This is a genomic window from Salinimicrobium profundisediminis (assembly GCF_026241755.1).
Lineage (GTDB): Bacteria > Bacteroidota > Bacteroidia > Flavobacteriales > Flavobacteriaceae > Salinimicrobium > Salinimicrobium profundisediminis.
Genome location: NZ_JAPJDA010000021.1, coordinates 1 through 82639, shown reverse-complemented (window position 1 = coordinate 82639; position 82639 = coordinate 1). Strand labels below are relative to the sequence as shown.

The 82639-nt window shown below is 38.4% G+C and carries 62 protein-coding genes; 36 read left to right on the top strand and 26 right to left on the bottom strand.

Going from position 1 to position 82639, the window contains the following annotated elements:
- The 5 genes from OQ279_RS13225 to OQ279_RS13205 form a co-directional block, all read right to left on the bottom strand.
- Positions 1-305 (bottom strand): sigma factor-like helix-turn-helix DNA-binding protein (locus OQ279_RS13225; RefSeq protein ID WP_266070439.1); only part of this gene is annotated, 305 nt, incomplete at its 3' end.
- 423 nt (positions 306-728) lie between these two features.
- Positions 729-1514 carry a hypothetical protein gene (locus OQ279_RS13220; protein ID WP_266070436.1) on the bottom strand — a complete coding sequence of 262 codons (786 nt, stop codon included), beginning with the start codon at positions 1512-1514 and terminating at the stop codon, positions 729-731.
- A 3-nt stretch (positions 1515-1517) separates the two neighbouring features.
- Entirely contained in the window at positions 1518-4361 is a 2844-nt protein-coding gene (locus OQ279_RS13215) for an ATP-dependent helicase (RefSeq protein ID WP_266070434.1), read from the bottom strand.
- Positions 4362-4380: 19 nt separating this feature from the next.
- Positions 4381-5703: a hypothetical protein gene (locus OQ279_RS13210; RefSeq protein ID WP_266070432.1), complete on the bottom strand. Its 1323-nt coding sequence runs from the start codon at positions 5701-5703 to the stop codon at positions 4381-4383.
- A gap of 610 nt (positions 5704-6313) precedes the next feature.
- Positions 6314-6736, bottom strand: a complete 423-nt coding sequence (locus OQ279_RS13205) for a hypothetical protein (protein ID WP_266070431.1) — start codon at positions 6734-6736, stop codon at positions 6314-6316.
- Positions 6737-7435: 699 nt separating this feature from the next.
- Here OQ279_RS13205 and OQ279_RS13200 point away from each other — a divergent pair.
- The 3 genes from OQ279_RS13200 (at position 7436) to OQ279_RS13190 (ending at position 14755) form a co-directional block, all read left to right on the top strand.
- Positions 7436-10438, top strand: coding sequence for a SusC/RagA family TonB-linked outer membrane protein (locus OQ279_RS13200; RefSeq protein WP_266070430.1), 3003 nt, complete (start codon positions 7436-7438; stop codon positions 10436-10438).
- Between the two features lie 11 nt (positions 10439-10449).
- Positions 10450-11853 (top strand): RagB/SusD family nutrient uptake outer membrane protein, encoded by a 1404-nt coding sequence (locus OQ279_RS13195; protein WP_266070428.1) that lies wholly within the window; start codon positions 10450-10452, stop codon positions 11851-11853.
- Positions 11854-12049: 196 nt separating this feature from the next.
- Positions 12050-14755, top strand: coding sequence for a M16 family metallopeptidase (locus OQ279_RS13190; RefSeq protein ID WP_266070426.1), 2706 nt, complete (start codon positions 12050-12052; stop codon positions 14753-14755).
- Between the two features lie 58 nt (positions 14756-14813).
- On the opposite strand, the gene OQ279_RS13185 is transcribed toward OQ279_RS13190, so the two are convergent.
- The 4 genes from OQ279_RS13185 to OQ279_RS13170 form a co-directional block, all read right to left on the bottom strand.
- Complete coding sequence (locus OQ279_RS13185) at positions 14814-15080, bottom strand: DUF6520 family protein (protein WP_266070424.1); 267 nt, start codon at positions 15078-15080, stop codon at positions 14814-14816.
- A 77-nt stretch (positions 15081-15157) separates the two neighbouring features.
- Complete coding sequence (locus OQ279_RS13180) at positions 15158-15628, bottom strand: MauE/DoxX family redox-associated membrane protein (protein ID WP_266070423.1); 471 nt, start codon at positions 15626-15628, stop codon at positions 15158-15160.
- Between the two features lie 85 nt (positions 15629-15713).
- Positions 15714-16655 (bottom strand): helix-turn-helix domain-containing protein, encoded by a 942-nt coding sequence (locus OQ279_RS13175; RefSeq protein WP_266070421.1) that lies wholly within the window; start codon positions 16653-16655, stop codon positions 15714-15716.
- A 32-nt stretch (positions 16656-16687) separates the two neighbouring features.
- A complete protein-coding gene (locus OQ279_RS13170) occupies positions 16688-17074 on the bottom strand; it encodes a DUF7793 family protein (RefSeq protein ID WP_266070419.1) in 387 nt (128 codons plus the stop codon).
- 221 nt (positions 17075-17295) lie between these two features.
- Here OQ279_RS13170 and OQ279_RS13165 point away from each other — a divergent pair, with 221 nt between their 5' ends.
- The 8 genes from OQ279_RS13165 (at position 17296) to OQ279_RS13130 (ending at position 28249) form a co-directional block, all read left to right on the top strand.
- Positions 17296-19719 (top strand): bifunctional aminotransferase class I/II-fold pyridoxal phosphate-dependent enzyme/GNAT family N-acetyltransferase, encoded by a 2424-nt coding sequence (locus OQ279_RS13165; protein ID WP_266070418.1) that lies wholly within the window; start codon positions 17296-17298, stop codon positions 19717-19719.
- A gap of 59 nt (positions 19720-19778) precedes the next feature.
- The gene (locus OQ279_RS13160) at positions 19779-20663 is read left to right on the top strand and encodes an RteC domain-containing protein (protein WP_266070417.1); all 885 of its coding nucleotides are present in this window, start codon (positions 19779-19781) and stop codon (positions 20661-20663) included.
- Positions 20664-20821: 158 nt separating this feature from the next.
- Complete coding sequence (gene dinB, locus OQ279_RS13155; RefSeq protein WP_266070415.1) at positions 20822-22039, top strand: DNA polymerase IV; 1218 nt, start codon at positions 20822-20824, stop codon at positions 22037-22039.
- Positions 22040-22057: 18 nt separating this feature from the next.
- Positions 22058-25036 carry a DNA polymerase III subunit alpha gene (locus OQ279_RS13150; RefSeq protein ID WP_266070414.1) on the top strand — a complete coding sequence of 993 codons (2979 nt, stop codon included), beginning with the start codon at positions 22058-22060 and terminating at the stop codon, positions 25034-25036.
- Between the two features lie 415 nt (positions 25037-25451).
- Positions 25452-25724: a helix-turn-helix domain-containing protein gene (locus tag OQ279_RS13145; protein WP_266070413.1), complete on the top strand. Its 273-nt coding sequence runs from the start codon at positions 25452-25454 to the stop codon at positions 25722-25724.
- Between the two features lie 15 nt (positions 25725-25739).
- Positions 25740-26471 carry a hypothetical protein gene (locus tag OQ279_RS13140; protein ID WP_266070412.1) on the top strand — a complete coding sequence of 244 codons (732 nt, stop codon included), beginning with the start codon at positions 25740-25742 and terminating at the stop codon, positions 26469-26471.
- Positions 26455-27111, top strand: coding sequence for a P-loop NTPase family protein (locus OQ279_RS13135; protein ID WP_266070410.1), 657 nt, complete (start codon positions 26455-26457; stop codon positions 27109-27111). Before OQ279_RS13140 ends, OQ279_RS13135 begins: the two co-directional genes overlap by 17 nt.
- On the top strand, positions 27089-28249 hold the full coding sequence (locus tag OQ279_RS13130) for an exonuclease/endonuclease/phosphatase family protein (RefSeq protein WP_266070409.1): 1161 nt from the start codon (positions 27089-27091) through the stop codon (positions 28247-28249). Before OQ279_RS13135 ends, OQ279_RS13130 begins: the two co-directional genes overlap by 23 nt.
- Here OQ279_RS13130 and OQ279_RS13125 read toward each other — a convergent pair.
- Both OQ279_RS13125 and OQ279_RS13120 read right to left on the bottom strand, forming a co-directional pair.
- Positions 28246-28896 (bottom strand): SOS response-associated peptidase, encoded by a 651-nt coding sequence (locus OQ279_RS13125; RefSeq protein ID WP_266070407.1) that lies wholly within the window; start codon positions 28894-28896, stop codon positions 28246-28248. The two genes, OQ279_RS13130 and OQ279_RS13125, sit on opposite strands and share 4 nt — an antisense overlap.
- Positions 28897-28922: 26 nt before the next feature.
- A complete protein-coding gene (locus OQ279_RS13120; RefSeq protein ID WP_266070406.1) occupies positions 28923-29069 on the bottom strand; it encodes a hypothetical protein in 147 nt (48 codons plus the stop codon).
- A 274-nt stretch (positions 29070-29343) separates the two neighbouring features.
- Between OQ279_RS13120 and OQ279_RS13115 the strand changes: the two genes are divergently transcribed.
- From OQ279_RS13115 to OQ279_RS13080, 8 genes are read left to right on the top strand one after another with little or no spacing between them, the layout of a single operon-like run.
- On the top strand, positions 29344-29631 hold the full coding sequence (locus tag OQ279_RS13115) for a hypothetical protein (protein ID WP_266070405.1): 288 nt from the start codon (positions 29344-29346) through the stop codon (positions 29629-29631).
- The gene (locus OQ279_RS13110; RefSeq protein WP_266070404.1) at positions 29631-29912 is read left to right on the top strand and encodes a hypothetical protein; all 282 of its coding nucleotides are present in this window, start codon (positions 29631-29633) and stop codon (positions 29910-29912) included. Before OQ279_RS13115 ends, OQ279_RS13110 begins: the two co-directional genes overlap by 1 nt.
- A complete protein-coding gene (locus OQ279_RS13105; RefSeq protein WP_266070403.1) occupies positions 29902-32301 on the top strand; it encodes a TraG family conjugative transposon ATPase in 2400 nt (799 codons plus the stop codon). Before OQ279_RS13110 ends, OQ279_RS13105 begins: the two co-directional genes overlap by 11 nt.
- Positions 32302-32305: 4 nt before the next feature.
- Positions 32306-32875: a conjugal transfer protein gene (locus OQ279_RS13100; RefSeq protein ID WP_266070402.1), complete on the top strand. Its 570-nt coding sequence runs from the start codon at positions 32306-32308 to the stop codon at positions 32873-32875.
- A gap of 10 nt (positions 32876-32885) precedes the next feature.
- A complete protein-coding gene (locus tag OQ279_RS13095; RefSeq protein WP_266070401.1) occupies positions 32886-33716 on the top strand; it encodes a hypothetical protein in 831 nt (276 codons plus the stop codon).
- 13 nt (positions 33717-33729) lie between these two features.
- Complete coding sequence (locus tag OQ279_RS13090; RefSeq protein ID WP_266070400.1) at positions 33730-34347, top strand: conjugal transfer protein TraK; 618 nt, start codon at positions 33730-33732, stop codon at positions 34345-34347.
- Positions 34334-35242, top strand: a complete 909-nt coding sequence (gene traM / locus OQ279_RS13085; RefSeq protein WP_266070399.1) for a conjugative transposon protein TraM — start codon at positions 34334-34336, stop codon at positions 35240-35242. The genes OQ279_RS13090 and traM overlap by 14 nt, the downstream gene beginning before the upstream one ends.
- Complete coding sequence (locus tag OQ279_RS13080) at positions 35239-36036, top strand: DUF4138 domain-containing protein (protein WP_266070398.1); 798 nt, start codon at positions 35239-35241, stop codon at positions 36034-36036. The genes traM and OQ279_RS13080 overlap by 4 nt, the downstream gene beginning before the upstream one ends.
- A 282-nt stretch (positions 36037-36318) precedes the next feature.
- On the opposite strand, the gene susR is transcribed toward OQ279_RS13080, so the two are convergent.
- On the bottom strand, positions 36319-37929 hold the full coding sequence (susR, locus tag OQ279_RS13075) for a SusR family glycan utilization regulator (protein ID WP_503167759.1): 1611 nt from the start codon (positions 37927-37929) through the stop codon (positions 36319-36321).
- Positions 37930-38326: 397 nt separating this feature from the next.
- On the opposite strand from susR, the gene OQ279_RS13070 reads away from it, so the two are divergent.
- From OQ279_RS13070 to OQ279_RS13050, 5 genes are read left to right on the top strand one after another with little or no spacing between them, the layout of a single operon-like run.
- Entirely contained in the window at positions 38327-41371 is a 3045-nt protein-coding gene (locus OQ279_RS13070; RefSeq protein ID WP_266070396.1) for a SusC/RagA family TonB-linked outer membrane protein, read from the top strand.
- Positions 41372-41378: 7 nt separating this feature from the next.
- Complete coding sequence (locus tag OQ279_RS13065) at positions 41379-42872, top strand: RagB/SusD family nutrient uptake outer membrane protein (protein ID WP_266070395.1); 1494 nt, start codon at positions 41379-41381, stop codon at positions 42870-42872.
- Positions 42873-42885: 13 nt separating this feature from the next.
- Positions 42886-44238: a SusE domain-containing protein gene (locus OQ279_RS13060; RefSeq protein ID WP_266070394.1), complete on the top strand. Its 1353-nt coding sequence runs from the start codon at positions 42886-42888 to the stop codon at positions 44236-44238.
- A gap of 31 nt (positions 44239-44269) precedes the next feature.
- Positions 44270-45655, top strand: coding sequence for an alpha-amylase family glycosyl hydrolase (locus OQ279_RS13055; RefSeq protein WP_266070392.1), 1386 nt, complete (start codon positions 44270-44272; stop codon positions 45653-45655).
- A gap of 6 nt (positions 45656-45661) precedes the next feature.
- Positions 45662-47806 (top strand): glycoside hydrolase family 97 protein, encoded by a 2145-nt coding sequence (locus tag OQ279_RS13050; protein ID WP_266070391.1) that lies wholly within the window; start codon positions 45662-45664, stop codon positions 47804-47806.
- Between the two features lie 144 nt (positions 47807-47950).
- Here OQ279_RS13050 and OQ279_RS13045 read toward each other — a convergent pair whose 3' ends face one another.
- The 8 genes from OQ279_RS13045 to OQ279_RS13010 all read right to left on the bottom strand — a co-directional run bounded on the left by OQ279_RS13045 (position 47951) and on the right by OQ279_RS13010 (position 54512).
- Positions 47951-48925 carry a WD40 repeat domain-containing protein gene (locus OQ279_RS13045; protein ID WP_266070389.1) on the bottom strand — a complete coding sequence of 325 codons (975 nt, stop codon included), beginning with the start codon at positions 48923-48925 and terminating at the stop codon, positions 47951-47953.
- Positions 48922-49413 (bottom strand): hypothetical protein, encoded by a 492-nt coding sequence (locus OQ279_RS13040; protein ID WP_266070388.1) that lies wholly within the window; start codon positions 49411-49413, stop codon positions 48922-48924. The genes OQ279_RS13045 and OQ279_RS13040 overlap by 4 nt, the downstream gene beginning before the upstream one ends.
- Complete coding sequence (locus tag OQ279_RS13035) at positions 49410-49964, bottom strand: hypothetical protein (protein ID WP_266070387.1); 555 nt, start codon at positions 49962-49964, stop codon at positions 49410-49412. Before OQ279_RS13035 ends, OQ279_RS13040 begins: the two co-directional genes overlap by 4 nt.
- The gene (locus OQ279_RS13030; RefSeq protein WP_266070386.1) at positions 49951-50436 is read right to left on the bottom strand and encodes an RNA polymerase sigma factor; all 486 of its coding nucleotides are present in this window, start codon (positions 50434-50436) and stop codon (positions 49951-49953) included. The genes OQ279_RS13035 and OQ279_RS13030 overlap by 14 nt, the downstream gene beginning before the upstream one ends.
- A complete protein-coding gene (locus OQ279_RS13025; RefSeq protein ID WP_266070385.1) occupies positions 50429-51268 on the bottom strand; it encodes an alpha/beta fold hydrolase in 840 nt (279 codons plus the stop codon). The genes OQ279_RS13030 and OQ279_RS13025 overlap by 8 nt, the downstream gene beginning before the upstream one ends.
- An 82-nt stretch (positions 51269-51350) precedes the next feature.
- A complete protein-coding gene (locus OQ279_RS13020; protein ID WP_370866529.1) occupies positions 51351-52958 on the bottom strand; it encodes a type IV secretory system conjugative DNA transfer family protein in 1608 nt (535 codons plus the stop codon).
- Positions 52958-53983, bottom strand: coding sequence for a MobB family relaxase (mobB, locus tag OQ279_RS13015; RefSeq protein WP_266070383.1), 1026 nt, complete (start codon positions 53981-53983; stop codon positions 52958-52960). Before mobB ends, OQ279_RS13020 begins: the two co-directional genes overlap by 1 nt.
- Position 53984: 1 nt before the next feature.
- A complete protein-coding gene (locus OQ279_RS13010) occupies positions 53985-54512 on the bottom strand; it encodes a BfmA/BtgA family mobilization protein (RefSeq protein ID WP_266070382.1) in 528 nt (175 codons plus the stop codon).
- A gap of 530 nt (positions 54513-55042) precedes the next feature.
- Between OQ279_RS13010 and OQ279_RS13005 the strand changes: the two genes are divergently transcribed.
- Positions 55043-55744, top strand: a complete 702-nt coding sequence (locus OQ279_RS13005) for a hypothetical protein (RefSeq protein WP_266070381.1) — start codon at positions 55043-55045, stop codon at positions 55742-55744.
- A 536-nt stretch (positions 55745-56280) separates the two neighbouring features.
- Here the strand turns inward: OQ279_RS13005 and OQ279_RS13000 are convergent.
- From OQ279_RS13000 to OQ279_RS12985, 4 genes are read right to left on the bottom strand one after another with little or no spacing between them, the layout of a single operon-like run.
- The gene (locus OQ279_RS13000) at positions 56281-57129 is read right to left on the bottom strand and encodes an endonuclease/exonuclease/phosphatase family protein (protein ID WP_266070380.1); all 849 of its coding nucleotides are present in this window, start codon (positions 57127-57129) and stop codon (positions 56281-56283) included.
- Between the two features lie 9 nt (positions 57130-57138).
- Positions 57139-58008 (bottom strand): endonuclease/exonuclease/phosphatase family protein, encoded by an 870-nt coding sequence (locus OQ279_RS12995; RefSeq protein ID WP_266070379.1) that lies wholly within the window; start codon positions 58006-58008, stop codon positions 57139-57141.
- Entirely contained in the window at positions 58005-59744 is a 1740-nt protein-coding gene (locus OQ279_RS12990; protein ID WP_266070378.1) for a RagB/SusD family nutrient uptake outer membrane protein, read from the bottom strand. The genes OQ279_RS12995 and OQ279_RS12990 overlap by 4 nt, the downstream gene beginning before the upstream one ends.
- 10 nt (positions 59745-59754) lie before the next feature.
- Positions 59755-62982, bottom strand: a complete 3228-nt coding sequence (locus OQ279_RS12985; RefSeq protein ID WP_266070377.1) for a SusC/RagA family TonB-linked outer membrane protein — start codon at positions 62980-62982, stop codon at positions 59755-59757.
- A gap of 807 nt (positions 62983-63789) precedes the next feature.
- Here OQ279_RS12985 and OQ279_RS12980 point away from each other — a divergent pair.
- The 11 genes from OQ279_RS12980 to OQ279_RS12930 all read left to right on the top strand — a co-directional run bounded on the left by OQ279_RS12980 (position 63790) and on the right by OQ279_RS12930 (position 80696).
- A complete protein-coding gene (locus OQ279_RS12980) occupies positions 63790-63963 on the top strand; it encodes a hypothetical protein (protein ID WP_266070376.1) in 174 nt (57 codons plus the stop codon).
- A gap of 12 nt (positions 63964-63975) precedes the next feature.
- Entirely contained in the window at positions 63976-64323 is a 348-nt protein-coding gene (locus OQ279_RS12975; protein ID WP_266070375.1) for a single-stranded DNA-binding protein, read from the top strand.
- A gap of 67 nt (positions 64324-64390) precedes the next feature.
- A complete protein-coding gene (locus tag OQ279_RS12970) occupies positions 64391-64840 on the top strand; it encodes a JAB domain-containing protein (RefSeq protein WP_266070374.1) in 450 nt (149 codons plus the stop codon).
- A gap of 1205 nt (positions 64841-66045) precedes the next feature.
- Positions 66046-68811, top strand: coding sequence for a substrate-binding domain-containing protein (locus OQ279_RS12965; RefSeq protein WP_266070373.1), 2766 nt, complete (start codon positions 66046-66048; stop codon positions 68809-68811).
- 210 nt (positions 68812-69021) lie between these two features.
- Positions 69022-70368: a sugar porter family MFS transporter gene (locus tag OQ279_RS12960; protein ID WP_266070372.1), complete on the top strand. Its 1347-nt coding sequence runs from the start codon at positions 69022-69024 to the stop codon at positions 70366-70368.
- A gap of 3 nt (positions 70369-70371) precedes the next feature.
- A complete protein-coding gene (locus tag OQ279_RS12955; RefSeq protein ID WP_266070371.1) occupies positions 70372-71973 on the top strand; it encodes a glycoside hydrolase family 32 protein in 1602 nt (533 codons plus the stop codon).
- A gap of 10 nt (positions 71974-71983) precedes the next feature.
- On the top strand, positions 71984-75082 hold the full coding sequence (locus OQ279_RS12950; protein WP_266070370.1) for a SusC/RagA family TonB-linked outer membrane protein: 3099 nt from the start codon (positions 71984-71986) through the stop codon (positions 75080-75082).
- A 19-nt stretch (positions 75083-75101) separates the two neighbouring features.
- Complete coding sequence (locus OQ279_RS12945; protein WP_266070369.1) at positions 75102-76796, top strand: RagB/SusD family nutrient uptake outer membrane protein; 1695 nt, start codon at positions 75102-75104, stop codon at positions 76794-76796.
- 12 nt (positions 76797-76808) lie between these two features.
- Complete coding sequence (locus tag OQ279_RS12940) at positions 76809-78221, top strand: DUF4960 domain-containing protein (RefSeq protein ID WP_266070368.1); 1413 nt, start codon at positions 76809-76811, stop codon at positions 78219-78221.
- 14 nt (positions 78222-78235) lie between these two features.
- Positions 78236-79750 carry a glycoside hydrolase family 32 protein gene (locus OQ279_RS12935; RefSeq protein WP_266070367.1) on the top strand — a complete coding sequence of 505 codons (1515 nt, stop codon included), beginning with the start codon at positions 78236-78238 and terminating at the stop codon, positions 79748-79750.
- A 31-nt stretch (positions 79751-79781) separates the two neighbouring features.
- Positions 79782-80696: a carbohydrate kinase family protein gene (locus tag OQ279_RS12930; protein WP_266070366.1), complete on the top strand. Its 915-nt coding sequence runs from the start codon at positions 79782-79784 to the stop codon at positions 80694-80696.
- A 444-nt stretch (positions 80697-81140) separates the two neighbouring features.
- Here the strand turns inward: OQ279_RS12930 and OQ279_RS17960 are convergent, their stop codons facing one another.
- Both OQ279_RS17960 and OQ279_RS12925 read right to left on the bottom strand, forming a co-directional pair.
- Positions 81141-81455: a transposase gene (locus OQ279_RS17960; protein ID WP_370866530.1), complete on the bottom strand. Its 315-nt coding sequence runs from the start codon at positions 81453-81455 to the stop codon at positions 81141-81143.
- Between the two features lie 287 nt (positions 81456-81742).
- On the bottom strand, positions 81743-82639 hold an 897-nt coding region (locus tag OQ279_RS12925), incomplete at its 5' end, for a C-type lectin-like domain-containing protein (RefSeq protein ID WP_503167758.1).

Genomic DNA, 82639 nt, shown 5'->3' with positions numbered 1-82639 from the left:
TAATGGTACAGAAAAGTAAAACCAGGATGATTCCGGGCCTTATTGACCCCCTCAAAATATAGCATCAGTTCATCATGCCGCTTATTATCAATAGTGGTATGTGAAGGAAAAAGTGCACTTAGACGTGCATTGTCAAAGGAAAGTAGTTCTTTAAATGAATAGTCACTGGCCGTGAAAAATTTCATATAGCTGTTGACCGTGTTGCGGGAGATGCCTAGAGTGGTAGCTATCTTACGATTGCTAAAACCATCCAGGCTCAAGGTAATAATTTGTTTTAAGTCCATTGGATCAAGGGTGTTGGCCATATCTTATTACAGTTTTGCAACAAGATAGTTTTACTTGATCTTTCAAAGTGGCACAAAACGAACCGACACGACTGGCACAAAACAAACCGTTATTGTTCTTTGTATTTCGGAAGTGGAACCAAACGAACCGATATTACTGGCACAATTTGAACCGTAATAGTTTCCAGTGCTGCCATAAAGTGGCACAAATCAAACCGAAATGCCTGGCACTAACCGACCGAAATCACTGGCACAATTCGAACCGAAATAGCCAGATTTCTTCCAGATGATCATTTTGGGTGTCGTAATTCTCTTTGGTATGCTTATTATAAGTTGTGAAAGCTTCTTACGAAAAACTTGTAAATTTCAACGCTTAGTCATGTCAACCATTGGTTCCTTGCCTTTAAATTTCTATTTCAATTGTTAAATTTGGTCGAATATCAGCTATTTAAGAGCAATGATAGCAGCTACTAAACCAGAAATTGTTGCTATCCATCCAATGAAATGAAAAATAGGGTGTGTGATGAAATCTATGAAAAGGGAATATAAATTCTTGTTTTGAATTTTTAATTCTTTTGTTATTAGCTTTTTAATAGCTTTTTTTAAGAATTCCACTTTGCAATCCACAGAATCAATTACCCCTTTAAAATTTTTATTTGCAAATTCTGAAGATTCTGTTGACCGTTGTAAATACAATCCTTCTTGAAGACCATTATTATTGAAGACGATAAGTGATTCAAGCTTGTCTGGACCTTCGACGAAATTTTCACCATACATTCGTTCTAGAATAATAAGAAGACTATGAGTATTATTAGTGGGAATTTCCTGATAATTTTCTAAATCTTCAAAAATTTTTTCAAATCTGTGTTTGATAGCTTCAAATCCAAAGTGAATGTTTTTCATATCCCAATGAACCCAAGTACAATTCTTATGTCGCTTCACAAAGTCATTAAAAGATTTCAATATCCTTAATTCGAGTTCGCGATATGAATCCTGTATTTGATCTTTTGGTATTCCTGCTTTGTCAGCCTCAAAATGTATAGCAAATTGTTTATCTATTTTCTCATCTAAAGATTTAATAACTATTGAAGTTATAATAGGAGAAATACTACCATAATCATCATCATAAGTCTGGCTCTGTGAATAATGTATGCAGAAGACGTTAGCAGGATTCTGAATAAGCTTTTTTACATTTCGGATAGCGGTTCGCCGTTCTTTATATGCTCCCATAGCTTATTTTCTAACTTTTATTTCCTTATTAATGCTTCGGCTGCATAATCTAACTTGATAGCAGGAATTACATTTTTTAAAATCATTAGTTTTAAGGAAATTTTCTGACCAAATAAAATTAACAGATTTTCGAATTTTGTCCTCTATTTCTTGTAGATCTTCTGGGTACAATTTTTCGGGAGTCTTCACTTTGTTTTCACCGATAACGTATGTCATAATGTAATCAGCTGTCTCACCTGTTAGTTCCCTATGACCTAATGCGTAAAGCTTTAATTGATCTCTGGTAATAGGAAGATCTGCGTTTTCTTCATCACTTTTGAACTCAATGATAATAGTCTCGTGCTGCCCATTGCTTTTGATTTTTTTTATTAGATCTATTCTGCCAAGGACGAGAATGTTTTCATCTAGTTTGTATTGTATATCCTGTTCAATAAATTCAATATGTTCGAAGTCATAGTGATTGTCTTTATGATATTCAATCACATTTTTTTCCACTTTTTTCCGAAGAGGTTCTTGTAATTTTATAGAATTAGTTAAATATGGGAAATGTATTTGTCTATCTATTAAATCTTGTAGTTCTTCAGTATTAAAAATCTCTCCATTTTTACCTCTCTTGTGGAGCTCCATTAAACAATTATGAAATGAACGACCTACTCCCATCCTTTGATTTAAGGGATAACGGAAGCCAAAGACAGATACTAGTTTGAATCTATATGGGCAGTCAAAAATATCTTTAAGTGTGGTGAAGTCCAGGGCAATGTTGTTCACCTTTTCTTGGGGTTGTGGTGTTATTTTTGTTTCGTTAGAAAATCTGAATTTTTTATCTGAAATCATCACGGGAAAAACACCGTCACGGGCTCTATTCAATTCTTGAATATACTCTGATTCTATTTTGTATAGGCGATTATTCAAATCAGGAGCCTGTGTTAGTAATAAGTATTTCTTGCTTCTGGTAAGAGCAACATATAAAAGTCTTCTCTCATCTTCTTTGTCAGGATCCCTTTCATACCTTTGTTGATCCACTATTAACTGTCGATCCAAAAAATGCCATTCATTAAGACCTCCTCTTTTTTTTGCTGGTAGATAGTTTTTATTCAATCCTGGAAGTATTACAACTGGAAATTCTAAACCTTTCGACTGGTGAATGGTCATTATCTGTACAGCGTTTGGAGTTTTATAAGGATTGTTTAACCATCCTTCCGGATAGTAATCTCGGGCAACGTAATTAACAAAGCTAAGGAAACTGAATAGATGGAATCGAGGGCTAGAACTATTGAAATTAATTTCCTCAAAATCACTAATTACTTGGCTAAATTTACCAAAATTAAAAAACATGATCTCCGCTCTTTCTTTTGTTCTTTCAAAAAGAGCATTTGAAGTTTCAATAATAAAGGCTTCTTCAAAAGCCTCTGAAGTATAAATAAAATCCCAAAATATTTTTTGCAGAGAGTATTCCCAATTTTTATCTACGGAAGGAAGATTGGGAAATTTCTCTTTCAAATTTTCAATAGCCTTTTGGAGGTTTCTTTTATTGAGTGAATTGTTAGGTAGACTAACCCATTTTAATTCCAGTTCTTCTTCATCGATATCACTGTAAAGAAAGCTGAAAATTCCTAAAGCAGCTTCTATTTCAGGCGTGTCGAATAGCTGGTTAACACCAGCAGTAATATAAGGTATATTATGATCTTCGAGTGCTTGTACTATACTCTCAGCTTTATTCCATGTTCGTAGTAAAATTGAAATATCGGAAAATGCTAGACCTCTAGTGCCATTTCCATCAGTAAACGGTACACCAATAATGTCATTAATGTATTGTGCAATAGCTCGATTTTCTTCTTCAACAGATTCATACCTATTATACAAAATGTCTTTACCTCTCTCGAAGTTCTGCTTTTCAGCAGATAGCATTTGTTTGTTGGGAATTCGTTCCTTATTGTTCGAAATGAGAGTCTCGGCAATTTTAGTTATCCCAGGGGAACTCCTATAATTTTCCGATAAGGGAATACTTTGAACACTATTCTCACTAAAATTTTTTTCAAAATTTATAATATATTTATTATTGCTTCCTCTCCATTGGTAGATATTCTGATCATCATCTCCCACGACAATTAAATTACAGTTACTAATATGCTGTAGTTTTTGTATTAGTTTATTCTGAATGGGATTAATATCTTGATATTCATCAACTATTAAATATTTAAGATTGGATTGGATGTTTGAAAATAGATTTGTTTTTGATTCTAAATTTTCCAAAGCTTTTTCAAGTATCATTGAAAAATCAAAAAACTTATTTTCTTTCAACTTTGCCTCATATTTCTTTTTTGCTAACTGCAGATTAGTAGGCAAGTTGTTATTGTCAGATTCTCTAATAATATCCATTATTTTTACAAATAAAGATGTATCAACGAATCTCCTTAATGGCACAGAGGGATTGGATAATTTTGAAATTTCTTTCATTCCAATCGAGTCGTAATGTTTATCAATGAAGAGCTTTAACTTTATTTCATCGAGAACAGAATAGCTTTGGTATAAATATTCGTTTTCTTGTAGTGCTTTTAAACACCACCCATGGATTGTTCCGGTATACATATTAGCCATACCCCGAAAATGACCAACGTTTTCCAATACTTTAGTCTTTAATTCTGCAGCTGCTTTTTCAGTGAATGTAAAAGCTATGATGTTTTCAGGAGAGACATTAAAATCATTCTTTGGATCAAGTAAATAAGCTACCTTACCTGCCACTGTTGTAGTTTTACCTGATCCGGCACATGCAATTATTCGCAGGTGTTTGTCAATTGAAGTAATAGCTTTTCTCTGGTTGGGAGAATAGTCGGTTAAGTCGATCATTATTCTTTTTTAGTTCAAATTATTCCCTGTTTTGAAAAATAAGAATTTTTTCTTTCCTCATTAGATCAGAAAAATTATTTCTGTTAGGCATTCGTTTGCTCAGAATATCTCTTTCAAGATTTGTGACCAAGCAGACATTCTTACTTGCTAAGAGTTCCGTTAATATTTCGGTATTTTTTACTTCTTTGTAATTTACATTCCTGTTGGCAATAGTCCATACCATATAGCCACCTGGCACTATTCTTTCTATTATATTATCTATAGTTTTGTCTAAGTCATAAAAGAAATTGATGATTTTTTCAGCTTTTATCTTTTCTTTTGAATTGTAGGAAACAAATAATTTATTTATAGTTGGACAAGTTTGGAAAAGATAGTTTTGAGCATTTTCAAAATCTGGACTCTTTCTACCTCCAAGACTTTTTCTGTCAATTTCTTGGGTTGTTCTTAGATAATCCAGATTTATTGAATCATCTATGTCTTCCTTCGGGATCCACTGAAGGGGTAAATACGAAAATTGACCATAGGTGACCGTTGTATGATTATCACCATATGGAGGGGAAGTGACCATAATCTGAAACTTCTTCTTAGTTTTTATCTCAGCCAGAGAATTGCCCCACTTTACTTCTGCTGAATACTTATACTTGTTGTTTTCGATATGTTTTTTTTCTTCTAAAATTTTACAGAAGTTATTGATGTCTTTGATGCTCTTTTCAAGAGTTGAAAAAAATATTTCTTTAGCAGATATATTTCTTTTCTGTACTTCACTTTGCTTTCTTGCATGCAGTTTAAATGTGGAAGTGCGGTCGTTGCTAGAAAGACGAATTGTCTCTCCTAAGCTTACCCAAAGCAATTTCCTTATTTTTAACTCGGGTTCTTGCTTTATTGCACGAAATATTTGCGAAAGATGTAATTGAACTGGACGAGTAAACCATTTGTCAATATTAGGGAACTTCACTTCTATTTTAGTTTTTCTGTCCCTTTCAATTCTCTCTTTTAATACCTTTTGAGCTTCTATTAATTCTTGTAAAGTGTAATAGGAAGTTTTGACTTGACTAATCAATAAAGATAAGGGGTTTATATCCTGACCAAAAATGTTCATTCCAAATTTCATAGCAGTCACAAGTGTATTTGAGGCTCCCATAAAAGGATCCATTAATGATACTTCTGTTGGAAATGTTTTAGAAATTTTTTCAATAATTGGTTCTTGGACGGAAGGGACCATCATTGCAGGATAATTTAAAATTCCTCTGGCGTAATCACTCCGTATATAATTATGCCCATTCAGAACTTCGGCACTAATAGATTCTAAAGTAGATCTTATATTGATTTTTGGGGATATCATTTGCTATTGAACAGTTATATAAAAGAGAGTGAATCTTTCTCAAAAGAAAAAGGGATGAAGGCTTGTTTTTAAGGAACAAAGTAATAATATTTCAAATAAAAATTTTGAAAAAATTAGATGCAATAAATGTATTTTTTTTTAATTAATCTAACAACTCCTTATATTTATATCTTGGATTTCTAAAGGAACGAAATTACCTCTTAAATCTTGATATTTTATTCGCACTATTGATGAGAAGATTCCAACTAAAGGGATAAATTTCGGGAACGGTCATGCGAAAATAGCTGCGAATTGTTCATGAGAATTGTTTACGTGTAACTTTTGAAATAGGAATCAAAAGAACTTGAGGAACTTTCTGCTAAAATTCGCAATGGATTAACTCCATAACTTGGAATGTTGCATGAACATGAACAATATCACTTGGCTTATTCTAAATGTTACTTTATTCCTACCCGTGAAAAGGGAAGAGATTTGTTCTTTATGGCTTATCAATGTTTTCCGTGGCAATTGATTATGATGTACAGAGCAATAAAATTGTGGATGAGGTTACCTTGAATTCAAGAGAAAAACTGAATGAATACAGTAACTTAAAATTCTAGTTCTCTAAAAATCATATTTCCCGGCAATAAGGTAGTTTGTTCCTTTTCCATTTCTCTAATTCCTCCTCGGTCAATGGAGTTTTTGAAATCACCTGAAATTTAAATGAAGATTTACCCTTTTGATTACTTAAAGGATAATGAAAATATTCGATTTTTATTTTTACAATATCATTTTGAAAAAAGTCGGAAGGGAAAAAGTCATTAAAAGAATTAAGATTTAAAATCCTACCTAAGCGATTTAAAATCCAAAGGTTATATTTCGACCTTTCCTTAAAATTTTCCACCTTGCTAATATACCCTTCTGCAAACCCAAGTTCACGCGAAAGTTTGTTTTGTGCAATGGGTGGAGTGGCCTCTTCACGTAATTCTCTTATCCTATTTATTAAATAGAAATCAAGTTCAGAAATTATTATTTCAATTCTTTTATTTCCCATAATGAAAGGAAATAAATGCCATATTCAGTTAAAAATCACATCCCCATGTGGATGTATTCAAATTTTTGTATATATTTGGTTGATATTAATATATTTGCGAAACTTCTTAAAGTAAAATATTAGAAGCATTCGCTTAGAGTCTCAAGTAGAAAACTGGTAATTTTTAGCAACGAGATGATAAGCTAGGATGCTCACGACCCGGGCGTGGGCTTTTTTCTTATCGTTGCAAGGTATACCAGTACCTCTACTTGATAAGTTAAGTTTCACGCCCATTTTGTATTTAGGCGCTTTCAGTTTAACTGCTTTAAAGCATTTGTTTCTTCACATAGATGGTTCTCAAAACATTATTACAACTTTTGCCTTAACGGGATTAGCCATTGTTAAGGTTCATTGACGGGAGCTAGTTTAGCCGTTAGTCCCGGTGGGTCACCATAACTGCTACCCCTATGTTGCAGTGGTGACGGGTGGGTGGGAAAAATTCCCCCATTCCCCTCATAGGGGGGAGTTTTAATTTTTGTGTAACTAAATAAGGTGCCAATGAAACAGTAACTTCTTATCATTACCCTTAAGGGACAGCCTATTTTGTTCAATTATAAGAACAAAATAAACATAAAAAATAGCCTTCCGGTTACTTTTAGCGGATCTTTCCGGAAGGCTTACATCAAACGAAACAAAGTTTCATTCAATCACTGCAAAATTATGAAAAATAATTTCGGCCGGTTTAAAATAATCGTGCTTATAAGTCTCATCCTGCTGCTTTCTGTAATTACCTGGAAAGCCACAGCAGTAAATGCTCCTAACTTTTTAGATAATCAAAACGCCCAACAGGAAGTAACAGGCGTTGTAACAGGCCTACAGGGACTGCCAATAGCGGGTGTTGCCGTTTTTATTAAGGGAGCAACCAAAGGAACAGTCACCAACGTAAATGGAGAATTTACCATACGTGCCACCCAGGGAGACACTCTCGTCTTTACCTATTTGGGTTTTAAACCTGTAGAAGTTGTCCTGGAACAGGAAAGCACCCTTAACATCCAAATGGAAGAGGATGTTTCTTCCCTTGGGGAGGTAGAGATCAATGCTGGTTACTATAACACTACCCGCAGGGAAAGTACTGGAAACATATCCCGCGTCACCGCAGAAGAGATAGAACTACAGCCCGTAATTAGCCCTCTACAGGCTTTGCAGGGGAGAATGGCGGGGGTGGAGATCATTCCTGGCGGCAGCCATCCTGCGATGGCACCTACCATTCAAATAAGAGGAAGAAACAGTTTACGGGAGGAAGGGAATTATCCTCTTTACATTATTGACGGAGTGCCTGTCAATTCCACCCCTATGGAAAGCAATAGCCTTTTAAGTAATACAGGAATCGACCCTCTAAATACTCTGAACCTTTCTAACATTGAAAGTATTGAAGTACTCAAAGATGCCGATGCTACAGCCATTTATGGCTCCCGTGGTGCTAATGGGGTTGTATTGATTACTACTAAAAAAGGAAAAGGAGGAACATCTGGGCTTGACCTCCGTTTCTACTCAGGGACTGCCACAGTTCCCAATAGGATAGATTTATTAAATACAGAGCAATACCTGCAAATTCGCAGGCAGGCTTTTGAGAACGATGGGGTGGAACCTTCCCCCACCAATGCTTACGACTTGATGTTATGGGACCAGGAAAGATATACAGACTGGCAGGATTTCTTTTTTGGAGGGATTTCTCCTATTACAGATCTAAATGTGGCTGGCTCGGGAGGTAATGAAAACACTTCTTTTCGTTTAGGCGGGTCTTACCATAAACAGGGAACAGTCTATCCCGGAGATTTTGATTACCAAAAGGTAACAGGAAGCTTTAACCTGAACCATATTTCAGAAAATAAAAAGCTAAATATCAATCTCTCCGTTAATTTTGGTGTGGATGATAATGTCTTAGCCGGGAATGTCAATTTAGAGACCAATGCTTTTCGATTACCACCAAATGCTCCTGCTGTTTTTTTAGAGAATGGAGAGCTAAACTGGGAAGAATGGGGGGAAGCAGGTTTAAATAATCCATTGGAGGGATTTTATAACAGGAGCGATACACAGTCTCAAAATTTGGTTTCGGGTTTGGGGGTTTCCTATCATATTTTCCGGAATTTAAGTCTGAAAGGAAATTTTGGGTACACTTCGTTTAATAGCGGTGAGGTAGTAAAAAGACCAAGAAGGTCGTTAAATCCTGCCTACTGGCAGAATATTGATCATTCATCATCACATTTAGAGATAGAGAGGAAATCATGGATCATAGAACCTCAGTTGGTTTATGTAAAACCTATGGGGAAAGGAAATATTGAAGGACTCATTGGTGCAACATTTCAGGAGAGTACGTACCACCAAATGGCTTTGCAAGGGGAAGGTTATGTCGCTGAATCCCTCATTGGAAATCTAACTGCAGCTGAACAGATCATAAATGCTTCAAGTGAAAACTCGAAATATCGTTATGCCGCCATATTTGGCAGGCTGAGCCTGGATTGGGATAAGAAATATTTTATCAACTTTACCGGAAGGCGAGACGGTTCCTCCCGGTTTGGCCCCGATAAAAAGTGGGCTAACTTTGGCGCCATAGGTGGTGCCTGGGTGTTTTCTGAAGAATCGCCGTTTCGAAATAATGGTTTTTTGAGTTTTGGAAAACTCCGAATGAGCTATGGGACGACCGGGAGTGACCAAATTGGCGATTATGGATATCTGGATGCCTACGAAGCCACTCCTGGACCAGGAGGATTATATCCTACTCAACTTTTTAATCCTGAATATTCCTGGGAAGTAAATAAAAAACTGGAGGCTGCCATAGAACTGGGATTCATCAAAAACCGCCTCAACCTTGGTCTTAGTTGGTACCGTAACCGCTCCTCAAATCAACTGGTTGGCTATGTGTTACCTTCAACCACCGGTTTTTCTTCCATTCAGGCCAATCTTCCGGCAACCGTAGAGAATAAGGGACTTGAAATAGAAATTTCTTCTACAAATTTCCGCTCTAAAAAATTCCACTGGCAAACGTATTTCAATATCACTTTACCCCATAATGAACTGGTAAGTTATCCGGGAATCGAGCAATCTTCGTATGCAAATATTTATAAAGTGGGCTATCCTTTAAACATCTCCCTGCTTTACCAATACGAAGGAATTGACCCTGAGATAGGTCTTTACCAGGTATTGGATTTTAATGAGGATGGTCGATATGGCTATGAGGACCGGGTAGTGACACGGAATTTTGGAAGGAAATTCTTTGGCGGAATATCTAACAACCTGAGTTATAAAAATTTTACCCTGCAGTTTTTGTGGGAGTTTGTTAAACAAGATGGCACCTTAGATTTTTTTAATGCTGGCCATTTAAGCAATCAACGTGCAGCAACATACCAGGCATTAGAAGAGAATAGCATATATCAGCAGGTGTCAGCCTCTTCACAGGCTAATACGGCCTATTTAAGAGTTTTGAGCTCGGATTTCTCTGTTGTGGATGCTTCCTTTCTACGCCTGAGAACTTTGACTTTTGGGTATGCTCTTCCTTCCCAGCTTTTAAAACGAGCTGGCATCCAGAATGGCAAAATTTTTCTAAACGGACAGAACTTATTCACCCTTACGGAATATGAAGGAATGGATCCTGAGCTGCCTCGCGGTGGTTCCCGATTTGCAGGCACCAGGACAATTACAGGTGGTCTTCAACTTCAGTTTTAATTATAAAAAACATGAAAACAACAGCTATTATTTATAAAGTAATGATACTGGTGCTTTGCGGGTTTTTCATATCCTGTGAGGACTATTTAGAAATTGATGTCCCTGATCATAAAATCGTTAGTGCAACCGTCTTCGAAAATGATGAAATTGCTTTAAGTGCTCTGGACGGACTATACAACCAAATAGCTGCCGCTCATTTTACCGGTGGCGGTGCATCCAGTGTCACAGTTTTAGCAGCACTTTCTTCGGATATACTCAATCCATTTTACACGACGAACCTTCCTTATATGGAATTTGACCAACATGAACTTTTGCCGGATAATTTCAGGAATACAAACCTCTGGACCAGTGCATACAACATCATATACATGAGTAATGCACTGCTGGAAGGAGTGGCCGATTCAAAAAGTATTTCTCAAGATGTACGCACGCGTTTAGAAGGAGAGGCAAAATTCGTTAGGGCCTTTATATATTTCTATCTCGTTAACCTTTATGGGGAGGTGCCATTAATTCTCACCACAGATTACCGGACGAATGCATTGGCAACCCGTAATCCTGAGGAGGAAATTTATATGCAAATCAAATCGGACCTTCAGACTGCAATTGATCTATTAGGCGTCAATTACTTAAATGGAGAACGTACCAGGGTGAACTATTATGGTGCAGTTGCATTCATGGCTAGAATAGAGCTTTACAAGGAGAATTGGGAGAAGGCGGAAATCCTGAGCAGTGAAGTAATTTCGCAGACTGGGACCTACGAAATTCTTGAGAATTTAAATGAAGTGTTTCTGGCGAACAGTAAAGAGGCTATTTGGCAACTTTCCCCCATAGGAAGAGGTGATAATATGACCAATACACACGAGGGTGCCAATTTTATTATTGATCCTATATATTCCTTTTTTGCACAATTTAAATTGAACCCAATCTTTGTCGACTCTTTTGCAACTGAAGATAAAAGGCTAACCAACTGGGTTGGATTTCATCCGGCTACGACCTACTACTACCCGTACAAGTACAAAATCCGAAATGATACTGAAGAGGTAACGGAATATTCTATGGTGTTGCGTCTGGCAGAACAATATCTCATACGAGCCGAGGCCAGGGCAATGCAAGACAACATTTCCGGAGCTGTGTCAGATCTGGATAAGATAAGAGAAAGAGCAGGCTTGGATTTAATTGCCAATGTAGACCCCGGTATAGGAAGGGAGCAACTACTGGAATTAATCTTTCAGGAACGAAAAAAGGAGCTGTTTACTGAATGGGGGCATAGATGGTTAGACCTAAAGCGCATCGGAAATACTGGAGAAGTGTTAGGGGAAGCTCATCCACAATGGCAGGAAACGGATGTTTACTTTCCCATACCAGAACCGGAACTATTAACTAATCCTAATCTCACCCAGAACGATGGATATTAGAATTTTCGCGAATCACTCTAAGATAGGTATGATCCTCCTTTTAGGTTGCTTAATGAACCTGAATTTATTAGGTGCTCAGAACTTACATGGTAATGAAGATATCTTCGTGTTGGACAGTAGCATAAAAAATGGCCGGTTACCGAACGGATTGACTTATTTTCTAAAATCTGTACCTGGGCCAACATCAGAACTTAAAATGCGGCTGATTCATAAAATAGGGAGTTATCAGGAGGATAGTAGCCAATTTGACATAGCTCATGCCATAGAGCATTTGGCCTTCAAAGGAACCAAAAACTTTCCGATAGGTGTAGACAATAGCAATTTGGTACATCAATTGGGTATGGACAATGCTGACATTACAGCTAGTAGCGGCCGGAGACAGACGGAATATATTTTTAATGTTCCCCATGGGAATTTTGAAGGAGTAGAAGTAGGATTGCTTTGGTTTAAGGATATTATCAATGGCCTGAATCTAAGTGAAAAGGATATTAATAGTGTACGGGGAGAGGTAAAGGAGGAATTCTTAGGAAAGTTAGGTGATAATTTACAAGAAGTTTTCGCTACCACAAAAATGTACCGCTCCTTCTTTCCTTGCGAAGATAAGGAGGCCGACTTTGTTGCTCATTACAACAACTTCGCTTCAGATGATCTTAAACGCTTTTATACAGACTGGAATAATCCCGGTTTTTTTGCCGTAAGCGTAGTTGGAGATATTCAGGATTTTGATGCTCTGGAGAAGCGTATAAAATCCAGTTTATCTCATCTTAAACCTAAAGAATTGCAGAAAAAGCCCTCTAATTGTGATTCTTTGTATTACAACCGGCAACCTCGATTTATTATTGTTAAACGAAAAAAAGATTCCGCAAAATTTATTGAGGAAAAAGCTGCAAGAATGCATCTGTTTTTTCCGGATTCCATTATAGGAGGAACGCTACATAAGAGAGAAGGAATGGAGCGGTTACTTCAATTCCAAATATTTTTGGAAATACTGGGTCAAAGATTTGAGCAAACTAATAATCGATATGGCAGTGAACCTACCTACCTAAATAATTTATACGATAGAGATATGCCTCCTGGAATGGAAATCGTCCATTCCTTTGATGATGGCACAGGAGAAAATTCTTTTAAAGAATTAAGCCGGGTATTAAATCAACTTAGAATTCATGGAATTTCTAAGGAAGAGTTTCAAAAAGCGAAAGAGCGGCATCTTAAAAATTTGAAGGGAACAAATCTGGATGAAGATAGGTTCTGGTTTAAACAAATTTCAAAATTCTATGTTCAGGGAGAGGCACTCCCTACAGACAAGCTTGTTTATCTTACGAGCTATTTGGAAAATTTAAACCTCACCGTTTTAAATGAATTTGTGAGTTCTTATTTGGAAAATGGCCCTAAGGATATTGGAATAGTGGCTCCCGGAGGTCATAATGCTTTGTCTTTTGAAGAAGAGGAAGTCAGGGCGTGGATCTCAAAAGCTTATCAGGAAAAAATAGAACCTTTTGAGCTTCCAGAAATCCCCGTCCTTATGGGGCGAGATGAAATTAGCAGATTAGAGGAGATCAGTTATGTTGATCATGGAAAAGGGAAATCGGGTTCCAGAGAAATAGTTTTGAAAAATGGTGTTAAGCTGATCTTCAAATCTGAATACTCCTCGGAACCTGAAAATGGGTATCCCATACATCTTCATGGATTTTCACTGGGTGGGGCAAAAGACCTACCCGAAAAGGATTATTATTCGGCTGTAAACGCTTCTGCAATAATTCAGAATGCCGGAGTGAATAATTTAAACAGGTTCGAATTGGATCGTTTTCTTGCCAGTGCCGGCTTAATGCGCGGGGCAGTTTCTCCTTATATTGATTACGCTGAACATGGGATATATGGAAGGTCGGATTTAGATGATTTGGAGACCATGATGCAAATGGTCTATTTGTATTGTACTTCACCCAATAGAAATGAAATGGCTTATGAGGATTGGAAAAATCGAAAGTTTAAAACATACATAAATCCCAACACCAATTTAATGGTTACAGATTTTGATGAGGCAGTTAGATCCCTTACCGGAGATAAATCTCTTGTAAGTATGTTAGGAAGAAAAGCAGCACCTGGAGGCACAAGAGGATATAAAAGTGTTGCCGAAACAGATTTCGATCGCGCCTATTCTATCTACAGAAATTTTTTCGGAAATGCATCTGGTATGGTTTTTCTAATTACCGGTGATTTTGAGATAGGACAAATTTTACCTTTGGCTCAAAAATATTTAGGTAATCTCCCCAGTTTCAAAAGAAAAAAAATACCCTTAAAATCTTCTGAACTGGTAGAGCTGCCTAAAGGACCATCATTTCAAATGTTTCTAAATGAGGGGAATTACAAGATGGAAAACATTAGTTATGGTACAAGATTTATACAACCAGCTCTCAAATTAGGTGACTGGCAAGAGCAAATTAAAGTGGCAGTATTAGGTGAAGTTGTAGAGCAGAAGCTGTGGCATTTACGGTATAAAAAGGGTTACGGTTTATATAATGTGAGTGCTAGAGGACGGTACAATGAGGAGTTGAAGCGCTATGAAATAGGTACATACCTTTATTGTCAGCCAAAGGATTTCACCGAAATCCAAAAGGAAATAAAACAGATTTACTCTGAAATGAAATCAGGTTCAATTTCATCCAAAGAATTAGACCCGGCGCTGGAAATGGTGTATTACTTTAACTTTTCCGAGAGGGCTAAACGAACGGGATCTCTTATAAATGAATTATATAAACACTATAGGTATGAACAGCCATGGGTAGCATCTCAAACGAAACAAAGGTTTCTGAAAAGCCTCACTTCAACTGATATTATGGAGGTGGCACGGAAATTTTTAAAGAGTGAGAATTTCCATGAATTCGTAATAAGGGACGAGAGGTAGAACAAAATATGTATAAAAAAGCACACCGGTATTTATCCGGTGTGCTTCTCTCTCCTAATTAAAGCTGGTTAACTTCTCCGTCACCTACTTTCGGAGTATTAGGATCGCTGGCATCATAAACCGGGCGAATTTCACCGTTGGGCAATTCTACCTCACAGGTACTGTCACCTATACCACAGTCAATTTCTTTTCCAAGCGGCATAAAACTTCCGTCGTCTAGCCGTACATAATCCTGGTTAGGATCGATTAGTACACTATCAGTCGCAAAGGACATTCCAATGGCAAAAATCATTGCGATCATTGGTAATAAAAAATTAGTTTTCATAACATTAAAATTTAAAAATGATGCCTACTCTATTTACAGGTTTTTGGCTTCCCCTGCTTTTGTTGCAACAAAATATTTCAGGATTTTATATAAGATTGGATTGTTGTAGATTCCAGTTTCGATCTTCGCCGTCTGTGAGAGAAGGCAATTCCAACAGCGGCCATTAGTAACACTCCAGTATTAAAATAAAGCTGTTCATGCCAGGACCAGGAGCTGAAGATTCCCGCACAGGAACAGGGGATGGATGCTGCAAAATTTAAAACAGCCAGGATGTATAGGGTAAAAAGTAATATGATTGTAAATGACCCTATAAAAGCTAATACCTTAACCTTATTAAAAAAGAAAAGAACAGAAACCGTTATTAGAGTGGCAGGTACTGCCCAGGCAATATATTGTGCTAACCCCCCTATAAACGGAAATTGTTCGAGCTGGTTTTCAAAAACATTCAGTTGCTGCAGCTTATTCACAGCTGCATAGGTAAACAGCAGAATAAAGAAGAGGCTTAGTCCCTCAACAATTACTTTTTTAATGTCTTTCCTTAACAGCATTCTTCAGCTTCTTTGATTATGGTACTGTAAAGTTCGGAAGCTATTTTTACCAATAACCACTGAATGCTTTGGATAAGGCAACTATTTAAAAATCAGAATTTCGTAACTGTTGAGGGGAAATCTTATATACATGCTTAAAAGCGTAAGAGAAGTGAGGATAGCTGCTAAAACCACAGGTATAGGCGATATTCTTTAATGGAAGAGAGGTGTTTTGTACCAGCTCTTTAGCTAATTTAAGTCTTTCTTCCCTTAGGAATTGGGCGGGGGTGGTTCCAAAAACTGCTTTAAAATCATTTTTAAGCTTTGAGGCGGTGACAAAATATTTTTTAGTGAGGTGCTCCATGTTCATTGTGTCATTACCCAGGTTTTGGAGAATGTAATCTCTCACTTCATGAGTTTGCCTCAGGTCTGAATTCTGATGAAATATTTTGGGAGAACGGTATTCTTCTTTTTCTAAGATAAAGGACAGGGCAGGATCAAGTTTTGTTGACGCCTCATCTAGCAATACGGGGACAAAGGTAGAAACTGAAAATCGTAAATCTACATTTTCAGGATATAGCGCAGCAACAAAACAGTTACTGTGAATTGATAAACCTTTGCCGGTTTTGAAATTAAGGCTGAGACTGAACCTTTTAAATAGTTTCTCTTGAAACTGTGGGGTTATTTCCTCCCAGATCTGGAGGGATTGGGAATCCAGAATCTCACGGAAATGTGTATACTCAAGTTTTTCTGGTGCCAGCTGTAGGAGTTCGGGTACTTCTTTGGAGAAATTTACAATCCTGAGCTCTTTATCAAGATAGAAATCCATTTTAGTGAGGTAGATATAAGTCCTTCTGGGATTAACAAAACCGTGATAGCTGAAGATTTCCTGTAAATCCTGGGAGAGCATGTTTCCCAGTTCTGACATGGCTTCAATTTCGTCATCATACCTGCTTCTTTTAATTCTGTAGGAGAAATTTCCCTTGGCCAGGGCAATAAGCATATAGAAGAGTTTTTGCCACCTGTTGGAATCCTTGTTGGTTTTCATACGCATGGGATTTTATCATATGAGGGGCTTTTTTAACTCAGGTAGGTATGGAGGAATTTACGTGCAGCCATTTCACTGGTGAAGATTTCTGAAGGCACAACGGGTTTATTTATTTCCTTAAAGAAATGTAGCATCGCCAGTGACACCTTAGGAGAGGCTATATAAGCTATTGCAAGGGTGAGAACCGAACCCTTAATGGCCAGGTAATCCCGGGCAGGCTTTGTAGAACTCGCTATTCCCTCTGCATAACACAGAATGGGGTAAAGTTTTCCTTTCTGAAATGTTACTCTGTCTGCCACGATAAGTCGGGCAGCCTCTATATCCATGAAGATATCGGGCTTATATCTGATATACAGAATCCTGTTTTCAATCCAGAATTCTGCAAAGGCGTTTTCCATATATTCTTTGTGCACTATCATTAGCCGGATATTTAGTACAGTAGAAGAACAATTCAATATGTGTCAATTAACAACTATTAAATTAAAAAGTAATTTGGATATGCGATTTACGAAAAATGAAAAACACTTATTAAAATCGATTTAATTTAAGTTGTAAAATACTGATGTTGTATAGCTTAAATAAACATTTTATAGTTTGGAATGAAATTACGAAAACTGAACTGTAATAAAAAACTTGAGTTATGGCAAAGATCAAACACAACAATTTTTTGGATACTGTTGATGAGGTTATCTCCAATGCAACTGAGGCAGGTGTTATTCATTTAAATGCAGAAGGAGATCATCTTAACGGAAGAAAAATTAAAATTAGGGGAAAGGAATCCTATCATTTTGGTACCACCGGGTATCTCGGTCTGGAGCAGGATATGCGGCTCAAAAAGGCAGCCGTGGATGCAATTCTGAAGTACGGCACCCAATTCCCTCTTTCCAAAACTTACATTTCGCATCCGTTGTATTCACTCCTGGAGGAGAAAATGACGGCTGTTTATAATCATCCTGTAATTATCACCAAGAACAGCACGCTTGGCCATATGGCCGTAATACCTACTGCTGTAAGGGATGAAGACGCTGTGATACTGGATCACCAGGTACACTGGAGTGTTCAAAACGCCGCACAAATTTTAAAAACCAGAGGCATTCCCGTTAGCCTCATCAGGCATAATAGCCTCGAAATGCTGGAGACCAGGATCAGGGAATTTTCTGATAAGGCTGAAAAAATATGGTATATGGCCGATGGGGTGTATTCGATGTATGGTGACTTTGCACCCATTGAGGAGCTTATGGCATTATGTAAGAAATATCCCCAGTTACACCTCTACTTTGATGACGTGCATGGGATGAGCTGGAAAGGACGTAATGGTGCAGGTTATGTCATGAGTGTACTCAATGAGCTTCCGGAAAATGTACTACTGATAGGAACCTTAAGCAAGACTTTTGGAGCGAGTGGGGCAGTGGTGGCCTGTACAAATAGCTCGTTGTTCAGGAAAATAAAGAATTTTGGTGGTCCCTTAACATTCTCGGCACAGCTGGAACCGGCCTCTGTGGCAGCTGCCATTGCCTCGGCTGAGATCCACCTTTCAGATGAAATTTATGATTTGCAGTCAGATCTTCAGGAAAAGATCTGGTACTTCAACCAGCTTCTTTCCCAAACCGTGCTGCCACTTATTTCTGTCAATGAATCGCCGGTGTTTTATATCGGAACCGGTTTACCGGCAACGGGATATAATTTCGTTAACCGGTTGATGAACGAAGGCTTCTTTGTTAATCTTGGGTTATATCCTGCAGTACCTGTAAAAAATACGGGGGTAAGAATCACCATTTCACGACACAATCAACTGGCAGATATTAAGGCCCTCTCAGAAGCTATGGAATACCATTATCCCTTGGCTCTTGAAGAAACAGGGAATAATTTCGAACGGGTGGGGAAAGCATTTCGACTAGAAATTAGCTCTCCCAAAACGACTGCCAAGGGATCTGGATCCCTGGAAGTGCAGTACGAAAATACCATTTCCAGAATTCCTGAGGAGGAATGGAATAAATGTATGGGAGGCAAGGGCACATTTGATTGGGATGGTCAGCTTTTCCTCGAGAAAGTTTTTAATGGAAATGAAAAGCGGGAACATCAGTGGTCATTCCATTATTTTATTATCCGGGATGAATACAAAAATTCTGTGCTTAGCACCTTTTTAAGCAATTCGCTGTGGAAGGATGATATGACTGCTCCCGCTTCTGTATCCAAAAAGCTCGAGGAAACCCGGGAAAGAGATCCCTATTTTATGACTTCACCGGTTCTTTCCCTTGGTTCAACCTTTACAGAGGGGGAACATCTGTTTATTAACCGAAAACATCCCCGGTGGGAAGAAGCATTAAAGCTTCTTTTACAGGAGATTGAAAAGCTGTCGGAGAAGGTCAGGGCAGAAATGGTGGTCCTGCGGGATTTTGAGAAGGATGATACGCTGGCAAAGATTTTCAATGATGAAGGATATATTCCAGCGGAAATGCCTGAATCCTGTGTTCTGGAAGACTTGGACTGGAAAGATGAGCAGGATTACATGGAACGCTTAAGCTCCAGGTCCAGGAGACATTTTAGAAAGGAAGTTCAGCCGTATGAAGATAAATTTGATATCAGGATTGTTCAAAATCCTCATCCCGGTGAAATTGAAAAATTTTATCAATTGTATAAAAATGTAAAGCAGAATAACTACGGCATCAACACTTTCACCTATCCGCAAAAATTATTCTTTAGCATGGCAGAAAGCCCCAACTGGGAATTTATTGTTTTAAAACTCCACTCCTCACTATTTGAAGGTACTGAGCCTTCAATAGTAGGTGTGATGTTCTGCTATAAAAACCTCGGTATTACTTATGTTCCCTCCCTTGTGGGAATGGATTATAAATACGCAACGGAATTTCAGGTGTATCGGCAGTTATTATATCAAACTATTAAAAGGGCCAAAGATCTTGGGTTTAAAAGAATAGACTTCGGGTTAAGCGCTTCTTTTGAAAAACGAAAATTCGGAGCCACGGTAAAGAGAAGATTATCTTATGTGCAAACGGAAGACAACTATAAAATGGAAAGTATAGGTATGATGAGAAATGAATCCTAAGGGATCACCTGTAAATTCACTCTCAAGGAACCCACTGTGTATCCATTAAAATTAGGAATTTGAAAATCAACTTACCCTACTATTATTTAATGGTTCAAGGCAATAATAAAATGTTTGATGAGATTATACATACCTTTCACAACCAACTAAGTACGCAGGTCATGGAAATTCCCCAGCCTTTGAAAAAGGCTGATGCAGGTATTGATTTGTGTAACACCACTTTGTCAGTTTTAAAAGATCTTATTGAAAAAGAGGATTTTGAAAATGTTCCTGATGAAATAGAGTTTTTTAAGAGTATCAAACCCTGCCCAATGAGTTACCTTATTTACTTTACGGAAATGAGGTCCTGTGAATTGAGAAAGCCTAAAGCCGGTGATAACTTCCAAATAAGGTTCTATGAAAAAGAATTGAGGAAAATTAATAAGTTTTTTCATAAGAACAATGACTTTGTGCATTATATGGAGCAGGGGCATTCCTATATGGATCATCAGTTGTTTACACGGAATCACCGGAAGAACTTCCCATTCACCCCTATGATTAATTATTACCAGTACCCGGAATTTTCTACCTCTCATGATATGTTATGGTCTAAGGTCCAGGCGATGTACCGGTTTATCCATTACGTTAGGGAGTCGATTCAGGAATTGAAGCCCGGCGGTAGAGATTTTACAGTAGAGAAGAAACATAAAATTGTATTGTGGTCCGGATCTAAAACTGCATTAGTAGAATTGATTTATGCCCTATACGCTACCGGTGACCTGAATCATGGTACTGCTGACCTTGCTACTATCATTTCCTCCTTTGAAGATTTCTTCAATATCCGGCTGGATAACACCTATAAAACCTACTCTGAAATTAAAGCAAGAAAAGGAACAAGAACAAAATACCTGCAGAACCTCGTGCTTCAGCTGGAACAAAAAATGTCGCGGGATGATAAATTGTAATACAGGTTATTAGGAAGAAAATCTTGTTTTTGGTCTGATAATCAGGGTTTTAAATAAGGATTTGAAATTCATTTATGTTTTAACGTTATACTTTATTATAGTAATCTGTAATTTTATAAATTTGGAAAAAATCCTATAATAAGGAATTATTCCATAAAATGCTGAAGAGATCAATTTTACACCTGGACTTGGATACTTTCTTTGTGTCTGTTGAACGTTTGCTCAATTCTGAGTTACAGGATAAACCTCTTTTAGTAGGGGGATTGGGTGACAGGGGGGTAGTGGCAGCATGTAGCTATGAAACCCGAAAGTTCGGTGTACACTCAGGCATGGCCATGAAAGTTGCACGGCAGCTATGTCCACAGGCTACTGTTATAAAAGGGGATTCCAGTGTTTACACCAAACATTCCCATATAGTCACGGATATTATCAAAAGCAAAGTGCCCTCATTTGAGAAAGCAAGTATCGATGAATTTTATGCAGATCTCAGCGGGATGGAAAAATTCTTCGGCACCTATAAATTTGCAGGAGAGCTTCGGCAAACCATCATAAGAGAAAGTGGATTACCTATTTCTTTCGGATTATCCCAGAATAAGGTGGTATCCAAAGTAGCAACTGGTGAGGCCAAACCCAATAATCAGATGATCATTCTGCAAGGGAATGAAAAATCTTTCCTTGCTCCTTTGTCAGTAAGAAAGATTCCTATGATAGGTGAGAAGACATTTCAGAAGCTTTTAAATCTGGGGGTTCGGGATATACAAATGATCCAGGAGATGCCGGTGGAGATGTTGGAAGGTGTATTAGGCAAGAACGGGCGATCTATATGGAAGAGGGCCAATGGCATAGATGATTCCCCCATTATTCCTTTTCATGAAAGGAAATCCATATCTGCAGAGCGCACTTTCCATAAAGATACCATCAACATGGTACAACTCCGGGCAACTCTGGTAGCAATGGCAGAGAATCTTGCCTTTCAACTCCGGCGTGGCAATAAACTGACGTCGAACCTGAGTGTGAAAATCAGGTACTCGGATTTTCACACCTATACCAAACAGGCAAAAATATCTTATACCAGTGCCGATCATCTAATCATCCCTAAGGTGCTGGAACTTTTCAACCAGCTCTATAACCGCAGGCTACTGATAAGACTGGTGGGGGTTAAATTTACTGGTCTTGTGGGGGGACACTACCAGATCAACCTGTTTGACGATTCGGAGGAAATGTTGAGCCTGTACAATTCGATGGACAGAATCCGCGAGCGTTTTGGAGACCACAGTGTCATCCGTGCAGCCACCATAGGTGGTACCAGTGTGGGAAGAATGAATAATCCTTTCAACGGGGAACCTCCAATATTACATGCGCATCGGCAACAATAACAACAAAGAATTTTATAGATGTTTCTAAACTGCCATACCTGGTTTTCTTTGCGCTACGGAACATTTTCTGTAGAAGATCTTTGTGTTCTGGCAAAAAAGAATGGTATGGAAGCCATTGCTGTAACCGACATCAACAATACTTCTGCCTGTATGAATTTTGTCAAGGAGGCCTCTGCCTTTGGAATAAAACCACTGATAGGCATTGATTTCAGGAATGGTGTATCCCAACAATATGTGGGTATTGCCAGAAACAATATCGGATTCCGACAGCTCAATGAACATCTTTCGGCTCATTTGCATCAGCATTCAGCATTTGAAGACAATGCACCTGATTTATCTGACTGCTATATCATTTATCCGTTTGAAAAAGTGGTTAAGACTAAAAAAAAGCATTTCCGGAAAAATGAGTTCATCGGCGTTTCCGTAGAAACTTTACGACAACTAAAATTCTCAACGTACCTCCGGTTTTCACACAAACTGATCCTTTTGCAAACGGTAAGCTTCCGAAATAAAAAAGATTTTAATGCTCACCGTCTTCTGCGTGCCATTGATAAAAATACTCTTTTGAGCAAACTTCCCAGGGATGAGGAAGGTTCAATCAATCAGCAAATGATCTCTTTACAGGAAATTCACAAGGCATTTGAAGATTATCCATTTATTTTAAATAACACTCAAAACCTAATCGAAAGCTGTGAAATTAAGTTTGGTTTTGGGAAAGACCGGCTCAACCGAAATTTACAGATTTATGGTAAAAGCAAGCAGGAAGATGAAAATCTCCTTAAAAAATTATGCAAAGAAAATCTTCCAAAACGATATCCCGAAGCCTCTCAAGTAGTACGTGATAGGATAGAAAAAGAGTTAAAAGCGATTTTTAATCTTGGATTTGTTTCTTATTTCCTGATCAATTATGATATTATTCAATACGCCAGATCCAAAAATTACCCTTACATAGGGCGGGGTAGCGGGGCAAATTCCATTGTAGCCTATATAATTGGTATTACCAATGTCGACCCAATAGAACTGGATTTATATTTTGAACGTTTCCTAAACGAAAGCAGAAAATCTCCCCCCGATTTTGACATTGATTTTTCCTGGAAAGATCGCCAGGATGTAACTGATTATATTTTTAGGCGTCATAAGAATACGGCTTTAATGGGAACCTATGTAACCTTTAAAAGGCGTGCGGTAGTAAGGGAAATAGGAAAGGTATTTGGGCTCCCAAAAGAGAACATCGATAAATTATCTGCTGGTTTTTTTGATTTTGAGCAATTAGATCACCTGGAACAGCTGGTAATTAGATATAGTGGATTGATTACTGGTTTTCCTAATTATCTAAGTGTACATTCCGGGGGTATCCTTATCCTGAATGATTCTGTTTATAATTACAGCGGTACTTTTATGCCGCCAAAGGGTTTTGCCACAGTTCAGGTTGATATGAATATCAGTGAAGAAGTTGGTATTCATAAATTTGATATTCTGGCACAACGTGGACTTTCAAAAATTACAGATGCCATCGAAATTATTAAGCAAAACCAACCTGAAGCTCATATTGAAGATATTGATAATGTAGCAGTTTTTAAAAATGATCCAGAAATAAATAACTTACTCAGGGCAGGGGACTGTATGGGCGTTTTTTACATTGAGTCTCCCGCCATGCGTGGTTTATTCCAAAAGCTGCAAACACAGAGCTATCTTGAACTTGTTGCAGCAAGTTCCATTATTAGACCTGGTGTTTCCAACGGCGGGATGAAAGAGGAATATATACAAAGGCACAGGAACCCGCAAAGAAGGCGGCAGGCACATCCTGTATTATACGAAATTCTGGCTGAGACCTATGGAGTCATGGTATACCAGGAAGATGTTCTAAAAGTTGCCCACTATTTTGCAGGCCTTTCTTTTGAAGAAGCAGATGTGCTGAGGCGGGGAATGAGTGGAAAAAAAACTTCTAAAGGCCAAATTGATAAAATTGAACGGAAATTCCGGGACAATTGTAGGGAACGGGGATACGATGTTACTCTTATAAATGAGGTATGGGATCAAATTGCTTCTTTTGCGGGTTATGCTTTTCCCAAAGGTCATTCTGCGTCCTATGCTGTGGAGAGTTACCAGAGTTTATATCTAAAGCGATATTTCCCGTTGGAATTTATGGTGGCAGCACTCAACAACGGAGGTGGATTTTATGATGTGGAAACCTATATTCAGGAAATCAGAAAATGTGGAGGAATTGTTCATGCACCCTGTATCAATAACAGTGATCACCCTAACGTAATACGTGGCCGTGATATTTTCCTTGGGTTTGCTTACATAAAAGAGCTGGAGCTAAAGGTAATACAGCGCATCCTTGAGAATCGCCAGTTTTTTGGCAGCTTTAGATCTTTGGATGATTTTATTGATCGGGTAGAGATTTCCATAGATCAATTGAGTTTACTACTTAAAATTAATGCGTTCAGGTTTACAGGATTGGACAAGCACCACCTGCTGTGGAAAGCGCATTTCAAACTGAATCATAACAAAACAAACTCCACTCAGGCGTTGCTTTTCCGAACACCACATAAAGATTTTGACCTGCCCGAATTTAGTTTTGATTTTTTGGTGGAGGCATATGATCAAATGGAGTTACTGGGTTTTCCCCTTTGCAGCCATTTTGATCTTCTAAAAAATAACCTGCAACCCACAGTAAAAGCAAAAGATCTTAAAAATTATATTGGTAAGGAAATCTCTATATATGGAAATTTAATAACAGCAAAAAGAACTCCCACAGTAAATAATAAGTACATGTATTTCGGGACTTTCTTTGATCAACATAATGACATTTTTGACACAGTTTCTTTTCCAGGAGTAGCCGAGAAATACCCACTGCGCAGCAAAGGGATCTTTTTATGTTACGGAAAAGTAGTGGAGGAGTTTGGATATATCGCCGTTAACCTAAAATGGATCTCCAGACAGGAAACTGCTGGAGATCCAAGAAGAACAGAAAGAAGCCGGGTATTGAAGTAGTAGATTTTGTAAACGCAGAGCTGTTCCTTTATCTTCTTTAAGGACTTCTTCCCATATTACTTTTTTTATTTTCACCTGCAAATTCGCTTTTCTCAGGATAAGGGTGCCTGAATAAACAAAGCACTACCTCTCTATTCATATTACCCCGTTTATCATTAGCACTGCAAGGATAAAATGATGCCCTTTTTTCGTACTACGAATTGCTGGGAAAAACCTTTGGAAGATGGAAAAATGGCAATTCTTGAGAGAATCCTAGGGATTATATTCTTTCAAAACTGCCCAAAATTCCGCAAAGAAAAGGAATGTTAAACTTTTTCGTAGTACGAAACCTCTTGTGAAAAAAAGCCAGCAGGGCATATCAATTTAGCATAATGAAATTGTAACCAGCATTTTAAATGCTAAAAAAAGAATCATTATGCCAACATCTATTATTACCACAGAAGATCTTCAGGAGTTCAAAAAGGAGCTTCTGCAAGAAATCCAGTCAATGCTTACTGAACACAAGGGTCAGAGTTCAAAGAAGTGGCTAAAATCCAACGAAGTTTTAAAACTATTAAAGATTAGTCCCGGAACTCTTCAAAACCTGAAATTCAATGGAACGCTACCCTATACCAAACTGGGGGGCATCATTTATTTCGATTCTGATGAAATACAAAAACTAATGGTAGAGAAAAAGGTCCTTCATTAACTAATAGGAAGTGCTATGAATTACATTAAGCTCCTTAATGCCGCCTTTGAAAAATTCTACTTCGATGATCGTCTCAACCCGGCTCATGTTACCCTATACCTGGCTCTATTCCAGGAATGGAACTGTAGTAGGTTTGTCGGAGAAATTTCTGTGAATCGCAGAGACCTCATGCGTGCTGCAAAAATAGGCTCTAAATCTACTTATCACCGCTGTATCGTAAACCTTAATGACTGGGGTTATCTTGATTATTTTCCATCTAAGAGTGCATTTAAAGGTAGTAGAATTAGGATGTGCGTACTGGAAAAACAGGAAACAAAAGCAGAAGAAGATTTTGACTCCTTTCTTGACGGAATTGCGGGGCAGTACAGTTCCAAAAATGTTCCCGTACAATCCCAGTACAGTCCTGAAAGTGGACATCTGTCGAAACCATCCAGTCCCAACCATAAACCTCTGGTGGGATCAAATATAAACAGTACTAAACTTGAAAAAATATCTAAACAACCTAAAGACAGGATGGATGTTTTATTGTTTTTCAATGCTAAGGGTCTTTCACCTGAGGAAGGGAAAAGGTTTTTCGATTATTACCAGAAAAACGAATGGAGAACGGGTGATGGAGAGCAGGTACGGGACTGGGAGGCTCTGGCTCACAGCTGGATTAAAAATACCTTCAGGTTTTCTGGTAAGAAATTTTCTAAAAAAGACAGTCTCCAAACATCTAATGCTAAGGATTATGATCAACCCCTCTAAAATTGTTGAAGGTGGCGTGGAATATAGCCTTGGCACCTTTACCGGAACGGAATTAATTTATGATTTCTCAAAGATCCTGACTTATCTGGAAGCTAAAGGGAAATTACTATTTGGAAAAAAATTCAGGATCATTGATGAGGACCACCTAACCTGGTATAAACTGGCTAACTACTTCATAAAGGATCAGGAGAAATGTCATAAGTACAACATTGATACTGACAAAGGAATACTTCTCTCAGGTCCGGTGGGTTGTGGCAAAACCAGTATGATGCGCTTATTGAAGCATCTTGTGCCACACCAACGGCCGTATGAGGTGATTCCGGCCCGAAATATTGTTTTCGGTTTCAACCTCATAGGCTATAAAATAATTGAGGATTATGGTAAAAGTGGTCTTTTCTGTTTTGATGACCTGGGAATTGAACCGGAAGGAAAATTTTTCGGAAACGATTGTAACGTTATGGGAGAACTACTTCTGAGTCGTCACGATTTATTTCTGAACCATAACCTCAAAACTCACCTGACTACCAACTTAAATGCTAATGAATTAGAAGAGAGGTATGGGAGCAGGGTGAGAAGCAGAATGCGACAGGCATATAACCTGATCGCCTTTCCAAAAAATGCAAAAGATAAACGAAACTAATTATTGTGTGATGAAGATAGCAACCTACAATGTCCAGAATTTATTTTTTCGACATAAAAGACTTTTGAACAGCAGTAAGACCAAAAACTTCGCAAATTGGCTAAAGGAGATGGACGAGTTAATGGTGAAATTCAGAAAGACTGGATGTGATTTGGAAAGATTGCGGGAACTTTCCTTTCTGATAGGTTTTGAACATATCGACCAGTCCGGGTATGTAGTGATGCGTAGAAAAGGAGGGAATTTTTTTGTCAAAGGAATCCATTTTTCAAAAGAGATGCATGCCGCACCTTATAATAACTGGAATGGTTGGATAGAAGTTGAAAATCACCCATTGTCCTCTGTCCAGATTGAAAATAAGGCACGGGTTGTTTCTGCCATAAATCCCGATCTACTCATCCTGCAAGAGGTGGAAAGTTGCGAAGCACTAAGATTGTTTAATAAAACCCTTCTTCCACAGTTTCAATGTTTTCCTTTTTACAATTACTTGTTTATTTCCGGTAATACAAATATTGGGCAGGATATGGCTTTGCTGACAAGAACTGGATATACCATGGGCAGCTCCAGAAGTCATCATTCCGTACCAGGAGAAAATAATGAACCGCTCTTTGAAAGGAACCTGCTGGAATATGAAGTTTTCTCTCCGGCTGGAGAAAGGATAACTATTATTTCTGCACATCTCACTGAAGACAACCTTAAAAAGGAAGAAAGTGATAGAAAAAGAGCTGAGCAGGCTCTTTATATTGCATCACAATATGAGCGGCTGCTGACAGAGGGACAACAAAACATTGTGGTTTGTGGGACGCTTAATGCACCATCCTATTGTTATTCCCTCTCTTCTCTGTTGCGGGATACCAGTCTAAAAGAAATAAGCAGGCACCAAAAATTTACAGTGGTCGCTGACCAGGGCAGAGATTCAGGTTATCACAGTTTGGGTGCATACGGAAAAGGAATTAACTTAAAACAAAGGGACTACCTTTTGCTGTCACCGGTCCTGTTCAATAGAATCATATCTGCAGGAATGAACCGAAATGGAGTTTGGCCACAACGTAAGTCTCAATGGCCGATTTATCCTCAGATTAAACGTTTAAAAGACGCGGCAAGTGAACATCCTGCACTCTGGGTGGATCTGGATATTTAGAAATTTAAAGCCTGTTGTTTTCCGGGCTCATCTACAGGAGTAGCTGTCAGAGCTACTTCATAAGGGAAGGCAAATTTTGAAAGGTCAGTGCCATCTAGCCACTTCCTTTGATCCCGTTTTTCGAGCACAACAGGCATCCTCCTCTTGTTATTATGAATTCTGCTCATAAGCTCATTGGCTTCTGTAGTCAAAATCGAATAGGTATGGTGAAGATAATTTGTTGCTGGCTCTTTCCAATACGAATAAATACCAGCAAAGGCAAAAACTGACTGATCTTTTGTTCTTATAAGATATTTCTGTTTTATACCCCCTTTAGCGTCCAGCCATTGCCACTCGTAATAGCCGTCAGCAATTACCAGGCAGCGGTTGTTCACTGCTTTTTGGAAGGATGGCTTTTCTTGGGCAGTTTCTATCTTTGCATTTAAAGTACTCTTCTGTATTTCTGTGCTTTTAGCCCAAAAAGGGATTAATCCCCACTTCGAAAGAGTAATTTCCTGTGGGTTCTCATCTGTAATTACAGGAGTTTCATGATGCGCAAATCCGTTTATTTCTTCCTTTGGAATATAAGAATCGGGATCGATAAACACTGCTTCAAAGCTGCTTTCAATCTCCTGAAGTTTTGAATTTAGTTTAGTTCGGTAACACATAGGCAGAAAACAAAAGTAATTACATATCAGGCTCCTTCTTCTAGTTCTTCTCTGAGATCTTCAAGATAAGCTAATTCCAATTCTGAATTAAAATAAAGATCCTGGTTTTCAGTACTCCTCTTTATGATATCCAGTAGCTCTTCAATTCTGTTATAAATCTTTGTAAGTGTCATATTCGTTTAACTTCTTATAGGTTATTTATTTCATCAAGGATTTTTATTTTTAATAACAAAAGGTGTGCCGCCCAGTGCATTATAATCTACTTTCTGAGGATGGACATACCCGGTATCCCTCAGTTATTTATTAAAAACCTTCTAATATTTTCCCTGTTTTTAAAGTGATTCCATAAAATATAAATTATTGTATGTTAATTATTTAAGGCCTTAATTCTCCAGGCATTTTCCTGTTATAGATTCATCATCGGTTTAATTTAAAAACATCTTTCCGATGAAAAAATCTATGTACACCAGTTTTTGTTTCTTGACCTTATCTATGCCTGCCTTTGCGCAGATAGGAGGTATAGAAAATTCTGTCGCCGAAATTGCGGATACAGTCAGAGCGGTTTTTCCCATTATTCTCGGGGTGATTTTTCTTGTGGGTTTCCTGTTTAATGCCGGGCACTTCTTCGGGGAAAATGCAGATCTCAAAAAGGGAATTACCCGGGTACTGGTCTTCGTCTTAATTGCAGGTGCAGTAGTAGGGATCTTCAGTTACCTTATTGGAATTGTAGTCTAATGAAGCGCTATGAAATTTACCGCCACATTCGAAGGAAGGCCCTTATCTATGGCCTTCCTGTTGGGATGTTCGCTTTAATGATGCTTTCGGTTATTGGTTCGCTCCTGATGATCATTTTCTCCTTTGGTTTCAGCATTATTCTTTTAGCTGTGCTATGGAATTTAGGACTTTATGCATCCCTTGGGCGGCTTAATCAAAATCCACAATTGCTCAATTATCGGCGTGTTTTTCCAAAAATGATCTCCAATAAGAAAATTACAGACCTGAACTATGAAGATTGATCTTTCGACATTTCCTCCAATTATAGAGATTAAAGAGAATCTGGCGTTCGCAAACAACGGGAATCTCGTGCTGTGCTTTAAAATTGAACTTCCGGAAGTATACTCCTTGTCTGAGAAGGATTTTGATGATCTGCACGGGATCTGGTTTCAGGCTTTGCGTTCCTGTATGACCGGTTGTGTTGTCCACAAACAGGATATCTACCGAAAAAGAAAGTATTCTGATATAAGGCCACCGAAGGACAGCTTTCTGGGAAAAGCAACTCGAAATTACTTTGAAGGTCGGGAATACCTTGAGCATGAAAGTTATATGTTCTTTTGCTGGCCAAAAAATAGAACCTTAAATCATAAAAAGTTTGTCAATCCTTTTAAAAAAGTAACCCACAAAAGTCTAACGGAATTAGAAGAAGGACTGCAGGATTTTACAAGAGCGGTGAATGATACAGTTTCTTTCCTCAATAACAGTAAGAGAATAAAGCTCATTCCGCTGGGAGAGCAAAAAATCCTGCAGCTTTCCACTTCCTATTTCAACGGGTATAATGAAGGATTTGATACGGATATCCTTTTGGATAAATCACAATTGCAAATAGGAAGAAACCTATTTGAAGTTCTGGCAGTGAACAATGAGTTTTGTTTTGGTGAAGCCGTACAATCCTCAAAAACAAACGAAAAGTATACAGCAGATGATTTCGTTTTTCACCAGGGTTTTATAGATGGACTGGGTCTGGATCTTAATGAAGATCATATTCTCAACCAGATCTTTTACATTGATGATAAGTCCAGGTGGCGCAGGCTTTTGGAAAAGAGGATTGAAGAGCTTAAAAAGAGCAGCAATTTCGGAAGTCAGAACAAAGTGGTACTGGAAAGAATTCGTCACATCCTGGACCAAATTAATGAGGATGACAGTTCCAGGGTAATTAGAGGACATTTTAATGTGACCTTCTGGGGTGAAAATTATACAAACCTCCTTCGAACTGCCTCGGAAATAAAAACCCGATTTAAAGAATTGGATATCACTCCTTACTTGCCGTTGGCAGAGGAAAGAAAGAATTACTTTTTGAATAGCTTCTTTTGCTTTTCTTCAAACTTTGCGAATGAGGATCTCTTTGTAACTGACCTTAAACATGCCCTCTGTCTGCTCATTAACAATACAAATTATAAAAGTGATGAGCAGGGGATTATCTTCAATGATAGACAGCACAATATTCCGGTGATAAAGGATGTGTGGGATGAACATAAAAAAAGAATAAAGGCCAGAAATTTTGCCATTTTCGCCCCTACAGGAGAAGGCAAATCTTTTCTGGCCAATAATATTCTGAGGCAGTACTATGAAGATGGAGTCCGCCTGGTAATTATTGATCTGGGAGGTTCATATAACAAGTTCGCCAAACTCTATCCCCAAGATCATCTCATCTTGAGATATGAGCAGGGGAAAAACCTGGGTATTAACCCATTTTTCATAAATAGTATGAAAGATCTGGGGCCACAGCATCTTGAAGATCTCACCATATTTCTACTGGAGTTGTTTGCAAGCGGAGAGCTGCTCGACAAGGCACGGGAGGTTGCGATGAAAAAAATACTTAAGCATTACTACGATAATGTTGTCCAGGGGCACTCCATGGAAAGTTTTTATGATTTCATTGAAGTGGAACAAGAAAGGCTTCTGACTAATCTACAGATCCATCGGGATTACTTTGATGTCGAGAACTTCCTTCATATCATGTCTGAATATGTGAAAGGCGGGCTTTACAGTTTTCTTTTTGAGATTAGCGAAGATCAAAGCTTTAGGTTGGAAGAAAAGCGGCTCATTGTCTTTGAATTGGATGAGATAAAGGATAACAAAGAGATCTTATCTGTAATGCTAAAGCTTATTAAGTCGGCAATCCAACGCACTATCTGGCAAAACCGCAACGAAAAAGGTATAATTCTATTCGATGAATTCGCAAAACAATTGAAATTCGGGAATGTGCTGGAGAGCGTTGAATTTTATTACCAGGCGATTAGGAAACAAAATGGGGCTATCGGTATCATCCTGCAATCCATCAATCAGTTACCTGAAAATGCTACTTCGGCCAGTATTTTAGAAAATACCCAGGTGATTTACAGCTTGCACAATGAAAAAGGATATGACCAGCTTCAGGAAAGGTTAAACCTCTCATCCCATGACCTCAATCAGCTTAAATCCATTAAGAATAACCTTTCCGGGGACCAAAAGTATACAGAAATATTTATCAAGATCGGTAGACAGAGTAACATCTTCAGACTTGAAGTGCCTCCTGAAGTTTATGCCGCTTACCTCACAGACGGGCAGGAGAACAACCTCCTTATGCAGCTTTATGAGGAAACAGGTTCCATGGAAAAAGCAATCCGGTTATTCATCACAAAACCATAAAATCATGAAAACAAAAATTATCCTTTTTTTATTGTTGGCTATATGCAGCCAGGATGGACACTCCCAGGGAATGCCGGTTTATGACAATACCAACTTTATCTCCCTGGCAAAGTCTCTTGTAGAATCTGCTAAACAGACTTCCCAGCTATTAAAGACAGTTGAATTTCTGAATGAACAGAAACAGCGCATCGAGCAGGTAAACAGTGTGATAAAACAGATCAGGGCAGTAAAGGAAATCATCAGGAATAATCAAGAATTAGTGAAGGTGGTACAACACGACCTTGAGGAGGTTCTTAATTCTCCGTTCATTAAACCTGAGGAAATTGAGCGGGTAACAGTGTCATTTCACTCCATTATGGACATTACCATGCAGGATATGGAGTTTATGCAGCAATTGTTGACCAGCAACCTTCTGAAAATGACAGATGCTGAACGTCTTGCCATACTGGAAGCCCAAAAGGAAAGATCCCGGGAAATGATTGTCGAAGTGGGGCTTCGCACCAGGAGATTCAAAACAATTATTTCCTTCAGAGAAATGCAGTCAAAGATCAATAACAGGGCGATTAACTTTTGAAACTGAAACGATGTTATTGACTATAGGACTTGAGTACGTAGATGCGGTTTTTAGTACCATCAAGGAAAGCAGTATTTCCCAGTACACCATTTTGGGCATGAAATCGCTGGCCATCCTTCTTTTTCTTGTCAATTTGATAAAGAAGTACAACGAAGGGGCAGTAAATAATGACGGCTATACCTGGGGATTAAGTCCGACGGAATTGATCAAAAATTTTGTGGTAGTTCTTGTCGTGATATTCTCCACCCAGGTGCTGGGATTCTTTGATAGCATCTTGGTGGCCATTGAAATGGAATATAGGGATACAGCCCCGGCACTTCTTCCCCTTCAGTTACAGGAAATGGAAATTGAAGAAGATATCAATTTTGTGGAGGCGGGTACAAAAGCTCTCAGTATGCTTTATGAATATCTCGTGACACCATTTTATCCTATGAAGGTCGTGGCTTTTATCATTAGTATCTTTTTGTGGATCATGGATCTTTTTATCTATCCTCTCTTCCTGGCCGAACGCTACTTTCTCCTGGGGCTCATGCAGGCATTTTCTCCCCTGATTATCAGTTTATCCGTTTTTGAAAAGTTCAGGGAGATGGGGTACAGGTTCTTTCGCCTCTATGCTGCTGTATATATGATTGTTCCGGCATTTTTTCTTGTCAATGTTTTTGTAAACCTGCTTTATGAAGAAATCAACACCAATTTCTGGGGAAACCTCCTGGGTACCGGTGCAGAAAGTGGAGTTTTTGCTCCCATTGTTCAGCTGGGATCTGTAGGTTTTATTGTCTTTCTCAAATTTAAACTCTACCGGAGAGCGATTTCATTCACCTTCAGGCTCTTTGCCTCGTAATCCTATTCAATAGATGAAAACACCATATATGAATATTTATTCAGTCTTAAAGATTAACCGTTTTATTGTGATGTTGGTTGTCTCCCTGGCGTTCTTAAGCAGTGCTTTATCCCTGTGGTCGGTTTTTGATCTGAATCAGAAGATGCTTAACAGCATGTTTGCCGTAAATACCGATGGGAGTGTAATTCCGCTTAAACTCTCAAGTGCCAAAGAAAACCTCGAGGTAGAGGCCCTGGCGCACCTGGAAATGTTTCATCAGTATTTCTACGGAATAGATGCCAGTAATTACGAGAAACACCTTGAAAAAGCATTATGGTTGGGTAATAGCTCGGTTGATAACATCTATCGCCAGAAGAAAGCTGATGGTCTGTATAACAGGTTAATCCAATACTCTCTCGTACAAAAAGTGCAAAGCGTGCAAACAGCTCTTGATCTTAGCCGGGAACCTTATGAATTCAGAACTACCACTATTTTTGAGATTAACAGGGGAAAAGTTTTGGATGAATATGAACTCATTACCACAGGAAAACTTATTCATGTAGACCGGCACTTTCCTCGCAATTCGCATGGACTATTAATAACAGATTTTTTTGAAAACAGCCTAAAGAAACTATCCGATGAAAGCAGATAAAAAGAAGGTAGTATTTGTGTGCATCATTATTATTGTATTGCTTTTTATTGGTAGCTACAGTATGTTCATTTTCATGGATGAAGAGGTTCCCGAAAGTTTGCAGCAACCATTAATCCCCAGGTTACAGGAAGAGCAGGAAACCTATTCTTCAAAAACTGAAGCTGTGGATGCTATTAAAGAGGAACGGGAGAGGAATATTCCCAACGTATATTCCGAAAGATATCTGGACTCCCTTGATGCATACGCACCCGCAATTGAGGATGAGCGGGAATGGGTGATCGACAGTACGGTGCTGATTGGAATTGTAAGCCAAAACAGCAATCAGGATGTGCCTGAGGTATTGAATAATAATAAAATCATTTCTGAAGATACAGCCTTACCCCAGCAGGTCAGGTTGGAAGATTTATCTGTAGGCCATGCCAATTTCTTTCTTAGTGCAGTAACCTCCAAAGTGACTCATGACCCTGGCAGTGATTTACAGGTTGAATTTCAGGCTGAAGTAAATGGAACACAGGTTCTGAGGTCTGGAGACAGGCTAGAACTTATTTCAATTGAAGATTTCCACATTGGGGAAAAACTCATTCCAAAAAATTCTCTGTTGTATGGTTTTGTCAATCTTCAGTTGAACAGGGTACATATTGCAATTACTCACATAGAGGGCACTCCAATTAAGCTGAAGGCATTTGATCTTCAGGACAGCAACGAAGGGATATATGTGAAGAATAGCTTTAGAGCTGAGGCGGGAAAAGAGGTGCTTGATGATCTGGTGCAGGAGGTAAACATTGCAGGGTTTCCTCAAATAGGAGGAATGAAAAATTTATTTAGGAAAAGCAATCGCAATACAAGGGTTACCATTTTTGATCAGTATCAACTTTTATTAAAAGCAGAAAAATGAAAAAGCTAACTGTATTATTAGTTCTTTTTGCTCTCAGTGCAAATGGACAAACCCCGGACACAATTTTTGCAAATGAACATCATAACGTAGCACTTTTCTTCCCGGAAAAGATTCGCCAGGCAGTAGTGGGTGCAGAGAATTTTGTATTTAGCTATAATCAGGAACATCCCCAGTATTTCGGTTTATTGAAGGGCTCCACAGGGAAAAGCACAAATCTTTTAGCCGTTACTTTGGATGGCCAAATCTATTCCTACATTTTGAAGTACAGCACAGAATTGCCAAAGGTAACTTACTTTATAGACAAAAGGGAATCCATAGGTAATGAACAACCGGCTACCGTTAAAGAAGAACAAACTCCAATCAGATCGATATATTCTAATGATAGTATTCAAAGAAATAATTACCTTGAGAAACTTTCAGCCTATTATTGTTCCATTTCTAAAGGAAACCTGAAGCACAAAAGGACAAATGGCATTGTTTTGCAGGTGAATGATGTATTCTATAATCAAAATGATTTATTTATCATTTTTGAAATAATAAATAAATCTACCATAGAGTTTGAACCCGAATTTTTGAGACTTTTCTTATCCACTGGAAATAGACAACGGAACTCCTCTTACCAGAAACTTCTTCAGCAGCCACTCTACACCTATAAATTTCCGGAGACCGTTTTGCCTGGACAGCGTAAAAGGTTTGTATGTGTTTTTCCGAAATTTACTTTAGGGCAAAATGAAAAAATCATTCTTGAATTAAGGGAAAAAAGGGGAAATAGATTGGTAAAACTGAAACTTTAACGTGGTGAAGATATTGTCTCACTACCCACACTTAACGAAGGATTTTATGGAATGAGTTTTAATACAATCTCAGATTAACAAGACACGTGTAATTACTCATTAGCTCTATACTTTTTTTCTGTCACTACTCATCTGTTTCCATTTAAAAATGAGGATTGGGGTAAATCTGGTTTGATATAGAACAAATATTTAGAAAAATATTCGTTCGTCCAGAGATAATAATACCTTATAAATTCCTTTTTACTCCTTAGGTTTTCTTAAGCGGGGCAAGTGGTGTCAATCTTAGGATCTAATTTTCATGATGTCTTTTTCGAAATTGTCCTTATCTATTGCTGTGCTTTTAAGTCTTGCTTTGTAGGTGTAAATAGTTGACACAGAGAGATCCATAAATTCAGCTACATGTTGGCTATCTTGAATTCCAAGCCTATAAAGTGCGAATATTCTATGTTCCTTACTCAGAAGTTCATTAGATTTAATGTTTTTTTGTTTTTCTTTGGGAAAAAGCCTGTCGAATTCCTCAATAAAGGTGGGGAAAAGCTTCAAAAAAACTTCATCGAATTGACGAAAAACTTCATTTCTTTCCTTCTGTATGCTATATTGTTTTACAACATTCAATACTTCTTCAGGTTGTTTAGTCTTTATCTTTTGTACCGTACTGGCTTGGAAGTGCCCTATTTTACTAAACAATTGAGAGGTTGTTCGTAGAAAATAGGTGATGTAGTCTTGTTTAATGGCGTCAGCTTCCTCGAGATAACGGTTCATCTCCTGTAGTTTTCTGTTATATTCACTGAGAATTTGTCGAGCCTTATTTTTTTCTTTTAACTGTTTATAAATAATAAAGAGGAAGATAATTACCGTTACTGCTAAAACAGCTAATACAGTTACTGTTTTTTTAAGGCTTGCGTTTTTCTGTTCTACCTTAAACAGCTGAGCTCTTTCTATTATAGGTAAAATAGTAGAAATCTCAAATTTTCTGTGCCTGGCATTATAGAAGGTGGCATCCTCCAGAGCCTGGTGAACATATTCATTAGCCCTTTTTATTTCTCCTAAGGCATAAAGTTCACTTGCCAAGTTTCGAAGCGCCACGTTCTCTTTTGTGGCACTTCTGATATCTGATATTGCAGCTAATGTAAGATATTTTAAGGCATCGGAAGAATTGCCCAACTGAGAAAGTACAAAACTGAGGCTAGATGCGGCAACTGCAAAATCCTCTGGAGATAATTCGAAGTGATGGATGAGCTGATAGAAAGATGTTTTCGCCTTTTTCCAGTCATGTTGTTTCATTCTCTTTAGGCCTTCAGCTGCGTAAAAATCTGCTGAAGATGAATCGACTTGTTTGAGAGCCTGTTCAATAAAGAAATTCCCCTTTTGAATATATTTTATGTGAAACCGCTGGTCATTGTTATAGTCCGCCAGATCATAATACAGCCGGGCCTGCGTAAAATAGTAGTCGTATATATCTTTTTCCATTAAAGATGAAACCGGAACATTCTTGAGTGTATCTATAGCCTCCATAAATAGACCGGAGGATAGTAGGATGAATCCCTCCTTCATTTTAACGTGTGCCAACATATTCGGTTCTCCAATAAATTCTGCAGTCTCTTTTGCCCTGTCCAAAAAATAATAAGCAGAATCATATTTGAAGGTCTTATATTCTTGAAACAAATCCATATAATATTTATACTGTGAATACTTATCATTTTGAAGCCTTGTCTTTTCAATTTCTTGCTTTAATGCCTGGATCTTCTCATGCTTAATCTTCACATGCGAATCCTGTCTTCCCAGTTCCAAATCCAAAGTCTCTAATAAGTTATGGTTATTCTGTGCTACAAGGGTAAAGTTCAGGCACAGTATAATTAGTGACAACCACCATTTTATTTCCAATAGTTTCATAAAAAAAAAATTAAAGCGATCTTCCATCTTATGAATTTACATCGGATTACCTTTTTCTTTAATAATTCACAAATGACACTTCATTTAAAGGGTGTTCAAAGATATTATTTTATTTAATCAAAGCTCTTGTTGTTTGGTTTAATCTTGATTTTACATCTCTGCGCTAACTTATTAATCATTAAAAATCAGGGTTTTGTATACTATTGTATGGTCAATCAACCTTGATAATTTTTACGTCGCTTTAGTGAGGCTTTCTTTTCTTCTACATTTGAAATTAGGAAGAATAAAATGAGGTTGATCGGCTTCGAAAACGTTATTGCTGAGAGCTATTGTATCTTTTTTTATTTGCCCTGTAATAGTTAAATATATTTTAAATTTTTATCTAAACATTGTAAATATGAAGAACAAATTGTGTTTAGTCTCAGCTAAAATTGGGAGGACAGAATTACCTCTGGGATTTAAGTTGATGGCCGCTTGTTTGTTTGTAGGGGTAGTACTTTTTTCTGCCCCTGGTTACGCCGGCAATGACATGAAACTTTTGAAGATAAATTCTTTTGAGAATCTTCAAATTCAGGCATTGGTAACGGGGACTGTATTTGACGAAAACGGAATTCCTCTACCGGGGGCTTCTGTGGTGGAAGAAGGTACTACAAATGGAGTCGTTACAGATTTTGACGGAAATTTTGCAATTTCTGTGGAGAATCCAAACTCCATTCTTGTTGTTAATTATCTTGGCTACAAGCAACAAAAAATTCCTGCTAATCAGGAAAAAATTGTCGTCCAATTGGAACCCGATGCGGCTGCTCTTGATGAAGTAGTTGTAGTTGGTTATGGAACGACAGTAAAAAGGGACGTTACAGGAGCAGTTTCCTCTGTTTCTGAAGATGACCTTAACCAAGGAGCAATAACTAATCCACTTCAGCAGTTAGTTGGAAAAGCTGCTGGTGTGAGTATTAATCAGACAGGTAGTGAACCTGGCTCTGCTCCAAATGTACGCATCAGAGGTATTACTTCCCTGATTGGAGGAAATGATCCGTTAGTTGTTGTAGATGGTATACAGGGGAACATGGATCTTCTTAATCAGATTCCGCCTAGTGAAATAGCCTCAGTAGACATTCTTAAAGATGCCTCGGCTACAGCCATTTATGGATCAAGAGGTGCGCCAGGGGTTATCATTATCACTACTAAAAAGAATAAGGCAGGTAAGTCAATAGTAGAATTCTCCTCTATTGGATCTTTAGATTTTATACCCGAACAACTAGATATGCTCGATGCAAACCAATGGTGGCAGCAGGCTCAGAAATTTGAGGTGCCGCCTTCTACAAACCACGGAGCAAATACGGACTGGTTTAATATTCTCACCCGTACTGGTGCCACTCAAAATCACACAGTGGCTTTTGGAGGAGGAGGGAACAGCTTTAATTACCGTGCCTCTGTAAGTGCAATTCTTCAACAAGGTGTGGTGATAAATTCCAATAATCGAAAATTTATTGGGCGGATTACAGCCACTCAAAAAGCTTTGGATGATAGATTGGCTTTAACAATGAACCTGAACAGTGGAATTAACAATACCAAAAGCAGTGTTCAGAGTATTGGGAGAGCAGCCTTTACATCAAACCTTATATCTAATGCTTACTTAATGAGGCCAACAGATCCAGTCTTTGATGTGGATGGAAGTTATTATACTGATCCGAATGTTTTTCAGTACATCAATCCCTATGCAGTAGCAGAGGAAGTTGTAAATGAAGGACAAAACAACAACCTTTTTGGAAGTTTAAATGCTGAATTTGAACTTTTATCCTCTTTGACCGCCACCTGGTTTGGAAGCTGGAGAAAAACAGATAACATGACTGGTTTCTTCTTACCTGTAGGTTCAACAGTTGCATCGGCCATTGATCAAGATGGATTTGCTAACATCAACAATAATCGTCAGGATGAGAAATTAATGAACATGAGCCTTGCCTATAAAAAAGAGTTTGAAAATCATTTTTTTGATGCCTTAGCTCTATATGAATGGCAAAATCAAACTTATCAGGGAAATTACCTCCAGGCAAGAGGATTTTTTAATGACATTGCTACCTATAACGCCTTGCAATTGGGGGATCTTTCCAGAGTACAACCAGGTGATATTTCTTCTTATAAAAATGATCGTACCCTCATCTCTTTCTTGGGACGTGTGAACTATACTTTTATGGATAGATATCTCCTTACACTGAGCTATAGGAGGGATGGTTCTTCGGTCTTCGGAGAGAACCATAAGTGGGGGGACTTTCCTGCGGTAGCAATGGGATGGCGTATCGATGAGGAGAAATTTATGGAAGGTGACGATTTCTTTGACCAGCTCAAGTTACGCGCCGGTTACGGTGTAACAGGAAACCAGCAGGGATTATATCCTCAAAATTCTTTATCTCTCGTAGGGGCGGCAGGGGTTACTTATTTCGGAGGATCTCAGATTACTAACTTTAATATTACTCAGAACGCGAACAGTGATTTGAGATGGGAAACAAAGAAACAAGCGAATGTAGGTGTAGATTTTACGATGCTTGATTACCGCCTATCCGGATCTATAGATGCATTTACCGCTAAAACAGACAATCTGCTTTTTAATTATACTGTTCCTCAGCCACCATTTCCTTATGGATCTATTATTGCCAATGTAGGTAGTATTCAAAATAGGGGATTGGAGCTTGCTCTAAGTTATGAACTAATAAGAAATGATGACCTGGTGTTCACCCTTGCAGGAAACGGGTCTTTAGTTGACAATGAAGTCTTGAATTTAAGCGGTAGTATAAATGGGGTACCTTTGAACACCAATTATGTGCCATGGGGATCAAATTCTTTCCTGATAAAAGGCAAACCCATAGGTACTTTTTCAATCCTTCAGCATACAGGAAAGGATGAAGCCAACGCAGAAACTGTGCTGGATCGAAATGGGGATGGTATAATTGATCAGGGAATTCGAAGTCCTGATCGGGTACAAGCAGGGTCAGCACTTCCTACCTATAACTTTTCAATTAATCCCACACTTCAATATAAAGATTTTGATTTTTCGATGGTTTGGAGAGGTTCTGGAGGTAACAAAATCTACAATAATCTTAGGCAGAATCTGAGTTTGATGGAAAATCTTGGGAAATCAAATGTGCTTGAGAGTGCAATTCCTTTAGGATTATTCACCACTCAATATGGATCTGATCTTTGGTTGGAAGATGGTGACTTTATCAGGTTGGAAAATGTAACTGTTGGATATCTGATGCAACCAGATTATAAATACATTGAATCTGTACGGATTTCTCTTACTGGAAGAAATTTACTTCTGTTTACTGATTATTCCGGTCTGGATCCCGAGCTCAACTTAAGCGGTGGAAACGGATTTGGTGGAGATATGGGAATATATCCCCGCACCCGCAGTTTAGCCTTGGGTTTAAATGTGAAATTTAATTAAAAAAGTGATGAGACTTAGATATATAATTGGATTGATGCTTTTCAGCTTGATGGTTATAGCAAGCTGTACAAAAGTTGATGAAGAGGTGTATGACAAATATCCTGCAGATGATTTTTATGGTTCGCCGGAAGGGGCCGATGTTGCTCTGGCGGGAGTTTACGCCAAAATAGCTGGTAATTGGGGAGGTGTAGGATATGCCGGTGCAGATAACGGTTGGTATGACCTTAATGTAATGAGTACGGATGAACAGGTAATTCCCCACAGGAATACTGGTGATTGGCAACTGGATTTTGCAAGGCTTTTTTTACATGAATGGTTGCCCACAGACTTAATTATAAACAACACCTGGAATTGGTTATACAGTTCGATTTTTAGTGCTAATCTGGCAGTTGAGCAGTTGGAATCATCAGATGCAAATATTGAAAAAATTGCAGAAGCAAAAGTTCTGAGAGCATTCTTCTATTATCTTTTAATGGATGACTTTGGAAATGTTCCGTTCTATACTGAAAACAACGTAACAGTTGACCAACTCCCACAAATTAGCAGAGAACAGCTTTATGATTTTGTTGTGGAAGAATTGAAAAAAAATATTCCTCATTTACCTACTACAAAAGGAGGTGCTTTCTATGGAAGATTTAATAGATGGGCGGGGTATGCTTTGTTGGCTAAAGTTTATCTGAATTCCGAAGTCTACATTGGAGTTCCACAATACGAACAGACAATAGCAACAATAGAAAAACTTGAAGAAGGTGGATTTTCCTTACATCCAGGAGGGGCAAGTGATACCAATCCTTTAGGATTTTCATATTATGAGCTTTTTGGAGATGTACTACCTGAAGATGAAACTATACTCGCAATGTATGCAACTGCAAATATTGTGTCCAGAAATATTCTTACTGTAAGAAGTTTGAGTGGCCCCCACGCTCAGGCACTCTTTGGATATAGTGGCTGGAATGGTACAATTGTGCCTTCTGCCTTCTATGCGATGTATCAAGATCAAGACGTCAGAAAAGCTCAATTTAAATTGGGTCCACAGCCAGGAGGAGTAGAGTATACTCTTGAGGTTAATAATTTAGACAATCCTGGTGCAGATCCTTTTGCAGGCGTTCGAAACATGAAATTTTATCCAGTTGACCCTATGGATGGTGGTGGTGCATCAAATGACTTCCCAATTTTCCGTTATGCCGACTTTATTCTTATGAAAGCTGAAAGTTTAGTTCGGCTTGGGAGAGAGGGAGAAGCTAAGTCATTAGTTGATGCCATAAGGCAAAGAGCCGGCCTTCAGCCACTAACGACAAACCCTACCTTGGAAGATGTTTATAAAGAAAGAGGACTGGAATTAAACTGGGAAGGACATAGAAGACAAGATATGATAAGATTTGGAACCTTCCTTGACTCAAACAAATTCCGTGGAGCTTCACAAGAATTCCGAAAACTATACCCAATCCCAACTTCTGCCTTAGATGCTAATCCTAACCTCGTTCAGAACCCGGGATATTAAAATACAGCCGACTATGAAAAAATATATGAATAAATTATTCTTTTTGGGAACCCTGTTAGTACTGATGTGTTCCTGTGAAAAGGATACGGAATTAACCACTTTACAAGAAGTGAATTTTCCCTCTCCTCCAGATTTATCTTCTATTTCCCTGCAGCTTGTTCAGGATGAACAAAACGAACCGGCACTAAATATTTCATGGGGAGAAGTAATTTTTCCTATTGATGCTCCGGTCGAATACACCGTGCAATTTGCCTTACCAGCAGATACTATAGGTGAAAGTGGCTGGAATAATACAATTAATTTCAATGCAGGAAAGGATGTGTACAGTAAAACATTTCAAGTTCTGGATTTAAATCAAATAGCAGAAGAAGTTGGCTTTGAACCTGATGTTGAAGGAGATCTGGTTGTAAGAGTGCTGGCTCATATGGATCGTACAATTGCTTCTGAGGCCGTAGGATTAACGGTTATTCCTTTTGAAACTGTAATAACTCTTACCGAATTATATCTTCCTGGAGCATATCAGGGATGGGATCCTTCTACTTCTTTAAGTATACCTTCTACTGGTGTGAATGGTATTTATCAGGGGATTATTTACTTTCCTGAAGAAGCAAGAGATTTCAAGATCACTCTCGACCAAACCTGGGACGAAAATTACGGAGGTGACGGTAATGGAAACCTTATTTTTGATGGTTCTAACCTATCAGTTCCAACAGGTGGCACATATAGTATAACTGTGAATCTTAATACAATGAGATGGTCAGCAGAACCATATTCTTTCGGAATAATTGGAACGGCCACTCCAGGAGGCTGGGATGCTGATACAAATATGTTCTACGACAGTGAAACAGAGACATGGCAAATATCAACTTACTTACAGGCAGGTGCCTTAAAATGGAGGTTAAATGATGCCTGGACTGTAAACTACGGTCCTCGAAATAACGATGAGGGTACAGCATATCTGGACGATCCTGGAGCTTATACAATTTCTGAAGCTGGTATGTATGAAGTGACTTTTAAAGTTGATTCTCAAGAACCTTCCATAGCATATTACACCATAGAACCTATTAGCTGGGGAATTATTGGAGACGCTACTGCTGGAGGCTGGGATGCCGACACCGATATGACCTATGACCCTGAAGCAGATGTATGGCGAATTACTGCCGAACTCATATCAGGTGCGGTAAAATTCAGGCGTAATAATACCTGGGCTATCAATTATGGTCCAAGGAATAATGATGATGGTATCCTCTACCTGGATGATCCGGGAGCTCACGGTATATCTGAGGTGGGAACTTATGAGATCACTCTGCATCTAAATTCTCAAGATCAATCAACCGCAAACTACACTATAGAAAAAATTGACTAACAGGGCCTTGAGTCCTTAAAAAAAAAATATAATGAAAAACTACTTATATATAATTTTATGGTTGTTCTCATCCAATATTTTGCTTTCGTGCGAAAAATCCGATGATAACATTATATCAAATCCAAACGGCTATGAACAATATGGTACACCGTTCCAGGAGGTTCCTGCAAGCGAGGATGCCACTATTTATCAGGTGAATATTCGTGCATTTAGTGCGGAGGGAACTCTGCAAGGTGTCATAGATCGAATGGATCATATTGATTCCCTCGGCGTAAATGTAATCTACCTTATGCCGGTTTATCCTGTAGGTGAAGAAAGGTCTGCAGGTGGTTTGGGGTCACCTTACGCTGTGCGTGATTTCAAAGCAGTTAATCCGGAATTTGGCTCTCTTGAAGATCTTCGTTCCCTTGTAGAGGAAGCTCATAACAGAGGTATTGCAGTTATACTGGATTTTGTTGCCAATCATACTGCCTGGGACAATGTCTGGATTACTGAAAATCCAGAATATTATCAGCAGGACGAAGATGGGAATATTATAGTACCCCCGGGAACCAACTGGAATGATGTGGCTCAGTTGAATTATGAGAATGAAGATCTTCAGGATGCAATGATAGACGCAATGTCTTATTGGATCTATAATGCAAATATTGATGGTTTTAGAATGGATGCGGCAGATTATGTTCCCTTCAGTTTTTGGAATGAAGCAGTTCCCGTTTTGAGAGGTATAAAAAATCAGGACCTTTTAATGTTTGCTGAAGGTGGTCGTACCGATCATCTCAGGGCAGGTTTTGATTACATTTTTGGGTTCAGGTATTTTGATGCTCTTAAAGAGGTATTTTTGGATGGTGCTCCAGTGACCGAGTTGCAGAAAGCACATGCCGAACTATATGCCAATGTCTATGATGATTCCAAGCGAGTAGTTAAATATGTTACCAACCATGATGTAAATCTCTCAGATGGTACTCCTCAAGAACTTTTTGGGGGAGATGAAGGATCATTGGCAGCTTTCGTAGTTGCTGCCTATCAACGATCTGTCCCAATGATCTATAATGGTCAGGCAGTTGGTTTTAATAAGAGGCTTGAGTTTTTCGATCGTGATCCTATTAATTGGAATAACATAGATGAAGAAATGCTCTCGGAATACAAAGAAATTATAAAATTCCGTAATGCCAGTGAAGCTATCAGGAGAGGTGAGTTGAAGAGTTTCAGCAGTGACGACGTAGTGGTCTTTACTATGGAAAAGGGAGGTGACACAGTTTTGGTAATGTCTAACCTAAGAAACAAGGAGGTGAATTATATACTTCCTGCGGTTTTCAGAAATTCGGAGTGGACAGAAGTTTTTACTAACTCTTCGGTATCTTTGGGAGAGCAAGTGAGCTTAGAACCTTTTACATACCTGGTACTAAATAAGAAATAGAATACAATGCAAAATAAAAGAATACAATATTTTCTTCTATCACTACTTATATCTTTTACAGCTACGGCACAGGAGCTGAAATCTCCAAGTGGAGATCTTGAACTTAGCTTCGTTTTGAATGAAAATGGAGCCCCGGTGTACGAACTTGGTTTTAAAGGACAATCTGTTATAGAGCCAAGTTTGCTCGGATTTGAGCTTAAGAATCAGCCGCCGTTATTGGAAGGCTTTAATGTTGTAGATGTACAGGAGACTTCAGAGGATTCTACCTGGGAACCTGTTTGGGGAGAAGAAAAAGAAATAAGAAATAATTATAATGAATTGGCAGTAACTCTTCAGCAGGAAGGGACAGACAGGAAAATGTTAATTAGATTTCGGCTTTTTGACACCGGACTCGGCTTCAGGTATGAATTTCCTGCCCAGGAAAAGCTTGGGCATTTTGTGGTGAAGAATGAAAAGACAGAATTCACCATGACCGGAGACCACAAAGCTTTTTGGATTCCGGGGGATTATGGAACACAGGAATATGATTATAACGAATCCCGGCTTTCAGAAATAGAAGAGATTGGAAGGTCTTACGAAGGGGGGGATTCGTGGTCCAAGAGATTTTCACCTTCCGCTGTTCAGACGTCATTAATGATGAAAAGCGACGACGGCCTTTATATTAACCTTCACGAAGCCGCCCTTGTAGATTATTCGGCCATGCATCTGGAGCTGGATTCAGATAAACTGGTATTTACTTCGGCTTTGACGCCAGATGTAAATGGAGACATGGCATATATGATTACCCCGGCTCATACCCCCTGGAGAACAATTATTGTGAGTGACGATGCGAGGGATATACTCACTTCAGATATTACATATAATCTTAATGAGCCATCCAGGATCGACGATACCTCATGGATCAAACCGATGAAGTATATAGGAGTTTGGTGGGAAATGATTACAGGAAAGAGCACCTGGGATTACACCCGGGATTTTAACGCGGTAAAACTGGGAGTGACTGACTATGAAACGGCGACACCTCATGGGCAGCATGGTGCAACTACCGAAAATGTAAAGAAGTATATTGATTTTGCTGCTCAACACAATTTTGACGGAGTGTTGGTTGAGGGCTGGAATATTGGATGGGAAGATTGGATAGGACATAAAAAGGATTATGTTTTTGACTTTCAAACTCCCTATCCCGACTTTGATCTTGAAGAAGTAACAAACTATGCAAGAAGTAAGGGTGTAGAAATGATAATGCACCACGAGACCTCTGCTTCAGTAAGAAATTATGAGCGGCATATAGACGAGGCTTATCAGTTCATGAAGGAGAATGGTTACAATGCTGTAAAAAGTGGTTATGTCGGCAATATTTTACCCCGGGGAGAAAATCATTACAGCCAGTGGACTGTAAATCATTTTCAATATGCTGTTGAAAAAGCTGCAGATTATGAAGTTATGGTCAATGCTCATGAGGCAGTTCGTCCTACCGGTGTTGCCCGAACCTGGCCCAACCTTATTGCGAATGAATCGGCAAGGGGAACAGAATTTCAGGCCTTTGGAGGCTCTAAACCATTTCACGTGACCGTACTTCCTTTTACAAGGCTCTTAGGAGGACCGATGGATTATACCCCGGGAATTTTTGAAATGGATATCAGTAAAGTCAATCCAGATAATGATTCCTGGGTAAATAGCACATTGGTTAATCAGCTGGCTCTATATGTCACTATGTATAGTCCATTGCAGATGGCTGCAGATTTGCCTGAGAATTATGAGCGTTTCCCAGATGCTTTTCAGTTTATTAAGGACGTAGCTCTGGATTGGGATGCGACCTATATTCTCGAAGCGGAGCCTGGAGATTTTGTCACTATTGCCAGGAAAGCAAAAGGAGAAGAAGAATGGTTCGTGGGAGGAGTTACCGATGAAAACCCAAGGCAAGCCAGGATAACCTTTGAATACCTTCCAAAAGGTCAAAATTTCATTGCTACTATTTATGCTGATGGTAAGGATGCCAGCTACGATAAAAATCCGCAAAGCTACGAGATTAGAAAAGTGGTGGTGGATTCAAAGTCGAAACTTCAACAGAAGTTGGCATCAGGTGGAGGAGTGGCAATTTCCATAAAACCAGCCGGCAAGGCAGAAACCAAAGGACTGAAGAGAATTTAGATTGTTGAATTGTTAGGTGAGTGACCCTTGAAAGGAAAATTTTTTCATTTCTTGGGTCACTTTTTTATAAGTTGGTCTGGAACTAAAATGATTATATACTCTGGAGATTTAGGTTGTAATTTAGTGCTGGTTTCTATACATTTTTTAATCAATATTCCGAAATAGAATATTGCCTCCTAAATCTGTTACTACAAATTGCATTTCATCTTCGGTAATGGCAATTCCACTCGGTGTATTTCTTAACGGCCCATAGGTTTTAACCAATTCTCCTGATTGTTTATCCCACTTTCGTATTGATTTGTCCAGTCCACATGTAAAAATATATTTTTCACTGAGTTGCCCGGAAACAATCTCTAAACTTAATGGTATGTCTATAGTCGTATCTCTCTCGGGAACATAAATTGGCCAGTCCGGGTGTTGAAGTGTAAATTGAATTTTGTCTGATGTAGTTCGGTAAAGTGTGAATTCTTTGCCATTAATCAGTAAAAGGTCTTTGTTTTTATCAATATCTGCCAATCCTCCCTTTAATGTTCTTTTCTCTTCTTCAAAATTTGTCTGGTAATTCCAAACAATAAAACCTCTTTTATCCTCAAAATAGATATCTCCATTATTATGTATATGCCTGGGTTTCAGTTCTTGTAACTTTATAGGGGTATGAATTCTTTTAAAACCATCGTTTACCCTCCATAAGTAATGATTACCCTTATAATCATAGGTAGCTAAAATGCCATTTTCGGAATTAAAGACCAGCTGTTTCGCCCAGGAGTCATTGAGCGGTAAATATTTTAATATATTCCCATTGTAAACATCAATTACTGCAATCCCGGAATTTAAAGTTGCAGCATAAATTTCATCTTTATCAGAATTGTAAGCAATTGCATAGATTTCATCGTTTATGGCTGTTAATTGTTTTTTTGAGCTCTTGCCTTTAATTACTTCATAAATCTTGCCGTCGTAGGTGGAAACAAGAACGGTATCACTTTTTCCTTTGTAGATTACATCAGTGTGGGAGACGGGATTAATTCCTGTAAATTTTCCATCTTTAATTATAACTTCCTGTTTACAACCCCATATATAAATGGAGATAAAAGTCACCACTAATTTTCTGCAAAAATTCATAAGTCCCCTATGTTTTTCATTTTACCTTTTTCTGTGATATTCAACCAGGAACCTTCATCAGAAGCACCCAGGTTAACTTCATTTCCATTCTTTCCCCACATTCTTAGTGTGGCTGCACCTTGAGGTTCTGCCATAAATAAAACCCTTTGGGAGATTTTTGAATCAAGAGTGAAAAAGACGTTCCCATACGAGTCATCAGTAACATAACCACCTCTTTCTTGTCCTTCGTGATCATAAAGCATAACTCCGGAGACTCCAGAGTTATCTCCTCTGTAAAATCTATATCCTATAGATTGGGCCGGAGGTAGATGTGCACCAATGATCACCCGTTCTGTACCGGTAGAGTCGATAACAACAAGACCTCGAACTGTTAATATTTTGTTGGTCATATCTACCTCGAGCTGATTGTTTTTAACTGTATAGATTAAAAGACCTGTGGTTATAATGGCATTTACAATAATTAAAATGCTAAAAAGGAGCCTCTTCATTTTTGGAGATGTTTTAAGATTTGTAATTCTTTTTTGATTTGTGTCCAAATGAGAATTGCCAACCCCGCAAAGACAAAAAATGACGACCACAATATATACCAGTAAAAACTTTGGGATAAATTCCTCTCAAATAAAGGAAGAAGCCAAAAAAAACCTACCACATAAGTGGTGAAAAGAACTGGTGTAAGAACAAAATGAATCCGTTTTCTCCTAGTGTAATAAGCAGTCAATCTTTTTTTGAATACTTTCATTGGACTATAAATAGGTAATTTCTCCTTTTCTATGCTATTGGTATACTCAAATAATAACCTCAAAGCCAGACTCCCAACCATTAACCCCAGACCAATTAACAGATCTGTATTTTTATATGCAGATAAATAGAAGTAAAATCCAATAAGTACTGCAATGGTTACTACTAATACAACCCCGGTAATACGCTGTTTCCGTTTAAGATATTCTGTTCTCCTGGCAATATTGCTAATACCAGATTCCGGGATAGGTGGGAGGCCTCTTTTGTCCCACTGTTTTTTTATTTTTTTAAATTCCTCCATCTGTTACACATTTTGAAAGTTGTTCTTTAATTCGGTGAATACGCGTTCGTATTGCCTGGTGACTATATCCTGTTATTTCAGCGATTTCTGCTTGCGGTACTTCTTCTAATTCAAGAAATATAATCGTTTTATTATCGGCAGAAAGTTTGTTGATGCACTCATACATTTTTTTGTAGCGTATTTCATCGTTATTTGAACTTATAATTTCATGAGATGCTAAATCTATTTCCAAAGGCACCACTTTTTTTTTCCGCAGCTCTTGCAAACATGTATTAACCGTAATGCGGTAAATCCAAGTGCTAATATTTGCTTCACTCCTAAATTTATCCAGATTTTGCCAAATCTTAATAAACACCTCCTGGGTCAAATCTTTTGCCTTTTCTTCCCTTCCATTGGTGTAACCCAAACAAAGCCGGATAACTTTTGAGTAGTGAGCCGTGTAAAGATCTTTAAACTGCAATTCCTTAGTCATTCCTAATTAATACTTTCTGGATTTTATTTAAGAGCCATTCTGGCTGATCGTACATAATATAATGTGCCGCTCCTTCTGCCATTATAAGATTATAGCCATTTAAGTTTTCATATTGACTATTGAAGTTCCTGGAAACTGTTGCTTCACCATAAGTTTCTGTTGCTGCAATTATGGTAACAGGTATTTTTATTTTGTCTAAGTCAGGTCTTAAATCCCATTTTAATAAATCAGTATATCCGTATACATACGTTTTGCGATCGCTCTGAATTATCCGGGTGGCTATTTTCTCGTGTTGCTCTTCATTTAAGGACATTCTTCTGGCCATTTGAAATGCCATTGCCTTAAATGCAGTGGTGTCCATAGTCAGTAATTGTTGGTTATATGGTGTGTCATAATGAATAACTGAACTATCATAATTTGGTATCATCAAAGCTCCCATAGCAGGAAGGGCATCAATAACTATTAATTGGGAGATTTCAGGGGTTTTGGTGGCAAGCCAAAGCCCCAAAGTACCACCCATACTATGACCAATTATTATAGGGTTATTTAGATTATTTTCTTTAATATATTGTAGAATATCCTGTTGGATTGTCTTCAGCCAGGGAAAGTCTATTGGAGGCACCTCTCCAAAACCGGCAAAGGTAAAAGCATGTACTTCATAATCTTCAGACAAAACGTCAATAATTGTAGTAAATGCTTCTGGGGTACTGGTAAAACCAGGGAATATCAGTACCGGTTGTCCATTACCCTTTATACTGACATTGAAACTTTGTTGGGGAAAAGCCTTTAGGCTTAGAACTAATAAACTTAGGCAAAGTAAAGTTTGTTTCATTTTTAAAGTATTTGTTTTCTCTTTAGATGCATTTGTTCTAGAATGTTACATACCCGTTTTTATTTCATACAATGACTTCTTATTAATTGCTCTTCTTGTTCAGGATTTCATCCCGGACCTCCTGGAATATTCTGTAGTAATTATTTCTTATTTCTTCTTCTGAATATTCAATAAATTTTTCAGGTAATTCTTTCCGCATTCTTGGATATGGGAATTTTACTCTTTTCTCTTTGCCATCGGCAAAACTCACAAATTCTCCTGCTTTTAATCGGAAGAAGGCATCAAATCGAATCCTGGTACTGTCCCTATGGCTTTTGGTAAACCGGGTATCGAAATTAAGGCTTCCTCCCTGGTGGATACTAATGCTTTCCTTCTGTACAATTTCAAAGAACTGTTCGTAGTATTTCGCTGTGTCGGGATCATTTACTTTTCCAAAAAATTGGTATGACAGATTACTTAATATTGCTTTACTGGCTTTTTCCCCGTAAAGCAGATCATTCTGAATTTTGTCCTGCATTACATAAATAGTGGATATGTTATAACTGCGTAAGGTTGCCGGTATGCGATGCATATGCAAAAGACGAAGGGTAGGGGCCTCCTCCATGAGTAGGAAGGAAGCATCGCGCTGCCGGATGCTCATCTGCTTTGTGATAGTATGTATGGTAGTCGCTATGACCGGGGAATAGGCGGTTTCATATTTGGGATTATTGACTATGGAAACTATTGCCGGGTTCTCAGGATTATTAATATCTAAAGGCACTTCATCTTTGGAAAGGGCCATAAAGATCCTTTGGGTACAGATTTTTTTTAATGCATTGGCAAGACTGCTCTTAACAGCTGCAGTCTGACGTTCTGATGCAATCCCACTAATAAACGCATCTGCCATTGACCTCGAGGTGATATTGCCGCTGAGAAAGCTAACCAGCTCCGGGGTATCCATGCTCTGGTAAACTGCTATAAGGTGGGGGAGGGTGCAGTACTCAGGATAATCAGATTTTAATTTCCAGATCATGCCTCCAACTAATCCTTCCACGGCATCATTAAAGAATTTAGTGCTACCTGATGCGAGAAGTTCTTTTTGTTCCAGGAGGTTTTCCAGAAGTACCCTCGATACTTCATTGACACTTTCTTCATCAATCATATATCTTGGAGCAATAGGATTGACCCTGTGGTATATGCGGTCAAAGGAGATAATGTAAAAAGGAATTTTCCCGGATTTAAAAAGGGGATAGGCGATCTCTGTGAGTTCAAAATTTTTATAATCGTGTAGTAGACCACTAAAGGAATATTTTTTGAAATGCCTTAGTAGACTATATACCACACTTTCTGTCTTGCCGCTTCCTGCAGCTCCAATAATGGAAACTCCTCTCCTCAAGTTGTCTAATACCAGGTTTCCCGTTGCCAGGGGAAGATTGGCTCTGTACTTTTTTACTGATGATGATGCTTCATTTTGTGGTGAGACAAAACAATACAAACACAGATTTAAAGCTGATGCCGGTAAAAATAATTTTAAGGAAAGTTCTAAGAGCATAGCTAAATTGACTGGGTCTGGGAGTAAGCAATAGCTGAGATACAATAGGAAGGCCTGATTAAAAAGAACACCTTTTCTGAACTGTTTTAAGTGAAGAATAAACAGGCTGCAAATGCTTGTGTAAATGACCATCCATAGTATGTATAAAGCCGAAATCATCAGTAATGAATGGAAGATGACCTCACAGCTAACCCTATTGCTTGTCTGAAATTTTTGATGGCCAGTTGTACCTGGGCTGGTGTGAACCCGGTAGCAGGCAGTGTCATACCAGCAGTTCTGAGTACTTTAAAAGCTAACTGTCTTTCATTCAGTGGTAACTTCATAAGTCTTGAATAATACAGCCCGGGATTATTTTGCAGCTCTTTCCTGGAAGTATATTTTTCTACAAAATTTCTTTGGTACTGAAACATCCTGTCAAAAGTCTTTTCTGCACTTTGAAAGAACTGATTCCTGTCAAACCCCCTTTTTACTGTCCTGCCGTGCATCTCAACAGCAGAAGACCTGTATTTGCTGCCCGGAGAAAGGCTGTAGCGGTTCGTGGCATCTTTCCGACTGACAATTACATGAACATGGGTTTGAAGTCCTGGCTTCAGCATCCCTTCTTTAATATAAGCTTTACCAATTTTGTGTGGGATTTCCTTTTTAAGTTGACTGATTTCTTTTTTTATCTTTTGAAGATCTCCATCCATATCTCCTCTCCTGATTTTTACCAGGTCATGTTCTAATTTTACTAACCTCTTGATGTAGGGGCTGTTCTCTCTAATTTCTTTATCGTAATAATGATAACTGCGCTGATATTCTATTTTTGCGAAAAATTTGAGATTTTCTATACTCACTGGTTTTCCCTCAATCTCCCGGTTAAAGGCTTTAGCATAATCCTTCATGACCTGTAAGGTGTATTCCCTTAGAGACGCTGAGTTATTCTGGATATGCCTGAGTTCATACTGACTGGGATTAATGGTTAGAGAGTAATACCTGGGTTCAGTTTTCCTGAGTTTAGCCGCATTGGCATCTATTTCTCCAATTACCTGTTGCTCCGAAATTTGATTTCCGGTTTGGTTAAAGAAATAACTCATTTTCTCAAGGGGTTGATCCCGATTCTCCTTTTCAAGATAAGTCACAAAGTCAGCAACACTACTGGTGAAATTGCCTCCTATTTTTTGGGGGGAGATGGTAAGGTACATTTCAATAGGAGTTTAATTTTCTTTTCATTCTTTCCAGCTCTTCTCCTGCCATTTCAAGCACATATCTATCGGGACCAAACGTCCTCTTGTCATAGATTACTTTACTCAGTATATACTCAAGATCCTTTTTAATCTCCTCGTAGACTCTAATCTCCGAACCGGACAGATTTTCTTTAGATTTTACTGAAGTAGCTCTTTCCTGTGTAGGAGGCAGTGGAAGACGGGTAGAAGGAACAGAAGTTGCCTGAGCAGGATCAAAAAGTAGCTGTAACATCGCAAGAGTAGGCTGGGTTTGGGTTTTTTCTATTTCCTTTATTATAGCTACTATAGCATTAAGCCGCTTTTGTATTTTTTCATCCAAGGCTGGTAAATCTATTTTAGCTTTATGACGGGGCGAAATCTGGTACTTCTGAAAATAATCCAACACAAGCTCCAGTATTTCCGTATTTGATCCTCCCGTCTCCCTGCAGAATGCACGAAACCTTCTAGCGGTTTCTATTTTAATACTAATGGTGGAAAATGTACTCATTCAGCGCGTCTGTATTCAGGTTTCGGAAATATTAAAATAATATTTCCGAAACCTGAGTATTTATCTCTTAATGAACTTTAAGAACTACTTCCACCGCATTTAGCGGATTCCCTAATAAAATGTTAGTTTAATTGCATAAATGATGATGAATATCGTAGGGATCTAATAGGTATTTTGTAAAAAAAAACCTTTTTGTGGCCTAGTATAGCACATTTATCCAAAGTTCCGTAAATGGATTACTAAAGAGAGTTTGGCCAAGGAAGCTATTCAGGTTCTAACTCGCAATATAGTATCTCTTAGATTTTAATTTACAGGCCTGATTCCTTTGTTAGGTTGCTTGTATAAAAGAAAAGAGAGTTGAATATTAGAATCCAGATAGTTATTACTGAACCAATTTTTTTAGTTGTTCATGATACTCCTTATTTTGATCGCAAATAGATATTCGTAGTGTAACATAATGGTCTGTTTATTTTTCGCTATCGTTCTCGTGGAGTGCTATTTTTTGTGTAAATTTTCAGTATTAAATTTATATGAAAAATTATAGAAATCTTTTGTGGGCTGTCTTTTCTGTCCTACTACTTTTAAATCTCGTTGGCTTTTCCATATCTGATAACGAGGTTTTCAGTTGGCTGAGACTTTTAGAAAGTGTTGTTCTTTTATCATTTTTATTGAGGCAACATCTTCTTAAAGATATGTATATAATAGGGGCCGCATTTTTTTTCGTTATACTTAACGTATGCGTAATTCATTATGAAATTCCTGTTTTTAGAAGAGGATATTATTTAAGTGGAATATTCTGTTATCTTTTTCTTGTACTTCATCTTTGGCCAGAATTAAGAAAAATTAGAATTTCTCTTTTGGAAAAAATCATTTTTGGAACGCTCTTTCTCCTGGACGGTGCATTGGTTTTTTATTTAAAAGATATCATTCGTGAGAAATTTAATGATCTTTTCGTTGAGCATCTTTTTCTTTTATATGGCTGCTTAAGTATTCTTTTAATTTTAGCAGCAGTCTACTACAATAATTTGTACAACAATCGATCTTCTTTATTTTTCATAAATGCAATCCTTTTTCTGGTTATTTCTGATGTAACATTGTTTATTGCGTATTATATGGAATTAAATTTGTTTTATTTCCCTTCTGCTCTTTTATATTTGTTTGGGATTACATGTCTAATCAAGTTTTCTGTTATCCCCAAAAAAGAAGATTTGATTCCAATTTTAAAAGGTTAACTTTCCACTCCTGAAAAACTCCTTGTCGTGCACTTTCTGATATTTTGAATTTTTCACATTGTTTCAATGGAAAATTTAGATGCTAAAATTTCTTCTTATTATTCAGTTGAATCATTAAGATTCACCATTATTACTTAAGCAGGAATTGAAGCATATCTTTTTTGGGAGAGGGTCAAGATGAGAATTATTAAAGAGAAGTAGAATCTTGTGTATAAACAAAAAACCTGTATCAGTATAGTACATTATATCAACAAGTTTTTCTTCAAGCCATCTTTCACTAACTTTTATATCCAGATGGTTTTAAAACTGAAATAATATGGTCATCATTCACAGGTATTTTTTATTTGCCGTTCTAATTAGACGCAACGACATCTGAAGCATTAATTACAGTCATTTGTGGAATTTCTTGTTCTTTTTTTTTCATTTCTGCCGTAATGGTTATTATCTTTAATTACCTTATCTGTAGCAATTTTGATCTGAAATTCCAGGGAATATAACAGGCTATTGGCAGTAATAAGTAATTTTTTTTATTTTAATCACTTAATAATGTTCAAAACAGCCAACACAGGCAAATGATCTGAAGCGGACGTTTGTATAACCCTATGTTCTTTTATAGCAAATAACTTTTTTGGTTTATATGCAATGAAATCTATGGCTTTTTCAGGATCATGAACTGGGATTGTTGGTTCACATGTACTACAGGTCCTGGTAAAATTCATATCCAAAATATTAATGACTTCTGAGTCTGGAGGTGCATTAAAATCTCCTGCTATAATCATTGGCAGTTTTTCTTGTGAAGCAAGATTTACAATTTCTTTTATTTGAAGAAGCCGATCAAAATCCTTTTTTTGAGCATCTAAGTGTGTACTACCAAAACGAATAAAAGTATTATCAGGAAGTGAAACTTTTACTGTAGCCAATACTCTCGGTTCACCATGAGTGCCGAAAGCACTGGGAAGCAGGTGGATTCTCTCTTCTGAAATTTGGTATTTTGAGAGAATTGCGACTCCATATTGTCCACCATCAAAATCTATTGCTTTACCGAAAAATACATTCATTTTAAGCTTTTTAGCAATTATTTCTGCTTGGTTTCCCTTCCCTGATCTTCCTGTATTGACATCGATTTCTTGCAATGCAACAATATCAGGATTTTGTTTTTCTATTGTTTCAACGATTGCCGAAATATTAATAGAATCAGGAATTGAAGGAGGGTTCGCGTGATGTATGTTGTAGGTCATCACCCGGAGACTTCTATCTATTCGATCTTTAGGTGCCGCGCTCTCTTCTTTCGGTTTACTAGTTCCATCTCCTGGTTGAAAACTAGGTAAAATTGAGGCCGTCGTGAAGACAGCCCCCAATAGTAGAAACAGTGAAAAATTTTTCATAGTAGTCGATCAATTACAATCTAAAGATTTTTTCCAGATAAACTTTGCTATTACAGGAAAATGATCTGAAATAAACCACCTTCCTCGTTGTCCGTCCAAAACATGATATTTTTCCGGCTGTAATTTCTTTCCTTTGTAGAAGACATAGTCTATTCTGTAACGATCCCCACTGGCTTCTACGTCCCAACTATTAAAGGTATAACCGGGAGAGTAAATTTGTTCTTCGGGCAAGTTGGAAAAGGTATCTTCAAGCTTATTGTCCAGCAGAACGTTATAAGGTTCTGAGTCTGGTGCAGTGTTAAAATCGCCTGTTAATATGACTTGCTCCTCTCCTGCAATGGCCTGCATTCTTTTACCAATCAATTCAGCACTGTTTTTTCTTGCCGCTTTCCCCCTATGATCAAAATGAGTATTGAAAAAGTAAAAGGTTTCTCCTGCCTTTTTATCTCTGAACCTTGCCCAGGTAACAATGCGGGGCAAAGCGGCGTCCCAACCTTTTGAGGCTGTTTTATCCGGAGTTTCAGACAACCAGAAAGTGCTACTATCCAATAGCTCGAATCTATCCTTGCGATAAAAAATGGGACTGTATTCTCCTTTTTCACCTCCTTCTCTGCCTTCCCCAACAACTTCAAAGCCTGGGAGCAAAGATTCCATATCTTTTAATTGGGTATGGGTGACTTCCTGGGCACCAACGATGTCCAGTTCAAAGAATTTTATGCTCTTAGTCAGCCAATCTTTACGGTTCTCCCAAATATTGATACCGTCCTCAGAGCTGTTCCATCTTATATTATAAGAGGCAACGATTAGATTTCCATTATTGTTCTGTGCAGTTACATTTATAGTAAGAAGCACCATTGCAATGATTAGTAAGTTTTTCATTCCCATCCTGGATTTTGTTCTAAATTAGGGTTCAATTGTAGTTCGATACGTGGAAGCGGATAAAGGTAATCCTTATTCTCATTGAAAGTGCGATTGTCGAAATCCGGATGTGGCTCTATTAGGTTGTTCTCATCAAGAAATACATCTGAACCTATTTCATAATACTGAACTCCCGGAACAAGCTTGTCTGGACGCTCTCCCTGATACAACACCACGTTGGTTTCACCATCTCCGGTCAGATCATATTCGCCTGGACCGGGAAAATACATGCCTCGAATGGGTTGCGTTAAAGTTTCTCCGGCTTTCCAACGTACGACATCATCCCATCTGAAGTTTTCCATGTAAAGTTCAATACGTCTTTCCCGTCGGATTTCCAGGATTACTCCTTTGTTATTTTCGGCTACACCAGGATACTGATCAGCCATAAAAGGATCAGGATTACCATTGGCAGTTTCCAATGACAAATGGGCCATACCCACTCTGTCTCTCAGCAGGTTGATCGAATTATCCAGATCTTCCTGGGTTAGAGTACCAAGTTCTGCCTTCGCTTCCGCGTAGTTCAGAACAACTTCTGCAAACCGGAATAAAGTGAGATCTGTTATAGATTGTCCATTTGTATCATAAACCGGTTCGGTGACGTATTTTGTAATCTGGTATCCTGTAACAGTGGCCCCTAAATTTGGTGCCAGTTCCATGGACTCACCTTTTCTGGTGTAGCCGGGGGTCCGGATGGTTTGGGAAAGCCTTGGGTCTCGATCTTTCACCTCTTCTGTAAAAAATAATTGATTGTAATTATCTTGATCGGTGAAGCGGGACCCATCTCTGTACAGGTAACTATTGACCAAATCTTTAGGCATTCCAGGTCTTCCGTAAGAGGAGGTGGTAGTATAGTAATTGACATTATGTCCTATATTCAATGCTTCAGAATATGCCCGTGCAAGAATTATTTCAGTACCTATGGCTTCATGAGAATTGAACAGATTTGCATAATCTTCTTCTGGCTTTCCTGTACTGTATATCCTATAGGGCGAACTATTGATCAGCTCCTCAGAGGCTGCCACTGAAGCTTCAAGGTATTTTTCGTACCCGTCTATACTTCTGTATTTTTCATAAGTGCCTTCATAAAGTCCAACTCTTGACTTTAAAGCCAATGCTGTGTATTTGCTGACCTCGAACATGTTCTGGGCTGCTTCCATGTTTGCTATAGCCCAATCCAGGTCTTCCAGGATTTTATCTACTACAAATTGACGGGAATCTCTTGGCTTAGTAAGGGCTTCTTTATCTGAAGGGTCTATAGTCGAGTCATACCATGGCACCTCTCCGAAACGTTGTAACTTCTGGAAATAAAAGTAGGCCCTGAAAAAACGAGCGACACCTCCGTAATGGTTCTTGGCGGCTTCATCATCGCTTCTCGTATAATTTTCAAGAAAAAAATTGATATCCCGTAGATATGCCCAATCCCATCCTCCTCCGGATGTGGGAACCAGGCGTGTTCCCCTCATCTCATCACTCAATTCATTTTGTATGATATTATCGGTTCTTGAATCGCCGTTGTAGATGGAAGTATGAGGTAGCATCCTGTAGAATCCGTTGGTGTATAGTTCCAGGTCACTGGCCGTTACAAAGAAGTTTTCCGGAGTAACCTCTGATAAGGGTTCTTTATCCAGGAATTCTTCGCTACACGAGAACAGAGTACAGCACAAAACTGCAAGAAATAATATATTTTTATAGTTCATAGGGCTTGTTTTAGAATTGGAATGTTAATCCCAAAGAATATGTTTTGGTAAAAGGAACTGTTTGGGCAGTACTTCGGTTGGAGGAAGTTGTTGGTTGGTTTAAATTAACTGAATTACTGGCTGCTTCCGGATCAATATAGTCTGTTAGGGGAGAAAATGTGAATAGGTTCTCTCCACTGAAATAAACCCGTAATTTTGTGGCAGGAACCTGAGAAATGATCCCTTCTGGTACCGTGTAGCCAAAGGTGAGGTTCTTCAACCGCAGATAGGCTACGCTTTGAAGATATCTGTCATTGACCTTTTCCAAGGATCCTCCCAATGCTATATATCCATAATTCCTTGGGAAATAGGCGTTGGGATTTTCAGGAGACCACATATTATCCGCAAGATCTTTTCTGATAAAAGAATTGTATGGCCTGTTGTAGGGGCCCCAGAAAAGTCGCGAGTCTGAATTGGGATACCAATCCTGTTTGCCTACACCCTGGAAGAAGGCCGAAAGATCAAATCCTTTCCATTCCGTGTTCAGGGTTAAACTGTATAAATATCGTGGTGCTGAGTTACCGATTATCTCCCTGTCTCCGGGATCATTAACCGTATTTTCTCCCTGGTTTACGACACCATCTCCATTGAGATCCAAATATTTTACATCACCCGGCTTTAATCCTCCTCCTGAAGTGATACGGTTGGACACAAAACTCTGATCTGCATGATTTGCTATTTCTTCTTCCGTCTGAAATAATCCATCTATACGATAGCCCCACAGTTCTCCATTGGTCATTCCTTCATAAAAATCGATTAGGCTTAAATTGGGATTTTCAAATCGTGTGATTTTAGTTACTGAATTTGACAAGTTTCCGGTTAAGGAAAATGAAAAAGGATCATTGGACAGTTCAAAAGAATCTCCATATGTCAAAGAGAGTTCAAAGCCCCGGGTTCTCAGATCTGCTGCATTTTCAAGTGGAGAAGCTGCTCCGAGCACTGCAGGTAAGGTGGCTCCCGGCACCAGCATTCCTTCGGTGTCCCTCTGAAACCAGTCGAAGCTCATGAAGAACCGGTTGTCCAATAGGGCTATGTCTGTTCCCAGATTTAAAGTACTAACTTCTTCCCAGGTTATTTCCGTGGGATTCAAAGCTGGTGATTCAATAAAATTGAGTCTGCTTCCATTCATTACGTAATCATACAGACCATTGGGAAGTGTGGAGAAATATGCGTAGTCATTTATGTTCTGGTTACCCAGTGAACCGTAAGAGACCCGCAATTTGAGCATGTTAATATCCTTCTCAAGATCACTAAAAAAACCTTCTTTGTTTAACAACCAACCTGCTGATGCAGATGGAAAGAATCCCCACCTGTAGTTGGATGGAAATCTTGAGGTTGCATCATATCTTCCGTTAAACTCCAGTAGGTATTTATCCTTATAGTCATATGAAAGGCGATAGAATAATCCTTGCAAGGCCCATTCAGAGGCACTCCCTCCTGCAGAAGGGTTACTGGTGGCCAGTCCGAGGGAATTAAGGTTGTCGGAGATAAGATTTTGTTTTCCTGCTTCAATGCGTTTTATCAGGAATGTTTCATGGTTGTACCCCAGTACAGCTTTTAAATTGTGGTCTCCAAAAAGTCCTCTATACTCCCCGTAAACGTTCAGGGCATCATACTTGCTTTCCGACCTGTACTCGTTTAGATAGTCATACCCCATCAGGTCTATTTGACCGGGATAAATGGAATAGGGAATCCGGGTGGAACGTTCAAATTGGCTGTAGTTATTTCTCCGTATCGCATAGCTTCCGTTAATTTTTAGGGAAGGAAAAAGTTTTAACTCAGCTGATGCTATATTGGAAAAGCCATTATCATTTGTCTGTTGTTTAGAAGTTCCCTGTAATAAAGAAGCGTAAATGCCGTCCCCAATAGTATAGTTGTTCAATTCTGTTCTCCACAAGGCAGTACCATCGGGATTTGTAGGCATGTACGAAGGCAAGGCATGAACCCATATCATGCTTCCCCAGACGTCACGATAACCGTATTGGGTTCCTCCATGCTCTAGATCTTCGGAGCTATTGTATTGCATGTTATTGGAGAATTTTAGCCAGTCGTTAGCTTGAATGTCCAATTTACCTCTGAGATTGTATTTTTGGAATTCATCGTCCTGGACCTTTAATATCCCGGTAGACTGGAAATTGCGGTATGAAAAATATGCCTGGATCTTTTCAGACCCTCCCGAGACTGATCCTGTGTAGATCTGTGAAGGATATCTTTTCCTGAAAAAAGTATCCCACCAGTCTGTATGTCCATAATGTACATATTGTTCCCGTCCATTTCTTTGGTCAACAATAACTCTTGCTAATGACGGATTTTGAGATACTTCAAGTAAAGCCTCCATGTCGGCTTCAGAATAACCGGTATAGGAAGCTCCACTGTTATTTCTGAAGGCTTCATCAACAATGGATACAGCCAAATACGGATCAGTAACAAAATCCGTGTTCATTGTTGGGCTGCTAACAGCTATAGTACTTCCAAGATTGACCAGGATGTTTCCCTCCTTTGCATTTTTAGTGGTTACCAGCACCACACCAAAAGCAGCCCTGGCTCCATATATAGCTGCAGATCCTGCATCCTTCAGAACGCTTATGGATTCCACGTCATTGGGGTTCAGGTTACTCAGGTTGCCCTCAACTCCATCTATTAAAATCAATGGCTGGCCTCCATTAATAGAGGTAAACCCACGAATGTTGATCCGGGGTTCAGCACCGACTTTACCTGTGGATTGGGTGACGTTCAGTCCAGGACTGAGACCCTGTAAACTGGAAGTTATATCGGCTACAGGTCGTTCTGCAATATTTTCCGTATTCACAGTGCTGACTGCGGTGGATAAATTCTCTCTGCTGGTTTTTCCATACCCCACCACAACAACTTCATTAAGGGCTTGAAGGTCCTGTTCAAGAGTTATTACAAATTCAGTTTGAGAACCAATTTTTCTTTCCTGAGATTTAAAACCTAAATAAGAGAAAACTAGTGTATCACTTTGACTTGACGCGGTTAAGCTGAATCTCCCTTCAAAATCTGTTACTGTTCCTATCGAAGTACCTTTAATCTGAACTGTAACTCCGGGCAAGGGTAAGCCTTCCTGGTCTATTACCTTGCCCTGAACAACTTGCTGAGATGCTTTAGAATTAAAATTTTGGATAATATTATTAGTATCGGACGCAAAAGCTTCCGGTATAACTAAAAGAAAATACAACAAAATGAAGTGTTTCTTTAAGAGTAATCTTAAAAAAAATTGTATGTTAGTGTTCATTACAATTTGGCTAAAATTTGATTTTTGTAGTTAAGTTTTGGTTAGCCCAATCTGTTGCAGCAGAGTGGGCTTTTTTTTTGGCTAATTCTTATTTGACTTTCTTCTTATAAGTAATCTGTTTAGAGATTATTTTTTCTGTTTTCGTTTCTGAACTGATGAATGCAAAACAACCGAAAACTACCTTTAAGTGAGTTTGCTTTAGATTAAGAATTGATTAAGAAAAGTTTATTGGGTAAAAAGTGGAGTATTTCAATTTTTCATAATACTAAATGATAAAACAAGAAATTAAGGATTATATATCCCCTAAAAATGATAGAATATGTGTTCCTTTTAACTAATAAAGAAATAGAAAGGAATTGTAATTTCTCATAACCGGAGAATATTGCATGGTCTAAAGCCGCTCAGCACATTTCCGCTGCATTCCACAGAAAAAGCTCCATTTCGGGAAAAGAGCTTCACTTTAAAACTTCCTGGACATCATCCCCAATTTCTTTTTTTCACTACGCCGGAAATTCATTTCTTCTGAAGGCTGCGCTACACTACATAATTGGGGATGAAGTCCGCTCAAAATGGATTTTCATATTATGGCTTTGGTGCCACTTCCAGATGTTCTGTTCTTCCCCTAAGCCTTTTTGAATCCTCCCGAGCCTGCGCTGACCTCACCTTTTTTGTAAGCAAAGTAACAACATTCGGAAGTTGACGGACTGCATAAGCCAGTCGTACCTCCTTTTTATAAGTCCTTATCAATTCCGAATGTTTAAAAATCATACAGCAACAAAAAAGGTAACAGCGAAGGCTCTATGGGAAGTAAATCAAAAAATAGGAAAAATGAAATCAAACAACAACATCAAAAAGGAAGCGGCACCAAAGAAAAACAAAAAGGAAAACGCTCCGGATATAAAAAGTAAATCCATTATTAATCTTTAAATATTTAATGTTATGAGAACTATTAGAAACAAAGTGCAGCTCATCGGGAACGTAGGAAATTCACCCGAAACCAGAACCCTTGAAAATGGCAAAAAAGTAGCTTCTTTTTCCATGGCCACCAATGAATTTTATCACAATTCACAGGGTGACAAGGTTGAACAAACTCAGTGGCACCAGATAATTTGCTGGGGTAAAACCGCTGAAATAGTGGAGAAGTATGTAGCTAAAGGAAGAGAAATTGCCGTAGAGGGAAAACTCTCCAACCGCTCCTATGAGACTACAGAAGGATCCAAGAGATATGTATCTGAAATTATTGCCAGTGAAATTCTTTTGCTGGGCACTGCTTCCACTAAAGCTTAAAAATCAAAAGAGGGTGCATATGTCCGTTTGCACCCTCTTTGAAATAATCGCATTAACATCTAAACTTATGAAAACTAAAGTTAATGAAATATCTCTGAAATACCTCGGCAACATGAGAATAAAGGAATCACCAAAAATATCTTCTTCTAATGATGCTTTTGAGAAGTTCTATTGCCAATGGAACTTAAACCACATCGCCATGCAGGAATGTTTTAAACTGATGCTCCTCAACAATGGAAACCGGGTGAAAGGTATAGTTGAAATATCCACCGGGGGTATTACCGCTACTCTGGTAGACCTGAGAATCCTTTTTGCAGTAGCGCTTAAATCATTAGCCACTGCAATTATCGTAGCTCATAATCATCCTTCAGGAACTCTTTTGCCCAGCCAGGACGATAAAACCCTGACCCGGAAAATCAAAGAGGCAGGTTTGCTTCTCGATATAAAACTCCTGGACCACCTGATTATTACTCCGGAAGGAAAATACTTTTCATTTGCCGATGAAGGAATTTTATAAAAGAACAAACCCATGACAGGCCGGAGATGATCCGGCTTTTTTTTGTAGGAAACTTTTGACTGCTCCAGATGGTCAAAAACTTATAAGAAGCAGCAATTTAATTAGCTGGTAAAAAGGAAAGCAAGAGGATAACACGCTAAAGCGATGTTATTTAATTAAAAAAATCTGTATAGTGCTGATATACAAATAGTTTTATTCGTTATATAATATTGTCTTACCTAGAACTTTAGAGTAGGGGATACAGTAAAATTTTCTGAGCCCTTATGTGTACTGGTTTTGATTAATTAAACGATAATTAAATCCTGATTATGCAGTTTTTATAAGAATATTTGGTATTCCACCTAGTGTTAGAACCCTTAGGCAACTTCTGAAGCTTTGGCAGGTACACCATAAATTAGCTTCATGTATTTTCTATTATGTATAAATAGTAGCTCTGGAATTTCACAGGCAAGATTAAAAAATATGAGGGTTGTAACTTTATATTTTCTACTTGCACAATTTTTAAAGAGTTTTTTTGGCGTAAACATAATGTGAGAATATCTAGGCCTTAATTCTTATGTGTTTTGTCTATTTATTTACAAAGGCATTTCAGCTAATTAAAAGTAGGTGAACTCATACCGTGTATATGCTTTAAATTCAGTGAGTGTCTGTGACCTCACCTAACGAGTGTTCTGTAATCTGTATATTTGCCCCTAGGGTAAGCAACCAAAAGGGTAAACCCCGATTAGAAACCGGGGAAGCGTCCTCAATCAGTTCTTGATTATATACGAAAAAAGGGGTATATAAGCTTAGGAATGCGCAATAGGAAGTAAAAGCAAAAAGTTTCATAGAATTTTAATGCTATCACAGGATTAAATCAGCAAATCTAAAGGGATATCTGAAAAAACTTTCTAAGTCTCTTGTCACATGTTGATATAAGCTTTTAAATTGTATAATTTATTATTGCAAAAAAAAGATTAGTAAATTCAATCTAGCAGAAAGCCTCCTATTGAAATTTGTTACCTTTCCATTTGCTAAAAAAAAAGTAACAGCATTCAAAATTGTGGCGGTTATTTATGAGGTTCTCTTTTAATAAGCCCATATATACTTTCCCTTTTGTTTGGCGGGAAAATCGTAAAATTTAAAAAGGGCATCTGTTAAAAGTTAATCCAAATATTTGGACATTTTGGTGGAACTTATGAAGATGCAGAGGTACATTCATTTTTATGAAAACAATAGTGAAATATGTAAGGTCTATATCCATCCTCCTTATAATTCTGTTTTCTGCCTGTAGCCCAGATGAAGAGCGTGAAGGCTACTTAATAGGTTTTTCCCAGGCAATGACAACAGATAACTGGCGGAAAGAGATGAATCGATCTATGAGGATTGAAACTTCTTTGCATCCTGAACTTGATCTTGAAGTTCTCGACGCAGCTGGAAATATCCAAAAACAAATAGAGGACATAAATCTTTTAATTGATAAAAAGGTTGATGTACTGATAGTCTCTCCTATTCAATCTGCACCTATTACCCCAATAATTGAAAAGGCCATGAGTGAAGGCATATCGACTATTGTGATAGACCGCAAAATAGAAGGGAGTAATTACACAGCATATGTAGGGGCAAACAATGTAGAGGTAGGAGGGAATGCTGCAAAGTACATATTGTCTCATGCGAGCCACAAGAAGGGGAATATAATTGAAATTAAAGGTTTGGCGGGATCTTCTCCAGCATACGAACGCTCTCTGGGATTCAGAAATGTCATTAATAAACAAACCAATTTAAAGATCATAGGTACGGTTCAGGGCGACTGGGAGAAACATTCAGTTGAAGTAGGACTTAAAAAAATTCTTGATTCCACCTCTAATGTAAATTACATCTTCACTCACAATGATAGAATGGCACAGGGAGCTCTTGAGGTAGCCAGGAAAAAAGGCCTTGATGATAACATTATTTTCGTGGGAGTGGACGGACTATATGGCCCCAGTGGGGGAATCCAACTGGTAAAGGATGGAATACTTTCAGCTACCATACTTTATCCAACAGGAGGAAGTGAAGCAATACGGCTTGCAAAGAATCTGCTTCAAAATGAAGTAGTAGAAAAAAATAATATCCTTAAGACAGTGGTCATAGATTCTGTTAATGTGGATATTATGCAGAACCAGTTTAATAAGTTAAATCAGCAGCAGACGGATATTGAAGAACAGCAGGCGATCATTCGGGAACAAATCACCTCCTATAATACTCAGAACAGTCTGATTCAGCTTATGGCTTTTTTGTTATTCCTCCTGTTGATTCTTGCCCTATATAGTATTTATCTTTTAATTAGAGTCAAACGGGGAAAAAGAAGTCTCGAAATCATTAATAAAAAAATTGTGGTTCAAAGGAATCAGATTGAAAATTTCGCTAAACAGTTGAGGAAAACCAACGAGACAAAAATTAATTTTTTCACTGCATTGTCTCATGAATTTAAGACTCCTCTTACACTTATTACGAGCTCGGTAGAGTCTCTGAGTAAAGCAAAAGATCAAGACCTTGATAATTACAAATATGAGACAAGGCTTATAATGAATAATTCAAAAAGATTGTTGCGTCTTATTAATGAGTTATTGGATTTCCGAAAACTAGAGACTAGATCTTTTGTGATAAAACCAAGTCGAACAAATATATATGAGTTTTTTAAATCCATTTTTCATGATTTTAAAACAGAAGCTGCTATAAATTCCATTGATATGGATTTAAAGTGTACAAATAAGGAACTTGAACTTTATATTGATAGAAATATGATGGACAAAGTCTTTTTCAACTTGCTCTCGAATGCCTTAAAATTCACTCCGAAAAACGGAAAAATTTCTGTCCGTATTGAAGAAAGTTCCGATCCTAAAAAAATCAATATTTACGTGAAGGACTCGGGTATAGGAATTCCTTCAGGAGAACAAGAACGAATTTTTGATCCCTATTTTCAAGCAACTAATAATCTTAAACCGGGCTCAGGAATGGGCTTGTATCTAACCAGAGAATTTGTAAAACTTCATGGAGGCACGGTTTCCTTAAGATCAAAGAAAGGAACTGAGTTTTGCGTGTCACTGCTTGAAGGGACGGAACATCTAAAGGATTATATAATTTCTCAAGATGAACCTTTAAAGTATGAAAAATTAGAGACTCATATAGACTCACTGTATCCACAGGCAGTGATGAAAGATCTTCCTGGTGTTTTGGACAATGAACTGAATATACTTTTAATTGAAGATAATCTTGATTTGGCGAATTTAATTCAGAGGAACTTTCATAAAGAATACAACCTACATCATTCCGACGGAACGGATGCCATAGAGAAAGCTCTTGATATTGTGCCGGACGCGATAATATGTGATTTAAACCTTCCGGACAAAAGCGGATTTGAAATATGTAAAGAATTAAAGAATGACCTTCGAACCTCTCATATCCCGGTAATAATTCTAACCGCCCTTAACGATGAGGAATCGAGGATAAAGGCTTTGCGTAGTGGTGCGGATTTTTATATTACCAAACCCTTTAATCTGGAAGTTCTTAAGCAATCGGTGGTGTCAGTACTGTACAACCGAGAGAAATTGAGGTACTATTACACAAATAGGATTAATGAAATTGAAGATAATAAGCTCAATACCTCCGAACAGGAATTCCTGAAACAGCTAAATGAGGTTATTGATAAAAATTTACAGGATCAAAATTTTTCAGTTGAGGAGCTTTCAAATATTTTCAATATTTCAAGAGTACACTTGTATAGAAAAGTTAAAGCTATGTTAGGATTAACGGTCAATGAATATATTAATTCCCAACGACTCGCAAAAGGAAAATATTTATTAGAGGATACCAATCTAAACGTGTCTGAGATTGCTTACAGCGTTGGGTATTCTTCTCCAGGTTATTTTTCCACATCCTTTAAAAATAAGTACGGTCTAACTCCTAAAAAATTCAGAGATTCCAAAGAACCTTTAAAAGACTCTGTTTAAAATCTTTCTGATGTTACATTATTAAACTTGAGGTATCATTTTTAAAACTATAACGTTATAGCTAAAATAATTAATTGACGTAAATTACTGTTAAACAAGGTATTGTGTATTTTTAAATCCGACTTAACAAAATTATAACGATTTAGGTGATTCCTAAATTTCTTCAGGTTCCTTTCCATTTATCTTAGTTGCTGATTAAAAAATGTGGAAATGAACAAAATTTTAGCTTGGTCAATAACTGCTGCATTGGCAGGATTTTTATTCGGATTTGATACAGTTGTTATTTCAGGAGCTGACAAATCTCTTCAGGCTGCCTGGGGTACTTCTGATGCCTTCCATGGCTCAGTCGTGATGGCGATGGCCCTGTGGGGAACAGTAATAGGAGCCATTTTTGGTGGCGTTCCAACAAATAAGTTTGGTAGAAAAAATACTTTGTTATTTATAGGATTGTTATACATAATCTCTGCTCTTGGTTCTGCACTTGCCAATGATCCTGTTTCTTTTGCCGTTTTCAGATTTATTGGAGGACTTGGGGTAGGAGCTTCTACTATTGCAGCACCTACTTATGTGTCAGAGATCGCTCCACAAAAATATCGCGGGCGTCTTGTGTCTCTTTATCAATTTAATATCGTTCTGGGTATTCTGGTCGCTTTTTTATCTAATTACTTATTAAGAAATACGGGAGAAGAACCCTGGAGGTGGATGATGGGCGTGGAGGCCATACCTGCATTCATTTATACTGCATTTGTATTTTTTATCCCCAGGAGTCCGAGGTGGCTCATATCCAAGGCAAGAGAAGGAGAGGCCCGTAAGATATTAAGTTTGATACAGCCAGATGGGGATGTAGAAAAAAAGATGATTGAAATAAAGAAACAATCAGAGTCAAACTTAACGGGGGAACACATTTTTATGAAAAAGTACAGATTCCCTCTAATTCTTGCTTTCCTTGTAGCTTTCTTCAATCAACTCTCGGGTATAAATGCCTTTCTATATTATGCACCACGTATTTTTGAAGCAGCCGGTTTAGGGGAAAGTACTGCATTGCTCAGCAGTATCGGAATTGGAGTGGTAAACCTGCTTTTTACGATCCTTGGAGTGGTACTTATCGATAAGCTGGGCCGAAAATTGTTAATGTATATTGGTTCCATAGGTTATATTATTTCCCTATCTCTTGTGGCAGCATCTTTTTTCCTGAATTGGGGAGGTTTAACTGTTCCCATTTTCCTGTTCATGTTCATTGCGGCTCATGCAATAGGACAAGGAGCGGTAATTTGGGTTTTCATTTCTGAAATCTTCCCTAATCATCTACGCGCTTCAGGACAGGCTTTTGGATCTTCCACTCACTGGTTATTAGCAGCAATCATTCCCTCATTGATCCCATTTTTGTTCTCGACCATAGGTCCAGCTTACGTATTTGCGTTTTTCGCATTTATGATGGTGCTTCAACTCTTGTTTGTCATTTTCATGATGCCAGAAACTAAAGGAAAGTCTCTCGAAGAATTAAGTGAAGAATTATCCATTAGAAAAACCCCAAATAAAAAACAACAAACTATCTAAAATATGAAAAAGTATATCCTAATATTACAAATTTCTGTCCTCGCGAGTATTGGTTTGTCTTCTTGCCAGGATAAAGGTAAAGAAGGAGCAGCCACACAAGAAGAAGTGGCACCGGCACAAAGTGAAGAAGAAGTCGCATACAGACCAATTTTTCATTTTACACCGGATTCAGGATGGATGAATGATCCCAACGGAATGTTCTATTTAGATGGAACATATCATTTATTTTTTCAGCATAATCCCGATGATAATGTCTGGGGGGCTATGCACTGGGGTCATGCCACAAGTACCGATCTTATTACCTGGGAAGAACAGCCCATTGCTCTTGAACCGGATAAACATGGAACAATTTTCTCAGGAAGTGCAGTTGTTGACCATAACAACACTTCAGGTCTTGGTGAAGGGGACATTCCCCCGGTTATAGCAATTTTTACTTATCATGATGCTGAAGCCGCCGATGCAGGAAGAGATGATTTCCAGACTCAAGGTATAGCATATAGTCTAGACAAAGGAAAAACCTGGATCAAATATGATCAGAATCCAGTGCTTGGAAATCCAGGCATTAGGGATTTTAGAGATCCCAAAGTAGAATGGTTTGAAGAAGAGCAAAAATGGATTATGTCATTAGCTGTTCAAGACCATATTAGTTTTTACTCCTCACTGAATCTTCTTGAGTGGGAACACGAAAGCGATTTCGGACAAAACCTTGGGGGGCATGGAGGTGTTTGGGAGTGTCCTGATCTATTTAAAATGACAGTGGAAGAGACAGGTGAAGAGAAATGGGTACTACTTGTTAGTATAAATCCAGGCGGGCCTAATGGAGGTTCGGCAACACAATATTTTATTGGAGATTTTGATGGAACAACTTTCACTCCGCATGAATCTATTGCAGAGATTGGGGAAGAACATGACTATTGGATAGATTTCGGGAAAGATAACTACGCTGGGGTTACCTGGTCAAATATTCCGGAATCTGATGGCCGTCGTTTATTTATTGGTTGGATGTCTAACTGGGAATATGCTAATGAAGTTCCTACCGAGCAATGGCGTAGCTCTATGACCATTCCCAGGACTCTAAAATTAAATAAGGAAGGAAGTACCTATAGAATCCTTTCTTCTCCGGTACAAGAACTGAAGCAATATTATTCTACAGGTGTTGACCAAAAAGAAATAGTAGTTCAGGATAGTACCATACTTGCGGGTGAAGATATAAATCTATCAAAAGCTGTTCTAAGTTTTGATATTTCCAACCTTCAGGAGCAACGGTATGAATTCACGCTTGGGAATAGTGAAGGAGATCAATTAATTTTTGGATACTCTGGAATAGAAAAAGAATTTTTTCTAAACAGGGGGAATTCAGGTCTAACCGAATTTAAGGATGTCTTTGGTAAGGAGGTCTCGACTGCACCAAGATTATCCAATGCGGAATCTCTGAACGTTAAAATAGTTCTGGATAAAACTTCAATTGAGATCTTTTATGATAATGGAAAGACAGTAATGACCGAAATTTTCTTTCCCAATGAACTTTTCCAAACAATTACTGCGGATGGAGAGCAGAATTTTACAATAGAAAATTTTCAGATCAATCAACTAAATTTCAATTAATACAACTCCTATGAATAGTAAATTCTTAATATTATTTCTCCTACCCATTTCTATGTGGGCGCAGGGAATAGAAATATCGGGAACCGTAATTTCCGAAGATGATCAAATGCCTCTACCGGGAGTTTCCATTCAGGTAGAAGGGACAAATGAAGGTGTAGTAACAGATTTTGACGGAAATTATACCATTACAAATGTTGATCCTCAAGCCACATTGTTATATAGTTATTTAGGTTTTAGAACTGAAAGAATAGCTGTAAATAATCAAACAGAAATTAATGTATCTCTTACCATGGATGCTCAACAGTTGGATGATGTGGTGGTAACGGGCTATACATCTCAAAGAAGGACTGATATTACCGGAGCCATTTCGGTGGTAGACATGGAGGAAATCAATAAACAACCGGAACCTAATCCGGTTAGAGCTTTACAGGGACGGCTTCCTGGGGTTCAAATTACTTCAGATGGTTCTCCAAGTGGCTCTAATACTCAGGTTGTGATTCGTGGAGTTGGGACTCTAAATAATACAGATCCTCTATATGTTATTGATGGAGTACCAACCAAGGCTGGAATGCATGAATTGAACCCAAATGACATTGAGTCAATTCAAGTATTAAAAGATGCTTCTTCTGCCAGTATATATGGATCAAGAGCTTCTAATGGGGTAATTATAGTTACAACTAAAAAAGGAAGAGAAGGAAGAATGCAGATTAATCTTAATTCTTATGTATCGGCCTCTACTTATGCCAATAGACAGGAAGTGCTCAATGCAGAACAATATGGGAGAGTCCTTTGGCAGGCACAAATAAATGACGGAATTGATCCTAATTCTAACAATTTGCGATACCAGTTCGATTGGGGCTACAATGATATTGGCGAAGCTGTTCTCAACAATATTATAGTTCCGGAATATCTGGATGATGAACAAACTTTATATTCTGCAGATACAGACTGGTTTGATGAGATCTCTCAAACAGGTTTTGCCCAATCTTATGATTTGTCAGTTTCGAATGGAACAGAAAAGGGGAATTATCTTTTTTCTCTTGGATATTATGAGAATGAAGGCATCGTAAAGACCACAGAATTTAACAGGATTTCGGCAAGGATGAACAGTAGCTATAAATTGTTTAAAGATAGGCTGGAAATAGGGGAAAACTTTACCTTCAATAAAACTCATGAAGTTCAAAATCCTGGTGTTCTAGACCTGGCATTAAAAGCATCTCCTATTATTCCTGTTCGCACGGTAGATGGAGAAGGTTGGGGTGGACCCGTTGGTGGAATGAACGACAGGCAAAATCCTGTACGTTTACTTGAGTACAATAAAGACAATGGATATGAATATCATCGGGTGTTTGGAAATGCTTACGCTGACCTGGAGCTTATTGAAAATCTTCATTTAAGGACAAATCTTGGAATTGACTACAGTAATTTTTATCGCCGTTCTCTTCAAAGAAGTTATAAATCAGGTTATCTGCAAAACAATGAAACAGCAGTAAATATTGAGGACTGGAGAAGTTTGAAATGGACCTGGACTAACACAGCTACTTACGAGGTAAAAATTCAGAATCACGAATTAAGTTTGCTCGCTGGTACAGAAATGTTTAGAGATGACTATAAGAACATTAATCTAAGGAGGGAAGGTTTTGTTCTTGAAACACCGGATTATATGTATCCTGATGCAGGAAGTGGTGAAGCCTATAATGGAGGTTCTGCTACTTCTTACAGCCTGCTCTCTTTCTTTGGGAAACTGGACTACACTTTCGATCGGAAATATTTATTCTCAGCTACCATACGACGAGATGGCTCATCAAGATTTGGAGAAAATAATCGCTTTGGAACTTTTCCGGCCTTTTCTGCTGGATGGCGTATAAGTGAGGAAAATTTTATACACAATAATTATTCATTTTTTTCCGATCTAAAACTACGGCTTGGATGGGGGCAAACTGGAAATCAGGAAATTGATAACAACGCTATCTATTCTTTATATGTATCGGATTATGCTGGAGGTGATCCTACCTGGGGAACCTCATATGGAACAGCGTACGATCTCTCTGGAAGTGGATCAGGTTTATTGCCTTCAGGGTTTAGAGGAATACAGATTGGAAATGATGACCTGAAATGGGAAACTACTACTCAAACTAATATCGGGCTTGATTTTGGATTTTTCGGATATAAATTATTTGGAAATCTTGACTATTACTTTAAGGAAACTGAAGATATTCTGGTATTACCTCCATACCTGGGAACAATAGGTGAAGGAGGAAACAGATGGGTAAACGGGGCTTCCATGGAGAATGAAGGTTGGGAATTCGCACTAACTTACCGCGATGAAACTGAAGGAGATTTCAGCTATGAGATTTCAGCCAATATTTCCACTAACCGAAATGAAATAACTTATCTGCCAGAAGAGGTGCAGAACAGCTATGGTGGTGATGGAGGTGAGGACAATATTCTTGGGAGACCGATTAATTCTATGTATGGGTATGTTACAGACGGTCTGTTCACGACCGAAGAAGAGGTAATGAATGCTGCTGAACAAGAAGGGAAAGGCCTTGGTAGACTCCGCTACAAAGATTTAGATGGGGACGGAATTATTACCGATGATGACCGCACATGGATTGGAATACCACATCCAGATTTTAGTTATGGCTTTAACATCACACTGGGATATAAAAATTTTGATTTTACCTCTTTCTGGCAAGGAGTTGGAAATGTTGATGTAATTAATAGTCGCAAATTCCAAACAGATTTTTGGAGCGTTGATGACGTTGGGTCCAATAAGGGAGCCCGACTTCTTGACGCCTGGTCTCCCGAAAATATAAACTCAACCATACCAGCTCTAACAACAATCGACAGAAACGCAGAATCTCGGTTTTCTACCTATTATGTGGAGAATGGACGATACTTGAAATTGAGAAACCTTCAGGTGGGTTATAGCCTATCGGAAGCGGTTCTGGAAAGGATGAATTTCACGAATGCTAGGTTCTATGTAAGCGGTCAGAACCTCCTAATGATAACTTCTTCAGATTTTACTGGAGTAGATCCTGAAAATGCAGGATGGGGTTATCCCCAACCACTTACAGTAACTCTTGGATTGAACCTATCTCTCTAAAAACATTAAACTCTTTATTATGAACAAAATAAAATATTTACTCGGCATAGTTCTTTTAACTATTTCCGCTGCATGTTCAGATTTTCTGGAGGAAGATCCTTATGCGGTACTATCTGAAGAACAATTGGCAACTCCTGAAAACGTTGATGGATTTGTGACAGCAGCTTATGCAGCATTGGGTAATGATCACTATGACATTCCCTTTAGTCTTTGGCCCTATGGAAATGTCCGCTCTGATGATGCTTACAAAGGAGGGAGTGGCACAAATGACATCCAGGTTTTTCACTTCTTTGAAGTATCAGAGAATATAAGACCCGATTTTGGTGAACTGGATGCTTTCTGGTACAACAGTTTTATTGCTATTTCAAGAGTAAACAAAGCATTGGCTGCCTTGAACCAAATCGACGAAGCTGATTTTCCTAAGAAGGAAACCAGAATCGCAGAAATGAGATTTTTGAGAGGACACTTTTATTTCATGTTGAAGATCATGTACAAATATGTTCCATACGTAACAGAAGATATTCCTGTGGAGGAGTATGGGAATATTTCGAATCGTGCTTTAAGTAATGATGAACTATGGAACGCTATTGCGAGTGACTTCGAAGCAGCAGCCGAAAATCTCCCCCTTTCACAACCTGAAGTCGGAAGAGCAGATGAAACAGCAGCATATGCATACCTGGCGAAAACACGGCTCTATCAGGCTTACCAACAAGATGAGAATCACAATGTCGTCAATGTTAACCCCGAAAGATTACAGCAAGTTTTAGATGCAACAGCTCACGTAATTGGGAAACATCAACTTGAAGAGGATTTTGCTTATAATTTTCTGCCCGGGAGTTTTGAAAACGGGCCGGAAGCAGTATTTTCAATCCAATTTTCAGACAATGATGGGACACTACACGGAAGGTTGAATTTTTCAGATGTATTGGCAACCCCTCAGGGAATTGGATGTTGTGACTTCCATAAACCAAGTCAAAACCTGGTAAATGCGTATAAAGTTAACGAAGAAGGCTTACCTCTATTTACAAATTACAACGAATCAAATATTGATTTCAATAATCTGGAAAATTATAGTGTAGATCCCCGGTTATATCATACTGTAGCAATTCCTGGTCTGCCCTGGAAATATGATGAAGAGGATATCTATCAGGAAAATTGGGTAAGATCCCCAAGTACCTACGGATATACTGCTTCTTTAAAGGAGAATGTGACTGCAGATTCGGAGTATCTCGTTAACATAGATCCTTTCTATGGAAACTCGAAAAATAGAATCGAGATTCGTTATGCAGACGTGTTGTTGATGCGAGCAGAGGCTTTAATCGAATTTGGACGACACAATGAAGCGCTTCCTTTAATAAATGAAGTACGGGAAAGGGCAGATCAAAGTACTACCTTAATATCGGCTTACGCCAATAATGCTGGGGTAAGTCCTTATATAGACGGCGAAAACATCAACTGGACCCAAGATGTAGCCCGTGAGGCATTGCGCTGGGAACGCAGGTTAGAACTTGCAATGGAGGGAAATCGCTTCTTTGATCTTGTAAGATGGGGTATTGCAGGAGAAACTCTTAACAAATATTACGATGAAGAAGCCGAGGAAATCACCTATTACGAGGGCGCTTCATTTGATGAAGGTCGGGAAGAATATTTACCCATTCCACAGGCTCAGATAAACTTCAGTCAGGATGTATATGTACAAAATACAGGCTACTAAAACATTATAATTATGATCAACTTTAATAATTTAAAAGATATTGTCTTAATAGTTGTTTTTCTGGGGACTTTTATTTCATGTTCCTATGACCGCGATATCGAACCTGTAGCAGCGCCGGTAATATCTTCAGTCGACAACCTACAGGTAGAACTGGTGGGGGATACTGCCGTTGTTAGGTGGGATAATCCTTCCTACGAAGGTAACCTTACAACAAGAATTAATCACAACAAAGGGATTGAAAACATTAATGCTCCCGTCCATATATTTAAATACGGAATCATAGATGTTAATACAGATTACTTCTTCACCGTCAAGCTTCAGGATGACCAAGGAAATTACTCTTTAGGAGAAACAGTGATCCTGCATCGGGAAGGACCTCAGGCTGTAACCAACTTCAGAGGAGTCCAGGAAGGAACAAATATAAACTTAAGTTGGACCTTGCCTGAGGAAACCATATCAGGTATTCGATTAAGAGTTGATTCGGAAGAAATAAGCCTCCCGGCAGATGCCACTTCCTATACTTTTAATAATGAGACTTACAGCACTTATAAATTTCAAATTAACGCCATGGATGAAGAAGGCAATCCATCACCTTCAAAATACTTAAACTTCACTGTGGGAGCAACTAAAATTGGCTATTTGGGGACTGCACCAAATGTTGGGTCTATCAGCGATGATGACGTGATTGCTTCTGCAAACTGGCTTTTTGAAAATTATCCTGATGCTGAATATGTTCAATTTTCAGATATTGAAGAAGGGCTTGACCTGAGTGAGTTTAGGGTGCTTTGGTGGCATTATGATAATGACAGCAATAATCCAGCACTTCCCGCAGAAGCCACGAGTGAGAAAGTTGTTTCTGCTATTGCAGAATTCCATAGAAAAGGAGGTGCTCTACTCTTGAATACCCATGCAGTGCAGTATCTCTGGACCATCGGTCGTATGACCCCCAATTTCGGAACAGCTATAGGTGCCGGGGGAGGATTTGACAATCCGGATACCTGGGGGGTTAATGTCAATATTGGGCGGGCTCACGATAAAAGTTCACATCCCATCTTTGAAGGACTGAATGCCAACAATGTTGATGGTCGCAAAATAATCCCACTTATTGGCCCTGGGTGGAAAGAAGATCATAATTATGTATTTGTAGATCTTCCGGCTTATTATGGCTATGGGAATGCTGATGAAGCTGCCTATACAACCATAAGTGAAGAAAATCAAATAAATATACTTGGCACCTGGGATGGTATTGCAGATTATTTTATGATGGGAATTTTTGAAACCTTACCAAATGACGAATTTAATGGTACCGCAATAGGAATTGGGATTGGATCCTTCGAGTGGAACCAAAATAATGGGAAAAATAACTTTCAGGAAAATATCGAAGCTATTACTAAAAATGCGCTGGATTATTTAAAAGTGCAATAAATCAAAAGAAGGATATGTTCAGTAAAAATAAATATTTACTTATTGTGCTTTCATTAATCATTTTGGGCTGTACTAAGGAAGATGAAGAAAATGAGCCTTCAGTGATTAAAGTGGGAGATAATAATTTTAGACCTGCCTACCACTTCACGCCGGAAAAGAATTGGATGAATGATCCAAATGGAATGGTGTACTACAAAGGTGAATATCATTTGTTTTTTCAATACAATCCAGATGACAATGTTTGGGGGCCAATGCATTGGGGGCATGCAGTGAGTGAGGATCTGGTAAACTGGGAGGAGCTTCCGGTGGCTCTGTATCCTGATGATTTGGGAAACATATTTTCCGGCAGTGCGATTGTTGATACTCACAACACTGCCGGATTCAAAACGGGAGATGAAGATGTATTGGCAGCAATATTTACACATCATAATCCAGAGACTAATGAACAATATCAGAGTCTGGCATATAGCAATGATAAGGGGCGTAGCTGGCAAAAGTATGAGGGGAATCCTGTTTTAACCAATGAGGATAAAACCGATTTTAGAGATCCAAAAGTAATCTGGCACGAAGAAAAGCAACAATGGATAATGGTGGTCGCCGCAGGACAGGAAATCATTTTTTATTCCTCCCCGAATCTTAAGGAGTGGGAGTATCTTCAAAGTTTTGGTCATGGTCATGGGGCGCATGGAGGAGTTTGGGAATGTCCGGATCTTTTTACTGTTCGAAATGAAAATGGAGAAGAGCGATGGGCACTGCTGGTTAGCATTAATCCAGGAGCACCTAATGGAGGTTCAGGAACTCAATATTTTCTTGGTTCTTTTGATGGGGAAACTTTTGAGACAAGTCAGACAGAAACTAAATGGCTAGATTACGGTACCGATAATTATGCTGGCGTGACCTGGAGTAATGAACCGAATGGGAGAAATTTATTTATTGGATGGATGAGCAATTGGGCTTACGCACAAAATGTACCTACAACAGCTTGGAGAAGTGCCATGACCTTGCCCAGAACGCTTGAATTATCTAATAACGGTGATCTGCTTCTAAGTAAACCTGCTGAAGAGATGAGCTCAGTTTTAGCTTCTAATAGTGTTGAATATACTACTAACGGTGTAGATATTAAAAATGATCCAGTTCTAAAAACCGGGACTTTTCAAATCAATACAACACTAGATTTGTCCAAAGACAAATCTATAGAGCTCTTCTGGGGAAATGAAACGAGTGGAGTATCATTGCAGTATGATAAAACTACATCAGAATTTGTAATAAACAGAAATGATGCTGGTTATAGTTTTAACAATCTGAATAATAACAATTTATTCATTCCATACGTATTACCGGAGAGCAATGAATTAGAATTAGAAATTTGGGTAGATAAATCTTCAGTGGAGATTTTCGTAAATGGAGGAGAGCGTGTTATTACTTTTTTAATATTTCCTAATACCCCGTTTGGGGACCTTCAAATACACTCTGATTCTGAAGCAGAATTTATACAATCGCTTTACATCCAACCTATAGTGAATAAATAGAGTTGAAAAATTAGAATTAACAAGCTTAAATATGACAAAAATTAGAGCAGTCTGTTTCGGTGAAATACTATACGATGTCTTTCCCGATGAGGAGAGAATTGGCGGCGCTCCATTAAATGTTGCGGCAAGGTTGAGCAGCCTGGGGGTAAATACCCGGATGATAAGTAGAGTAGGAACCGATAAAAAAGGGGAACAAATAATCACATTTTTGGAAGAGCAAGGAGTGGATACTACCAATGTCCTCAGAGATCCTCAGTACCCGACCGGAGTGGTGAATGTGCGCCTTTCCAAAAGCGGATCGGCCACCTATGAAATCGCCTATCCGGCCGCCTGGGATAAGATCCAGGTAAAGCGGGAGAATCAACAGGCCGTAGAGGAGGCCGATATATTTATTTTCGGAAGCTTGGTATGCCGGGATGAGGTAAGCAGAAACAGCCTGTTTGAGTTGCTCCCAACAGCAAAATATAAGGTCTTGGATTTTAATCTTAGGCCTCCACACTATACAAGAGAACTTTTATGTTATCTCATCAATAAAGCCGATTTTATTAAGTTTAATGATGACGAATTATTTGAAATAGCAGAAATCCTTGGCTCCCCCTACCACTCCTTAGAGCAAAACCTCAGGTTTATAGCCGAAAGATCTGCTGCCAAAACTATTTGTGTTACAAAAGGCAGACATGGAGCAGTTTTATTAAAAGATGAGAAGCTTTACTACAACAGCGGATTCAAAATAAAGGTAGAAGACACTGTTGGTGCTGGTGATTCCTTTTTAGCAAGTCTCCTCGCTAAGCTTTTTGAAGGTGAAGCTGTGCAAGTTGCATTGGATTATGCCTGTGCGGTAGGCGCCTTGGTTGCAGGAGAAAAAGGAGCAAATCCAAAGTTGGAGCCCAATAAAGTCAAAGAGTTCATTTATGCACCAGGTTTTGAGATGAAATACAAGAGTTAAAAGAAAAAAACACGATCCGTAATGTGTGTAAATTCTAAGTAAAGGGGGGTGACTTTCATTTAAAGCTAAACCCTTCCTTCGTATCTAATCAAAAACTGATTGAGGACGATTACCCAGTTTCTTATTGGTACTGGCCCTTTTTGGTTGCTTTGCGTAGAGCCATAATACCTATTTCATTACAGCATCATCCGTTGGGAAGGACAATTCTCTTTTGACTATCTCTTTTAAGGGCGACAGCCATTTACTGTCTTATTGATTATTTTGGAGTTCTCTCCCACTTAATTAATGATTCCGGCCATCCAGATGATCAAATAAATAGGCACTAAAGTGCGGTTTGCCAGACAACAATATCATTACTGATCCGTTCTATAATTCGGGAAATGGTAGATGTAGAGATATTACATCCATAAATCTCAGAAATTTACTTCTGGATATCACCATTGGTCATTCCTTTGGCGTACAGCGATTCATTGACATTTTTGATACCGTCAATAATGTGTTCTGACGTTTGGGACCGATCACGGGATTAAAGGATCCGTACTCGTCCTGGCGAACTTTTATAATATCTTCCCCATAAGAACTGCGAACCTTCTTTTGAGTAAAGCCATTCCTGGTATTTCCTGATCCAATCTTCTGGTTCCTTTCGTAATTCAGAAGGCCATCTGGTTTACCTTTATGTATTTTCTCGAATCCTCGTTTTTGAATTTGCTGGAGAAAACTGCTGAGTTCTTCTACTGAAAATTGAAATTTGAATGCCAGATAGTAATTGATAATAAATTTGCTTTGGTTTTATATTATTTTAAAGTTCTAGTGGATTTGACTCTCACAATTAAAATACAGATGAAGAACTTCCTAAAATATTAATTGTTATATCTGAAAATCAGCATCTGTTTTTTTACGTTATTTTCACTTAGGGAAAATGCATGTTTTAGCTAAACTTTTTTTCGATGCTTAATATTAGTGAAATCCCTATTTCAAACTTATTGCGTCCAAAGAGGAATCTAACCTTTCTTTCAAAGCAGCCATGTCATCACTGATTTTTCTATCTAAAATTTTTGCATAGTGCTGAGTTGTCTGGAGTTTTTTGCTTCAGCCTCTGTTTGATTTGCGTAAAGTGAACTTCCTAAAGCTGAATTAATTTGTGTATAACTATCAGAACCTCCCAGCCAGCCATCATCGGATAGTTTGGTCGTAATGAATTCATTTTCTGAAGCTGAGGTAACAGTGGCAAGATATCCCTGCAAACCATTTAAGGTTTTTGTTGCGGCATCTGCCCTGGCCTGTTCCCAGGTGAAAGCACCACTTACATATTCGTAATAATGATCATTATCGGAATTAGATACTCCTCCTCCAATGTTAAAAACTACTTCCCTTTCAAGAACGTTGCTACTACTGGTGCGAAACTGGATATTCTGAAAAATGCTCTGTAGTTCCTGGGAAGTCATAGTTCCCGAAAGGGTAAGAACTCCGGTTGAAGCACTATAGTTGCTGGTCACCCCTGAAGGCAAAGTAAAACCAGTAGCCAACCTCAACTCATCACCTGTATGGAAGTTTTCATTGATAGAAACAGTTGCACCATCGACATTGTCAGACAGGTGAATTAGTAGATTACTATCAACTACCGTGTAATTTCCCGGTGAAGAAACTACCGTATTACCCTCACTGGGCTCTACAAGAGCATCGGGGTTTTCAATTGTAATTTGGGCATTTTTGGTAACCTCATTCCCTGCACCATCTTTTGCTGTGATGGACACTTGTTGAGATCCAACATCTGTACAATCGAAGGTAAAATTAGCTGGTGTGATAGTATAGCTACAATTATCGTTTACTGTAGAAATAAATTCTGTCGCAGGAACCGTTAGCCCATCTATACTGGTAAGTTTACGGGTTATATTTTGGAGGCTAAGAGTTGGTAGTTCATTGTCTACAACTGTCACTATGGC

What these genes read in the sequence shown, in the direction of transcription:
- OQ279_RS13185 (WP_266070424.1), bottom strand. Translation starts at nt 15,080, where the DNA reads ATGAAAACTAATTTTTTATTACCAATGATCGCAATGATTTTTGCCATT.
- OQ279_RS13215 (WP_266070434.1), bottom strand. Translation starts at nt 4,361, where the DNA reads ATGATCGACTTAACCGACTATTCTCCCAACCAGAGAAAAGCTATTACT.
- OQ279_RS13210 (WP_266070432.1), bottom strand. Translation starts at nt 5,703, where the DNA reads ATGATATCCCCAAAAATCAATATAAGATCTACTTTAGAATCTATTAGT.
- OQ279_RS13030 (WP_266070386.1), bottom strand. Translation starts at nt 50,436, where the DNA reads ATGACTAAGGAATTGCAGTTTAAAGATCTTTACACGGCTCACTACTCA.
- OQ279_RS13010 (WP_266070382.1), bottom strand. Translation starts at nt 54,512, where the DNA reads ATGAGTACATTTTCCACCATTAGTATTAAAATAGAAACCGCTAGAAGG.
- traM (WP_266070399.1), top strand. Translation starts at nt 34,334, where the DNA reads ATGAAAGCAGATAAAAAGAAGGTAGTATTTGTGTGCATCATTATTATT.
- OQ279_RS13165 (WP_266070418.1), top strand. Translation starts at nt 17,296, where the DNA reads ATGGCAAAGATCAAACACAACAATTTTTTGGATACTGTTGATGAGGTT.
- OQ279_RS13050 (WP_266070391.1), top strand. Translation starts at nt 45,662, where the DNA reads ATGCAAAATAAAAGAATACAATATTTTCTTCTATCACTACTTATATCT.
- OQ279_RS13070 (WP_266070396.1), top strand. Translation starts at nt 38,327, where the DNA reads ATGAAGAACAAATTGTGTTTAGTCTCAGCTAAAATTGGGAGGACAGAA.
- OQ279_RS13000 (WP_266070380.1), bottom strand. Translation starts at nt 57,129, where the DNA reads ATGAAAAATTTTTCACTGTTTCTACTATTGGGGGCTGTCTTCACGACG.
- OQ279_RS12935 (WP_266070367.1), top strand. Translation starts at nt 78,236, where the DNA reads ATGTTCAGTAAAAATAAATATTTACTTATTGTGCTTTCATTAATCATT.
- OQ279_RS13180 (WP_266070423.1), bottom strand. Translation starts at nt 15,628, where the DNA reads ATGCTGTTAAGGAAAGACATTAAAAAAGTAATTGTTGAGGGACTAAGC.
- OQ279_RS13135 (WP_266070410.1), top strand. Translation starts at nt 26,455, where the DNA reads ATGATCAACCCCTCTAAAATTGTTGAAGGTGGCGTGGAATATAGCCTT.
- OQ279_RS13140 (WP_266070412.1), top strand. Translation starts at nt 25,740, where the DNA reads ATGAATTACATTAAGCTCCTTAATGCCGCCTTTGAAAAATTCTACTTC.
- OQ279_RS12980 (WP_266070376.1), top strand. Translation starts at nt 63,790, where the DNA reads ATGTTTAAAAATCATACAGCAACAAAAAAGGTAACAGCGAAGGCTCTA.
- OQ279_RS13105 (WP_266070403.1), top strand. Translation starts at nt 29,902, where the DNA reads ATGAAGATTGATCTTTCGACATTTCCTCCAATTATAGAGATTAAAGAG.
- OQ279_RS13125 (WP_266070407.1), bottom strand. Translation starts at nt 28,896, where the DNA reads ATGTGTTACCGAACTAAACTAAATTCAAAACTTCAGGAGATTGAAAGC.
- OQ279_RS12990 (WP_266070378.1), bottom strand. Translation starts at nt 59,744, where the DNA reads ATGAACTATAAAAATATATTATTTCTTGCAGTTTTGTGCTGTACTCTG.
- OQ279_RS12965 (WP_266070373.1), top strand. Translation starts at nt 66,046, where the DNA reads ATGAAAACAATAGTGAAATATGTAAGGTCTATATCCATCCTCCTTATA.
- OQ279_RS13045 (WP_266070389.1), bottom strand. Translation starts at nt 48,925, where the DNA reads ATGAATTTTTGCAGAAAATTAGTGGTGACTTTTATCTCCATTTATATA.
- OQ279_RS12975 (WP_266070375.1), top strand. Translation starts at nt 63,976, where the DNA reads ATGAGAACTATTAGAAACAAAGTGCAGCTCATCGGGAACGTAGGAAAT.
- OQ279_RS13055 (WP_266070392.1), top strand. Translation starts at nt 44,270, where the DNA reads ATGAAAAACTACTTATATATAATTTTATGGTTGTTCTCATCCAATATT.
- OQ279_RS13065 (WP_266070395.1), top strand. Translation starts at nt 41,379, where the DNA reads ATGAGACTTAGATATATAATTGGATTGATGCTTTTCAGCTTGATGGTT.
- OQ279_RS12995 (WP_266070379.1), bottom strand. Translation starts at nt 58,008, where the DNA reads ATGAAAAACTTACTAATCATTGCAATGGTGCTTCTTACTATAAATGTA.
- OQ279_RS13145 (WP_266070413.1), top strand. Translation starts at nt 25,452, where the DNA reads ATGCCAACATCTATTATTACCACAGAAGATCTTCAGGAGTTCAAAAAG.
- dinB (WP_266070415.1), top strand. Translation starts at nt 20,822, where the DNA reads ATGCTGAAGAGATCAATTTTACACCTGGACTTGGATACTTTCTTTGTG.
- OQ279_RS13005 (WP_266070381.1), top strand. Translation starts at nt 55,043, where the DNA reads ATGAAAAATTATAGAAATCTTTTGTGGGCTGTCTTTTCTGTCCTACTA.
- OQ279_RS12955 (WP_266070371.1), top strand. Translation starts at nt 70,372, where the DNA reads ATGAAAAAGTATATCCTAATATTACAAATTTCTGTCCTCGCGAGTATT.
- OQ279_RS13020 (WP_370866529.1), bottom strand. Translation starts at nt 52,958, where the DNA reads ATGATTTCGGCTTTATACATACTATGGATGGTCATTTACACAAGCATT.
- OQ279_RS13170 (WP_266070419.1), bottom strand. Translation starts at nt 17,074, where the DNA reads ATGATAGTGCACAAAGAATATATGGAAAACGCCTTTGCAGAATTCTGG.
- OQ279_RS13090 (WP_266070400.1), top strand. Translation starts at nt 33,730, where the DNA reads ATGAAAACACCATATATGAATATTTATTCAGTCTTAAAGATTAACCGT.
- OQ279_RS13080 (WP_266070398.1), top strand. Translation starts at nt 35,239, where the DNA reads ATGAAAAAGCTAACTGTATTATTAGTTCTTTTTGCTCTCAGTGCAAAT.
- OQ279_RS12970 (WP_266070374.1), top strand. Translation starts at nt 64,391, where the DNA reads ATGAAAACTAAAGTTAATGAAATATCTCTGAAATACCTCGGCAACATG.
- OQ279_RS12945 (WP_266070369.1), top strand. Translation starts at nt 75,102, where the DNA reads ATGAACAAAATAAAATATTTACTCGGCATAGTTCTTTTAACTATTTCC.
- OQ279_RS13110 (WP_266070404.1), top strand. Translation starts at nt 29,631, where the DNA reads ATGAAGCGCTATGAAATTTACCGCCACATTCGAAGGAAGGCCCTTATC.
- OQ279_RS12930 (WP_266070366.1), top strand. Translation starts at nt 79,782, where the DNA reads ATGACAAAAATTAGAGCAGTCTGTTTCGGTGAAATACTATACGATGTC.
- OQ279_RS13115 (WP_266070405.1), top strand. Translation starts at nt 29,344, where the DNA reads ATGAAAAAATCTATGTACACCAGTTTTTGTTTCTTGACCTTATCTATG.
- OQ279_RS13220 (WP_266070436.1), bottom strand. Translation starts at nt 1,514, where the DNA reads ATGGGAGCATATAAAGAACGGCGAACCGCTATCCGAAATGTAAAAAAG.
- susR (WP_503167759.1), bottom strand. Translation starts at nt 37,929, where the DNA reads ATGAAACTATTGGAAATAAAATGGTGGTTGTCACTAATTATACTGTGC.
- OQ279_RS13205 (WP_266070431.1), bottom strand. Translation starts at nt 6,736, where the DNA reads ATGGGAAATAAAAGAATTGAAATAATAATTTCTGAACTTGATTTCTAT.
- OQ279_RS12940 (WP_266070368.1), top strand. Translation starts at nt 76,809, where the DNA reads ATGATCAACTTTAATAATTTAAAAGATATTGTCTTAATAGTTGTTTTT.
- OQ279_RS13175 (WP_266070421.1), bottom strand. Translation starts at nt 16,655, where the DNA reads ATGAAAACCAACAAGGATTCCAACAGGTGGCAAAAACTCTTCTATATG.
- OQ279_RS13190 (WP_266070426.1), top strand. Translation starts at nt 12,050, where the DNA reads ATGCGGCTGATTCATAAAATAGGGAGTTATCAGGAGGATAGTAGCCAA.
- OQ279_RS13120 (WP_266070406.1), bottom strand. Translation starts at nt 29,069, where the DNA reads ATGACACTTACAAAGATTTATAACAGAATTGAAGAGCTACTGGATATC.
- OQ279_RS13035 (WP_266070387.1), bottom strand. Translation starts at nt 49,964, where the DNA reads ATGGAGGAATTTAAAAAAATAAAAAAACAGTGGGACAAAAGAGGCCTC.
- OQ279_RS13025 (WP_266070385.1), bottom strand. Translation starts at nt 51,268, where the DNA reads ATGAAACAAACTTTACTTTGCCTAAGTTTATTAGTTCTAAGCCTAAAG.
- OQ279_RS13060 (WP_266070394.1), top strand. Translation starts at nt 42,886, where the DNA reads ATGAAAAAATATATGAATAAATTATTCTTTTTGGGAACCCTGTTAGTA.
- OQ279_RS12950 (WP_266070370.1), top strand. Translation starts at nt 71,984, where the DNA reads ATGAATAGTAAATTCTTAATATTATTTCTCCTACCCATTTCTATGTGG.
- OQ279_RS13040 (WP_266070388.1), bottom strand. Translation starts at nt 49,413, where the DNA reads ATGAAGAGGCTCCTTTTTAGCATTTTAATTATTGTAAATGCCATTATA.
- OQ279_RS12960 (WP_266070372.1), top strand. Translation starts at nt 69,022, where the DNA reads ATGAACAAAATTTTAGCTTGGTCAATAACTGCTGCATTGGCAGGATTT.
- OQ279_RS13150 (WP_266070414.1), top strand. Translation starts at nt 22,058, where the DNA reads ATGTTTCTAAACTGCCATACCTGGTTTTCTTTGCGCTACGGAACATTT.
- OQ279_RS13200 (WP_266070430.1), top strand. Translation starts at nt 7,436, where the DNA reads ATGAAAAATAATTTCGGCCGGTTTAAAATAATCGTGCTTATAAGTCTC.
- OQ279_RS13095 (WP_266070401.1), top strand. Translation starts at nt 32,886, where the DNA reads ATGTTATTGACTATAGGACTTGAGTACGTAGATGCGGTTTTTAGTACC.
- OQ279_RS13130 (WP_266070409.1), top strand. Translation starts at nt 27,089, where the DNA reads ATGCAAAAGATAAACGAAACTAATTATTGTGTGATGAAGATAGCAACC.
- OQ279_RS13195 (WP_266070428.1), top strand. Translation starts at nt 10,450, where the DNA reads ATGAAAACAACAGCTATTATTTATAAAGTAATGATACTGGTGCTTTGC.
- OQ279_RS13100 (WP_266070402.1), top strand. Translation starts at nt 32,306, where the DNA reads ATGAAAACAAAAATTATCCTTTTTTTATTGTTGGCTATATGCAGCCAG.
- mobB (WP_266070383.1), bottom strand. Translation starts at nt 53,983, where the DNA reads ATGTACCTTACCATCTCCCCCCAAAAAATAGGAGGCAATTTCACCAGT.